This window comes from Robbsia andropogonis (assembly GCF_000970345.1).
Classification (GTDB): Bacteria; Pseudomonadota; Gammaproteobacteria; order Burkholderiales; family Burkholderiaceae; genus Robbsia; species Robbsia andropogonis.
Genome location: NZ_LAQU01000004.1, coordinates 172,273 through 278,532, shown reverse-complemented (window position 1 = coordinate 278,532; position 106,260 = coordinate 172,273). Strand labels below are relative to the sequence as shown.

Sequence of the window (106,260 nt, the reverse complement as noted above, 5' to 3'; positions counted from 1 at the left end):
AAAGCAGTGGATGCGGCGCTGACGACGGGCACGAAAGTGACGTGGTCGGCACGCTGATGCTCGCGACACCAGCGTGCCAGTTGATTGGCGTTGACGCCGTTGGCCAAGGCCAGAGCTGCACGAGAAACCTCCGGCAGCATGGACTGGCGCACAAGCTCTCGCTTGAATTCCTTGGTGAAACTGCGTCGCGCAGTGCGCGGCGTCACGGGTACCACTTGCTTACCTTCCATCGTCTGCATCCGTCGAAAAATCCGACAGCATGAGCACGTTCATGTCGCGACGAAAGATGCCTTGGGTGGACGCTTACGTTTCGCGGGAAGAAGGGGTTAGTGAAGCGACGATCTACAACAGGCGCAAAGCTGCGCGCGAGCGTGGCCTCTTGCTACCGGTGAACGCGACCGACAGCGAGGGCTGGCGTTCGCGAGACAAGTTCAACGCGGTGTTGGAATGTTCGGCATTATCCGAGGTGGAGTTAGCCGAATATTGCCGCCGTCGGGGTTTATATCCGGAGCAATTGCGACGTTGGCGTGAGAGCGGTGAAGGAGCCAACGCACGCAGCGGGCAAGGCAGTCGCCAGGACAGCGAGGCGATCAAAAGCGAGCGCAAACGTAACAAGGCGTTGGAGCGCGAGCTGCGGCGCAAGGATGCGGCCTTGGCCGAAACGGTGGCCCTGCTGACGCTGAGAAAAAAGCGCGGGCGATCTGGGACGGCGAGGAAGAATGACCAATGCCCAAGATCGCCGCCCACATCAACTGCGATCAACCGAATATTGAGGCTTGATTTTAATAAAGAATCTGGTGCGTCCGGCTGGGATCGAACCAGCAACCCCTGCCTTCGGAGGGCAGTACTCTATCCATTGAGCTACGGACGCAGATGAGGCAAAACGAATTGTTGTGTAGCGGCTGTGGGTGCGAATAGGAGAAAGCAAAACAACGCAGCGCCGACACACATGTTGGTTGCCAAAAAACCACACCAACAATAAGACCGCTATTCTAACACAAACCACCACGCCTGGATCATTTTTGTCTCTTTCCGGTCTACAAGGCAACGCCCAACAAAGCGACAAACGCACACCCTCACCACCAACCCAAACCGCCTCCCCCTACGCCCCTCCCCCGCCCAGCAATGCCTTCAACGCAGCCATCCGATCCTTTGGCGTCATCGGTGCTTCTTCAGCGGTCGGCGGTGGCGCTTCCGCCAGTCCCATTTCCTCGATAAACCGCGACGCCTCGCACACAACCGTCTCCCGCGCCCGCTTACGCTTCTTGCACCACGATAGATGCAGGCTCCGCTGTGCGCGCGTGATCGCCACGTACATCAACCGCCGTTCTTCCTCGATCCGCGCATCGTCCGCTGGCGCATCGTCACTTCCGCGATGCGGCAGAATCCCTTCCTCGCAGCCGACCAGAAACACGTGCGGATACTCCAACCCCTTCGATGCGTGCACGGTCGTCAGCCGCACCGCATCGGGATCTTCTTCTTTGCCTTCCAGCATCGACATTAGCGCAACCGTCTGGATCAGCTTCATCAGGTCCTTGCCTTCGTCCGCCAGCCCATCGGCGGTGTCATACCCGGTCGCCTCCTCCGCCCCCTCGACCGTAGCCTTCGTCCCTTTACGTTTCAACCACTCCAGGAACTCCAGCACGTTCTGCCATTTCGACTGCGCCGCGCGGTCATCGAACGCGTCGTACAGATAGGCTTCGTAGTGCATGCCCTCCATCAACTCGTCGAGCAGGGTATTCGCCGCTTCCTTCTTGGCCCGGTCGGTCAGACGCTGCAGGAAATCGCAAAATGCGCGCAACGGTTCAAGCTGGCGCGGACTCAACCGCGCCTCGATCCCGCCCATGTAGACAGCTTCGAACAGCGACACTTTCGACTGCCCCGCATAACTGCCCAACACCTCCAGCGTCGCGTTCCCCACCCCACGCCGTGGCGTGGTGACCGCACGAATAAACGCCGGATCGTCATCCGCATTCGCGATCAGCCGGAGATACGCGCACACATCCTTGATCTCGGCCTTGTCGAAAAAAGACTGCCCGCCCGACAACACGTACGGAATCCGCTCACGCCGCAAAATCTGCTCGAAAACCCGCGCCTGAAAATTACCGCGATACAAAATCGCGTAATCCCGGAACTGCGCCCGACGCTCGAACTTGTGCGCAGACATCCGAAACACCACGGACTCCGCCTCGTGCTCCTCGTCGTTCGCCGCATTCACGGTGATCGTGTCGCCCATCCCGTGCTCGCTCCACAGCTTTTTCTCAAAAAGCTTCGGATTGTTCGCAATCACGTTATTCGCGGCAGTCAGAATGCGCACCGTGGAGCGATAGTTCTGCTCCAGCTTGATCACTTTCAATTGCGGAAAATCCACCTGCAACTGCGCCAGATTCTCCAGCGTCGCACCGCGCCAGCCATAGATCGCCTGGTCGTCGTCACCCACGGCGGTGAACGCCGCGCGCTTGCCGGCAATCTGCTTGACCAGTTCGTACTGGCAGGCGTTCGTGTCCTGGTATTCGTCGATCAATAAATAACGCAGCCGGTTCTGCCACCGATCGCGCACTTCCTCGTTGCGTGCGAACAACTCGGCGGGCAGGCGGATCAGGTCGTCGAAGTCCACCGCCTGGTAGGCATGCAGCGTTGCCACATAGTTCCGATAGACGATAGCAGCCTGATGCTGGTCGACGTCCTCCGCCACCGCAGCCGCCTCCTCAGGCGTCAGCATCGCATTCTTCCAGAGCGAGACCTGCGTCTGAATCTTGCGGATCATCCCTTTGTCGGTACTGCCCACCTGCTCCTGGATCATCGAGAAGCAGTCGTCGGAATCCATGATCGAGAATTGCGGCTTCAGCCCCAGGTGTTGCGCCTCCTGCCGCAGGATCTGCACGCCCAGCGAGTGGAAGGTACACACGGTCAACTGGTTGACAGGCACCTTGCGGCCTTCCTTGCCCGGTGTGGTCAAGGTCTTGCCTTCGAGCAACGTCGCGATCCGCTCGCGCATTTCCGCCGCGGCTTTATTCGTGAATGTCACCGCCGCGATATGCTTCGGCTCGAAGCCCTTTCGCTCGATCAAATGCGCGATCTTCTGCGTGATCACACGCGTCTTGCCACTGCCGGCACCCGCCAGCACCAGGCACGGACCGTCAAGATAGTGCACGCCTTCACGCTGTGCGGCGTTCATGCCCGACATGGGTAACTCTCTGAAATAATGCGACATCGCCCTCGTTTGACACGGCCAGGGCGATCACGGAGGGATCAGGAAGAGTGTCGATGTTAGCACGCGACGGGCGAATTTCCAGGGAGGCGATGCGTCTCGCACGGACATCCTTCCTATCCGGCCGATCGGTCGAACGGCCTCCCCCTTTTCTCCATTTGACAACCCCGTCCGGCTGCCTTACAGTCGCCGGGCGCATCGGGAGAGCGCGACGTCACGGGCCGGCAGGCATGCGCATTGCGCGGATGCTTGCATAGCCGACGTCGCCGCCGAAGGGGTAACACCCATAAACTCTCAGGCAAAAGGACCGATCGCGCCGGAAGCTCGGGCTTCCGCATCTCTGGAGAGCGGCAGCGGGCGCATTGCATGCGCCTTGCCTGCCCACCGAAGGGGCGCGCATGTGACCGCCGCCGGCCTTGGATGGTGCAACGGGACCTATCCCAGCACCATCCGCCGGCAGTGACGTCCGTGCAATCTCTCAGGTATCGAGGACAGAGGGGTCGGCACCGCGCGCCTTTACGGGCGGCACGGCGTCGACCCTTTTACGTTTTCCGATGCCGCTGGGGGCTCCAAATGACCGAACTGAACAAGACTGCGTTGCATGCCGTCCATCTCGCCGCTGGCGCCCGGATGGTCGATTTCGGAGGCTGGGACATGCCCGTCAACTACGGCTCCCAGATTGAAGAACATCGCGCCGTGCGTACCAGCGCCGGCATGTTCGACGTTTCCCACATGCGCGTGGTCGATTTGACGGGGGAAGCCGTCCGCCCGTTCCTGCAGCGCGTGCTCGCCAACGACGTGGCAAAGCTTCAAACCTCCGGCCGCGCCCTTTATTCCTGCATGCTGAACGGTAACGGCGGCGTGGTCGACGATCTGATCGTCTATTACTTCGACGAAACGTCGTTCCGGCTGGTGGTCAACGCGGGCACCGCGGACAAGGACATTGCCTGGCTCGGCCAGCAGAACGCCGAGGGAGACTTCAATATGTCCGTCGTCTCCCGTCCGGACCTCGGCATCATCGCCGTGCAAGGCCCGGAAGCGCGGGCCAAGACCTGGGCGGCGATTCCCGGTTCGCAAGCGCCGTCCGAGCCGTTGAAGCCGTTCCATGCCGTGGTACTGACCGAATCGCCATTCGGTGAATTGATGATCGCTCGCACCGGCTACACCGGCGAAGACGGTTTCGAAATCGTATGCGACGCATCCGCAAGCACCGCCCTGTGGCAGGCTTTGGCCGCTGCCGGCGTGCGCCCGGCCGGCCTGGGCGCGCGAGACACGCTGCGCCTGGAAGCCGGCATGAACCTGTATGGCCAGGACATGGACGAGACCGTGTCGCCGCTGGATGCCGGTCTGGCCTGGACCGTCGATCGCTCGACCGACCGCGCCTTCCTGGGACGCGGGCAGCTCGACACGGACGGCCAACGCGCCGCCTTCGTCGGCCTGTTGTTGCAGGGCAGCGGCGGCGTGCTGCGCAGCCACCAGAAGGTGTTGACCGCCTCCGGGGAAGGAGAAATCACCAGCGGAACGTTCTCGCCGTCACTGCAACGCTCGATCGCATTCGCGCGGGTGCCGGTGGACGTGAAGCCCGGTGATACCGTGCAAGTGCAGATTCGGGACAAACAATTGCCCGCGACCGTGGTTAAATTACCGTTCGTGCGGCAAGGCAAGACATTGGTCACGCTGTAGCCGCGCGCCGGTTCGGGCGAACCACACGTTTTCGAGCACCGCTGACAAGCACATTCAGCGCAGCAGACATGCTGCACAACACCATTTGATTTTACAGAGAGGATGCCATGACCACCCCAGCCGACCTGAAGTACACGGAGTCGCATGAATGGATCCGCACCGAAGCTGACGGCACGTTGACCGTGGGTATCAGTGACCACGCCCAGGAAGCACTAGGCGACATCGTGTTCGTCGACCTGCCGGAGGCGGGCCGTCAGGTCAGCGCCGGCGAATCCATCGCCGTCGTGGAATCGGTAAAGGCCGCGTCCGACATATACGCACCGGTAGCCGGCGAAATCATCGCCTCGAACGGTGATCTGGGCGATGCACCGGATTCCGTCAACGCGAAACCGTACGAGGCATGGCTGTTCAAGATCAAGCCGACCGACGCGGGCGCCACGACGGCGTTGTTGAGCGCCGATCAGTACAAGCAGTCGATCGGCGAGTAAATCGAGGACGATCTCGGGTGGGGGCCATCCCCTCACCGCCGTAACAAACGCATTACCCGTGACGATGTCTGCAACGTGCTTGGTTGACACCGTCCCGGTTTGGACCGTTATTTTGCTGCTTTTTAGTGAAGTCGCGCTCGTGTGAGCGCGGCTGTGCTCTGCCCCCTCCGCCCGTTCCATCATGACCGATCTTTCCGTCCCGTCGGCATCGCCGGCCCAGGATATTTCCTCCGCCAACGTCGCGCCGTCGGCGCTGCCGCCTTTGTCGTCCGTGTCCCTCTCGGCGCTTGAACGCCACGATGGCTTCGAGGCGCGCCATATCGGCACCATCGATGCCGACGAACGCGCGATGCTCGACGTGCTCGGCTACGCTGATCGCGGCGCGCTGATCGACGCCGTGATCCCGCAGGACATCCGCCGCACCGATACGCTGCCGCTCGGCGACTTCACCGATCCGCGCGATGAAGCGCAGGCGATTGCCCTGCTACGCGAGCTGGCGGCGCAGAATCGCGTGATGCGCAACCTCATCGGCCAGGGTTACTACGGCACGCATACGCCGAATGTCATTCTGCGCAATATTCTCGAGAATCCGGCGTGGTATACGGCTTACACGCCTTATCAGCCGGAAATCTCGCAAGGCAGGCTGGAAGCGCTGCTGAACTATCAGCAGATGATTACCGACCTGACCGGTCTGGACGTGGCCAACGCATCGATGCTCGACGAGGCCACCGCCGCCGCCGAAGCGATGACGCTGGTCAAGCGCGCGGGCAAGTCGACGTCGACGGTCTTCTACGTCGCGGATGACACGCTGCCCCAGACAATCGAAGTGCTGCGCACCCGCGCGGAACCGTTGGGCATCCACGTGGTGGTGGGTCCTGCCGCCAACGCCGTGCAAGCCTCGCCGTTCGGCGTGCTGCTGCAATACCCAGGCGTCAATGGCGATGTACGCGACTATCGCGCGCTAGCCGAAGCGTTGCACGAGGCCGGCGCGCAAGTCGTGGTGGCCGCCGATCTGCTGGCTTTGACGGTGCTGGCCGCCCCTGGCGAATGGGGTGCCGATGTCGCCGTTGGGAACAGTCAGCGCTTTGGTGTGCCGATGGGCTTTGGTGGTCCCCACGCCGCATTCATGGCCGTGCGCGACGCGCTGAAGCGGCAATTGCCGGGACGGCTCGTCGGCGTGACCGTCGATGCGCAAGGCCAACCGGCGCTGCGTCTCGCGCTGCAGACCCGCGAACAACATATCCGCCGTGAAAAAGCGACGTCGAACATCTGTACCGCGCAAGCACTGCTGGCGATCATCGCCAGCATGTACGCCGTCTACCATGGCCCGGCAGGCCTGCAAAATATTGCCGCGCGGGTGAACCGGATCACGGCGATCGCCGCGCAAGGACTTCGTGGCCTGGGATGGACCGTCATCAACGACACTTTTTTCGACACGTTGACGATCCACACGTCGGGCGCGACGGCGCAACTGCATGACGCCGCGGTCAGTGCCGGTTACAACTTCCGTCGCATCGACGACGCGCACCTGGGCCTGTCGTTCGACGAGACCACCACTCGCGCGGACCTCGATACGCTGTTCCAGATGTTCTCGAATGCCGGAACGTCGGCTACCTCGAATGTCGATATTTCAGCGTTGGACAGCACGATCACCAAGGCGGCCACATTGACCTGGCCAGCGGCACTGACGCGCCGCACCGCCTTCCTGACGCATCCGACGTTCAATCGCTATCACAGCGAGACCGAAATGCTGCGCTACCTGCGCAAGTTGGCCGACAAGGATCTGGCGCTCGATCGCACCATGATTCCGCTCGGTTCGTGCACGATGAAACTCAACGCCACAGCGGAAATGCTCCCGGTTACCTGGCCCGAGTTCGGCTCCATTCATCCGTTCGCGCCGCCTACGCAAACGGTCGGCTATCAGACGATGATCGCGCAGTTGGAAGACATGCTGGTTGCATGCACGGGCTATGCCGCCGTGTCGCTGCAACCGAATGCCGGCTCCCAGGGAGAATACGCGGGCCTGCTGATTATCCGGGCGTATCACGCCTCGCGTGGCGAAGCGCACCGCGACGTCTGCCTGATTCCGGCATCGGCGCACGGTACCAACCCGGCGTCGGCGCAGATGGTGGGCATGAAGGTCGTGGTGGTGGCATGCGACAGCAACGGCAACGTCGATCTGGATGACCTGCGCGCAAAGGCAACGCAGCATGCGGACAGGCTTGCGGCAATCATGATCACGTATCCGTCGACGCACGGCGTGTTCGAATCCCGTATCCGCGAAATCTGCGACGTGGTACACGAGCATGGCGGCCAGGTGTATGTCGATGGCGCGAACATGAATGCCATGGTCGGCTTGGCGGCACCGGGCGCATTCGGCGGCGACGTATCGCACTTGAACCTGCACAAGACGTTCTGTATTCCGCACGGCGGCGGCGGACCAGGCGTCGGACCAGTGGCCGTGGGCGCGCATTTGGCGAAGTTCCTGCCAAACGCGACATCGGTCGGCTATCAGCGCGGCGAAGACGGCATCAGCGCCGTATCGGCTGCCCCGTACGGCTCGGCGAGCATTCTGCCGATCTCATGGATGTATATCGCGATGATGGGCGCGGCCGGGCTGCGCCGGGCCAGCGAGAATGCGATCCTGTCGGCAAACTACATTGCAAAGCGCCTGTCGCCGCATTACCCCGTGTTGTACGCCGGCCCGGGCGGCTTGGTGGCACACGAATGCATCATTGATCTGCGTCCGATCAAGGACAGCAGCGGCATCAGCGTGGACGACGTGGCAAAGCGCTTGATCGACTACGGCTTCCACGCACCCACGATGAGCTTCCCGGTGCCGGGCACGCTGATGATCGAGCCGACCGAGTCCGAATCCAAGTACGAACTCGACCGCTTTATCGATGCGATGATCGCCATCCGCGCGGAAATCAGCGCGGTGGAAAGTGGCGCGCTGGACCGGGAAGACAACCCACTGAAACACGCACCGCACACAGCACCCGTGGTGACGAGCGACAACTGGACCCATGCATACTCACGCGAGCAGGCGGCGTATCCGGTGAAATCGCTGCGCGCGACGAAGTACTGGTCGCCAGTTGGCCGTGCGGACAACGCGTATGGCGACCGCAATTTGGTGTGCTCCTGCCCCGACATCACGTCGTATCAATGACGTCCGACGTGATGGCCGCGGTTCCGCTCAACGTGACCGCGGCTGGCTTTGCTGCTTTGATCAAGGGGTAATCACCATGGCCGTCAGCGTTTTCGATCTTTTCAAGATCGGCATTGGGCCGTCCAGCTCGCACACGGTCGGGCCCATGCGAGCCGGTCTGATGTTCGTGACCGCCCTGGCCGATGAGGGCCTGCTACCCCTCGTCGCCCGCTTAGATGTCGGCCTCTATGGATCGCTCGGAGCAACCGGGCGAGGACACGGCACCGACCGTGGCGTGATGCTGGGGTTGATGGGCGACGCGCCGGATACCGTCGATGCCGCATCGATTGCGCCGCGGCTCGATGCGGTGCAGCGCGACCGGCAGTTGGCCTTGCTCGGCACCCATATCATTCCCTTTGTCCCACGCGAGCGCATCGCGTTCTATCGGCAGTCGCTTCCAGCGCATCCGAATGCACTTCGCATCAGCGCATTCGATGCCACGGGCACCGTGCTGCGCGAGACAACCTATCTGTCGGTCGGCGGCGGTTTTGTGGTGACGGAGGGAGCGGCGAATACGCAGGTGTTGACTGCTCCGCTGAAATTGCCACATGTTTTCCGTTCAGGTGCCGAGTTATTGCAACTGTGCTCCGATTCGGGCCGGTCGATCGCCGAGCTGATGTGGGAAAACGAACGCACCTGGCGTGACGACGCCGAGATCCATGCGGGTCTCGCCCGCATCTGGGATGCGATGCAGGACTGCGTCCGGCAGGGATGCAACGGTGGCGGTGCCGCGGACGCGAGCACCGATCCCGCACCCATTCTCACGTTGCCAGGGCCGCTTCAAGTCCGGCGCCGTGCACCGGAACTCTATCGCGGCCTGATGCGCCGCGAGGCGGCACGGCAAGCCGGTGTCGCTGGCGATCCATTGGCGCAGCTCGACTGGCTCAATCTGTTCGCCATGGCCATCAACGAGGAAAACGCCGCGGGCGGCCGCGTGGTCACGGCACCGACGAATGGCGCCGCGGGCATCGTTCCGGCGGTACTGCATTACTACATGCGCTTCATCGATGGCGCGAATGTCTCGGGCGTGGAGACGTTTCTGCTAACGGCCGCGGCAATCGGTATCTTGTACAAGTTGAATGCCTCCATCTCGGGCGCGGAAGTGGGCTGTCAAGGCGAGGTGGGTGTCGCCTGCTCGATGGCGGCGGGTGCCCTGGCGGCCGTGCTCGGCGGCACGCCGCGACAGGTCGAAAACGCCGCTGAAATCGGCATGGAACACAATCTGGGGCTGACCTGTGACCCGGTGGGCGGGCGTGTCCAGATTCCCTGCATCGAGCGCAATGCGATGGGCGCGGTCAAGGCATTGAACGCAGCCCGCATGGCATTGCAAAGCGACGGGGACCATTACGTGTCACTGGACTCGGTCATCAAGACCATGCGTGAAACCGGCGCCGACATGAAAACCAAGTACAAGGAAACGTCGCGCGGTGGCCTGGCGGTCAATATCATCGAGTGCTGACGTAAGCCGACGCAGCGTCCTGCGTTCATGCATCGCTTAGTGCAGCGTGGAGCATCGGCACCTTGGACAGGGCCTTGACGAGCCTCGGTTCGTCGATCTCCTCGATGCTGATCCATTTGACGGGCAACTCCGGCGTGGTCACGCGCTCGACCGGCGCGAATACGTACAGGAAGTCGTAGTGCCAGTGCGCGGGTTCCCCCTTTTTGGGATTTTCCGGTATCGCATGGATGTCGATATCGAGCAGTATCGGTTGGCCGCATGCATCCACCACGGGCGCGACGCGCCATCCCGTCTCCTCTTCCGCTTCACGTGCCGCAGCCACTTCCGGCGCCTCGTTCCCCTCGAGATGACCGCCAGGCTGCAGCCACCGCCCGATAATCGGGTGACGAATCAATAACGCCTGTCCATCCTTGGCAACGATCCCACTGCCGGTCACATGACCAGGAAAGAGCCTGCGCGACCCAAGCGGCAAAGACGGCACCGTGCGCGTGGCCTCCATGCTATCCGTCAGCCGTTCGAGCCGCCCCTCTTCATCAGGAAAGGCTCGCAGATAGGCGCCCAACCTCAAGGCCAGGCCTTGCTCCCACGGCATCGCGGACACATCCGATGCGGCTCTCGTTTCCTTTATGTCTTGTGCGTCGGCCCGCGCAAGGGACGACGCATCGTTCGTCCCTTCCAAAGCACCCTTGACAGGGAACGCATAAGAACGCCCCTGCACCTTTAGCTGAATGTCTTTCATTCGTTTTCCGTATCTGGCATCACGCTCATGCGGCTTCCGTAGACCCGTACCTTAACTCACTCTCAAGCACGCTGAGATATTCACGCATATAGTGCGTGCGGCGCTTCGCTTCCGCAGCGCCCACCTCGGTCAAGAACTCGGGCTCCAATCGCAGAAGCTTCTCGTGGAAATGGTGAATGACCGAACTGGCTTTCCCATGACGAAACTGTCCGGCAACAGGATCGGCCGCGCTAAGCGGTTGCCCCAGTTTCGCGCCGAACATCATTGCGCGCGCGATACCGACCGCACCCAGTGCATCCAGCATATCAGCATCCCGTACGATCATGGCCTCTCTCGGGATCGTGGCATCACGTATCTCATCACCGGCGCAGGTAAAGCGCTCCGTAAAGTCAACACACCGACAAATCAATTCGACATCCTCGTCCGGCGCACCGGCCTTCGACAATACGGTGCGCACGAGCGGCTCCGCCACGCAAGGTGACACATGCTGTCCGGTTTTGATCTCGAGAAATCGATGGTAGTCGTGTAACAAAGCGGCGCTGCGCACCACCTCGATATTGACAGGTTCTTTCTCGGCGATACGACGCGCATGGTGCTCCACCCGCAGGAGATGCGCCATGTCATGTGCGACGACAGTACTATCAAAATCTTCCAGGACCTGCGCTCGAACTTTGTCGAGATACGTTTTTTTCATCCTTGTCTCCTCCCCTCGGTTCAGTTCAGCGTGCTCACATGATGCTTCAACCAGACCTTTGATATCGACGTACGACTCGATCTATCCAGCTCCGAGATGCGACCAGGAACAAACTGGTCAATACGCGATGCGGCAACCAACAACTCCGCCTGCACCAATTTGACATATGGCCCGACACTTCCGTTATGCAAGAAATTCACCGAATTTCCACGATTGCAAAAATAAATCATGCCGCGATTACCGGTGCGCGCGACACCCCAGATACCAGAGGGCTCCATAATGCGGCGAATGTCTTCGAAGTCCTTCAGCTCGTCATCGGCCGATGTCGCACAAAACACATACTTCCTGCTGTCGGTTCGGCCGAAATCCTGCATTCCGATGCAATGATTGCCCGTGGCGCAGAAGATGAGTTCGGCGTGTGACAATGCGTCGTCTTTCCCGAAGACTTGAAAGCCATGCGCCAACGCGAGCGCCTCGCGCGCCGGGTCGCTTTCACATATCGAGACGATCGCGCCCCGCATTTTCAGACACTGCGCGATGCTGGAACCTACCTTCCCATAACCAAAGACAACCGTTTTCATCGAGGGAAGAATGACATTGCCTTGTCGCAGCGCCGCATCAGCCGAAAAGACAACGGCTTGCCCGACAAGGAAATCTTCCGGGTCTTTCAGTGCACTTCTCGCAACGGATATAACGGGCTTAGCAACGCGATCGTCGGCATCACCCAGGCGGGCGAAGGCGCGTTCATATCGCTGATGGCCGTTCTCGGTATCTTCGACAATGCCGATCAAGTTGCGCTTGATGCTGTCCGGAAAAGCAGAAACCGCTTCCGCAAAATAGCCGCCCATATCGATAATGACGAACTTTCCTGCTGCTTCCAGATGCGAGAGCAGGGTGCAATAGCTGTCGTTGCGAGCATCGATGTCTTCCCTGCGCACGTTGAAAACCGGCGTTATCTCGGACACTGCCTGCAGTGTCTGTGGGTCGATCGTATTAGGTTTGGGTATTACGCCGATGACTCTGTCCCGACGGGACATCGCCAAAACATAGTCTGTAACGCCAGGGACGGCATGCGTCACCAGCAAGACTTTCGCGCCACCAAGACACATCCCGTCTAGGATATCCAGGAAAAAGTGCATGGCTTACCTTTGTGGTGGACGTTATAAAAGTAATTATCGATGCAAATCTCCTATTAATATATAGGAGGATTCCTAAATAGAACCAATAACGCAGATCGACCATGTAATGCAGTCACGCTATCCTGTCCATTTGACATATGGGCGGCGACACGGCGAAGTGGTACTTTATTCGTACGGCATGAAAACGCCGATAACCCGTGATAATGCTCACGCAATCGCTCGCTCCTTGACACCATGCATGCAAACAGTACCGCCGACGTGACGACTTCGGCATTGAAAAAACCGCGTGCGTCGGAAAACAGGGCCGTGCCTTACCTATTCCATTACGCCTGGGAAGGCGGTGCGATGCCGCCACGCTTCCTCGCGAATATCTTGAGCGGCTACGATTCGAGGTTTGTCAGCGCGATACCCGGCACCGCTGCGGATGTCGCGTCGCTCGTTGCGGCGGACCGCATCATCTGGACAACCCGCCCTGCGCTGATCCAGCACACATTGGATGCCATGTCCGATGGCGACAGCGACTGGCAACCGCGCGAGCCTGACACCTGCAATGGACTCTACAAAGCGCTAACGGCAAATAATCGCCGATCATCATGCGCTGGCGGACGATTGGCTATCGGAGAATCCGCGCTGCAGGCCTTTCAGAAGCAGAGCGTTTATCGTTATCTCGCACGCACCCAGGGGCACCGTCTCGTCGTACGGGATGCAGAGGCCGTATTTGATTGGCTAGTCGAACTGTGGCGTACCACCCCACCACTTATCGACACGGCGCATCGCGCGACGGCAGGAAGAAATCGTGGAAAACGGCAACGCCCGATATCGACAGACTTTGTCTCAGTGGCAATGGATTTGAAGGCACGCTTCCATCGCGAGATTAGCGGACCTTACGCCAACATGGCCGCGGCCAGCGACCTGACCCGGCTTGTCGTACTCTATCTTTTTGGCGGACACTGGCGTGATGTCGATGTCGTCGAAGCAAATGGCGGTGACATTGACGCACCGCGAGGGTTGCGAATCCTGCAAACCATCGTAGGCACGCGCGATCCGGCACGCCTCACGGCAAACGGGGTGTTGGCCGCCGCACCGCATTCGCCACGTGTGGCGGCATTGCTATTGGCGGTGCACGCGGCCGCGACGCGTATGGATCAATGTCATTTAACAACCTGGGGAGTCAAGCGCTCGGATCTCGATATGTGGCCCGATCAAACCAAGCTCGATATCGTGGACCCCGAGATCGAGGCGGAGACACTGTCCGGCGATGTCGTCCGTCACATGCCGCGCGTTGGCGTCGGCGCCTGGTCGTCACGGCTTTTCGATACCTTGCATATCAGCGGGCCGGAGCGCTACGTAGAGGAAGGCATGGGCGAATCACCGCACGATCAATTTCCGCATACCTGGCGATGGTTTTCGGATGCCGCGCATGGCGCGGATGTTCCCGCCGTCGATCTACAAGACCCCGTCGGTTCGGCGATGTCTGCCGCGTCGCGTGCTATATCGTGTCGCGAATACGTAAAGCGGTCCACCCATGGCTGGGCCAGGACGCCGCACGAGATGCTCTTCCCAAAAGGGCTGGTTATCGATCTCGATGCGAGTGCAGCATGGCAACACGTACGGCCAAAACGCAGTGCTCGTGGCGAATGGCCGTAATGTCCGTACAGACGCCGCGCCATCGGGCCTACGCGCCAATGTCCAACCCCGCCGGATCTTTCGGCACGGGCACCGTCATCAACGCCGGCGCGACCAATTGCGCAAACACCGCCACCGCGGAAAGATCGACGCCCTGATACCAATACGCATCATGCAACAGGTTAAGCGACCCAACCGTCTTTCCTCCCCAGCGCACCGGCATGTTCAGTACACTTTCGCATCCGAGCGAGCTGATCAATGCGTGATCGGAAAACACCTCACGTAAATCCGCCGCCGTATTTCCGATAAACGGCACGCCATCGCGCACCACTTGATCGGCCCAACGTCGCGAGACGATCTTCTTGCGCCCCCCGAGCGGATAATCCCCTGCCCGGTTCGAATAGACCCGGATCGACTCGGTCACCGCGTCGTCGTACAAAAGGATCGTGAAAAGCTTATAACCAATAGCGCCTAGCAAGGCCGCGTCAACAGCCTTGAACACCGCCTCGATCGCCGCGTCTTGATCCACCGCGCGATGCGCCGCAGCCAGTGCCTGCAGCAACGGCGCCGTCGCCTGGACGTGCGTCGAGAGTTGCCGCCGCGCCGTCATGCCTTCAGCTCCTTGACGGCGATGGCTTCCAGGGACAGGCCCTTTGTCTTCACGCCCATGACCAACACCGTCACCGCCCCGGCGACCAGCACGACTGTCGTCACACCGAACACGCCACCAAAACCAAACACCGGGAAGATATAGCCAACCAGCGTCGGCGACAAGATTGCGCCCAGGCGGCCCACAGCCGAGGCCACGCCGGTACCCGTCGTCCGGATGGCCGTCGGGAACACTTCGGACGTGTATGCATATACGCCAGCGTACGTGCCGTTCATGAAGAAAGACAGGCAGATACCGGCCATCATGATCGCGGTGTTGCCATGCAAGACCGTCATGGACAACGCCGCGCCCCCGCCCAGCACCATGTAGCTTGCGATCGTCTTTTGTCGACCAAAGCGCTCGTTGCACCAAGCCGCCGAGAAATAGCCGGGAATCTGCGCGACATACATCGCCAGCGAATAGGCAAAGCTTTTCGTGATACTCATTCCATGCTGTATCAGCAGCCCCGGAATCCAGGTGAAGAAAGAGTAATAGCTGAACGTGATCGCCAACCACATCGCCCAGGTCATCGCCGTGACGCGCGCCTGCTTGCCCTGCCACAACGAACGGAAATTCGCGACAAAGGACCCACGCACAGCGGGACTCGATGCGGCCAATGCCGCTTCCGCCTGTGCCACGGTCTGCTCGTCGATGCGCACGCCGGCGGCGCGCAGTTCACGTTCGATGCGATCGACGGTGTCACGTGCGGCCTGATGTCGACCCTGGCTTTCCAGCCAGCGCGGCGACTCCGGCAACGCCCGACGCCACCACAGCAACATCACCACAGGCAATGCCGTGATCACCATGACGATCCGCCAGCCATCGTCGCTGGCAGGCACGATGAAATATCCGAGAAGCGCCGCGGCGACGAAACCGAACGAGAAAAACCCCGCAAGTGATCCGACAAAGGCGCCGCGATACTTTTTGGCGACAAACTCGGTCAAGTATGGCGCAATGATCACACTTTCCGCACCACTGCCAAAACCAGCGCAGATACGTGAGGCCAGGAATGTCGGCCAGTCGTGCGTCATTGCGCTGCCGAGCGATGCCACGCAGTAGAACAACAGCGCGTACATCATCACGCGCTTGCGGCCGATCAGGTCGCCCAGCATGCCAGCGCACATCGCGCCGAAGAAGTAGCCAACGTACGTCGAACTCCCGAGATAGCCGGTCTGGATACTCGACAGGTGCCATTGCGTGCGCAACACGGGCAACACGAAGGCCATGACCGCCGCATCCATCGCGTCGAACGTATAACCCAACCCACCAATCAGCAATAGGCGTTTATGAAAGCCGCTGAAGGGCCAGCTTTCGATTCTGGACGAGATCGACGACATCGAACGCGCTCCGCGCAAAAAGAAAAGTTAAAAAGATCTGACATCCGCCACGGCAGACATGCCCGAGAGAACGCCGCGTCAACGAGTCAGACGATTTGCATGGAAGCGGCCATCCTTCATGACCGCGCGCAGTGCATCAGGCGTCTGGAACAACGCCAGATCGGCTGTCGGGTCCCCGTCGACGACCAGCAAGTCCGCCAACGCGCCAGGAGCGATCACGCCAAGTCGGCCAGATTGATGCATCAACTCCGCGTTGACCGACGTGGCGCTCATCAGGATTTCCACCGGCTTCATTGCCTCCTGCCGCAAAGTGAATTCCTCATATTGCGCACTGTGCATATCGCCGAGCAGATCCGACCCCAATGCGATCTTCACGCCGGCACGATGCGCGATGCGGACCGCCTCGATGCCCTGGCTCTTTACCCGGTCAGTCTTCTCCAACATCGATTCAGACCAGCCCAGTGCCTTGCCGTGCCGCGCGATGGCGGCGTAGGTCGAGAGCGTGGGCACCAGGAAAGCGCCATGCTCGGCCATGACCTTCGCGCTTTCCTCATCGAGCAAATTGCCGTGCTCGATCGACCGCACGCCGCATCGCACCGCGCGGATGATCGCTTCCGACGCATAGGCATGCGCCATCACATAGGTGCGCGCCGCGCGCGCCTCCTCGACGATGGCCGTCAATTCCTCGATCGAATACTGCGTGCCCTCCAACGGATCGTTCGGCGACGAGATGCCGCCGCCCGCCATCACCTTGATCTGCGTCGCGCCATTGCGGATCTGTTCGCGCACCGCGCGCCGCACTTCCGACACGCCATCGGCGATATATCCCAGCAGACCAACCGCGCCGCAGCACGCGCAGTTCATGCCCTTGAAATAAGCGGGCCGCGCGTCCCCATGCCCCCCCGTTTGCGTCAGCGCCTGGCCGGCGATGAACATTCGCGGACCGGCAAAAATACCTTGCGCCACGGCCTGGGCAAGCCCGGAATCCGCGCCACCCGCATCGCGTACCGATGTGTAGCCGCGATCGAGCATGCTTCTCAGAATGTCGCTCGATTGCGCGGTGATCAGCGACTGCGGCAGCATCGACAATTTGAAGAAGTCCGGAATCGTCGCGGTGACATGAACGTGCGCATCGATCAAGCCCGGTAGAACGATGCGACCATCGAGGTCGTGCACCTGGGTACGGTCGTCCGACGTTTCAGCAGCGCCGCCAACGTGCGTGAAAACGCCTTTTTCAACGACGATCGTCGTGTCAGGACGCAATCCCCCCGTGAGGCTGTCGAAAACCGTGGCGCGGCGGAAAACAATGCGGTGGGGTGTATTCATGGTGTCGCTGTCGGTCGGATACGTTTCAATAAGTCGTTCGCTGATTTTGGACAGTCAATTTTTTGACTACAATGACGGCGCTTCGACAATATCGTTGCCTTCAAGGCAACATCCTTTTAAAACGACATCCGTATCCACGACTCGACCCAACGCGCCCATGGAAGGATTGACCATCACCCGGTTGCGCTACCTGTTCGAGGCGGTTCGCCTTGGCGGCATCCGTGCGGCGGCGGACCATCTGGACGTGGCGCCGTCGGCTGTCAGTCGCCAGTTGGCGATTCTAGAGCGCGCGGTACGCTCACCGCTGCTGGAGAAAAATCGGCGTGGTGCAAAACCCACCGAGGCCGGCGCATTGTTGATAGAGCATTACCGCGCGCACCTTGCGCGTGAGGAAGTGCTGGTGTCGAAGCTGGAGGGCATTCACGGACTGGAATACGGCACCGTTTCGATCGGCGCGATCCAGGGGTTTACCGAAGATCTGATGAGCCGCGCGTTGCGGGTGTTCCATCAACGCTATCCGAAGGTGTCGATCACACTGGAACTGGGCGGGGTCAGTGATATCCAACAATGGCTGGAAGAGGATCGCGTCCATCTAGGCCTGACCTACGGCCCCCCATTCGACAGCCACGCGATGCGTTTCAAGGAAATCACCGCCGCCGACCAGCCCGTATGCGCGATCGTCCGTGGCGATCACCCGCTAGCACTCAGGTCACGCGTCACCATCCGCGACTTGCTTGACTACCCGTTCGCACTGGCGCGTCGGGGCTACGGCACGCGCGATATCGTGGAACGGATAGAGTTGTCGGGCGATCTCGGTACGTCCGGTGCGTCCGGCGCGTCGGCATCAGCATCCACGACGGCATCGAAAGCCACATCGGGGTTGCCGCCTTCGTTTGCCTCGGACGTGTCCGCCGCCGCGATGTCATTGCGCGAGACGGCACCCGCGCCTCGATCCGACGCGCGATTTTCTTCTGCGCCTACGCCAGTTCCAGCATCGACGCCGATGTCACGCCTGTTTAACGTACTACTGGAAACCGACCATCTGATCGGACTGGCCGGCTTCGTCCGTGCCGGCATGGGCGTCACGTTGCTGCCGGCGTTCGCGGTGGGAGACGATATCGAGCGCGGCACGCTTGTCGCCGTGGAGATCGACCACCCGCTGATGCGCAATGTGCAAGCCAGGGTGATCAGCCGGCGCGGCAGGGAGCTGCCGTTGGCGGCGGTCGCCCTGCAGCGTCTGCTGATCGAGCAAATGCGCGCGTTCCATCCCGGTGCCATGCGTGCGCAAACGACTTGATACGTTCCTGTGTCCGTTGCGCGGGAAGGCAACGTACACTGATCGGATACGGTGTATCGTCGCCCTGCTCTGACACAGCCGACCTATCCGACGCCGACCTTCCGCCGCGCCACTGCGAACCGCCAATGTCCTCTGTCTCCGCTTTTGAAATCGTCCTGCTGTCATTGGTTGCAATGGTCGCGCTGCAACTGCTTGCCCGGCAATGCAATCTGCCGCCCGCCGTGGCACTGCTTGCCGGTGGCATCGGCATGGCCTTCGTGCCGGGCTTGCCGCCCATCAACCTCGACCCGGACCTGGTGCTGGTCGTGATCTTGCCACCGTTGCTGATGTACGGCGGCTATTTCACGGTATGGGATGACCTCAAGCGCAATTTCGGCGGCGTGATGATGCTTGCCGTCGGAGCAGTGACATTTACGACGTTGACCGTCGGCTGGGCGGCGCATTGGCTGGTACCCGGATTGCCTTGGGCCGTATGTTTCGCACTGGGGGCAATCGTGTCTCCGCCGGATGCCGTCGCGGCAAAGGCGATCCTGGCTCGACTGACGTTACCGCGACGCCTGATGGTGCTGCTGGAGGGCGAAAGCCTGCTGAACGATGCGGCGGGGCTGACACTGTTCCGATTCGCCTTGGCCGCGGCGTTGACTGGCAGCTTCAGCATGCGCGAGGCATCGATGAAATTCGGCGAACTGGCCGTTGGCGGCATGCTGATCGGCTTGTTGTGCGGCTGGCTACTGCTGCGCGCCTGGCGCTATATCAAGGACGATTATTTGGTCATGGTGACGTCCCTGCTGGTGTCGTGGGGCAGCTATATCATCGGCGAAAAACTAGGCGTCTCGGGTGTCATCGCAGCGGTGTGCTGCGGCCTCGTTATCGGTCGCAACCAACATGGCGTGTTCAGCGCCGCCGCACGCCTGCGGGCAACATCGTTCTGGCAATCGATGGTCTTTATTTTCGAAGCGCTCGTTTTCATCCTGATCGGGCTGTCGCTGCATGGGGTAATGCAGCGCGTGGCGCACGGGACCGATCACGAGGCGTGGTATCGGCTGGGGATGACATCCGGAGGGATCGTAATCGTCGTGATCGTGTCGCGATTCGCGTGGATCTTCGGTGTGGAGGCGATGAAGGTGATCCTCGAATTCCTTCGCATACGCGTATTGCGTCGTCCGCCCATATCGGAACATTCGTTCGCGTCGCCGGATTGGCGCGCCGCCACGGTCATGAGCTGGGCGGGAATGCGTGGCGTGGTGACCATCGCTATCGCGTTGTCCTTGCCGGAAAACCTGCCGGGACGGGATCTGATCCTGGTTTGCGCATTTGCCGTTATTCTGGCCACGGTGATCGTCCAGGGCGTCACGATTGGCGTGTTGATCCAGTGGCTGTTGCCACCACGGACGCACACCCGCGAGTCACGCTATATGAGCGAACCCCAGGCATGGGCCTATATTCATGAGGCGCAGTTTGCCGCCATCGAGCCGCTCGTCCATGACGCGGATGGCCAGTTGATTCATCCACGCTTGTACGAGCAGTATCAATATCGTGCAAACCTCGCCAAGCGTCATAGTGACCAGGAGGCGTTTCCGCGCGAAGCGCTGGAGGCGCATTACGGTATCGTGCTGGCCGCTATCGCGTCGGGACGGCAGACGCTTCTGAAACTGCATGACGAAGGACGTATCCACGACGAGTTGATGCACGCGCTGGAACATGACCTCGATCTGCAGGAGATGAGCACGCGGCATCAGCGCGACGGCTGAGCGCGTCGGACAGCATGCCGCCAGGCAATGCGTCAGAAATAATTCAAGCCCAGCACGCTTTTCACTTCGTCCATCGTCTGAGCGGCTACTTCACGCGCCTGCGCGGTGCCGCGCTTCAGCATGTTCATGACCTCGCCACGATCCTTGGCGAAGTGCTCACGGCGCTCGCGAATGGGCGCCAGCATTTCCTGCAACACCGTATCCAGACGCTTCTTCACCACGCTGTCGCCCAGGCCGCCGCGCTGGTAATGCGCCTTCATTTCTTCCAGCGCCGCTTTCTCGGTGTCGAACGCATCCAGATAGATAAAAGCGACGTTGCCTTCCAAATGGCCGGGGTCCGATACCTTCAGATGCAACGGGTCCGTATAGACGTTCTTGACCTGCTTGCTGATCTGCTCCGGCGTATCGCCCAGATTGATCGTGTTGCCCAGTGACTTGCTCATCTTCGCCTTGCCATCTACCCCAGGCAGACGGCCAATATCAGGCACGCGTGCCTCGCATTCGACCAGCACGTCACGGCCGGCCATCCGGTTCAGGCGCCGCACGATCTCGTTGGTCTGCTCGATCATCGGGATCTGGTCTTCTCCAACCGGCACGATCTTCGCCTTGAACGCGCTGATGTCCGCCGCCTGGCTGGCGGGATAGGTCAGGAAGCCCGCGGGGATGTCGCGCTCGAAGCCGCGCAGGATGATCTCCTGTTTGACCGTTGGATTGCGCTCCAGGCGTGCCACGGTAACCAGGTTCAAGTAATAGAACGTCAACTCCGCCAGCTCGGGAATCTGCGACTGGACAAAGATCGTCGTCAGCGATGGATCGATGCCGACCGCTAGATAGTCCAGCGCCACTTCCATAACGTTCCGATGCACCTTGTTGGTGTCATCCATGTTGTCCGTCAGCGCCTGCGAATCCGCCAGCATGATGAATTGTTTGTGGTCGTGCTGGAACGCCACGCGGCTACGCAAGCTGCCGACGAAGTGGCCCAGGTGCAGCGCACCAGTAGGACGGTCGCCGGTCAGGATGACAGGCTTGCCCGCGGGCGAAGCGGGCGCGGCGGAGCCGGAAGCGGCCGCCGTGGCGTTCAGGGGATTCATGGACTCGGTCATGGCGTGAAATTCTGCTGTTTTTTGCAAACGAGAGGCGCGGTCATGGTACCACCGAACGCCTTTCCCTCCGACGCCACCCAGCGATGGCCAGCCAACCGGCCAGGGTCACGGCCGCATCCGGCATCCGGCGTCTGGCCCCGCTGCGGCGTCAGCCCGCCAACAATGCCATACGCCTGCACGCTCGACGCGCGGGCGATACCGTTCGACAAGGCATCAGTGCACCGTTCGGGCGATGCCGGACGCTTGAAGCGGCACGTCCCACTGCCCGCCGGGAGCCAACGCACGGAACGACGCCAACGGCAACCCACGTCGGCGCACTGTCTGCTCGAACAAGCGCGGCGGATCGAACTGACCCTCATCGGTCAGCCGGAACGTGCCGAAGTGAATGCCGAGAACGGACTGCGCATCAAGCGCCTGCGCCGCGTCCACGGCCTCCTCGGCCGACATGTGGCTACGTTTCATGAACCAGCGCGGGGCATAGGCGCCAATCGGCAAAGCGGCGAAGCGCATCGGGCCGAAACGCTGCCGTATCTGCATGAATTGCCCGCCGGCACCGGTATCGCCGGCGAACAAAAACGGTCCGTCCGGCGAGGTGAAGACGAATCCCTCCCAAAGCGTCGCGTTGACGTTCCATGGCATCCGCTCGGTCCAATGCCGCATCGGTACCGCCGTTACGGCCACATCATCGCGCAATGGCACCTGTTGCCACCAGTCGACCTCATGGACATCATGAAAGCCCACCGCGCGCAATGGCGCACCATTCCCCAACCCGGACACGACGATGGCATCGGGCCAGCGCCGCGCCAGTCGCTTCAACGTCGGCATATCGAAATGGTCGTAGTGATTGTGGGACAGCACGATGACGTCGATGCGCGGCAGTTTGTCGAATGCAATACCAGGCGGGGTATGCCGTTCCGGTCCAAACAGGCCGAAAGGCCCGGCATGCTCGCTATAGATCGGATCGGCAAGGATATTCAAGCCGCGATGCTGGATCAGCACGCTGGCATGATTGATGAAAGTGACCACCATTCGACTGCCGTCGACTCGAGGCGGCACGTCCGGGACAAGCGCGGGTTGATCAATCCAGCCGTCGGGCGTGCGGTGCATCTGCCAGCGCAACAGGTCGCCCATCGTATTGCGTGGGGTGGGCGGCACCGTGTGAAAGCGCGAGCCATCGAAGTGATCGGTGACCGGACCACGATACGGATGCGCGGCGATACCCAGGCCTTCCGTATCCAATGTGCCGGTCTCGATCGCAATACCAGCGATGACCAGCACCGCCAGCAGCACCGCCAGCACCCATGTCATGGCCTGTCGCACGCGGCGGTGACGTGGTGTCGCGGGTGTCATCGTCGGGCCTTCTGCGAAGGCGCATTGGCCGCGGCGATATCGACGATATGCGAACGCGCGATGCCGGTCATCCTGGCCGGCGCCATCGCCCCGTCGTCGCCGTGGACCGGCAGCCAATCGACCCGCCCTTGCCCACCTTCGTCCACCGCTGCGATAAATGCCGCCGCCGTGTCGGCCGGCAAACGGACGGTAAAGCCAACCACGGACCCGTGCGTGACCGCTTCGAGTGCCGCATCGGCCAAAGCCACCTGTCGACGCATCCAGCCTTCCTGCGCATAAGGCACAGTGCAGCAAAGCGTGCGCATTGCCCGCAGTGGCACCTTGTCGGCAGCGAGCAGCGCTTGCGCGACGGCATCGGTATAAGCGCGCACGAGCCCGCCCGCGCCCAGTTTCACCCCGCCAAAGTAGCGAACGACCGTGGCAAGCACACCTTCAAGATCTTGATGCCGCAATACATCGAGCATGGGCCGCCCGGCCGTGCCACTGGGCTCACCGTCGTCCACCGCCGCCGACTGACCACCTGCCAGTAGTGCCCAGCAGACGTGCGCGGCGCCAGGATGCGCGGCGCGTAATGCACTCACCCGCACCTGCGCCTGCCCGCGATCAGCCATGGGTCCGACGCAGCCAAGGAAACGGCTTTTCTTGATCAGCAGATCACTTTCGACAGGGGCGGCTAGCGTATGGGGCATACGCCGATATTACCCCAGACACTTGAGACGCTCGCCATGCATTCGTACGGAGCAGTCAATGCATTCGAGGAAAACGCATGCGGGTTATTGGTAAGCAAGGAGGACCCTCTACAACGGGAGAAGGCCTGTGAATAACATTGGGGACAAGCAGCCGAATAGCTTGTGCAAACCCTGTTGATAACTTCCGAACAACAAAACACACGATTGAACGACCCGGTATAAAACCGGGCGCGCAGGTGGCGGATAGCCTGTGAACAAGCAGGGGATAAGTTTCCCGCTTTCAACAAACGCGGGCGGGACAGAACCTCGACGAGGTGAGCATTGTCCCCTGCAAGATCAACTGACGGTTTATTTTGCGCCAACGCTCTGCAATACCGTCCATTCGCCGTTGACGACCTTGTACATCGTGATGCCGCCGTTCTTCAGGTCGCCCTTGGCGTCATACTCGAGCGCCGGTGTGGTAACGCCCGCCATCTTGATCTTTGCAAGAACCGGCAGGTACTTGCTCGGCTCGGTCGAATCGGCTTGCTTCATCGCGGTGAACATCGCCATCGCACCATCGTAGGCATAGGGTGCGTACGTTTGCACGTCCGAACCAAAGCGCTTCTTGTAGTCGGCGGTAAATTTCGCACCGCCTGGCATATCGGCCAGCGGCACGCCGGCGAGCGAGGCGATCGTGCCATTCGCGGCATCACCACCGATTTTCAGGAACGTCGGCGTCTTGACCATCTCGCCGCTCATCAATGGCGACTTGATCCCCAGCGTGTGCATTTGCTTGACCATCGGTGCGGCCTGCGCATCGGCGCCGCCGTAGAAGATCAGGTCCGGACGCGTTGCCTTGATCTTCGTCAGGATCGAACGGAAGTCGACGGCGCGGTCATTCGTGAATTCGCGATCGACGATGCTGGCGCCGGCGGCCTTCGCGGCCTTCTCGAACTGATCCGCCAGACCCTGACCATAGGCAGTACGGTCGTCGATGATCGCGATCTTCTTGTACTTCAACGTTTTCACGGCAAACTCGCCGTCAACCGCACCTTGCTGGATGTCCGACGTCATCATCCGGAAAGTCGTCTTGAAACCCTGCTGCGTGTATTCCGGTGCCGTCGCCATCGCGATTTCAGGAATGCCGGCCTGAGCATAGATGCGGGATGCCGGAATCGTCGTGCCGGAGTTGAAGTGGCCCAGCATACCCTTGATGCCGCCATCCACCAGGCGCTGCGCCACGGACGTTGCCGTACGCGGATCAGCCTGGTCGTCCTGCACGTCGAGCACGATGCGTACCGGCTTGCCACCAATCACCGGCTTCGTCGCATTGAAGTCCTCGACGGCCAGCGTCAGGCCATTGGTGAAGTCGGCGCCGTAATGCGCCTGCGGACCGGTCAATGGGCCTGCCGCGCCGATATGAACGTCTTCCGCATGCGCTACGTTGGTCAACGCCAGCGTTGCACCAACCGCCACCGCCGCGAACGTCGCACCACCCAGCCGATTATGCTTATTAATACCTTGCATCCCTGCTCTCCTTGAGGGCTACCGGTTCTTCCGGCGGCCACACTTCACGAACGCCGGCGAGACACGCATCGTCGAATCGCATCATCGCCGTCTCTCCCTGCTTGCCCGCATGCCGAACCGACCTGTTCGACAAACGCGGCAAGCTTACCGCAACGGAATAGCGGTCGTCTCCTGCCCGCTTCCCGGCCCTGCCCTCGGCGTGTCGTCGCTTCCGTAACCGCACCCCTTGCCGCGACTGGTCATCCTAACGCCAACACGCCAGCCATCCGAAACGATGTTTCACCCAATGGTCATCAAGTTCGCGTTGCCGCCCGCCGCTGCGGTATTGACGCTGACGGACCGTTCGAGCAGCAGGCGCTCCAGCACATAATCCTCGCCTTGCTCGATCGCCCCGACGTTCAAGCCTTGAAGCGTTACGATCGGGCCGTCGCGCCGCGCCAATTGACGCGACAACGCACGCAAGGCATCGCCATCGCCTTCAAACAGCGCCGCATCAAAGGCCGCGCCAGCGAGTCCCTTCCCATCCACGACCTGTAGATACGGTTGCAGTGCCGCGTCGGCACGCAGGCGTTCGGCAAAAGCGATACCGGCCGGCCCGTCGAACAACGCACGATTACCGCTACCCAATGCCGCGGCGAGCTGCGCACGCGCGCCCGTCTCCGTCGACGGGACGCATAGTACCGTGCCGCGACCGGCGAGCGCATAGGTGTTTCGCTCGCCGGTCGGACCCGTCAACGTTTGCGTGAGTCCGTCCACGGCGCGCGCAAGATAGGCATCACAACGGTCGGCGATAGCGGCATCGCCTTGGGTACGCAGCCAATCGCGATACCGCGTCAATGCCACCGTCCTACCGTCTCGGCGATTTTCAGATGTCGACGTGGTCTCGGCGGCGGACGATGCACTCGTCGATCCTGTCGTATTGCCCTGACCGACAGAGCGCGTCGACGCCGAGGCACCGTCGAGCAACGCCGGCAACCGGTTCGGACGGGTGGACAGCAGGCGGTACAAATATAGAGGCCCACCTGCCTTCGGTCCGGTCCCGGACAGGCCTTCGCCCCCGAACGGCTGCACACCGACAACCGCGCCGATCACGTTGCGGTTCACATAGATATTGCCCACGTGCGCGTTCGCGATCACACGATTGATCGTCTCGTCGATCCGGGTATGGATACCGAGTGTCAGGCCATAACCGGTGTCCCGTATTCCCGCCATCAACGCATCGAGCGCGCCACGGGAATAACGCACCACATGCAGCACGGGGCCGAAGACTTCGCGCTTCAAGGCGGCCAGATTGTCTATCTCGATAAGCGTCGGCGGCACGAAGGTGCCATTGGCCGCGTCTTCCGTCAGTGGTACCTGATGGACGGCGAACCCTTTCGCGCGCATCTGGTCAATATGGGAATCGATACCGCGCTTGGCTGCCGCATCGATGACCGGGCCGACATCGGTGGACAAGCGATCCGGATTACCGACGCGCAACTCCTGCATCGCGCCCTTCAACATCGTCAGCACGCGATCGGCGGCCTCTTCCTGCAGGCACAATACGCGCAATGCCGAACAACGTTGTCCAGCCGAATCGAACGACGATGCCAGCACGTCGCCCACGACCTGCTCCGCCAGCGCCGACGAGTCGACGATCATCGCGTTCTGCCCGCCTGTCTCGGCGATGAACGGGATCGGACGACCGTTCGCATCCAGGCGCTCGGACAGCGTACGGGCGATCAAACGCGCCACCTCCGTCGATCCGGTGAACATCACCGCGCGCACGCGCGCATCGGCGACCAGGCGCGCCCCCACGGTCTCGCCATCGCCTGGCAGCAGTTGCACGGCGCCGGCCGGTACGCCCGCATCACGCAAGATGCGAATGCCCTGCGCCGCGATCAACGGCGTCTGTTCCGCCGGTTTGGCCAACACGGTATTGCCGGCGGCCAGTGCCGCTGCCACTTGGCCAATGAAGATCGCGAGCGGGAAATTCCATGGGCTGATACAGACGACGGGGCCGAGCGGACGATGCGTGTCGTTCGAGAACTCATTGCGGATCTGCACGCCGTAATAGCGCAGGAAATCCACGGCCTCTCGTACTTCCGCCACCGCATTCGACAAGGACTTGCCGGCTTCGCGAACGATCAAGCCGAGGAGCACCGGCATCTGCGCTTCGAGCAGGTCGGCGGCGCGCGCCAGACAATCGGCGCGCTCGGCCGGCGGCGTGGCTTGCCAGATAGGCGCCGTGGCGAGTGAATGTGTCAAAGCGATCTCGACATCGCGCGCGGTCGCCTCGATCACCTGACCGACGATGTCACGATGATCGGCCGGGTTACGCACTGCCTGCAGTGTCTGACCGTCGCGCGGCACGGTGTCGACGAGGTCGGGTTCGTCCGCGCGATCGAGCATCGGCGCGGCACGCCAGATCATGCCGACGCCACTCAGCAGCGCCGACGACAACGAGGCGAGCCGATGCTCGTTCGACAAGTCCAACCCCATCGAGTTGGCGCGCGCGTCGCCATACAATTGGCGTGGCAGCGGGATTTTCGGATGGGGTGCGCCCGGAGGCGCGATCCGTAACGCCTCCTCGACCGGATCAGCGATCAGGTCTTCCACGCTGAGCGACTTGTCGGCGATTCGGTTGATGAATGACGTATTGGCGCCGTTTTCGAGCAGACGGCGCACCAGGTACGCCAGCAGCGTTTCATGCGTCCCCACCGGGGCATAGACACGGCATGGCCGATTCAGCTTGTCACGGCTCGTGACCTCTTCGTACAGCGGCTCGCCCATGCCGTGCAGGCATTGGAATTCATATTGACCGCTGTAGTAGTTCTGACCGGCGAGGTGATAAATCGCCGACAGCGTATGCGCGTTGTGCGTGGCGAACTGCGGATAGATCGCATCGGTCGCACCGAGCAGTTTCTTCGCGCATGCCAGGTAGGAAACGTCGGTGTAGACCTTGCGCGTATAGACCGGATAGCCCTCCAGCCCGTCCACCTGCGCGCGTTTGATTTCGCTGTCCCAATACGCCCCCTTGACCAGACGCACCATCAGACGATGGCGACTGCGGCGGGCGAGATCGATCAGGTAGTCGAGCACATACGGGCAGCGTTTCGAGTACGCCTGCACGACAAAGCCAATGCCGTTCCAGCCTGCCAAGGCCTCGTCAAAGCACAGCGCGTCCAACAGGTCGAGCGAGATTTCGAGACGATCCGCTTCCTCCGCATCGATATTCAAGCCGATATCGTAGCGGCGTGCGAGCAGCGCCAGCGCCCGCACGCGCGGCAGCAGTTCCGCCGTCATCCGATCATATTGGGCACGCGCATAACGAGGATGCAGTGCGGAGAGCTTGATCGAGATGCCGGGACCTTCGTAAATGCCGCGACCGTTCGACGCCTTGCCAATCGCGTGAATCGCTTGCTCATACGATTCGAAGTAATGTCGTGCGTCTTCCTCGGTGGTGGCCGCCTCGCCGAGCATGTCGTACGAATAGCGGAAGCCACGCGCCTCGAATTTACGGCTGTTCGCCAGCGCTTCCGAGATCGTCTCGCCAGTGACGAATTGCTCGCCCATCAGGCGCATCGCCATATCCACGCCCTTGCGGATCAGCGGCTCGCCGCCCTTGCCGATCAACCGCGTCAATGCCGCGGAGAGACCGGCTTCGCTATTCGTGGCCACCAGCTTGCCGGTCAGCATCAGCCCCCATGTTGCCGCATTGACGAACATCGACGGGGCATTACCCATATGGGACTTCCAGTCGCCATGGCTGATCTTGTCGCGGATCAAGGCATCGCGTGTCGCGCGATCCGGAATACGCAGCAGTGCCTCGGCAAGGCACATCAGCGCAACGCCTTCCTGACTCGACAACGAGAACTCGTGGATCAGCCCTTCCACGCCGCCGCCCGATTGCTTGCCACGCAGCGCCGTGACCAGACGCGCCGCCAGTTGCCGCACCTGGCCGGCCAGCGCGTCCGGCAGCTTTGCATGACCGATGAGAAATGGCACGCACTCCGGCTCGGGGCGCCGATAGGCGGCTGTGATTGCCGCCCGCAACACCGACTGGGGTTGCACCCCTTGCGCGAAATCCATGAACGGGTGGTGCGCGGCCTCCTCGACCGCCGGGTCCGTACCGCCGTGATCGGCGCTGTCCCCGGACGACAGGATCGCGCTCAATTCGGGTGGCATCTGCCCGGCCTCGATCCGTTCCAGATACGCGAATATCGCCTGCTTGATCAACCAATGTGGCGTTCGATCGATACGTTGAGCGGCCTCTTTAAGGCGCGCGCGCAAGGGTTCGTCAACCTTCACGCCGAGCGTGGTGCTGGCCATGTGTAGTGAGTCCGGAGTGAATCGGTGAGCGATGCCAGCGCGCAAAAAGCGTATGGCAATCCAACGGACTTGCCTTTTCCAGCATCGTACTGACTGCGATCGTACTAAACATAAAATAAAGGTGCAACCCATCTGCTTCGGGTTGCACCCTGGCCCGGCGATGCCTTCATGTCGCACGATTTTGGGAGAAGTCCGAAAATGCGATACGGACCAGGAAATTACTTATTTAAAAAGCGCCGTCTTATTTAATCGCAAGAGGGAGCTGCCCATAATCGATACCGCATCCTTTATAGCGGCATAGGTAGAACCGTTATGGAGCGCCAATAATGTTAGTCAATCTGGCCAGACTTTACGTCCAACTTTATATGCCCAGCGCATTACTTGATTCACCAGATTTGCGAAGATTCACGAACAACCTCGCACTCGATAATCTGATCCGGAGTTACGGGGAACGCCTGGCCAAGCTAGGCGAAGATAAAATTCGACTATTGCGCACGCACAAATTGAACAGCATGAATGCCTCCAGGATGCGCCTGGAAGAGGCACGATCGCGGAGAGTTAATGCGCACTGCCCTGCCGCTCGAGAGCGGGAACGGCGCCTTCTCCAGGCATTCACTCCGATATTTCCGCCGCCGCTTGCCAACACAGCACTGATGGACATCATGTTGAAGCGCGCAAGGGACGGCTTTAATGCTGGCCCTCTCGACAAATTTCCCCCGATCGCCATACGCATCCTGGATCTAGCAAGGGCGAACGGCTATCAGGATGCCCTCGAATCGGAGGACTTCATCAAAGAGATGGCAGATATCGTCAAAGAGCTCTGCACCTACAGCGAAAACGGTGGCGTCGCGGAGTCGGCAAATTCGACAAAACGGGATGGCAGCGGTGGCGAGTTTTTCGATTCAAGCAAAACGCGACTGGCCGGTCGGCATTTATAAAGGCAATTGATCCGCGTACGCGCGCGCCGAATCAAATATCCAGCGGATCCACTTCCACCGCCCACCGCGCGACTCCTGATTGATCGCCGCGCAATGCCTGCTGCCAAATGGGCAAGAATCGTTGCAACGCCGCACGAGAGGCACTCTCAACCAGTAACTGCGCGCGAAACGTATTAGCGATCTTGACCAACGCCATCGGCACGGGGTCAAAGCGATGAACATCCTCGCGTGGCGCGTTGCCGTCGCCCGGCACGGCCGCTACTGACGCCTTCACCACATCGAAATGCCCAGCCGCCCGCTGCAGAAAGGCCATTGCCTGCTCGAGCGTCTTCGCCTCGGCACGCAGCAAGGCCTGATGGATAAACGGGGGCAATCCTGCCTGCCGACGCTCCGTTAACGACGCCTCGGCAAAACCCGGATAGTCGTGCCGCGCGAGTGCCTGAAACAAGGGATGCGTGGGATGGCGCGTCTGAATCAACACATCGCCGCTCTGGCCACCGCGCCCAGCACGGCCTGCAACCTGCATCAATTGCGCAAACAGCCGTTCCGTCGCGCGGAAGTCGTGGGAAAACAAAGCCGAGTCGGCGTTTAGCACGCCCACCAAACTCACTCGCTGGAAATCGTGGCCCTTCGCGATCATATGCGTGCCCACCAGGATGTCGACATCACCGGCGTGAACGTTTGCAAACAGCGCGGCAGCACTGCCTTTCTTGCGCGTGCTGTCGGCATCAATGCGCAGGACACGCGCACCCGGCACAAGTTCGGCAAGCGTCTCCTCGGCGCGCTGCGTGCCGCGCCCCATCGGCGCGATATCGACGTTACCGCATTCAGGACAGGCCGGCGGAATGCGTTGCTGCCATCCGCAATGGTGACAACGCAACGCCCGATCCAATTTGTGAAGAACAAGGTAAGCGCTGCAGCGCGGACAACCGCAGACCCAGCCGCAGGCATCGCACGACAATACCGGCGCATAGCCGCGTCGATTCAGGAAGATAAGACTCTGCTCGCCTTGTGCCAGGCGCTTGCGTAAGGCCGCCACCAAGGGCACGCTGAAACCGTCGATGCTCGGACGTCTTCGTTGACGCTCCAGCTCCATATCAATCAACGTCATGCGCGGCAGAACGTGTGCCGGTGACAACGCCTGCGAAGCCATCGCGGCAACCGCCGGCCGCGTCGTCATAGACAGGCGGCGATAACGCCCCTGCTCCGCCTGTGACCAGCTTTCGAGCGATGGCGTGGCGGACCCGAGCACGATCGGCACATTCAGCTGTTTGGCACGCCACACGGCCAAGTCCCGCGCCGAATAGCGCAGACCTTCCTGCTGCTTGTAGGCCGCTTCGTGCTCTTCATCGACGATGATCATCGCAAGCCGGGGAAAGGACGCCATGACCGCCAGTCGCGTCCCCAGGACGATGCGCGCGCGACCGAGATGGGCTGCAAGCCAGTGACGGGTCCGCTCGCCGTCGGCGAGGCCGCTATGCAACGTTGCCACCGCACCGTCGCCCAGAGATGCGAAGCGCCGCCTGAACAAGGCATCGAATTGCGGCGTCAAGTTGATTTCGGGCACCAGGACCAGCGCCTGCGCCAGGGGATCCCGCGCCAGCAGCCGCGCCAGGCTCTGCAGATACACCTCGGTCTTACCGCTGCCGGTGACGCCATGGAGTAGAAACGGCGCAAACCCCCCCGCTCTCGATGCAGCGTCGATCCGGGTGACCGCTTCCTGCTGCTCGGCGCTCAAGACCCGCGCCGGGACAATCTCGGGTGTCGCGTGCGCCAAGGGCGTTGCGCGCTCGCCAGCATCATCCCCCTCGATCTCGTAACGTCGCACCTCTCCGGATGCGCACCAGGCATCCAGTTGCGCGGCGGCGCGGGGGTGCAGTCGACGCGCCGCCGATAGCGTCAAAGGGGCGGACGCCAGTCCGTCGACCAAACGACGAAGCGCCGCTGCGCGCCTTGGCACCCTGGCATTCAGTTGCGCCAGCGCCTCCGGGACATCATCACGCAGGGCATAGACCGCTTGGCGCGGCAGGAGATGCCCCCAACGGGACGGATCCCGCAGCCCCTGTGGCAAGGCGGGCAGTGCCACTTCGCCGATACCACGCTGGTAATACCCTGCCGCAAAAGCGATCAGCGCCCGCCACCGTGCATCCAGCGGCGGACAGTCATCACAGATTGCCTCGATCGATTTCAAACGATTCGGCGGCACATCGGTCTGCTCAGCCACGGCCCAGATGACGGCTGTGACGCGGCGCTTACCGAACGGTACCCACACAAGCATTCCAGGAACAGGAAGCACGCCTGCGAATTGGCCGGATCGATAGCGATAGTCGAAAAGGGTCTGGATTGGCTGATCGAGCGCGACCCGCACGTACAGGACATCGTCCTCGCCGGCATCGTCGCCCTTTTTCCCGGTCTTCTCGCGGTCCGGGACGTCGTGCGAGACAAGCGTGAAATCGGGTTCCTCACCGATCTGATTGCCGGGTGAAAAGGTTGTCCCCAATCCGGCGCCGCGCACTGTGTTTTGCAAGGCATTGCCAGAGTTAAAGTGGAACATCGATTTCAACGCTAAATCTCGGTTTACAAAGTTTTTTTCAGGCTTACGCACTGCTGTGGATAACTTTGTGGAGAAAGCCCGCATTGTCATGCGACCGTCATGCCAAGATCAGGGTTTACAGCATCCTTCGCCCTAAGAAATTCGATCCGGACTTCACCCATAACCTCATGAAAAACCGCATTTTTTATCGCCAATGCCGGGTATGACATGCGGGGTTTTCCTTATTCCCCGCCCCCCTTAGAAGAGAGGCGATTTTGTGCATAAGTCAAGGCTTGACAGGCGAAAAATGATCACGCCGCACGCTGTTTGCGGCTATAGGCATGCACCTCGTCCACCAGCGCGATCACGTGATCCGGCGGCGTGAATTGAGAGATGCCGTGCCCGAGATTGAAAACGTGGCCCGGCGCGCTGCCATAGGCATCCAACAATCCACGCGCCTGGGCACGAATGGTCTCTGGCGGCGCAAACAAAATGTTCGGATCGAGACTACCTTGTAACGCGACACGTTGTCCCACACGCTGACGCGCCGCCCGGGGGTCGACGGTCCAATCGAGACCCAACGCGTCCACGCCGGTCTCGGCCATCGCCTCCAGCCACAGCCCGCCGCCTTTCGTGAAAGCAATCACCGGCACGCGACGTCCTTCGTGCTCTCGAATCAAGCCGGCAACAATGCGTTTGATGTAGGCGAGCGAGAACGTTTGGTAGGCGCCGTCCGCAAGCGCACCGCCCCATGTGTCAAAGATCATCGCGGCCTGGGCGCCCGCGAGAATCTGTGCGTTCAGATAGGCGATCACCGCGTCGGCATTGACCGCCAAGATCTGGTGCATCAGGTCCGGACGCGCATAGAGCATCGTTTTCACATTGCGGAAATCCGTTGATCCTCGGCCCTCGACCATATAGCACGCAAGCGTCCACGGACTTCCCGAAAATCCGATCAGCGGAACGCGTTGACGCCCCTGACCATCAACCAACGCCTTGCGGATGCTCGACACCGCACCGGTCACGTACCCCAGCGTCTCGTCGATATCCGGCACGTATAGCGCCGCTACATCCGCTTCCGTGCGCACAGGCCTGGCGAACTGCGGCCCCTCGCCTTGTGTAAACGCCAGGCCGAGCCCCATCGCATCCGGAATCGTCAGAATGTCCGAAAACAAGATGGCTGCGTCCAGCGGATAGCGCTCCAGTGGCTGCAACGTAACCTCGGTGGCATAGTCCGGATTCTTTGCCAGTCCCAGGAAACTGCCTGCACGGGCCCGCGTTGCATTGTATTCGGGCAGATAGCGGCCGGCCTGACGCATTAACCAGATCGGCGTGTAGTCGGTAGGTTCCCGCAGCAGCGCACGCAGGAAAGTGTCGTTGGCCAGCGGCGCGACGTTGGGCATATCGGACGATTGCATCGGCATCTGTGCTTCTGGTTGCGGATCGCGGGGACGCTTCGGCCCGGCATCGGTGGAAAAGAACGAGCGGAACCCGCGAGGCGACCCCGGCACGACATGAAGCGGCATTCTACCGGACCCCGGGGGACGGGAACACCGACATATCGACCCGATTGTCGAATGACGTCATTCCAAGGCCAGGGGAAGCGGCCCGATGTAGTGACAGACTGTTACCTTCATTCCGGCAACAGGCTGTCCACCGTTCGCCACTCGAACCGCCATCGGCGCACGACCGGCGCGCTTGCGGAAAGTCGCCGGTATACAACGATTACACCGCTTCGCTGGCGCGCGAAATCGCAACGTACTTGCCGAAACAATATTCCCCAGCTTCCGTCGAAATCAGAGCAATTACGCGTAAGTGTCTGATTATTAAGCAGAGTTTAGTTACAACCAGATACACTTTGTTACGGCCACATTAGAATCGATGGCCCACAATGATTTCAACGGTCGCAACGCAGCCTACTTGGCGAGTCGTGATAGCCGTAGTTCGCAGGCGGAATTACTCGGGTTCTCACGCATGCGGTACTGCAGGTCACGACGCAAATTCAGGTATGCAGCGTTGATATCGTCACATCGGGGCGGGAATGCCGCAAACGCTGCGATCGGGTGAATCAGGCCGATCCTCACGTTTAACACGGCATCGGTGGGAAGCATCATCGGGAAATGTGATGCTTCGCTGTTCCAGCGATAGTGCCAGGTTGCATCACTCGAGTATAGCGCGCATCGCGGTTGGGGTGCCGCGCGCCACGCCGGGATTGGCCGGCGTCGGGATTGATCGATTGGTGCGAAGAGTGGTCCAGGCAGCATTCGTTGGACGCCCGAATGTGTTTGTCCCAAGTGGTCTCCTCGCGCTAACCCCGTAGCGTGTGGTTTTAAGCGGGCGCCATGCCCGCTTTTTTTTATCTACGGTTTGTCGACGGCAATCGATCGATGAACGTCGTATTACGCGTTGCGTGCTTTTTCTCTCTCTGGCTCCGCCAGTGCAATATAGGCGGCGATCAATTTCCCCTGGGCGTCGCGGTCCGTGTACAAACGGGTCAACGACATCAAGCGGGTTGCGGGTCCTCCAAGGAAAAAAAACCGCCTTCGATACCGAAAGCGGTTTTTCCGCGACTTTGAACTTGCGCCACGCAAGATCAGTCTTATCGCACCATACGATTTGTGAACACCAATCGCATGGCTACATCCGAACGGCTCGCACTGCGTAATGTTAGTGCCGACGCTGACGCAGTTGCTGAATCGCCGTCAATTGCGCGACGGCGGCGGCCAGTTCAGCCTGGGCAGCAGCGTATTGCAGATCCGACCCGCCATTTGCCAGCGTTTCTTCCGCCGCACGACGTGCTTCCTCTGCCTTCGCCTCATCCAGATCCTTGCCGCGGATGGCGGTGTCTGCCAACACCGTCACGCCTGTCGGCTGGATGTCGAGAATGCCCCCGACCACGAAAACAAATTCTTCCTCGCCGTTTTCGGCCTCGATGCGTACCGCACCGGGACGGATGCGCGTGATCAGCGGCGTGTGGCCCGGCAAGATACCCAGCTCACCCGACTCGCCCGGCAGCGCGACGAACTTCGCCTGCCCCGAGAAAATCTCGCCTTCCACGCTGACGACGTCTACTTTGATGGTTGCCATATCGATTCCTGATCGTGTGAGCGGCGCCAGGCGCCTGTTCCGCGCTTGGCCAGCCCGCATATATGTCGCATGCCATACAAAGCGACCATGCGGGTTGGAACGACGCATCGCGCCGCCCACCCTTCGTCCTGCATCGCCGCCCCGCATCGCGCAACGGCGATCCAGCATGACGATGCGCGCCGCATTACATCTTCGACGCCTTTTCGAAGGCTTCGTCGATCGTACCGACCATGTAGAACGCCTGCTCTGGCAGGTGATCGCACTCGCCGTCGACGATCATCTTGAAGCCGCGGATTGTTTCCTTCATCGCGACGAACTTACCCGGTGCGCCCGTGAACACTTCCGCCACGTGGAACGGCTGTGACATGAAGCGTTGAATCTTACGGGCACGCGCGACCGCTTGCTTGTCTTCAGGCGACAGCTCGTCCATCCCCAGAATCGCGATGATGTCGCGCAATTCCTTGTAGCGTTGCAGCGTTTGCTGCACGCGACGGGTGATCGAGTAGTGTTCTTCGCCAATGACCAGTGGGTCGATCTGACGCGACGTCGAATCCAGCGGGTCGACGGCCGGATAGATACCGAGAGAAGCGATATCACGCGACAGCACGACCGTTGCGTCCAAGTGACCGAACGTGGTCGCCGGCGACGGATCGGTCAAGTCATCGGCCGGCACGTAGACCGCTTGCACGGACGTAATCGAACCCTTCTTCGTGGACGTGATCCGCTCTTGCAGACGGCCCATTTCTTCGGCAAGCGTCGGCTGATAGCCCACCGCCGACGGCATGCGGCCCAGCAACGCCGACACTTCGGTGCCAGCCAATGTGAACCGGTAGATGTTGTCGACGAAGAACAGCACGTCACGACCTTCGTCACGGAACTGCTCGGCCATCGTCAGACCGGTCAATGCGACGCGCAGACGGTTGCCCGGCGGCTCGTTCATCTGGCCATACACCAGCGCGACCTTATCCAGGACGTTCGAGTCCTTCATTTCGTGATAGAAGTCGTTGCCCTCACGGGTACGCTCACCCACGCCGGCGAACACGGAGTAACCGCCGTGCGCCTTTGCGATGTTGTTGATCAATTCCATCATGTTGACGGTCTTGCCAACACCGGCGCCACCGAACAGGCCGACCTTACCACCCTTGACGAACGGGCAGATCAGGTCAATCACCTTGATGCCGGTTTCCAACAGTTCGGTCGACGGGGCCAACTCGTCGAATGCAGGCGCTAACTGATGGATCTCTCGGGTAAATTCGTGCGAGATCGGGCCCGCTTCATCGATCGGACGGCCCAGCACGTCCATGATCCGACCCAGCGTTGCCGCGCCAACCGGCACCGTGATCGGCTTGCCGGTGTTCTTGATCGCCAGGCCACGGCGCAGGCCGTCCGCCGAACCCAGGCAGATCGTGCGGACCACACCATCGCCCAACTGTTGCTGCACTTCCAACGTCAATTCGCTGCCTTCCAGCACGAGTGCGTCGAAGATCCTCGGCAACTGGTCGCGCGGGAATTCCACGTCGACGACCGCGCCAATGCACTGAACGATTTTGCCGACTGCGGCAGTCCCACTTTCAATCGCGGTACTCATCGATTTTCCTTTAGATGCTTTGATTCGTGCGTGGGTCAGACAGCCGCGGCGCCGCTGACGATTTCCGACAATTCCTTCGTGATCGCTGCTTGCCGGCTCTTGTTATAGACCAACTGCATTTCGCGGATCACCGTCTTCGCATTGTCGGAAGCCGCCTTCATCGCGACCATCCGCGCCGACTGCTCGGACGCCATGTTTTCTGCCACGCCTTGGTACACCAATGCTTCGACGTATCGCGTCAGCAGGTCGTCGATGACCGTCTGCGCGTCCGGCTCGTAGATGTAGTCCCACGGGTGGTCTGCACGCTGTTCCGCGCTGCGGGTGATTTCCGGCAACGGCAACAACTGCTCCAGCACCGCTTCCTGCTTCATCGCATTGATGAACCGCGTGTACCCGAGGTACACCGCGTCCAACTCACCGGCCGCGTACGCGTCCATCTGAACCTTGATCGTGCCGATCAGCTTGTCCAGGTGCGGCGTATCGCCCAGATGCGTTACCTGCGACACGATCTTCGCCTTCAGACGATTCAGGAAACCGGCGCCCTTGCCACCGATTGCCGTCGCTTCCAGCGTGATACCCCTTGCCTCGTTCTCGCGGAACTTCGCGAGCGCAAGACGCAGGATGTTCGTGTTCATGCTGCCGCACAAGCCCTTATCCGTCGTGATCAAGATCAGACCTGCGCGCTTGGCATTCGCCGGACGCGACATGAACGGATGGTGATACTCCGGGTTCGCTTCGGTCAGGTGCGCAACAATGTCACGCACGCGGTCCGCGTACGGACGCGATGCGCGCATGCGCTCCTGCGCCTTGCGCATCTTCGACGCAGCCACCATCTCCATCGCCTTGGTGATCTTGCGCGTGTTTTGCACGCTCTTGATCTTGCCGCGGATTTCCTTCATTCCAGCCATTGCTCAACTCCTGTCGGTACCGTCATCGCCGTGCCATTCGGTGGAACCGGACGCCTGGATCATCACTCGCTTCAATCACGCTTCGAGCGAATCCCAGACGCGTTGCATGCCTGTCGTTCACCGCAGACGCATGCCGCACTGCGTGGCGGCTTAACCCGCAACGTGTCAGTAAGCGCCGGACTGCTTGAAGTCCTTGACCGCGGCATGCAGCAACGGCTCGTCGTCCTTCGTCAGTTCCTTCTTCTCTTCGATGCGGCCGATCAGGTCTGCCTTGTTCGCCTTCAGGCTTTCGCGCAAACCCTTTTCGAACGGCAGCACCTTCGCCACGTCCAGATCATCCAGGTAACCGTTGTTCGCCGCGAACAGCGAAACAGCCATTTCCCATACCTGCAAAGGCTGATATTGCGGCTGCTTCAGCAGTTCGGTCACGCGACGGCCGCGCTCGAGCTGGCGACGGGTCACTTCGTCCAGATCAGAGGCGAACTGAGCGAATGCCGCCAATTCGCGGTACTGGGCCAAGTCGGTACGAATACCACCGGACAGCTTCTTGATGACCTTCGTCTGGGCTGCACCACCCACGCGCGACACCGAGATACCGGCGTTGATCGCGGGGCGGATGCCCGCATTGAACAGGTCCGTTTCCAGGAAGATCTGACCGTCGGTGATCGAGATCACGTTGGTCGGCACGAACGCGGTCACGTCGCCCGCCTGCGTTTCGATGATCGGCAATGCCGTCAACGAACCGGTCTTGCCCTTGACGGCCCCGTTCGTGAACTTCTCGACGTAGTCAGCCGACACGCGTGCAGCACGTTCCAACAGACGCGAGTGCAGATAGAACACATCACCGGGATAGGCTTCACGGCCTGGCGGACGACGCAGCAACAGCGAGATCTGGCGATAGGCGAACGCTTGCTTGGTCAGATCGTCATACACGATCAGCGCATCTTCACCGCGATCACGGAAGTATTCACCCATCGTGCAACCGGCATACGGTGCCAGGTATTGCATGGCGGCCGGCGCAGATGCCATGGCGGCAACGACGGTCGTGTATTCCAACGCGCCGTTTTCTTCCAGCTTGCGCACGATGTTCGTGATCGACGACGCCTTCTGACCGATGGCGACATAGACGCACTTCACGCCCTTGCCTTTCTGGTTGATGATCGCATCGATCGCCACCGCGGTCTTGCCGGTCTGACGGTCACCGATGATCAACTCACGCTGACCACGGCCAACCGGTACCATGGCGTCGATCGCCTTGATACCCGTTGCCAGCGGCTGGTCCACGCCCTGACGCCAGATCACGCCCGGCGCGATCTTTTCAATTGCGTCACGCGCTTGCGTCACGACCGGACCCTTTCCATCGATCGGGTTGCCTAGCGTGTCGACGACGCGCCCCAGCAGTTCGGGGCCCACCGGCACATCCAGTTGACGACCCGTGCACTTCACCGTGTCGCCTTCGGAGATGCTGTCGTATTCACCCAGAATGACCGCGCCAACGGAGTCGCGTTCCAGGTTCAACGCCAGACCAAAGATGTTGCCCGGGAACTCGAGCATTTCACCTTGCGTTACGTTCGACAGACCGTGGATTCGCACGATGCCGTCGCTCACCGAGATCACGGTGCCCTGATTTTGCAGATCCGCGCCCGCTTCCAGACCCTGGATGCGGGTCTTGATCAGCTCGCTGATCTCAGATGGGTTGAGTTGCATTTTGCTGCTCCTGATAGTCAATTCTTTGCCGCCGGCAGACCCATTGCCTGCTTTCGGCTTCATGTCGGTCATATCACCGACGGCATCAGCGCGTTCGCGCCCCGAGGCCGCAATACCGCGAAACCCTGGAGCGCGAACTCAGTCAGTGATCGTCGCAGCGAATTACGCGGCCAGCGAGGCCTGCATCCGCGTCAGGCGCGCACGCACCGACGTATCGAGCACTTCATCCCCGACCGCCACACTGACGCCACCGATGAGCGCCGGGTCGACAACGACCTGTGCTTGCAGCTTGCGTCCGAACTTCTTCTCCAGCGCCGCCACCAACTCCGTCAGCGCCTTGCCTTCAAGGGGGTAGGCACTGGTGATCACGGCGTCGGAAATGCCTTCGCTGGCGTGCTTCAACGCCTCGAACTGCGCGGCAATCTCCGACAGCAACGCAATGCGCCGGTTATCCACCAGCATCTGCACGAAGTTCTTTACCGGCGCCGCGAGCGTCACGCCGGATGCACCGGTGATCAGCTCGAAGATTTGCGCACGGCTGATCTTCGGGTCGTTCGCCAGCGTACGGACGTCAGGATGACTGGCCACTTGCGCCAGCGCCTGCAATTGCGTCAACCATGCGTCGGTGGACACGGCGGCCTGGCCATTGACCGGGGCGCGCGCGACGTCGAAAGCAGCTTCGGCGTAGGGGCGGGCGATTGTCGCGAGTTCAGCCATGATCAGAGCTCGGCCTTCAGTTGGTTCAACAGGTCGGCATGGGCATTGGCGTCGATCTCGCGGCGCAGGATCTGCTCGGCGCCCTTGACTGCCAGGACGACGACTTCACCGCGCAGCGCTTCGCGTGCACGCACCACCTGCTGCTCGGCTTCGGCCTTTGCACTCGCGATGATCCGGCTTGCCTCGGCTTGCGCATTCGCCTTGATTTCCTCGGCGACCTGCTGCGCACGCTTTTCCGCGTCAGCAATACGGTTTTGACCTTGGTCGCGCGCTTCCGCCAACGACTTGTCGATGCGCTTTTGCGCGTCGGCCAGATCGGCCTTGCCCTTCTCGGCGGCGGCCAGGCCGTCGGCGATCTTTCTCGCGCGTTCGTCGAGCGCCTTGATCAACGGCGGCCACACGAACTTCATCGTGAACCACGCAAGGATCAGGAACACGATCAACTGCGCAATCAGGGTTGCGTTGAGATTCACTGTGTTTCCTTTACGAGTACTGCACCGGACTGGAGAACGCGCTGCCGCCGCGCCCGATACCTGGTTTACCACTTGCTGCAGCCCATTCCGTCAGCGGACCAATATTCCGATAACAGGGCCCGGCATCGTCATCGACGGGGCACAGAGCCGGCGGCCAGCGCAGGATCGGAGGCGCCTGGGAGTCGACAACGGCACCGGCATCCCGGCACCGCCGACCACGTCGGCACCATCCTCCACTGGACGTTAAGGCGTCGCGATTACGCGCCTGGCGCGCCCAGCGCCGTCAGCAGCGGATTTGCGAACGCGAACAGCATCGCAATACCCACACCGATCAGGAATGCCGCGTCGATCAGACCTGCCAACAGGAACATCTTCGTTTGCAGCGGGTTGATCAGTTCCGGCTGGCGTGCGCAGGCTTCAATGTACTTGCCGCCCATCAGGCCGATGCCGATACAGGCGCCAATTGCACCCAGGCCAATGATGATACCGATGGCGACTGCGGTGAAACCCTGGATGTTGGCGATGAAAGCTTGCATGGTTACTCCTGTGGAAAAGTCTTAAAAACGGGATAAATAACGACTAATGGTGAAAAACGCGATCGATTCCGCGAGGAGCTCGATCAATGTTTATCGTGAGCCTGGCCAAGATACACCAGCGTCAACATCATGAAAATGAAGGCTTGCAGCAAGACGATCAGGATGTGGAAGATCGCCCATACACTACCGGCCAACACGTTTCCGACGAAGCCCAGCACACCGGCATGTGCATCGAAATGCCAGATGCTGCCCAGCAAAGCGATCAGCAGGAACAGCAGCTCGCCCGCATACATATTGCCGAACAACCGCATACCCAGAGACACGGTCCGCGCAACGTATTCAATGATGTTCAGTGCCAGATTAGGTATCCACAGCACGAAGTGATTGCCGAACGGGGCACTGATCAATTCCTTGCCCCAGCCCGCGGCACCCTTGATCTTGACGCTGTAGTACAGCATCAGAACCAGTACACCGAGAGACATGCCCATCGTCGCGTTGAGATCGGCGGTAGGCACGATCCGATGATGGCTGATCACGCTGTTCATTCCGGTCCATTGAATCAGATGGGCCGGCAGATCGACCGGGATCAAGTCGAATGAGTTCATCAGTGCTACCCAGACGAAGACCATCAGGGCCAGCGGCGCAATGAAAGCACGGTCGCCATGCACGATTGATTTCGATTGGTCTTCGACCATTTCGACGAGCATTTCGATCAGGCACTGGAAACGCGTCGGCACGTTCGGCGATGCGCGGCGAGCGGCCGTGATCAGCAGGGTCAGCGTAATCACGCCGGCGACGATCGACCAAAACATCGTGTCGAGGTTGATGATCGAAAAATCGATCAACTTCGTCTGATGGCCCGTCGCAAAGTTTTGCAGATGGTGCGCAATGTATTCGGAAGGCGTAAGCGCAGTTTCGGATCCAGCAGCCATAGATTCAAGCACCAATTTTTAAGAATTCGGACAACCACCCGGCAGGCAGGGCCTGTCGGGTGGTGGAATACGGCGTTACACAGTGCCACGTTACCTCCGTGCGAGCCGCTCATCGCGCTATCACGCAGGTCGGCTCACAACCAGCCCTCCACTTACCGCCATGCCAGCGCGAGCCAATAAGTCTTCAGCGCCAACACATAGGTCAGGAGCAACGGCACCCACCGCACTTCCCGGAATAACACTGCCACCGCGATAAACATCGCGATCGTCAGTCCCAACTTGACGCCTTCAGCCAGCATCCAGACCGCAACCGAATCCCGCCCGCGCCGGCTAAGGTAGCCGGCAAACGCAGCACTCGGGATCCAGCAGATCATCCCTCCGATCGCCGCCGAAAACGCCGCCGCTGGCGCATTCGCGCTCAGGACCGCTGCAACGCATGCCGCCACGATCGTCAAAACGATCTGTGCCAGCACCACCCGCAGCGGAGTCACCCGGGATGGTCGCGCGACATCCGGACCAAACAGCTGTTGCGCCTGCCCCCGCGTAAGCGGTACCACCGGTGGTGGCACCTCTTGCCAATCGTCCCAGTCGTTCGTGACGACCGCCTGGTCTTCACGGTGGAACGCGTCGGAAACGGAAGCATTGCTGCGATGGGCGCTTTGCCCCGAGGAGTCGTGCCCGGCCGCGAACGGCACGCCACGTTCAGTGCGATCGGAAGGCGCGCTCCCCGCGTCGCGCGCCTTTTGCGCGCCGGCGTCGTCCGCCGTTCCAACCATACACATACACTCCCGCAGCTTTCGGAACGCTTACAATTAGACCTGACTGACAGATAAATCCGGGCGATTGTAAGCGATTATCCCAAGCGATTCAAGCGATTATCGCCCATCACGCATCCATCATCGATTCCGGCGAAAAGCGTTATTTTTGCCGTACTGCAGCAATACCGATGTGTCGCGTCAAAATCGGCATAGACATTGATCTATGTAACGCGCATCAATGCAAAAGGTCCCGTAAAAGCGCGCCATCGCGTTGAACACGAATTTCGCGAGGGGCAAGCGTAAACGTTTGGATAAGTGAACCCTTGCGGCGTATTGCCACATGTCTGTTCTTTCAGACAGATGGATATTTACAGAGATAGTCGAGGCAATACAGGAAGGACCAAATCAGCTGTAGGCGTGAATCGCAAGCCTGTACAGAAGTTCAGACTGCAGGGTCACGGCACAGATAAGATCACCACCTCACTGTTTTCTTGACCATACAACTAGACGACGTTAGCGCGGCGACGCATTTTCTTCCGGGGCAGGTTGACGCAGCCTGGCGATAATCCCTTCCAGCGCGTCGAGGCTGCCGAAACCGATCGTCAACTGTCCTCTACCGCTGCGCCCTACTTTGATATCGACCGATGCAGAAAGCATGTCTGCCAGTTCATCTTCGAGTCGGGACAAATCTCGTGACTTCCGTACCTTCTGCGCCTTTGGCGCCGCCTTATCGTCGCGCGCAGTCTGCGTCACCAGCTTTTCCGCTTCGCGAACCGACAATCGCCGATTGATAATTTGATTTGCCAGGGCAACTTGTGTCCCGGCATCAACTGATAACAGCGCACGCGCGTGCCCCATGTCGAGATCGCCCGCCAATAACATCGTCTGCACGGGCGTCGCGAGATTCAACAATCGCAGCAGATTCGATACGGCGCTACGCGAACGGCCAACCGACTCGGCCGCTTGTTCGTGCGTGAATTTGAACTCATCCAGCAAGCGTTGAATACCTTGCGCTTCCTCCAGAGGGTTCAAGTCCTCGCGCTGGATATTCTCGATCAATGCCATTGCCGCGGCAGCTTGATCGGGGACATCCTTCACCAGCACTGGAACTTCCGTAAGCCCTGCCAGATTCGCTGCTCGGAAGCGGCGTTCACCAGCAATGATCTCGTATATATCGCCGCCAATCGGCCGCACCAGAATCGGTTGCATCAAGCCTTGCGCACGAATACTGGATGCCAGATCCTGCAGGGCACCTTCGTCCATCCGGGTACGCGGCTGATACTTGCCGGGCACCAATTGCCGCAATGGCATCGTGCTGGGGTGGGCCTCCCGTTGCATTGCGTCGCTGATGTCCGCGTTACCGCCGAGCAACGTCTCGAGCCCGCGTCCCAAACCCTTCTTTTTTGCGACCATCGGTTTCATATCGCTCCTGCGGTACCGGTTTCATTGCTCATCGTGGCCTTCGTTGCCGCGTCGGCGGCTCCCGGCGCGCCGGTTTTCCGCGATCCGGCAGCGCCATGGCGACGAATCATTTCCTCTCCAAACTGCACATACGCCTGTGCGCCACGCGAACCGGGATCGAACGTCGTGCCAGGCAAACCATAGCTGGGGGCCTCAGCCAACCTCACATTGCGGGGAATGACGGTATCGAACACCTTGTCACCGAAATGCTGCTTCAGTTGTTCAGATACCTGCTGCTGCAATGTAATTCGCGGATCGAACATGACCCGCAACAAGCCAATAATCTTTAAATCGCGATTAAAGTTGGCATGTACCTGCTTGATCGTATTCACCAAATCAGATAGCCCCTCCAACGCGAAGTACTCGCATTGCATTGGAATGATGACGCCATGCGCGGAAACAAGACCATTCAGCGTTAACAGCGACAGCGCGGGCGGACAATCGATCAGAATATAGTCATAGCGCGACTGGATGCTCTCCAATGCGTCACTGAGACGACGATTACGTCGTTCTACGTCGACCAGGTCCACCTCCGCCCCTGCCAGTTCGCGATTTGCCGGCAACATGTCAAAGCCCGTGTCCGCCGCCGGAACAATCGTATCCTCGATCCTCGCGTCCCCAATCAGCACCTGGTAGACGGTATGCGTAACGGCCTGTTTATCCACGCCGCTACCCATCGTGGCATTGCCCTGAGGGTCCAGGTCGACCAACAACACGCGTTGATTTTGCGAGGCAAGACTCGCCGCCAGATTGACTGCCGTTGTTGTCTTTCCTACCCCACCCTTCTGGTTTGCCACGCAAAATATCTGTGTCATCTTCCTTTTCCTGCTCTGCGGAAATCGTATTGATTTCCTGCTACCGCATTACACCGCATCAATCAGCAACTTGCCAGTGTTCCGTTCGATCTATCATGAGTATCGATCGAAGATCCGCTCAGCGCATTCGATACGCGCATTGGCACCACTGCCATGCCAACATAGACACCCCTGTTTCACGTGAAACAGTGTCGCGATTTTCGGTGAACAGTACCTCCGGTTGGCGCCTTGTTCACTAGGTTAACGTCACCACGTCTACCTGCGATCGTGTTACAGCGCGGCCTGATCCTCGTCCCTATCGCGCTGCGCACATGCCTGCGTGAACGTCACAACGACCAAATGGCGTTCGGCATGCAGGTGCGGGACCGTTAACGGCGTAACACCACGTACTGTAGCGTTAGTAGGTAAGCGTGCGATCTCGTCATCCGGTTGCAGACCTTTCATTGCATACATCGCGCCGCGAGGCGCCACCAGATGGCCCGCCCAGCGCGCAAAGTCTGCCAGATCGGCAAACGCCCGCGACGTGACGGCGTCGAAACTTTCTGGAAAATGCAGTTGCTCGACACGTCCATTCACAATGGCCACATTATTCAGGCCGAGTGCGCTCTTGGCCTGGGTCAGAAAGGCAATTTTCTTTTGAACAATGTCATTCAAGGTGATCCGCCAATCCGGACGCATGATGGCCAGAATCAGACCCGGTGTGCCGCCACCCGTGCCAACATCTATAACCGACCTCACGCCATCCGCCTCCAGATGCGGTAGCAATGAAAGCGAATCCAGCACGTGCTGGATGCGCATTTGCTCCGGGTCGCGGATTGCCGTGAGGTTGTACACCCGATTCCACTTGGACAACAAGCCAATATAGGCAGCCAGATTTTCAGCGGTGCCAGGTTCGATCGTGATGCCCATTGTTGCAGCGTCCTGCACGATGCTTGCGGCAGTGTCACCAACCTGAGTGACCGTCCGTGGATCCCTCCCTACCGTATTCCTAGCTGTCATGCTTCGTCCACTCGCATTGCGGTTTTCTCGGCTGACGCTGCCGAGCGACCTCCACGCTTCTTCATATGGACCATCAGCAACGAAATGGCAGCGGGCGTTACGCCGGATATCCGAGAGGCTTGGCCGAGCGTTTCTGGACGATGGCTATTAAGCTTTTGCGACACTTCAAAGGAAAGCCCACGCACGTCACGGTAGTCGAGATCACTAGGCAAGCGTGTAGTTTCATGCGCGTCATTCCGCGCAATTTCACCACTTTGCCGCTCGATATAGCCTTGATATTTGATGCCGATTTCGACTTGTTCTTCGATCTGCGCCAATAGCACAAGGTCATTCGCCAACGGCTTGTCCGGCGAGGCCTGAGGGAAGCCTTGCGCAGCCAGCGCGACCAGTGCAGGATAACGAACCTCGGGACGGCGCAACAGTTCGGCCAAGCTGTATTCGTGATCGATCGCCTTCCCCAGAAGGGCGACAGCGGCCTCGGGCGGAAGTGTTCGTGGTGTCACCCAAGTCTTTTCCAAACGCAAGGTTTCACGTGAAATCGCTTCCCGTTTGGATTCGAATACCCGCCACCGCACGTCATCGACCAGCCCCACTTCTCGGCCGATTTCGGTCAGGCGCAAATCCGCGTTGTCTTCACGCAGGCTTAGGCGGTACTCCGCTCGGCTCGTAAACATACGATAAGGCTCGGAGACGCCCCGGGTCACGAGATCATCAACCAGTACGCCTAGATAGGCTTGGTCGCGGCGTGGTACCCACGCCTCCGTGTCCTGAGCGTAACGGCCGGCATTAAGCCCTGCCAGCAGTCCCTGTGCAGCTGCTTCTTCATAGCCGGTCGTCCCATTTATTTGTCCCGCAAAGAACAATCCGCCAATCGCCTTCGTCTCTAATGAGGCCTTCAATGCACGCGGATCGAAGTAGTCGTATTCGATGGCATAGCCGGGGCGCAAAATATGGGCATTTTCCAGGCCAACCATCGAATGTACCAAGTCAAGCTGGACGTCGAAAGGCAAACTGGTCGAAATACCGTTCGGGTAAAACTCATTTGTCGTCAGCCCCTCGGGTTCGAGATAGATCTGATGAGCGTCCTTTGCGGCAAACCGATGAATCTTATCTTCTATCGAAGGACAATATCGTGGGCCGACCCCCTCGATAACGCCGGTATACATCGGGGATCGATCAAGACCGGCGCGTATGATGTCGTGCGTGCGAGCATTCGTGTGCGTCACCCAGCAAGGCATCTGCCGCGGATGTTGCTCGGCACGTCCCAGGAAGGAAAACACGGGAATTGGGTCCATATCACCCGGTTGCACTTCCAATTTCGAGAAATCGATCGACCGACCATCTATCCGCGGGGGCGTTCCCGTCTTCAATCTTCCCTGCGGTAGCTTCAACTCCTTCAAGCGTGCCGAAAGTGAAACAGCAGCGGGATCGCCAGCACGACCTCCGGTGTAATTGTTCAAACCCACGTGAATCTTGCCGTCGAGGAAGGTCCCCGCAGTGAGAACGACAGACTTAGAACGGAATTTCAAACCGATCTGCGTCACCGCACCAACAACCTTGTCCCCTTCTACCATCAAGTCATCCACGGCTTGCTGGAACAGCCAAAGATTAGCCTGATTTTCCAAACGGGAACGAATTGCTTGTTTATAGAGCAATCGATCGGCTTGTGCTCGTGTAGCCCGCACGGCAGGCCCCTTTGACGAGTTCAAGATGCGGAATTGAATGCCTGATTCGTCTGTTACGGCAGCCATCGCTCCACCGAGGGCATCGATTTCCTTGACGAGATGCCCCTTCCCAATCCCGCCGATCGATGGATTACAACTCATTTGACCGAGCGTCTCGATGTTGTGCGTCAGCAATAGGGTCTTGCACCCTATCCGCGCGGCTGCCAGGGCCGCTTCCGTACCGGCGTGACCACCGCCAACCACGATGACATCGAATTCGCTCGGAAATTGCATCGCTATCAGGCGCCTACGCGCCGACCTCTATTTGATCAGTAGATGACAATCGCCTTGTAAAAGACGATCGACCAAAGGGCGCGATTATACGCCTTAGATGTCGTACAGCCCGGCAAACCCGCGTGCGGCGCACGGAATGTGGCGACACAGCAGCATTATGGATCGAGAGGCGAATCTGTTACTTGGTGCCTCACGTATCACAGTGAAAACACGAACACTGCATCGTGGCTCAGTCCCTGTTTCACGTGAAACATTGCTTCGGGTGCAATACTAGCAAACTGCACATCAGGCGATTTGTTGGATGTTTCACGTGAAACATCACGTATCCCGGGCGGTATCCCAGCGCAGTCTTAGTCAACGCCATATCTACGGTGTTTCACGTGAAACGTAGTCACGAGATACAAGAGAACGCGCGCATGCCGAGCAGCACCTATGAACCTTCACGTTCAAGCTTACGTGAAACATATGACACTACGCGTGAAAACCAACCAACGCTTCATCCGGTCAAGGCTGGTATTCAGCCTTCCGTATCACATGGATGCTGCACATAGCGTGAGACTGTAGCATCTTCCATATACTAGCATGCCAGATCTAAGCAGTTGATTTGCATGCACTTCATCAATGAAAATGATGCGTCCGGTGCCGGAGATTTTTGACATTGGCATATGCTGCAGCAAGTATTTCATTTAACCGAAGCTGATAGCTGGTTGCTACCATCGCGCAGAGATGGGGCATGCGGCGACACGATAGCCAATCGTCTACTGCAAATGCGGCGCACAAAATAAAAGCGCCATCGGCAATCCGATGGCGCTTCGTTTTTATTGGTACTGAGTACCTTTTGTCTCCTCGTTCTCCACCACAAATTCTGTGTCGCGAACTAAAATGAAGTGTAATCAGACGGACCCACTACAACAAGATAGCATTTACCCTAGGCGCTGATCGATACGCCTACGCGCTATCGCAAATGATCAAGCGGCAATGGACCGCTGCGTTTCAACGCTTTCAACACGATGTGGGAGCGAACGTTATCCACGCCCGGCACCAGCATCAACTTCTTCATCACAAAGTTCGACAGCGTATTCAGATCCGGCGCAACGATACGTAGCAGATAATCGGCATCGCCGACCACGGCGTGACACTCCAGCACCTCCGGCAACCGGTCCACCGCCTGCTGAAACTGTTCAATGCTCGAATCGTTCTGATGCTTCAACTTCAAGCTTGTGAAGGCCATGACACTAAGCTGCAAGGCTTCTGGACGTAGCACCACTTGGTAGCCGTCGATCACGCCAATCGATTCAAGCCGCTGGAGACGACGGCCAATTTGTGACGGAGACAGCGGCACCTGCTCACCCAATTGTTGGTGCGTTGCACGCCCCTGACGTTGCAAGACATCCAAAAGCGCCAAATCGAAATGGTCCAACTCGATCATCGTGCAATCCCGCGTAAAAGAGAGGTTTCGTGCATGCTTCTTGCATAATAGCGCGAAGCCGCTACTGCCGCTATGGAACACTCACGACACGTTGCGCCCTTCTCCCCATTCGTCCGTTGCGAAAACAGCCTGTCCAAGGCGCCGGAATGGCAATCAGCCCTGCCTACAATGCTTGCCTTGCCTAAAAATACAAAAAACAGATTACCGTCTGTTAGGGACATCACTGTATGCCTTGATTTATGGAACAATGCCTAGAAGGGTTCGAGGGAGGCTTAAGCGCTTGCACCAAGGCGTCAGGCAGGCGAACCCAGGATGCGGATTTGGACGAACAGGACTACGACCATCATCATGCTGGAACTGCTTTCGACAGACGCTCGCGCCGCCTTGGCGGCGAGCGGGTGGGCACCCACCGCGGGACGCGATGCCATTCGCAAGCGCTATCAATTCGCCGACTTCAATGCTGCGTTCAGTTTCATGACACGCGTTGCACTGAAAGCAGAACTGATGAATCACCATCCTGAATGGTCGAATAGTTGGAATGTGGTCGACATCACGCTATCGACGCATGACGCTAATGGACTGACCTCGCATGACGAGACGCTGGCGCATTTCATCGATAAGGCCGCTCGCATCGCAAATTAAAGCTGGCTGGGCCCCACTCGAGCATTGGCGCGGTGCGACATTGCAATGAAAGGAGACAAATGACTTACTGCTGTTTAAGTCAGTTTTAAGCCAAGCGTCGCACTATTCACTATTAAACGCTGTAAGTGCATTGATAAAAGCCAGTGGTCAACCGATTACCCACGGTCGGCGTTATGTCATTGCATCTGCCGTTGCTTTAGTCGGTGGAAGCACCGAGTTACGGCGCCGCCACGCTTCCTAAAACCTAGCCACATACCTGATGCCGCCGTTTATCTGCCACGCTTCATTCCGCCATGCGATGCGTCGCATCCTCGGCGGCATGCGGCCGTCAGGTGGCGTGGGGTACGTATCGGATGCCATGGCAATGATAGAGGTAGGCTTACACAGCGCTACAGGCTGTCTGAAAAACATGCCACGCATCACGCGCAGTGGAATCCATTTCATCGAGCAGCACGGTGGACCGGTGCTCGTAGATCATTCGCGCATAAGTACCGCCGAGCGCGCTGGCTTGCGGGCACAAACGCAACTCGTCGCCTGTCGCGGGCGAACGATTGCGCCAATAATTGATCGCCGATTCAATCTGGATCACGGTCAGTTCCATCTTTGCATCATCCCTGCTTGCGGTGTGAACGCTACGGGGAGCATCTTTTGCTCACCGTTCCCGCCAATGCCTGCGCATCGGCATCGCGTCAGCATTGGCACGAGACCAATGCCGAACGTGAAACGTGGTGCGACGGTACGCATCCCCTCTAGCCTAAATAGAGCATAAACGATGAGACTCCTTCTAGTCGAAGACGACCGGCCAATCGCACGCGGTATCCAAAGCAGTCTCGAGCAAGCAGGCTTCGTCGTGGACATGGTCCATGACGGCATTTTTGCCGAACATGCGCTGACACAAAACCGGCACGATCTGATCATTCTTGATCTCGGCCTGCCGGGCATCGATGGCATGACGCTGCTGAATCGCTTTCGCCAGACCAATCGCCATACACCGGTGATCATCCTGACCGCACGTGACGAGTTACACGACCGTGTTCAGGGTTTGACCAGCGGTGCTGACGACTATATCGTCAAACCATTCGAACTCGCGGAATTGGAAGCCCGCATTCGGGCCGTGGCGCGTCGCAGCGGGCCGCAACAAGATGCGCCGCGTCCGGAAGTCTCGTTGGGTGGTTTGCGCCTCTCGGGCGTTGATCGCCGCATTTTCAATGACGACAAGGCCGTAGAACTGTCACCACGCGAATTCGCCGTCCTGGAACTGCTGTTGATGCGCCATGGCCGTGTCGTGAGCAAGGCGCAGTTGCAAGACCACCTGACCCATTTTGGTGGTGACCTAGGAGACACGGCCATTGAAGTGTATGTTCACCGTGTACGGAAAAAACTCGAAAATTGCCGCGTCGAAATCGTCACAGTGCGTGGCTTCGGTTATCTGTTGCAGGAAATACGAAGCTGAGTTGCTCTCCACCGAAGCACGCCGCGCAATGCCGACGGGCGGCATGCTTTACCTGAAGGAATGCCGATGACGGACCGCGTCCCCGATCAACATAGCGATCAACGCGATCCCGCCAGCGCGCGCCATTCGCCTCCCCCTTCCCTCGCGCCGGTGCGCAGCCTGCGCCAGACGATGTTGCGCCGGCTGGCTGGTCCGCTTTCAATCCTGGCGCTGGCAAGCGGTACGTTTGCCTATTGGCTCGCCTGGCAATATACCGCGCATGTCGTCGATCGATCATTGGTCGATCTGGCGAATGCGGTGGCCCAACAAATTCGTATTTCCGGCGACGATGCCACGCGAACCGTGCCACCGCTCGCCGAAGCCATGTTCTCAGACCCCGTCGACCAACTCGTCTACCGCATACGTCGTGACGACGTCGAGTTGGCAGGCAATGCCGGCTTGCCGAGCGCGGGCTCGGGCATCGTCCGTATTCACAACGCGACTGTTTTCGATGCCCGTTTCCTGGGTACAGATGTTCGCATCGCACAAGTTGTCGTCACCCAGCCCGACGGGCATAACGCTGTGGTAGAAGTGGGTCAGCGCATTGAACGCCGCTTACGACTGGCCGCCGAGTTCCTGATTGCCATCATGACGCCACTGCTGCTATTGCTGTTCGCAGGCTGGCTCATCGTCTGGCGCGTGGTCAATCAGCAATTGATTCCACTGACAACGTTGGCCGACACATTGAACCGGCAGACTCATATGTCGCTGGAGCCTGTTGACGAAACCGACGTTCCTGTCGAAATCCGGCCGCTGACAAACGCCTTGAACGCGTTGCTTCAACGACTGGGACAAGCCTTGGATGCGCAGCGGAAATTCATCGCCGATGCCGCGCACCAGCTACGCACGCCATTGACCGCGGTCAAGCTGCATGCCGATCAGGCCGGCACTGCAAAGGACCCCGAACGAATTACGCAAGCCATTGTCGAAGTACGTGCATCCGCGGACCGCGCTGTCCGCTTGTCAAATCAGTTGCTGTCACTGGCGCGCGCTGATCCAAACGAACAGATCGCACGCTTCGTCGATGTCGATATCAGCGCGCTGGCCTTCGAAACCGGCGCCGAATGGGTACCGCAGGCGTTGGACAAAGGCATCGATCTCGGTATCCAATTGCCCGGCGAGCCAGAGCCGGCGCTGGCCGATTTAGATCATGTGCTGGAAGACGACGCATTGGCGCTGCGCGTAGCTGGCAAGTCGGACGAGCCACCGCACGATCCGATGATGATTCGCGGCAATCCTGTGCTGCTCCGGGAAATCATCTCGAATCTTATCGACAATGCGCTGAAATATGTCCCGCCGCATCGGCCGCGTAATGGGCGCGTCACTGTCAGTGTGGTTCCGACGATGCGACGGTTACCCATTCCAACACCGTACCCCACCACCACGCCAACACTTGGGCCAAGACGCTCTTGCGTCGACCTGGTCGTCGAAGACAATGGCCCTGGCGTACAGCCATCTGCACAAGGCGAATTGTTCGAACGCTTCTTCCGCTGCGATGCGCACGCGGGTCGCGAGGGTGGCGCCGGACTCGGTCTGGCCATAGTTCGCGATATTGTCCGGCTTCATGGTGGCTCGGTCAGATATGAAGATGCCCGTGGTGGCGGTTCCCGTTTTATCGTCAGCCTGCCCCTCAGCCATCGGCCGCCGCATGGGGCGGTGCGTATCTGACATTCCGTCAATGGATAGCAGTTTTTACGACACGCATCGCACATACCGCAAGGTACACCGCCAAGCAATCGGAAAGTATCGACAAGATCCGCCCCGCGCTAACAGTCTGATGTTCTGTATGTAGCAGTGCGACCCACGCCATTGCGGCAAGGCGCGGATATCCACATGGTCAGGCTTTCTCGCCCTTTTTTTTCTTGCCGGATTTATCGGACTTTTCTGCCTTCACCGATTTGCCTGTCGACTTATCAGCAAGCTTGCCGGATTTGTCCCGCTTGGACAACTTCGCTTTTTTGCCGTCCTTGTCCGCTTTCTTCGCCGATTTGCTGCCGTCTTTCGGCGCGAGCATCGTCCCACGGCAATTCGGCGCACCACACAAGCAAAGGTAATCTCGCTTCACTTTTTTAGTGTGCTTGCCTTCCAGTACGAGTCCGTAGTCGTAATACAGCTCTTCGCCCGCGGCGATATCGCGTCCGGCGTGTATGAACACACGTCCATCGATTTCTTCGGCTTCACAATTCGGTGCGCACGAATGATTGATCCAGCGGGCGCTGTTACCGCCCACCAGGCCATCGATGACACGGCCGTCGTCCAACGCGAAGTAAAACGTGTGATGCGGCTGCGACGGGTCGTGCGGATGACGCCGCAGCGCTTCCTTCCACGAAATTCGCTCGCCTTCATATTCAAAGATTCGCTCGCCCTTCGACAATGCCGCCAGCGCAAACACGCCCTTGCCGTGAATCCCAGACCGCTTTACCGCGATTCTGCGTCCGCTCATCGCACACTCATCACTTGAATCAATAAGACGGCTTCGCCGTATCGAACAACCCCTTAACCCCATGTGGCTGCGACCGCCAGTATTGCGGCGGCGCAATGACTTGCGCGCCTAAAGTGGCGGCCGCATGCCAGGGCCAACGCGGATCGTACAACATCGCGCGGGCAATAGCGACCATATCCGCCTGTCCGGTTGCCACGATTGTCTCCGCCTGGGTCGGTTCAGTGATCAACCCAACGGCCATTGTCGGCATGCCGACGTCGCGCTTCAGGCGTTCCGCGAAGGGAACCTGATAGCCTGGTCCCACTGGAATGCGTTGCGCACCGGATAGGCCTCCGGACGATGCATCGATCCAATCGCAACCGCGCGCTTTCAATTGCTTCGCGAATGTTACCGTTTGCTCGATATCCCAACCGCCATCCACCCAGTCCGATGCAGAGACACGCACGCCAACGGGAATCGCTTCAGGCACCGCCGCACGTACTGCATCAAATACCGCCAATGGGAAGCGCATGCGATTTTCCAATGCCCCGCCATAGGCGTCATCTCGTTGGTTGGACAGCGGCGACAGAAATTGGTGCAACAGGTAGCCATGGGCGGCGTGGATCTCGAATGCATCAACACCCAGCGACACGGCACGCGTGGCGGTATCCACGAATCGCTGCACTAGTCGCGCGATCTCCTCGACACTCAGGCGTCGGGGCGCACGATCACCTTCCGCGAAGGCCAGTTCCGATGGTCCGACGGTCTGCCATCCACCGGTTGCCTCGCCGACTTGCGCTCCCCCCTCCCACGGCACCGCACATGATGCCTTGCGCCCGGCGTGACCAATCTGCATGCCTATCGGCATATCCGAGTATCTGCGCACGGATGCCAGCACCGAGGCCATGGCCGCCTGTGTCGCGTCGTCCCACAGCCCGAGGTCCCGCGATGTGATACGCCCATCCGGCTCGACCGCAACGGCCTCGGTGATGAACAAGCCTGCGCCTGAATACGAAAGATGGCCCCAATGGGTGCGATGCCAGTCATTGGCAGCGCCGTTGTCGCAGGCGTATTGGCACATAGGGGAGACAATGATGCGATTGCGCAGCGTCAACCCTCGTATCGACTGCGACGAAAATAATGCGCTCATGACCGCTCCAATGCAGACGATTCGTGAAAAACCAACCGTTATTCTGCGGGAGAAACCGAATGCGCGCTGAGAACGAAATGAATCGTCTCATCGCTTTATAAAAAAGGTATTTGGGACAAATCGTGATGCACGGTGCCGATAGTCGCGACCAAGGCATAAATAAGTCGACACTTCCAGGAATGGCACCGCCGTTCGTCCGGTGCGACGATCGCCGTCGCATCGGCAGAATGCGCCACCCTAATGGGCGGCGCAACATTTTGTGTGGGGATAAATCAGCGTACTTGCGATGAAATACCGCACCGTTTTGACGGTCGGTCGTGTGACCGTCGGCGGCTTACGCCGTCTGGACAAACAACTTCCAATGTTTCTTGCGCTTGGATTCGCTGGCTTCTTCCCACGCCGCGCAATCCAGTCGTATGCCCGTGTCGGGATAATCGATCTTCAAGGCGGTGCAATGGTGTACAGGCGCGACAGCACGAACCTTGGCGCTACGCGCCGTCTTCTTCGCAACCTTGCCTTCTTTTCCTGCCTCGCCCAACGGCTCGAAATGCTCGCAACTCAAACACATCCGATGCGTCGGGATATGTGCCTTGACCTCGAGCTCGTTGATTACCTTCAACAAGGAACGATACAACGCGCCCTGCTCTTCCACCGGCAGTGATGACGCCGCGGATTGCAGAAAATTAGGCCAGAGCGCCGCGCGTTTGGCCGCAGTGCGCCCCTTCGCTGTCAAGCGCACGGCCAACGCGCGCCCGTCATCGACGGCACGGCGTTTTTCCACCAGACCCTTGGTTTCGAGCGTGCTGACCGCATCGCTGGTAGTCGCCGCGGTCAACGCGGTCTGACGTGCGATCTCACCAAGACGCAACGCCGACTTACGTTGCATCAGCAACACGAGAATTTCGCCTTGCGTCGGTGTCAGGCCCGCGCCTTCTGCCCAACTCCACGCTTGGCTGCGCATGGCTGTACTCAGCCGCAACATGCCGTGGGTGATGCGTCCCATCACCTCTTCGCCGTACACTGCTTCACTCATCAATATTCGCTCTTATCTCTGTTTAGCAGGTCTAATACGTTTTCATGACAGCCGCTTTGCGTTGACGGACCCCTTCGCAACACCAACTATGTCTACACAAAAGCCGAAGGAACCGAACCCGTCACATCGAGCCATTTTCCTTCATTCGACTATTTAGACACAAACGCATATTTGGGCAAATCAGCCATTCAATCCACATACAACCCTGCGCAATCGCTACCTCGCCCGAGTATCTCCATTCCGACAATCCCACGCGCGGGATGAATATCCGGATCCATGCCGATTCACTTACGGTCTACCCACACCATCAAACCGATTTGGCAAAGCTTATCTTAAAAAGGACCAAAAAATATTACGCCATCTCGCGGTTCTACTTGATGACGTTTATGCAGGCACAGCACGCCACATCATCCGTCCGGCATTTCATTACACAAGAAGAGAACAACAACCGTCCGCACGACTGACCAAATGCCACTTAGTTCCCGCGTGCCTTTTTATACAACAATATCGCGCTCTAGTGAAACATCGTGACATAAGCCGCAAGAATTCACCACCAAGCGCATGAATGGACCACCGGATCCAGATCGAACCTTCCGATGCAACGCTTTCGGCAATTCTTTCATTCACCGTCATATTCCAGCGACCACATCAGAATCCTGTCGCAGTGCGACTATTTTAAGCGAGTATTGAAAAATATTCAGGCTTGAAATGCGTATTTCAATTGTGGAAATTTGCAACAACGCATTTCCTGGAACGCGACTTATCAATCTTCACGCCCGCACGCGACGCCAGTGATCGCACTGCTGACGAACAGCCTCGTCCAGCGCACCTTCCCGCAATACCGTCTGGCGCAGACGGGTGGCATCATTCATGCGCGCGTTCGCCGCTTGCTGAATCACCGCCAATGCCGCCTGGCCTCCCAGCGCCTCGGCATGCGGCGTGATCTGATCAATGGTCGCCAGTACCGCATCAGCGATTGTCATGCGCACATGCGAACGTGGATCCACCATTACACCATCCAGCCCAAACCGGCACGCTTCAAAACGGTTGAATGTATAAACCAGATAGTCGTCCTCGATGGGCACAAAAGGCCGATCATGCAAAATCCACCGGGCAATGGCCTGGATATAACACGCAATGGCGGATGCATGTTCTATTGTGAAGGGTGTATCCATTACACGCACTTCGATCGTGCCAAATCCCGGCTTTGGCCTGATATCCCAGTAAAAGTCCTTCATACTGTTTACGACCCCGGTCTGGCGCATCTTGTCGAAATAGACAACAAAATCGTCCCAGGTCAAGACAAAAGGCGCACGTCCGCTGAGCGGAAAGGCGAAGACAGAATTCAGCCGTGCCGAATGAAAACCGGTGTCCTCCCCCTGCACATAAGGTGAGGATGCCGAAAGCGCAATGAAGTGTGGGACGAAAGCCGAAAGCGAGTGCAGCAGATAAAGCGCATCGTCAGCGCTTGGGCAGCCTACGTGAACATGCTGCCCAAACACCGTAAATTGCTTGGCGAGATAGCCATACAGTTCTGAAATATAGTGGAATCGAGGGCTGTCGTAGATTTGTCGATCGTTCCAGCGCTGAAACGGATGCGTGCCGCCACCGGCCAGACCGACATTCAATTGATCGGCTCCCTGCACCAATACATCGCGTGCGGCGCCAAGCTGCCGCAAAACATCCTGGTAATCCGCGCAGATACCCGTGGACATCTCAATCATGCTTTCCGTGATCTCTGGCGTGATCAAGCCATCGATCGGCTCGTCTTTTACCAAGGCAAGCAAGTCCGAGGCTGCATGGGTCAAGTCATAGTTCAAGCGATCGACGATCTGGATTTCCAGTTCGACGCCAAGCGTAAACGGACGCGATTCGACAAAAGGTTCCAAGGCCATAGACTATTCGGATTACATAATGATGTGACACGGCAAACCGCGAAAAATAATGCACACGACAACGTGTTCGCCGATTTGAAAACCATCGAAGGCGTTGCGGCGTACAGCAATGCCTTCCATGTACGATACCCCACCGGTCAAACCACGACGATGCATTCAACCGGCGCTGCCTGCCTCACCGGCCGCCCTTTCCTTACCGCCACGTCGTGCCCGGCCGGCCTCGGCCGCCCGTGCAGAAACAGGGATTCGCGGCGCCTCCTGGACCCACATCAGCGCCCGGTAAATACAAACCGGCAAAATCAACTGCGAGGCTACCACCGCGCACATCACGATGGCCTTCAGCCCGGGGTCGAATGACGGGTAAAGAAGGAACGTGTCACTCATCAGCACAAAGGCGAGGGACGACATCGGGGTCAGACTGATCCCCAAGGCCAGTCCTTTGCGCACGCCTATCCCGGAACGACGCGCAAACAAGGCGGTCATGCTGATTTTCGCCATGGCACGCGCGGCCAGCACCACGACGGCGACCAGCGCTCCGGAAGACAAGTCGGACCACCGGAACGTTTCCGTGGTAAGGACAAACAGGATCACCGTGATCAACCAGGTCGCCGAACCCGACTCCCTTGCCCATCCACGCGGACGCTCTCCGTGATTGCCGAAAATCATTCCCGCGACCAGCATCGCAAGAATGGGAGACAATTTCAACAAATCGCAGACGCCGATACCTATCAGCACCGGACCGTACAACATGACGACACCCGCGGTCCGGTCACGCGCGCCCGCCGGCACGAACTCGGCACGTTGCTGGGCTGGCCCGCCACCCCACTCCGCGCGCGCGACCACGTAGGTGCCGAGGAAGTGAAACGCCACCGCTAGCGCCATGCCAACTATCACGGAACCGATAATCAGGTAAGCCGGTTGCAACAACGACGCCGCCAGGTCGCCATAGAAGACTTGGTGGGGCCAGGCCGAGCCTAGTTTGACGACCAGCACGGCATAAATGCTATTGAGGCCGCTAAGCACCAACATCCGCTCACTGACCTGCCCTTGCGCACGCAGTTCGCCACGCAGGTGTAGCAACATGGCTGGCGCGCTTGCCATCGCCAGACCACCGAGTATCCATGCGGTCATCGGCGCCACACCACAAAGTAATGCGAGGCCTGCGACCAACAAAAGGGAAAGCGTCGCTTCAGCCAAGCTCATGACAATCAGCCAGGGGTTGTTCCGTATCCAGCGCAGTGATACATGACCGCCCAGTTGAAATAGCAAGACACCCAGCGCGACATCGACAAGCAGGCGCGCATCCGGCAGTAGCGTCGCCACCGCGCCATGGTCTTTGTTGAAAACCCCGCACAGCCCGGCGAGCACCCCCACCAGCCCGTATCCGCTGACGCGCGGAATGTGCCAGCGACGCCAGCCCAGCTCGCCAAAGATGCCGGCAAACAACAAGGCGATCCCAGCCCAAAGTACGTCGTCAGCCATCCAATTCGATGACGACGGCAAGAAAGAAAAAGCGGCATTCATTTGGTGCTGTCTCCCATGACATCCGGGGACTCGCGCACAGGGGTGCGGCGTCCCTCTTGCTATTGACCTGCCGCGTTACCCCGAATTAGGTGCAAACGGCCTCAAACACCGTACGCGGCCCGAGAAGCATCAAAGACACCCCAATGGCCGCTCAATGCTTGGAACTGGCTCCTGGACCCCTTGGAAGGCCTCCAGATCGATTGTACCGATCGACTGAACGATGACTTTCGCCGCCTATCGACGGATGGATTCACTCATTTCGATCCGGCGGGCAGTCATTCTGCCACAGCATCGCGCTGCTATTTGCGTTCCAGACGACCATCACGGCGAGCAAGGGCAGTAATATGAATTACATTCATGCTGCAAATGCACCGTTTGGTGCGTTCTGCCAAATACGATTCTTTCGTCACATCACGATCGGCGACTCCACGTCATGGCGAAGACGCCGCCCAGATCATTCGCATTGGTGTCACGACATCCTGTGAAATATCGGGGACATCGCTCGTGCCCCATATTTTTCGCCTGTCTTTTAAACGATAGCGTTTACTTTGTTTACGTATGTATACGTAGTAATAGTTAACAAAGGACCGTGATTTATGTGGATAACCCCGTTAACTTCCCTGTTAACAACGTGTTGAATATGCTGTATACCCCGGGACAAACACGGTATGACAAGTGCATGTTATCGCGTTCTTTCGATGGAAGTAGGGTGAAACGCCAGTTCTTCAAGATCCGTGCACATGTAATCCCCACCTTTTGCGCCCAAATCGCTTTTTACGCAGGCTCTTTGCATCGGCGATCCCGGTTTTTCACAGACACCGATTTCACACCAACGAACGGTCCTGATCGACAAGGGCTGACTTTCGCCAATTTCGTACGCAAAGCAATTGCTGCAAGGTTGCTTATTTTATAAGCGGGCACATCGAGGGCTATCTCTTGAGTAGATGGACATATTTACTGCCTTTTTTGAAGTGGCAGTGATGAAGTTCAGTGGGTTCTTCACATTGTCAACAGAAACGGAATACCTTCCATATCGTTAACTCATGTTTACCTTAAGTAAACATAGTAGTAGTTAACAAAGGTCGATATTTTCTGTGGATAAGCCTATAATTATCATATTTTTCATATAGTTATAGTATTCATAAGGTCGGTATGCTTCGGGGATTGTTGCATGGAAAAGGCGCTTCCCTCGACACGCTTATCATTCTGTTTCGGGGTTATGCAGAAATCGTCAACGCTGCACCGCCCCATTACTAACAAAGTTATCCACAAGATTGCAGCGGGCTTTGCCTGGCAAGTGCTTTTATTTTGTGAACAAGATCGGAACGAATCAGCGAGAGTCTGGTCGCATTGCACGAGGCCATGTTCGGCTGATGGCTTCAGGGTGGTAAAGCAGTCGTTCGCTGGAGGAACACATCCGTCGATAAACGTCCGCTTGAATCGCTGCGGCTGTCCAGACCCAGTCAAGAAAGTATTTTTTACCGAGGCTCGCTTGACGAGCGCCGCAGGTGTCGAAGAAGAAATCGCGCCGGATCCATCGCGTCTAGGAGATCGTTTTCGATCGGCGCGGGCTCTCCTTCAATGAGGCTGGCAAGGCATTCCGCGGCGAGGGCGGACCACAGAATGCCACGTGAGCCCAGGCCGAATATGCCGAACAGGCCTGGCATTCGTGGCACATCGGCAAGATGGGCGCCGCGTAGGGCGGACGCTTTAGCCAGCGCGACTTCTGTGTTTGGCAATTGCCCTACAAACGGCATGCGGTCGCCTGTTACACAACGAATGGCGGCACGGCCACCAATCGTATTGTTTAATAATTGGTCATTGGATGCGCAGGGGTCTGCTGACAACGCTAGAAATGTGTCTGGTGGGAGATCCAGCAATAAGGCCAGGCGTGCAAGGTTATCGCGGTGTTCCGCATCGCGGATAGCGGTACTTGTGTCGCCTATTTGATAGCTTGCACCTGTCAGTAAGGTTGCTCCAATGTCAGACGGATTGCCTGTCCTGCCTTCATGTTTCGCATGCGCGGGTGTCGGCAAGGGAATCACGTAGGCACCACCGATCAGTGGCATTTTCAATGCCTGCAACGTGGCATGAGCAGCGGAAAGCGGCGTGTCTTCAAAAGTGTCCGCCCGTGCATGGACACTCCTGATTTGAGGCACTAGAGGCAGTACCGTCAATTGACCTCGAACCGGCTCCGTCGGCAGAAAATTTATACCCGCGACACGCTCCGCGTCCGATGCGTTCGCCAGTACGACAATATCGGCGGACGCGATGATCGTATTTTCTGCGTCGTACGCGTGCCACGTACCATCGTGTTGTGATACGCGTGCGACATGCACGCCGAATCGGATATCCAGTGGCGACACGTCATGAGCGGTGTGGGTATCGATGAGAGGAGCATCATCGGGAGCCCTTCCTGTTGGTGTCTTCGCGTGCGCTGCTGATCGCGCGCGGTGAAGCATGCAATCGATGAGCGACCGCGGATCGATCCAGCCGCCCTCCTTGAACCACCATCCGTCGCCTTGAAGGGAAACGCCTGTAAGCGCATGGATAATGGGGGAGGTTACTCGTTCGGCGATAGAAGCAGGCAGCCCTGGTGCTTCTGGCACATCTCCGCCCTCATCCTCTGTCACCGACAACGACGGCGCACTGGCCGGAATCTCCATTGCTTTATTGGGATTAGCGAGGTCGGTTACGATTTTTTGGGTTCTACCGCGTGCATCGAGATCGTCAGCGTTGGGAACGCTGGTGCCGCTGACGCGCGCGATCCGCTGCACCAACCCGGTGTCAGACCAACGCAATCTACGATGTGTGCTGAGCGTGCCAATGTGTCCGGCCCCGTCAGTGTCGTGACGGTCGAGATTTCGCCAATAGCGCAACGCATATAGGAAAGCGGCACGGCTCCATCGGGTCGCGCGACCTTCGTCTCGCGTCACCACAGGATGAAAAATGCCGGCAGGATTCCCCGAAGCGCCTTGGGCTGCCCGCTCGGACCGCTCTATCAGCACGACGTGCCAACCGCGGCGTGTCAATTGGTCTGCAACCGCGCTGCCGGCAACGCCAGCGCCGATGATCATGGCCGTACGATGTTTGCTTGTCGCGTTGACCGGGCTATTGGTTCCTGTATCGCCTGACTGGCAAACGGCGGGAATCGGGGGCGGATGTCGACGAACCCGCCAGCGTGGCGCGAAGGGGCCGGCGCTCATTTGTCGTTTGCCGCCGAAGCCGGGCAGGCGACGCACGGCGAAACCCGCATCGATCAGGTCGCGCCGGACCTGTCCCGCACTTGTATACGTAGCAACCGTGGCACCCTCGTCAGCCATTCGAGCAAGCGCTTTGAACAAGCGGGGTTGCCACATCGCTGGATTGCACGCGGGCGAGAAACCATCCAGATAGAATGCATCGGCGCGCAGCCGCATCTGGCCCGCGCATTCGCAGGCATCGCCGAATACAAGGGTGAGTACCACCCGGTCATTGTCGAATGACAGGCGATGCACCCCGTTCGTCAGCACCGATGGCCAGGCATCCACGAGGGCGTGAATCAAGGGTGCCAGGTCGGCCCGGTCTTGCGCATCGGCATCGCGGTCCGGTCCCCCGTCGCGGAAGGTGCCGTTTGTAGCGGTAACTCCTTGATGCTGCATCAATGCGCGCTGCATGTCATCCCGGACCAAGGGATAACGTTCAAACGAGACGAAGTGCAATCGTGGACCATCCGGTCCGGTCGAAGACACGACACCCTGGGGCGTGCCTTCCGCTCCCGGCGCGTGAAAGCCGCCTTTCGGAGTGGCAATGGATGACGATGATGGCATCGCGGCGCCGTGGAAGGTGCGCCAGCCGAGCCAGGTGGCCAGGAAATTTAAACCGGTACCGAAGCCGGTTTCGACAATTGTGAAGCGCCGCCTGCCCCGCCAACGCCCTGGTAAGCCATTTCCAGCCAGGAAAACGTGACGGGCCTGCCCCAGCGCACCTGCCGCACTATGGTAAATATCACCGTAGGCTTCACTGAATGCGGTGCCGTCCGCACGGAATGACACGGCCGCCGGTGTAAGGCCATGTTGTGTCAAACTAGGCTTTTCAGCGGTCATTTCGGCGATTTTGACAGATGTTGCCCGATTTTATTGGTTGCCAATGGCAAGCTGAGGTTATCGATTGCATTGGCTGGGCCGCTGCCAGGAGGTGTTCTGAGAGGCCGAAGCTGGGCCAAAACCGCCGCAAACGGTACGATATGATAGCAAGCGGCCCTATCCACGGGGCGTCCAGCGTGTATCATGTGTCGCTGAGATCGGACTGGTTGGTACTCGCGCCCCGGTAGGCTGGACGTGGGATACAAGTTTTCCGACTGTCGATCGATTTCGAACGACAGGACCAAGACGGTCCTGGACCGGTCCAAGTTTTACCTTAATCCGAGAAAGGAGCCTTATGAACAAACAAGAACTGATCGACGAAATCGCGAAGAAGACTAGCCAAAGCAAGGGTGCCGTGACGGAAACGGTAGACGCGTTCATGGAAACCGTGAAAAGCGCTGTTGCCAAGAGCGACACCGTGCAATTGGTCGGCTTCGGCAGCTTTGGCTCCGGTCAGCGCGCCGCGCGTGAAGGGCGTAACCCGAAGACTGGCGAAACGCTGCAGATCGCAGCAGCCAAGACGGTGAAGTTCACTGCGGGCAAGGCGTTCAAGGACGCTGTCAACGCGAAGTAATTCGCTGCCTGGCTGCAAGGCAGGGAGGTCTGCGATGACCTCTCCGGCGCACGATGCGATGGCCTGCCCGAGACGGCGAGTGGCGCTTTGCGCGCGGCGCCCTCCTCCGCCACGTCATCGCGTGCTGCGCTTGCCGTACGTATTGCCTCTCCGAAGGGGCATTGCGTCCATTTCAATCCTCCCGCATTAATCGCTCCTTCTCCGCGCCGCTTTATTTTTCTGTAGCCGGCATGACATTCCATCGTCGCAAGATCGCGATGATCTGACGCGCGTATTGGTCTCGCAGTGTCGGCGTCTCCGAATGGTACGCGCCTACCGCTGCCCAGCTATTGCCGTACTTGTCCATCTTCTGGCGCAGATGCCAGGCCGCCACGTAAACATTGGCGCATGGGTTCATCAGCTTCTCTGACGAGACCCCGTATTGCGCCAGCCTTGGCAGGTGGATCGAATTGATCTGCATAAGGCCGTAGTCGATCGACCCATTGTTGTTGACGTGCTTGGCGGCAACGTTGTCATGTGATTCCTGCCATGCGATAGCGCGCAGGATCAGCGGATTCACCTTCTGATACTGTCCGGCAGCGGTGAAGCAATCCGCCGCGTATGCAGGACAAGCTTTCATCGCAAGTAATGGCATGCTTGCGAGACAAAGCAGTTGCGGCACAGTCCAGTGTCGGGGCGAACGGGTCATGCTTCTTGTGTCGTAGCGTCAGCGGTTGGCGTTATTGTTGGCACGGTTATTTTAACGCCGTTACGACTTTCATTAACCTTGCATGCCGAATACGTGGTGCAGTACGAACAGGCATGTCGGGCGCAAGATCCAGACGAGGATGTATCACGGCGACAGCGCGCAACAGGGCTGTACTCAGGGTATTCGCCAATGCACCCGATCAATTTCTTAGATGTTCAAACGACTGACACAAACAAACGCATAATGAACGGTTACGCCGAACGGAATGATAAGAACGGTCCAAAACGGCGGAACGTTGGCGCATATAAACGTTACTAGGTCTGGCGGTATGGACGGCTAGCGTTTATCGTGTGCTGCCGAGTCGCTTAGCAATAATGACGTATTCCACTCACATACATCCGCGCCAGTCTCCGATTGTGAAAAAATTATCGCTGAAACCTGATAATGTTTCGCTGAATGTACACGCCCGCGTGTTCGGGGGCGTCATCCAGGCCGCCGATGTTCCTCCTTCCGGCGGCCGGGTGTGCGCCGTGCAGTTAGCCCTCTGTTGCTTGACTCTATGACGACTCATTCTTGGACGACACTGCCTGCGCGGCGTGTCGTGCTGGCCGCCTCGTTGCTGTCGGCACTCGTCGTGGCGCCTCATGCCCGCGCCGATGTGACGCTGAACTTCGCGAATGCTGATATCGACCAGATTGCTCGTGCGATTGGTGCCGCCACCAATCAAACGATTGTGGTGGATCCCCGGGTCAAAGGCCAATTGAGCCTGCAATCTGACCGCCCTGTTTCCAATGAGCAAGCACTGAAAACCTTACAGGCCGCGCTGCGGATGCAAGGTTTCGCACTGCTTGAGGACCACGGCATCTTGAAGGTTGTACCTGAAGCGGATGCAAAGTTGCAGGGTGTCCCCACCTTCATCGGCAACCAGACGCAGGCGCGGGGCGACACGGTGGTCACGCAGGTTTTCCAACTGCACAACGCATCGGCGAATAACCTTCTGCCGGTAATACGGCCACTGGTATCGCCGAATAATACGGTGGCGGCTTATCCGAATACCAACTCGATCATCGTCACCGACTACGCCGACAATGTGCGTCGGATTGGCTCGATCATCGCGGGCATCGATAGCGCCGAGGGCACCAATATAGATGTGATTCCATTGGCAAACGCCAATGCGCAAGACGTTGCGGCGGAAGCAAGTAAGCTACTCGACCCGGGCGCGATAGGCGCCACCGACGCAACGCTAAAGGTGAATGTCAGCGTCGACAGCCGGACAAATTCCGTGATTCTGCGCGCGAGCAACGCGGCACGGATGCGGATGGCTCACGCTTTGGTGCAGAAGCTTGATTCGCCCACGCGCGAACCAGGCAATATCCATGTGGTGCCGCTGACCAATGCTGACGCAACGACTTTGGCGAAGACGCTGCGCGGGATGATGGGACAGTCGTCGGATAGCAAGGGCGCGACGGCTGGCAACAGCTTGTTCGGCAACAGCGGTGGTCAGTCCGGAAGCGGTGGCGGCCTGGCCAACAACAATGGTTCGTTGCCGCCATTGCCAAGTGGGACGAGTAATAGCAGTAGCTTTGGCAGCACCAGCGGTTCCAGCGGCAATAGCAGCGGAATGGGCGGCCTGGGTGGCAACAACGGGACCGGCAACGGCAATAACGGCAACAACAGTGACGACAGTGCGGACCAATCCGGTTCTGGGATGATCGTTGCAGATGCCTCGACGAACTCGTTGATCATCACCGCACCGGAGCCGGTGTACCGGAACCTGCGCAACGTCATCGCGCAACTGGATCAGCGCCGCGCGCAGATTTACATCGAGTCGATGATCATCGAGGTGTCGTCGACGAAGACCGGGCAATTCGGCGTGCAGTGGTTGTTCGGCGGCAGTGGGAATAACAGCGTTTTCAGTATTGGGAACGACTCGAGCAATTCTGCGACATCCATCGCAAACGTCTCGAGCACCGTTGCCGGTTTGTCCTCCGGTACGACGTCCTTGTCGAGCATCACGAGTAACAGTGTCTATGGCATCGGGATCATGCACAACTTCGGCAGCCTTCTTGGCGTCGGCGGATTGTTGCAAGCAGTGCAAGGGGATAGCGATGTCAATGTTCTGTCCACGCCAAACCTGATGACGATGGACAATCAGGAGGCTCGCATCCTGGTGGGTTCGAATATCGGTGTGCTATCCGGGACCATTGCCAATACCTCAAGTACGAGTACCAGTTCGACAGCAGCCTACAATACATATAACCGCATGGACATCGGCACCATGCTGAACGTGCGTCCCCAGATCAATCAGGGCGGCACCATCAAGCTGCAGATCTACCAGGAAGACTCCAGTCTGGCGTCGGCATCGGGGGATACCAACCCCACCATCAACAAGCGGTCGTTGCAAACCACCGTGCTGGCGGACAATGGTCAGATCGTTGTGCTCGGCGGGCTGATCGGGGATAAGGTCACCCAGAGCAATAGCCGTGTGCCTTGGCTCAGCGCAATACCGGTCATCGGTGCGTTATTCCGCAATGAATCAAAATCGCGTACCAAAACCAACCTGTTGCTGTTCCTGCGCCCCGTTATCGTTCGCGACGAATCGACGATGCGCGATATTTCAATGAACCGTTACGATTACATGCGTGCCCTGTCGGCGAACTACACGCCCAACAACTGGGTCATGAAAGAGAAGACCAATCCGGTACCCGCGCCGATTGCGCCGAATACGGAAGCCCCTATCGGCCGTGCAGTGATCAACCCGGATGGCACGCCAGGCAACCAGATCAATGGCCTGACCGATCTGCGCGACCGCGAACGCGCGGTGGGTGCCCCGATGGTGTCGCCGAACGTCAGTCAGCAACCGCCGTACGTGTCGGATAATAGTGTGCCGTCGCGCGGACAGATCGATCCCCCCGCGCCAATGCCGCCGGCCTACGTGACGCCAAATGGGGTGGTCGCCACGCCAGTGCCGTCAACCACCCGCCCGGTAAACGGCGCTGAGTTGCGACAACATTCGCCGTTGACCTATCCGAAGGCACAGGTGCCTGGCACACCGGCCTACGTCCCGTCTGATAGCACGTCATCCGGTGCGGCCGCGCCATGAACACGACCGATGTTCCGTCCCTGGACGCCACGCGGCTGATTGGCTATAGCTTCGCGCGCAGCGCGCAGGTGCTGGTCGCGCATCGGCATCCGGACGGACTCGAAGTATGGATCAGCGGCCGCACGCGACCGTCGGCGCTGGCTGAAATGGGTCGGCGTTTTGGCACCATGCGGCTGGTGCGCAAGTCCGATACCGAACTCGCCGACCATATCAACCGCGCATATGCGATGCAGGACAGCAGCGCCGCGCAGGTCGTGGGCGAAGTGGAAGGCGAAGTGGATTTGTCCCGCCTGATGCAGGACATTCCCGAGATCGAGGATCTGCTCGAGTCTGAAGATGACGCGCCGATCATCCGGATGATCAACGCGCTGTTGACCCAGGCAGCGCGTGAAGGCGCATCCGATATTCACATCGAACCGTTCGAGCAGTCGTGCGTGGTGCGCTTTCGCACCGATGGCACGCTGCGCGATATCGTTCGCCCTAAAAAAGCGCTGCACGGTGCGTTGATCTCGCGGATCAAGATCATGGCGCAGCTCGATATCGCGGAAAAGCGCCTGCCACAGGATGGCCGGATCACGCTGCGCGTGGGGGGGCGTCCGGTGGATGTGCGGGTGTCGACGTTACCGACGGGCCACGGCGAGCGAGCCGTGCTGCGTTTGCTGGAAAAGGATGCGCAGCGGCTGAACCTCGATGCGCTCGGCATGGCGAAGTCGACGCAACAGCGTTTTGACAAACTGATCGGCAAGCCGCATGGCATCGTCCTCGTGACCGGCCCGACCGGGTCGGGCAAGACCACGACCTTGTACGCGTCGATGAGCCGTCTCGAGACCGCGTCGACCAATATCATGACCGTCGAGGACCCGATCGAATACGATCTCGCAGGCGTGGGCCAGACCCAGGTCAACGATCGGATCGGCATGACCTTCGCTCGGGCGTTGCGATCGATTCTCCGTCAGGACCCGGACATCATCATGATCGGGGAAATCCGGGACCTGGAGACCGCGCAGATTGCAGTGCAGGCCTCGCTGACGGGCCATCTGGTGCTGGCGACGCTCCATACGAACGACGCGGCATCCGCGGTGACGCGGCTCGTGGACATGGGTGTCGAACCTTATCTGTTGGCGTCGAGCCTGCTTGGTGTGCTCGCGCAGCGGCTGGTCCGGCAGTTGTGCCCTGCGTGCAAGGTCGAACGCGACGGGCAGTGGCATCCGGTGGGGTGTGACCGCTGCGCGCGAACTGGTTATACCGGACGGCGCGGTGTCTACGAGTTGCTTGAGCTGGATGAAACCATTCGCAAACAGATCCACGATGGAGGCAGCGACGCGGCGATTCTGGCGACGGCGCGCACCCGCGGCATGCAGACCTTGCGCGAGGACGCCGAGCGCTGGTTGTCGACCGGTGCGACCTCACTGGAGGAAGTGCTACGCGTGACCGGATCCTAGCCCCGCTTCTTTTCATGGCGTCCGGGTGCATCGTGGAGGTGCCCGGTCTGCCTCAAGGTTTCTCACCATGCCAGCATTCCGTTTCGAAGCGATCGACGCAAAGGGCAAGACCCAGCGCGGCGTCATCGACGCCGAAAGCGCCCGTGGCGCGCGTGGGATATTGCGTGCGCAGGGACTGACGCCGCTCGTGGTCGAACTAGCCGGGCGTCATACGTCCGGCCAGGGCGCCGGCGGTGCATCGGCTACCGCCGCCGCGGATGACCAGGTCAAGCGCAGCCGTCTTGCATTCGGCCGGCGCTTGTCGCCACGCGAGCAAGGGCTGTTCACGCGTCAGCTCGCCAGCTTGTTGGTGGCGGGACTGCCATTGGGCGAGGCGCTTGGCGTGCTCTCGGAGCAGGCGGAACGGGATTATGTACGGGAACTGGTCGCCGCCATCCGCGCCGATGTGCTGGCGGGACAGTCGATGGCCGGCGCGCTGGCGCTGCACCCACGCGACTTTCCCGATATCTATCGCGCGCTGGTATCGGCGGGTGAACATACCGGGCAGTTGGGGTTGGTGCTGACGCGGCTTGCCGATTATGTAGAGCAACGCAATGCGTTACGGCAGAAGATCCAGTTGGCGTTTACGTATCCGGTGGTGGTGACCTTCATCGCCATCGGCATCGTCAGCTTCCTGCTGAGTTATGTGGTGCCGCAGGTCGTCAGCGTGTTTTCGAACAATAAACAGGCGCTGCCTACGATCACGTTGGTCGTGCTGGCGTTGTCGGATTTCGTTCGGCATTACTGGTGGGCCGCACTGCTGGCCGTCATCGCCGTGACGTGGGTGGCGCGCAAGATTCTGCGTATGTCGGGACCCCGCCTTTCCTTCGACCGCTGGTTGCTGACCGCACCCCTGGTGGGGCGGCTGGTGCGTGGCTATAACACCGTGCGGTTCGCTAGCACGCTGGGCATTCTGACGGCGGCGGGGGTACCGATCCTGCGGGCATTGCAGGCGGCCGGTGAGACGTTAAACAACCGCGCGATGCGTCGGGTCGTTGACGATGCCATCGTCCGCGTGCGCGAAGGCACGGCGTTGTCGCGAGCCTTGCACGGAACACGCACATTCCCCCCGGTACTGGTGCATCTGATTCGCTCCGGCGAGGCGACCGGCGACGTGACGACGATGCTGGATCGTGCCGCTGCCGGCGAAGCGCAGGAATTGGAGCGCCGGACGATGTTTCTGACAACATTGCTGGAGCCGCTGCTGATCCTGGCAATGGGCGGTATCGTGTTGGTGATCGTGCTGGCGGTGATGATGCCAATCATCCAGCTCAACCAGATGGTGCAGTGATGAACACGACCACCTGGAGGGTATCAGCGCATGTACGCCACACCGCCGGGACCACCGACGGGTGCGGAAACACGGATATTGCTGCGCACGCCGTTCTGTTCGACGACGACGTGATCCGCGTAGACTTCGCGAAGGACCGTCTGGTTGTCGATGGCCTGGTTCAGACCGATCGCACGGCCAACCGCGCCGTTCTCGCTGATGATGGCCGCTGCGCCGCGACCCACGCCCAGCGACAATACACCGGCCACGCGCAGACGCGTCTGCTGCTGTGCATCACCCCCGAACAGTTGCGCGGCCGCCTGGACGGACGGCGGCGCTTCCACTGTGGCGGCGTCATCGGGCGCCTGTCGCGACGCGGTCAGTTTCACGGTCCAATAAGTGGCGCTCGCGCAAAACAGCGCGCAGGCGGCCAAGGTAACGAGGGGCATCAGGAGTCGGTTCATGAATGGCATTCTACGGTCAAAATCATGACGGCAAATACGATGTGCCTGCAGAGGGAGGAAATTTCGGAATGCTAGCTCGAATGAATCGCTTTTTTGTGTCACCGGCGCATCGCGCCGTTCCGGATTCAATGATAGACGTGGAAGTTGGCACGGCGACGGATGCCGGGCGTTCCGTTCGTCTTATTCAGCTTACGGGTCTGCGAAAGGTTCAGGCAGCGCGTGCGGTCGCGGCGGGAGCCCGTGCCCGACGCCCTGGCCGGCTGGCGCGCGGTTTCACGCTGATCGAAGTGATGGTGGTCATCGCCATCATCGGCATCCTGGCAACGTTGATCGTGCCGAAAATCATGAATCGTCCTGATCAGGCGCGTCGGGTGGCGGCAACGCAGGATATTGCCACGCTGATGCAATCGCTGAAACTCTATCGCCTGGACAACGGCCGTTATCCGACGACCGAGCAGGGCCTGCGTGCGCTGATCGCCAAGCCCAGCACGGACCCGGTGCCGAACAACTGGAAGGACGGCGGTTACCTGGAACGATTGCCGAACGATCCCTGGGGTAATCCTTACCAATACCTGAACCCGGGTGTCCACGGTGAAGTGGATGTGTTCAGCTATGGCGCGGATGGCAAACCAGGCGGCGAGGGGAATGACGCCGATATCGGTTCGTGGCAGTGAACGCCTGTCTCGACTCCCGTTACTGATCGATCCGGTCAAGGCAGACTCGCGTGCGCGCCCGTGGCTTTACATTGCTCGAAATGCTGATGGTGCTGGTGATCGGCGGGCTGCTGGTCGGCCTCGCATCACTGTCGCTGTCGCATAACGCGCACGGTGCGCTGGACGAGCAGGGTCAGCGTCTGGCGCTGGCTTTCGAGACGGCGGGCGATGAAGCGCAATTGCGCAACGCTCCCATCAACTGGGAACCGGTCAATGGTGGCTATCGTTTTTCGGTTCGCGAAGGCCGCCGCTGGCGTGCGTTGAATGACGACGTGTTGGGCGGCGCGCGGTGGATGACGGGCGTCACCGGGGTGGCAATCCGTTATCCCGGCGTATCACAAGCGGTCGGAACACTGCAATTCAGCACCGAAAGCATTGGTGACGCGGTCAGTGTCACGCTTTATTCGGACAATGGCGCGGTGACGATTTCGACAAACGGTGACGGACATTTCGTGGTCCGTAATGGGGCACTTTGATGGGGTGCATTGCATCCACGCGTCGCGCGTCGTGCAGTGGGTCGCCGGCCCGCAAGGGACGCGGCAGGCGCGCGCGTGCCGCATTCGCCGCCGGCTTCACGTTGATCGAAGTGCTGGTGGCGTTGGCGATTATCGCGGTGGGTCTGGTCGCGGCGCTGCGCGCAGTGGGCAGCGTGGCCACGAACACCGCGGCGCTCCATGCACGATTGCTGGCCGGGTGGAGCGCCGACAACACGATCACCCAGTTGCATTTGCAACGCGCGTGGCCATCATTCGGTACGACATCGACGCCTTGTCCGCAGGGCGGACTGGCATTGGTGTGCGATATGACGGTGACACCCACGCCCAATCCGGGTTTTCGGCGGGTAGAAGTGTCGGTTCGCAGCGCGGTGACGGGAAAAACGATGTTGGCCGATCTGGTGACGGTGGTGGCGGATGAAACGCACAGACCGCTCTAATAGGTTCTCCGGCCGACGCAACGGCGTCTCCATGGCGAGCAAGGCTCCGCCTGTGGCCGGCTTCACGCTGATCGAATTGCTGGTGGCCATCGCGCTGTTGGCCGTGGTGGCATTACTGAGTTGGCGGGGGTTTGACCAGATCGTCCGGGGTCGGCAGATCGTGGTGGCGGCGATGGCTGACGAGCGGGCCATCGCGCGCGCATTCGATCAGGTTGGCTACGATGCCCGTGCGGCGGCCAGCGACGACGATGCGCAAGGCAGCGCGATAACGCTGCAACGCGATGGTTTCACGATCGTGCGTTATCTGCTGCGACCGGAACAGCCGCAACGTTTGCAGGTCATCGTGTACGCGGTGCGGGACGGTAATCTGGTGCGCCGCGCCTCCGCGCCGATTGGTACGGTGGGAGCGTTGCGACAAGCGCTATCAGGTGAGGGCAACCAGGGCGACTGGGGCGAAGTGGTGCTGCTGCCGCAGGTGCAGGGTTTGCAGGCGGCTGTCTGGCTGGAGGCGCAGGGATGGACCAGGTCGCAGCAAGAGGTGGCCGCGGAGGTGACCCGTGCGCAGCGTGCGCTACGCGATCCGGCGACGAGCGCCGCACCGCTGGACCGTGCCGCGGAGGGGTTGCAACTGACGCTGACGACGAAGGGCGGCGGCGTGCGCCGATATGAACGCGACTATCTGGTGGCGCAATGAGAGCACACCCGATGATGATGCGATCAACTGGACGATGCGCGTTTTGTCGGCCGCGCGCCGCGCGCGCGCGGGGCGCGGCGCTGATCACGGCGCTACTGGTGACCACACTGGCGGCGGTGCTGGTCTCAGGATTGTTGTGGCGACAGCAGGTGGAGATCCGTCGGGTGGAGAACCAGCGCGAGGCGGCGCAAGCGCGGTGGGTTTCGCGCGGAGTGTTCGATTGGGCGCGACTGATCTTGCGCACGCAGGCGGACGCGTTGCCGGTGACCTATCTAGGTGGTGCCTGGAGCGTGCCGATCGCGCCGACGCGCCTCTCGGACTTTCTCGGCAAGATCGGCATTGCCCGGGCGGAGCAAGGCGCGTCCACCTGGTTGTCGGGTGGCGTGGTGGATGCCCAGTCGCGTTTCAACCTGCGCAACCTGGTCAATTCGAAGCCGGCGACGGGATTGCAGGTGAATCCGCAGGCGCAGATGCAGTTTCAGAAGCTGTTGTCGTTGTTGGGCTTGAGCAGTGATCTGGCACCGCCCGCCGCGCAGTATGTGCTGACGACGTTGCTCTCGTCCGTGACGAAAGGACAGCAGGCGCAGACGGGCGACGTGGCGTCGGATGCACTGGCAGCGGCTCAGTCCGATGGCGATGCGGTAAGCCGTGAGAGTGGCTTGACGAACACGCCCGGCATGAGCGCCGGAGACGTCGCAACGCAGATGACGCGACCGATTCAGTTGCACGACGTCGACGATCTGGTTGCCGTGCCCGGTTTTACGCCGGCGGTCATCGCTCGATTGCGGCCGTTTGTCACGATCCTGCCCGTGCCGACGCAGATCAACCTGAACACGGCCGGTCCGGAGGTGATCGCCGCGGCGCTGCCGGCATTGTCGTTGACCGCGGCGCAGGCGATGATCACCACGCGCGACCAGGCGTTCTTTATCAACCTGGGCGATGCGCAGACGCGGCTGGCGCGCTTCATGACGACGGGGGAGACGTTGGATGGACAATTTTTCGATGTCACCACGCACTACTTTGAAATCCACGCGCGCATCACGCATGAACGCGCCGTGGTGGACCGCGTGGCGCTGGTATATCGCGATCCGCGCACCCATTCAACACGCATCATACGGGTGCAAGATGCGCGGCAATGAAGAACTGGAGAGTGTGTGAGCACATTGACCGTATTGATTCCGCCGCGTGATGCGGTGGACAGCGCGGAGGACGGTGCGGTACCTGGCACGTCCGGCACGGCGAATGGACCGGACGCATCCGCGGCCGGCGGCTTGCGATATGTCCTGATGGACCGGCGCGGCGCGTTGCTGCAATCGGGCAGCGCGCCGCTGCACCTACTGCCGGTGGCGCAGATGACCTGCCTCGTTCTCGCCGCCCGCGACGTCTTGCTCGTGGATGCTCCGGTCCCGCCGCTGCATGGCGTGCGCATGCAGCAAGCGCTGCCGAACATTATCGAAGATTGGCTGCTGCCGGACACCGCGCCGGTACATCTTGTCGTTGGTCCCCTGCCCGGTGCCGGTCCGGCGTTGGCTGGCGGCACGCGCCGGCGTGGCTTCGCGGCGCGTCGCCCGCGTCTGGCCGAGTTGGGCAAGGCGGCCTCCGTGCGTACCGTGGCCGCCGTCGATCGAAACTGGCTGCGCAGTCTGCTCGACCGGTTCACCGCCGCCGGGCATAAGGTGTTGCGGGTCGTGCCGATGACGGGATGTCTGCCGCTGCCAACGCTCACGGACCGGACGTCCGCAGGCGCTGGCGGTACGCCTGTCGAGGCATTGGAGGGCGTTGTTGACCGCACGGGGGCACCGGTGTCGGTGTTGATCGATATCGCACCGGGCGTCGCATCGACACCCGGTGCGCCGGATGACGCTCACGATGAGGTCGTCGAAGTGACGCTGCGACGCCGGCCTTCGTTCGACGGCGAACGGGTCGATGTGGTGGACACCGAATCGAATGCCTTAGTGACGTCGGCGGCCAGCGCGGGTCTCGCCGATGCTGCCATTTCCGCCGAGTCGACCGTTGACGGGCGTGATGTCGTGCTATTGCCGGACGGCGCGGGCGGTGACGAGGGCAAGGCGATCGATGGCACCGGTTTGCAAGGACACGGGGGCGCGGCGGACAAGCTTGCGGAGACCGCGCACGCGCAGGCACTGACGGAGGCCAGTGGCCGGGCGCGAATCGATACCGACAATCGCGTGGACACCGAGGCGGAGACCGTTGACGCGGCAACGGCTCATCGCCTGTGTGGCGAAGGTTTGCGCATCGCGGTTGCGGATATGGCGACAACGCTGGATATGATCGCGCCAAACCGCGTGTCGTACTACCTGGCCAGTGCGCCCGACGGCCAATCAGCGTCAACGCTTGCGCCGGCATTGCGCGCCGGGGCGCGGCCGTTCACGATGGAACAACTGGCGTTGGCAGCGCAGCGTTGCCCGATCGATCTGTGTCAGTTCGAATTCGCGCCCAAGGGTTTCCGTCTCTCTGGCGAGACGTGGCGGCAAGTGCGTTGGCCGGTCTTGCTGGTGGCGGCGAGCATCCTGGTCTGCGTCATCGGCGTGAACCTGCGGTGGATGCAATTGGTCCACCAGCGTAACGCGGTGCAAGCGGCGATGACCGAGCGGCTCTTGTCCACATTCCCGTCGACGACGGTCGTACTCGATCCAGTCGTGCAGATGACGCGCTCGCTCGATGCCTTGCGCGTGGCGGCCGGGGAGTTGTCTCCCAATGATTTCTTGATGCTGACCAACGGATTGTCGCTTTCCATGGGGGGTATTTCGCCGAATGCCATTGCCACGATGAAGTATGACAACGGCAACTTGGAGGTGATCTTCCGCGGCGATGCGTCGGTGGATCAAGGGCTGCGCGAGCGTCTGTCGCGGCAGGGTTTGGAGGCCACGACAGAGACACGGCCGGACGGTCAGCATTGGACGATCAGGAGCCGGCGATGAGTACGTTGCAGATGATGGTCATGGCGTGGTGGGCGCAGCGACAGCCGCGTGAGCGCCGGCTATTGTCGATTGGCGCCGTGGTGGTGTTGATCGCCCTGTTCTACCAGGTGCTGATCGCGCCGGCGGTGGAGGGGATCGGACGGATAGAAGCAAGCTTGCCGGGCCTGCAACGCCAGCTCGGGCAGATGCAGGCGCAGGCGCTCATCGCGCAGCGGCTCTCGAGCGGGGCCCAGGGTGTGGCGCCAACTGGCGATGCGTTGCAAACCGGGTTGACCGCGGCACTGACCGACGCCGGACTGGGTGATGCCTCCGCGGTGGCGCCAGCCGGCAATGGCGTTCGCGTGACGGTAAAACAGGTCTCGTTTGCGGCGCTGGTGCGTTGGCTCGACCAGATGCGCACCCAGTTGAAGGTCAAGGTGGCCGATGCGCAGGTCACGCCGGTGCGCGCGCCCGACGGCGCCATCGATGGTCGGGTCGACGCCGTGGTGACGTTGGAAGGCCAGCGAGGCAGTAGTGGTGGCGGCCAATACGGCGGTGACGGTGGTGGCGGGAGGGTGGCGCGATGACGTTGATGCGCGGCCGTCGCGTGGCGGTCGATGCGACCGCGATACGACCCACTCGCACGAAGTGGGCGGGCATCCATCGACGTGACCCGCTCGACAGCCCGCCGTGGGGAGATCGGCCGCCCATATGGTGCATGGCGTTCATCGCGGTAGTGACGGTGGTGCTGACGATCCTGGTGCTGCTGCCCGCCGCCTGGGTGACGCCGCTCTGCGCGCGCTACACGCAGGGGCGCGTAGCATTGGTCGACGTGACCGGTTCGCTGTGGCGCGGGTCCGCGGTCCTGGTGCTTGCGCCCGGTGGCTTGCCGGATGCGTCGCTGCCCGCCGGATCCGACGATGTCATGGCGCCCGGGAGTGCCGCCTTGAAGGCGGCGCGCTTGCCTTATCGCGTACTGTGGCATGCGGCGTTCTGGCCCTTGTTCGCCGGCGAGGTCCGGTTGGACGTGCGGGAAGATAGCCCGCTGTCCCAGAATGTCCGAATCGTGGCCGGGATGAATGGCGTGACGGTCCACGCCGGTGGTATCGCGGTGCCGGTCAGCTTGCTGAATGGGCTGGGCGCACCCTTCAACACGCTGGATTTGCAAGGTGAAACGCGTCTGGAATGGACGGACTGGCGTTTGTTACGAACCGGTGCCTACGGTCAGATGACGGTGCTCCTGGATAACATGTCTTCCAGTATTTCGCGCGTCCGTCCGCTTGGTAGCTATCGGGTGCATCTGCAGGCAACGGGGAACGGTGTGCGGCTACAGTTGGCGACGGAGACGGGGCCGCTTTTCCTCAGTGGCAGCGGTGAAGGTAACGGGGAAGGCTTCCAGTTTACGGGGCAAGCCCGCGCGGAAGGTCCCGCGCAGGCAAACCTGGTGTCGGGCCTGCTACCCTTGTTGGGACCAAAAATCGAATCGAACACCGTTGCCTTGCGCTTCCCCTGACATATTCACCTCCCGACCTCGCCGGCCTTTCTCGCCCAAAAGGGGCGGGTGCGCCGTATCTTCTTGAAATCTTTGGAAATGCAAGGAGATGCGGCGAACAACGCCGTCCTCGCGCGGATGCGGCGATAATCAAGGGTGGCGTGAAATGCGAAGGAAGGGGCTATGAGAATGGATGTCCGCGGACCATCGTCGTCTTTGCTGGCGCTATGCGCCGCATTGGTCATGGCGGGTGCCTTGGGTGGATGTGCGGTGGGACCGAATTACAAGACGCCGGCGATGGCCGTGCCGGCCGCCTTCAAGGAGGCGCCGCCGGGCTGGAAAGTTGCGCAGCCGGCCGATCATGATCCGCGCGGTGCATGGTGGGAAGTGTTCGGTGACCCAACGCTCAACGCGCTGATCGAGAAAGCGAACCAGGCGAACCAATCGATCGCGGAATACGAAGCCGCCTACCGCCAGGCCACCGCGCTGGTTGCTCAGGCGCGCAGCAGTTATTTCCCGACGATCAGCCTTAACGGCAGCGAGACCCGGTCTGGCTATGGCAGCGTCGCATCGGGTACGGGTCAACCCAGCGTCTCGACCAGCTATTCCGCGAAGCTGGACGCATCGTGGGAGCCGGACCTGTGGGGCAGCGTACGGCGCAAGGTGGCGTCGGAACGCGCCAGCGCGCAAAACGCCCAGGCCAATCTCGCGAATGCCCGCCTCTCGGTCCAGGGGACGCTGGCGGAAGACTACTTCCAGTTGCGCGCGCTCGATTCGGCGCAGACGTTGTATGACGACACCGTCCGCAGTTACCAGGACTACTTGAAGTTGACCCAGAACCGCTATGCACAGGGCGTGGCGGGCCGTTCCGATGTCCTGCAGGCGCAGACGCAGTTGCAAAACGCGCAGGCGTCCGCGGTGGACAATCAGGTCGACCGTGCCCAGTACGAGCACGCGATCGCGGTGCTGGTGGGAGAGCCTGCCTCGGTCTTCTCGCTCGCCGCCGCGCCATTGCAGTCCGTGCCGCCGACGATTCCGCTCGCCTTGCCGTCGACGCTCCTCGAGCGACGCCCCGATGTGGCCGCGGCGGAACGTAGTGCCGCTGCCGCGAACGAACAGATCGGCATCTATCAAGCGGCTTTTTTCCCGACGCTGACCTTGTCCGCCACGGGCGGCTTTGCCAGCAGTATGTTCTCGAACTGGTTGACCGCACCCGCGCGGATGTGGACGATCGGCCCGCAGTTGGCCGCCACCTTGTTCGATGGGGGCTTGCGACGCGCCGAGGTAGCCGGGGCGCGTGCTGCGTACGACCAGGCCGCCGCGACCTACCGCGCAACGGTGCTGAGCGCGTTCCAGGACGTCGAGGACAATCTCTCAAGCCTGCGAATCCTGGCGAACGAAGCCGCCATCGACCAGCAAGCCGTGGTGTCTGCTCAGCAGTCGTTGACCGTCACGACGAACGGTTACAAGGCCGGTACGAATCAATACCTGGACGTACTGACCGCGCAGGCGACGTTGCTGTCGACGCAGCGTAGCCTGATCGATGTCAATGGGCGACGCATGGTCGCCGCGGCGGGTCTGATCAAGGCGTTGGGCGGCGGATGGGAAGGACTGTCTGCACCGGTTGACCAGAACGGCGAGCCGGTCGTCGCGGCGGCCGGTCCAGTTCAGAATAGTGCCGGAAAATCCCCTGTTCATTGAATGTGATGCGACATGATGCGTGCCGTGCCGCCGGCTCAGCCTGCGGTGACATTCAGCGTCTTGCCGAAGCGGTGAACGAAGGTATCGAAGTCGATATCGTCGGCCGCTTCGATGTGCTGTTGTTTCTCTATCGACGCTAGCGCCAGTGCATCCAGCGCGGCGGCGCACGCCGCATCCAACGGTACGTTCATGAACAGGGCCGCGTGTGCCTGGCTTTGCCGCAGGCCGAATGCGGCGTAACTGCCGGCCGTCCGCACGGCGTCCAGCACGCGTGCCGACGGTAGCGTTTCGGGACTCGCCAGGATCTGCCGTTGCCGCTGCAACGCGGCGACGTGGGACAGCCCGCCGCGGTGCTGGCCCGCATCGTCCAGCAGCGCGGCCGTCACGCCGATCTGATCCAGTAATGCCTCCGCCCAGCCTTGCAGCGTCACCGTTTCCCCGGAGCGCTGCAATTGCTTGCCCGGACGGCGACCATCGCGCGCGACGGCCAGGAAGTTGGCATCCGCCTCGCGCTGCAATGCCTCGTCGTCGGGGCTATCTTCCAGCGCACACATGACGAGGAAGGCATCGAGGAAGCGCGTCGTGCTTTCGTCGATGCCGATCGGATCGTAGGGATTGAGGTCCAGGCAGCGTATCTCGATATATTGAATGCCTGCCCGCGACAAGGCGTGGACGACACGTTCGCCTTCGGCGCCAACGCGCTTCGGGCGCACGGTGGCGTACAGCTCGTTTTCGATCTGCAGGAGGTTCGTGTTCAACTGAATCCATTTCCCATCGCGATGCGTGCCAATGGCGGCATACGGCGCGTAAGGCGCGGCAATGGCGTCCTCCAGGCCTTGGACATAGCGTGCCAGGGAGACGAAATCCGGGCGGCGTTCTCGCATCGCTTCGTTGTGGTAACCGAGATCGCTCATCCGCAGGCTGGTCGCGTATGGGAGATATAGCGTCTGCTCATCCAGCAACGCCAGGCCGCCCGGATAGGTCCCTTTGTCCACGGCGAGCGTCTGCTGGTTGATGCGTTCGGCGAAGAAGCTGCGATCCAGCGTTGGCGATGCACCGAACAAATAGAGCAGCAGCCAACTGAAGCGCCGATAGTTACGCATCAGGCGGATATAGCCTTCCGACTGCGTGTCGTGCGGTGGCGCTGCGTTATCGGCGACACCGACTAGCGGTGCCCATAGGGCATCAGGCAGTGAAAAGTTGTAATGGATGCCCGCGATGCATTGCATTGCCCTGCCGTAGCGCACCGCCAGCCCTTGGCGATAGACATGCTTGAAGCGGCCCTGGTTCGAGCGACCATAATCTGCGATGGGGATATCGGCATCGCGCGGCAGCACGCCGGGCATCGACAAGTCCCACAACAACTCCCCACCCAGGCGTTGATGGACGAACGCGTGCAGCGTGTGCAACCGCGACAACGCGTTGACCGGATCGGCATCGGGTGGCGTGATGAATTCCAGCAGGGCTTCGGAGTAATCGGTGGTCACTTCCGGATGCGTCAATGCCGCGCCCAATGCGCTGGGATGCGGGGTGCGCGACAGCGTACCGTCGGCCCGCACGCGCAGGCTTTCCTTTTCAATACCTCGTCCGCCTGTCGCCAGCAGTCCCGATCGGGCCGCGTCCTGCAACACGGCAAGCCGCTGCGAATAATCCGATGTGCTCTTGTTCATTCAATGACAACCTTAAGCGGGTCATCCCGGCATGACAGCATCGTGCGGGATCCCTGATTCACCGGGCACTGTATCATTTTGCCGGACCCGCCGCTGACGCCATCCTCGGCGTCCTTCGGACCACGGCATCGCGCCAGATTCTCGTGCCGCGGCCAGCCACCATGGCCAGCGTACAGCGTTGCACTGTGGCTTTGATCCCACAGCAGGCTGCCGCCGGTGATCCGGCGTTGGCATACACGCGATTAAGGCTTATCAGGGTCAACCCTTTTAGAGTTAACCCTCTATCGATTCCATTGCGTCCCGCTTTTGGCGGCACTACATTGAAATCGTCTCCTCTATGTCCTCCTGATATGGATTCCACCCGCCCGATGGCGGGTTTTTTTTGTCTCCGGGAGGGCGCGACCGTCCGCGGCGGACTTTCCAGTCGCGACTGGCACCCGCGGTTGCAGGGGGACGTCGCCAACATCGTTTTGGCGGCCGGCGGCCGCCGTATAATGAATCTGGTTGTGCTTCGGTCAACCGTTTAAAGTGCCTTTATTATCAGCAGGCGGATGCCAGGTCCGTCTTTTTGGGAGAAGCCTCGATGAAGATCGGTAGCATAGTGCGATCCAACCATATCGCGGTTCCCTCCGGCGCGCTTGGCATCATCAAGCGCATCATTGGCGACATGGCGATGGTGACGTGGTACGCAGGGACGCCGGGCGCGTCACGCGAACTCAACACCGAGCCTTTTTTTGTTGCCGACCTGATCGACTCCGGCGACGCGCTGCCGCTGAGTGCCCTGACCTCCCATGCCGCGGCAGGCGGTGCCTTGCACTGAAAGTAAGCGTCCCGCGCAGCCGCACGTGACGTCAACAGGCTGAAGCGGTGCCTGTCCGAAGGGGCAAGCCTCCCGCGGCAGCCGCTTTTCGAGAATGACCGTGCAAGACCCCACTGGCAGGAACGACGTTGACGACGCCTCCGAGGCGCCGTCGATGGGCAAGCCCTACGCCACCCTTAACCCGGACCTTGTGCTCGATGCGATCGAGTCGATCGGCATGCGCGTGGACGGCCGTCTTCTTACCCTGAATAGCTTCGAGAATCGCGTGTATCAGGTGGGCATCGACGATGCGCCACCGGTCATTGCAAAGTTCTACCGCCCGCACCGCTGGTCCGATGCCGCCATCCTGGAGGAACACACTTTCCTGCAGGCGCTGACGGAGGCGGAAATTCCGGCGGTCGCGCCTCTGTGTTTGCCCGAGGGCGATGCAAGCGCCACGACGCTGTGCCGTTATCGCGATTTCCGTTTTTCCGTGTTCCCGCGCCGCGGTGGACGTCCGCCCGAACTGGAGCAGTCCGATACGCTCGAATGGCTAGGCCGGTTCATCGGGAGAATTCACCAGGTCGGCGCCCGGGAACGGTATGTCGAACGCGGCACCATCGATCTGGCGACATACGGCGTCGCATCGCGCGCGTATTTGCACGATAGCGGCATCCTGCCGCCATCTCTGCGAGAGGCGTATTTTGCCATCGTCGATCTGGCGCTGGCGGCGGTTGCGCGCGGCTATGACCGCGCGGGGGACCTGACATCGCTGCGCCTGCACGGTGATTGCCATCCCGGAAATGTCCTGTGGACCGATGCAGGCCCGCATTTCGTCGATTTCGATGACAGTCGCATGGGGCCGGCGATACAGGATTTATGGATGCTGTTGCCCGGTGATCGCGACGGTCAGCGCCGTGCGCTCGGCGACGTGCTGGCAGGCTATGAAGACTTCCGCGATTTCGATCAACGCGAGCTGTACCTGATCGAGCCGCTGCGGACATTACGCTTGATTCACTACAGCGCCTGGCTCGCGCGCCGCTGGGATGATCCCGCGTTTCCCGCTGCCTTCCCCTGGTTCAATACCCAGCGCTACTGGGAGGACCGCATTCTGGAACTCCGCGAACAGGTGGCCTTGATGGATGAAGAACCACTCTGGCCCGTGTGACGGCGAGGCCGGGGATCACGGGCTCATGAGGCATTCGTGGCGAAGCGGACGACAGCCGCCGCTTCCACGGCCCGTATGCGACAATGGTGGCGAAAAATGTCCTGTGCATCGGTATGTTATTTGCCACTTATCCCCATTCTTTCCTAGTCTTATCCCGTAGTTATCCAGTGGTTGAGACTGCGCAAAAGGCCCGTGCTTCGGCCGTCTCATGGTCTATGCAACGCTGATCCTGCATCCCATGTCCGTCATGGCGTGCCAGTTGCAACGCTGCCCTGGAGAGGCGCGGAATGGGCATGTTATCGACACGCTGTCGACAGCTTATCCCTGCCTTTCTCGCGGTGCTATCCACAAGGATATCCACAGGCAGTGCCTTCGAAATGATCGCGCGTTGATCGCGGCGACGGTCGGTGTGCCGTTTCTAGATCAGTGACACTTCTTCCTTCGACGTCGAACGCGTTCCCGGTACGGGGGGATTGCTGATGCCGTGGTAGGTGAACACCAGGGAAAACTTCACGGCGTCGGTGACGTTCTTGCCAGCTGAATGCAGCGTATTACAGTGAAAGAACAGGACATCGCCGGCGGCCAGCGTGGGACAAACCGCACGTGTGATGAGGGAGGCGTTTTCCGCGTTGTTCGGCACGAAGAATTTCGCATCATCGAAACTCTCCGGTGCGAATTGCCGTTGATGTGACCCGGGGATCAACCAGAGCGCGCCATTGCTGGCGGTTTCGTCGCCCAATGCAAGCCAGACCGAAACCAGGTCGTCTCGTGAGAAGGACCAATATCGCGCATCGCGGTGCCAGCCGGTCAGGCTGCCGTACTGCGGGTGCTTTGTCATCAGGCAGTTATGGTGCGCCCGTGAGAGCAATGTCTGCTCGCCAAAATAACCGGTCACCCAACCCGCGATATCGGGGGAGGTTGCAAAGTCGGCGAAAGCCGGCTCGCGGCCATAGGCATCAAGCAGCCGACGCACGGTTTTGCCTCCCGGCGCATCGATGGACGCCGGCGCACCCGGATACTGCAACTGCGCCTCGAGTTCGTGCGGTGCCTTGCCCTCGGCCAGTTGCACTTGCGCTCGCTCCCGCATGGCGGCACAGGTTGCGGGCGGAACGAGGCCGCGCACGATGACGAAACCGTCCTGGCGCAATGCCTCGATTTGTTGAGTCTTCGTTTCTGCTGACATGCACGCAATTTCCTGCTTGGGCACGCCGTGTGTCGACACGGCTTGAGCGATCGTTGCATTGTAAAACCCCGCGCCGCTCCGTGCATCATTTGCCGGTCGAGTGATCAGGACGCGGGGGTTTGAACGCTTCCGGCCCGCCGATGATCGTTCATTAATCGTGATCGCGCCGAGGGAAACGGGTGGTTCATTCGCTTTTCATTGCGGTGACAGGAACAGGGATTGCTGAAGGAGTGGTTCCTTCCCCACACACCGGTGTGTGCCGAGCCGGATGCAGAAATCGATCCTCAATTCGATCTCATGCCGCACGCGCCGCATGCCAAGGAGCAATACATGGCAACAACGCCACCCTCGCAATCAGCAAACCAGCCAACATCAAAAGATCGGCAACTCGACACGTTCAGTGTCAGCGTCGATAACGAAGCGTTGAGGACGAATCAGGGCGTCAAGGTCTCGGATAATCAAAATACGCTGAAGGCCGGCGCACGTGGTCCGTCACTGCTGGAAGACTTCATCATGCGTGAAAAAATCACGCATTTCGACCATGAACGCATTCCGGAGCGAATCGTGCACGCGCGGGGCGCTGCTGCGCATGGTTACTTCCAGCCATACGCGTCGCACACCGCGCTGACAAAGGCCGGGTTTCTTGCCGATCCGGCCACGCGTACGCCGGTCTATGTGCGTTTCTCGACGGTCCAGGGTTCGCGCGGTTCGGCCGACACCGTTCGCGATGTGCGCGGATTCGCGGTCAAGTTCTACACCGATGAAGGCAATTTCGACCTGGTCGGCAACAATATGCCGGTCTTTTTTATCCAGGATGCCATCAAGTTTCCGGACTTTGTCCACGCAGTGAAGCCGGAACCGCACAATGAAATGCCACAAGGTGCGACGGCGCACGACACATTTTGGGATTTCGTCACGCTGGTGCCGGAAACCACGCATATGGTGATGTGGGCGATGTCGGACCGCGGCATTCCGCAGTCGTATCGGCTGATGGAAGGCTTTGGTATCCACACCTTCCGCTTCGTCAACGCCGAAGGCAAGGGCCGTTTTGTCAAGTTCCACTGGCGACCGGTCCTGGGTTCATACTCGCTGATCTGGGATGAAGCACAGAAGCTGTCTGGCAAGGACCCGGACTTCCATCGCCGCGACCTCTGGGAGGCCATCGAAGCCGGTAATTTTCCCGAATGGGAGTTCGGTGTGCAGATCGTGGAGGAGGAAGACGAGCACGCATTCGCCTTCGACCTTCTGGACCCGACGAAGATCATTCCGGAAGAATTGGTGCCCATCACGATGTTGGGCAAGATGACGCTGAATCGCAACCCGGATAACTACTTTGCCGAGACCGAACAGGTCGCGTTCTGCCCGGGGCATATCGTGCCGGGCCTGGACTTCAGCAACGACCCATTGCTCCAAGGCCGGCTGTTCTCTTATACCGATACGCAGATCAGCCGCCTGGGCGGCCCGAATTTTCATGAGCTGCCGATCAATCGCCCGGTCTCTCCGAACGTGAACAACCAGCGCGACGCCATGCATCGCCAAGTGATTCATCGTGGGCAGACGTCGTATGAGCCAAATTCGATATCGGGTGGCTGGCCAAAGGAGACGCCGGCGGCGGCGCGCGACGGAGGCTTTGAAACCTATCCGGAGCGGATCGATGCGGCGAAGATCCGCGAGCGCAGTACCTCTTTCGGCGACCACTATTCTCAGGCGACATTGTTCTGGAACAGCATGAGCGATCCGGAAAAGGATCATATCGTCGCGTCGTACCAATTCGAACTCGGCAAGGTCGAGCGCGAATATATTCGACAGCGGATGGTGGATAACCTTGCGAACGTCGATCCCGATCTGGCCGCGCGCGTGGGCGACGGTCTCGGCTTGATTCCGGCGAAGGCGACAACCCCTGGCGCCGACGTGCTGGCCAAACCTGGCAAAGGCAAGAAATCCGTTTCTGCATCACCGTCGTTGAGCCTGATGTCCAAGGTGCAGCCCGGTATCAAGACGACAAAGATCGCGATCCTCGCGGCAAAGGGCGCCGACCCGGTCAGTATTGCCACCGCCAAGATGGCACTGGAGAAGGCCGGCGCGCAAGCGAAGGTTATTGCGCCGATGTTGGGTGAGGTGGCGCCCGGCGTCTATGCCGATGCCACCATCGCCGGTATGCCGTCGATTGCGTTTGATGCCGTGTTCGTGGCGTGCGGTGCCGACAGCGCCAAGCTTCTCTCGAAGAATGGCGATGCGCGTCATTATCTTCTCGAGGCGTATAAGCACCTGAAAGCCATCGCCGCCGTCGGCCATGGCCGCGATGTCCTGGCGGCGGCCAATCTGCCCGTGAGCGAGGAAGGTGTCATCAGCGATGACACGGCACATATCGATAAGGTGCTCCCAGCCTTTATCGACGCCATCGCGCACCACCGGGTGTGGGGTCGTGCAGCGAAGGCGGAGACGGTGCCGGCGTAAAGCCTGCCGCGCGTATCACTCTGGCCTGGATGAATTATTCAAACTGCCAGTGCCGCGCTGATGGATGAAGAAGGGCCCGTGATCGATGCGACACGGGCCCTTCTTTCATGGCACGTCTATTTATTGATGCGTTTATTTTCGAGATGCGGGTTACTTGCTAGGTACAAATCCCAGGAAAGACAAAAGTGCCATCACAGAAGGAACGTTTTGAGTATCGGCCCGGCCGGCCTCGCAGGAATTCGCGAAGCGTGATCGCGCGTTCTTTTCCCCCTGCCTCCTGTCTTCTATAATTAAGGCGTGTTGAATAGATTCGCCAAAAAAACAGAGCAACAATGACGGAGACAGGAGGTGTGAGATGGACTTCCTTACGCAAATGAGCAGCTTGCCGCTGACGGTCGGGAACTTGATTCTATTGGTCCCAATGGCACTTGTCGGTGTCGTACTGGCTAGCGGCATCCCCTATCACCATCGTGCCGCGCATTATTCGATGGAAATTGGCGGGGCCGTATTAGGTGTGCTGGTCGCGGTGCTGCTGCTCTCGCTATTGAATGTCGCCATCTGAGCGGCACAATCGCAAGCCGCAGCGGGATCACGGCGGGACATATCGACGCCGTTGTGTATACCTCGCCACCTGGCGCGGCGAGGCAGTGTGACTTCGAAGGTCGTGGTGCCGTTGCCTGGAACCGAACGTGCCTCGATGGTTCCCGTATGCAGTCGCACCAATTCATAAACGATGAAAAGGCCCAGGCCGAGTCCTTCGGATTGTCCGCCGTTTACGGGCCCGGACGGGTCGACGTCCTTGCTGTTCGCGGATTGTGAGGGATATAGCGGCATAGGCGCGTTGGAAGTGCCTGCCGCCGCATCAAACAACGTATCTACCATGATGTCGGTAGGGGCGTAGTGCGTGTTTTTTCCCGAGCGAAATGGTGTGAAGAGGTGTGGCTGGACCGTTTCCGGAATGAGTCCGCCATTGGACACGCGCAGGCGGATGGCTTCCGCGCCGGATCCATCCAATTCGATGCTCACCGGCTGCGTATCGTCGCCGTGCCGCAGCGCATTGCCAATCAAGTTCGACAAGATCTGTGCAAGGCCGCCACGGTCCCAGACACCGTGCGTGTCGCCCATCACCATGAGACGTAACGTCGGCGGGAACTCGGCAGATTGGAATTCGTCGATGATGGCCTGCGTGACGGACTGCAGATCGAGCGGTTCCGGTTTGAACTGGAGTTGTCCGGATCGCACCCGTGCGACGTCCAGCAACTGATCGATCATATGCGCCATCCGCTTGCCGCTCGCGATGATACGTTCGGACGCGGTAACAAGGCGCTCGCTATTTTGCGCGGGTACGTACGGCGCACTGGCGATTATGCCCTGCTCTGTTTCCGTCAAACGTCCCTCATTCGGCAATGCCAGGGGAACCGCGCGTCGGACGATCTCTGCATTGGTCATGATCGAGGCGAGCGGATTGCGCAGGTCATGACCGAGTACGGCAACGAACATGTCGTTGGTCCGGATCAACTGCTTCATTGATTCCAGCTGCGCCGCCAATTGCCGCTTCTGCTGGTGCAGTTGAATAAAGACTTCCGCCTTGCTGCGGAGGATATGGGGATCGAACGGCTTGTAGAGGAAGTCGACGGCACCCGCCTCGTACCCTTTGAACATCCGCCTTGTATCGCGGTCCGTTGCCGTCAAGAAAATGATTGGCACATTGCGGGTACGCGGACTGCCCCGCATCAATTCGGCCAATTCAAAACCATCCATCTCCGGCATCTGCACATCGATCAATGCCAGCGCGATGTCATGCTCAAGCAGCAACTCCAGCGCGGCCGTCCCGTTTGTCGCGTGTAGCGGCAGCACGTCTTCCCGACGTAGCAGCGCATCGAGCGCAACCAGGTTCTGGCCGACGTCGTCGACCAGCAGAATCTTGATTGCCGCTGTCATCTCGGCCCCTTCCAGGGTATATCTGCGCAGTGTGATACGGCGTCTGAATTCGGGGGGGCGCCTGCGTCGGGTCGAGTGGCATCGACAACTGCCTTGCGTGCGGCATCGTTGGCCCGGCGCAGCGCTTGCACGATCTGTTCGATGGACAGCACACGGTCCATGGCCCCCAGGGCAATGGCGGCCAGCGGCATGGTATCCGCCTGCGCGGTTTCTGGTGACTGTACCCATGCCTTGCCGCCACGTGCGCGGATCTGTACGAGCCCCATCGCGCCATCGGCGCTCGCGCCGGTGAGCAGGATGCCCAGTACGCGCGACTGGTATGTCCACGCGGCGGATTCGAACAGCACGTCGATCGACGGGCGCGAGAAGTTCACCGGCTCGTCCACCGACAGCGAACACGTCCGGTCCTCGCTCACCAACAGGTGATAGCCCGGCGGCGCGATATGCACGGTCCCCGGCAGCAAGGGTTGGCGATCGATCGCTTCCTGCACGCGCAGCGCGCAGCGGGCGTCGAATAGCGGAGCCAGCTCGCTGTGCACGTCCGGCAAGAGATGCAGCACCACGAGTATCGGCACCGGCAAGGTGGCCGGCAGCGCGGGCAATAGCCGGTTCAACGCATCGACGCCGCCGGCGGACGCGCCCACGACTACCGCGTCGATCGCGCTGAACAGCGCATCATCCGTCGCGTCGGCACCGTCTGTTTCGTGGAAAAGAGGGGGAGGCTGCACTCGGCTCACCGCTTTTGATAGATCCGCTCGGTGTCGGCGAATTCGTCGAATTGATCCGCGTGCGCGTTGAAACGCATGCTCTCTTTGCTGCCCAGGCCCAGGAAACCACGGCGCACCAAGGCATCGGCGAACAAGCCCGTGGCGCGGTTCTGCAAGTCGCCATTGAAATAGATCAGCACATTGCGGCAAGACACGAGATGCACCTCGGAAAATACGCTGTCCGTGGCCAGGCTGTGATCGGCAAAGACCACGTGGCGCTTCAGGGTCCGCGCGAATGTCGCCGCGCCATAGGCAGCATGATAGTAATCCGACAGGGAACGCTTGCCTCCCGCGGCGATGTAGTTTTTTGAAAAATTGGCGATGCGTTCAAGTGGGTAAATGCCTTCGGCGGCGGTCCGCAATGCTTGCGGATTGACATCGGTGGCGTACAGCACGGTGCGATCGGCCAGGCCCTCCTCTTCCAGCAGGATTGCCAGCGACCATAGTTCCTCGCCGCTGCTGCAGCCGGCCACCCAGATCTTTACCGACGGGTAGGTTTTCAGGATAGGGATAACCTTTTCGCGCAGCGCCTTGAAGTACGACGGATCACGGAACATTTCGCTGACTTGTACGGTCAGGTATTGCAACAGGCGCGCGAACGCTGTGGTGTCGTACAGGACCTTGCCTTGCAGCTCGGACAACGTTTCGCATTTGAAATCGTGCCGCGCCTGCGTCATCCGGCGCCGTAACGATGCCAGTGAATAGCTGCGGAAATCGTGCTGGTACTTCAGGAAAATCGCTTCCAGAAGCAGCCGCAATTCGATATCGAAATCGTGCATCGCGCGCGGGGTCATGGCGTACGGGGTGGATGGATCAATGCGGCATCCATACTCGGCATAGCGACAGGAGCTTGTCGACTTCGATGGGTTTCGAGATGTAGTCGTTGGCGCCGGCTTCCAGGCAGCGCTGTCGGTCGGACGACATGGCTTTCGCGGTCAGCGCGATGATCGGCAGGCTGGCATGCGCCGCGCGCTTGCGGATTTCCTGGATTGCCGTCAGGCCGTCCATCTCGGGCATCATGATGTCCATCAGCACCAGCTCGATGTCGGGGTCCTGCGCCAGTTTTTCCAGCGCTTCGCGGCCATTGCGAGCGATTTCCAGCTTGGCCCCGAGCGGTTCGATCACATGCGACAACGCGAAGATATTGCGCACGTCGTCTTCCGCCAGCAGGATTTTGCGTCCTTCGAACGCCGCATCGCGCTGGCGTGCCTGGCGCAGCATCCGCTGCTGGTCGGCCGGCAGGTCCGACTCCACGCTGTGCAGGAACAGCGTGACTTCGTCGAGCAATCGTTCCGGCGACTTCGCGCCCTTGATGATGATCGACTTCGAGTAATAACGGAGTCGCCGTTCCTCGTCCGCGGTCAATGACCGGCCGGTGTAGACAATCACCGGCGGATAGGTTTGCGGTGCGCGATCGGCCAGTTGTTTCAGCAGGTCATAGCCTGAACCGTCCGGCAACGTCAGGTCCATGACTACACAGTCGAACGGCATCTCGAAAAGCTTGTCCAACGCATCCGCAATGGTGCCTACCGCGTTTATCTCGACGCCGTTCGCATTCAACAGCAACGTAATGTTTTCGCGCAGCAACGGGTCGTCCTCGACCACGAGGATGCGCCGGACGCTCTGGTCCAGTTTTGCTTCCAAATGCTTCAGCGCAGAGACCATGTCATCGCGCGCCGTGGGCTTCAGGGAATAGCCGATTGCGCCAAGGTGCAACGCCGCTTCCGTATGATCGTTGATCGAGATCATATGAATCGGCAGGTGGCGCGTCTGCGGATCACGTTTCAAGCGTTCGAGCACCGTCAGACCTGAATCATCGGGCAGGCCGACGTCCAGCAGGATGCCGCTGGGCTGTAATTGCCGTGCGAGCGCGATGCCATCGGCACCGGTGCTGGCATGCACGCAATCAAAATCAAGCTCGTGCGCAAGATCGTACAGGATGCGTGCAAACGCGAAGTCGTCCTCGACCACCAGGATCAACCGGTGCTCGCGTGTGCGCTGGTCGCGGTCGTCGTCAATGCCGGTCCGCGTTGGTAGCGCCTGCCGCGCGTGCGCCACTTTCGCAAGATGCGCCGCGCCCGCACTCCCACTGTCCGTTTCCGCCGCCGCTTCATACGCAATGCCCGCCGGGGCGGTGGCGCCAAAAGACCTTCCCCGGGATATAGCGCCGCCATCTTGTGGACGGGAATCGGCGCGGACTGAGGACGGGGGCGTCGCGAACGCCTGCGGTGCCGGCGTCGCGAACTCGGTCGTCATGCGATCCGGAGCCTTGCCATCGCCGGTGTAGACCACGGGCAGTGTCAAGGTGAACGTGCTGCCCTTGGCCAACTCACTGGTGACATCGATATCGCCGCCCAACAAGGTCGCGAATTCGCGCGAGATGGACAAGCCCAGGCCACTGCCGCCGTACTTCCGGCTGGTCGTGCCGTCCGCCTGACGAAACGCGTCGAATATCGCGCCGAGATGTTCGGCGGCGATACCGATCCCCGTGTCCTGTATTGCAAACTGGACATGCGCCGGCGCCGCGCCGGTGATCCACAGGCTTACCTCGCCGGAAGGGGTGAACTTGAAAGCGTTCGACAGCAAATTCTTCAGAATCTGCATCAGGCGCTGGTGATCGGTCGTCAGTGACAGGGGCGCATCCGGACCGCGTTCGATTCGTAACGCCACCCGGCGGTCCTGCGCGATGGGGTCGAACGTCCGGTGCAGTGACTGGATGATCGCTTCCAGCGTAATGGGCTCGGCCTCCACCCCCATATGACCCGATTCGACCTTGGCCAGATCCAGGATGTCATTGATCAGGGACAGCAGGTCCGTGTTCGCGGAGTAGATCGTGCTGGCATAGCGCACTTGTTCCGCGCTCAAATTGCCGGGTTTGTTGTCTTGCAATAGCTTGGCGAGAATCAGCGAACTGTTCAGGGGCGTGCGCAGTTCGTGCGACATATTCGCCAGGAATTCGGACTTGTATTGGTTCGCTCGCTCCAACTGTCCGGTCTTCTCCATCAGGTCGCGCTGCGTGTCCAGCAGATACCGTTTCTGCTGTTCCAGGCGCTGCGTGTGCTCTTCCAGCTGGACGTTGGTCTCCTCCAGCTCCGTCTGCTGCGATTCCAGGCGCGCCTGGGAATCCATCAAAGCCCGTCCGCGCTCCTCCAGTTCTTCATTGGAAACCCGCAATTCCTCCTGCTGCACCTGCAGTTCTTCCGCCTGATGCTGCGTTTCCGCCAACAAGAGTTCCAGTCGACTGCGATAGCGCGCTGTCTGCAGCGCGATGCCGGCAGGTTCGGCTGACATTTCCAGCAACTGCACCACGCGTGCAAGCATCTCGTTTTCGCTGCCATAGCCCAGCGTGCTGCCGGCGAACCCGAGCTCGATGACGCCGACGATGTCCCCCTCGGCCGTCAGCGGCGCGGCGGTGACATGCGCGGCTGGTGAACTGCCCACCGTTGTACCGATTTGCAGATGACTGGGGGGAAGGTCCCGAGCGGTGAGCACGCTTTTCGCGACAATGGCTTGCCCGGCCAGGCCATCGCCGGGCTGCAGCGTCAGCGGCGCGACATTGTCTGGCAGTGCCCATGTCGACAAGCGGCGCAGTTGCCCCTTTTCCAATTGGTACAGGGTACCGACTTTGGCGCCGGTGTAGGTCAGCAGGGATTTCAAGATACCGTCGGCGGTGTTCTGCGCAGTGGGCGCGGCGCGGACGGCCGTCGCCAACTGCATCAATCCGGCCTGCATCCACGCGAAAGCCTCCACGCGATGCCGGGACAGAATATAGCGGTACGCCACCACCGCGATCAGCCAGGTGGTGGCGCCACCGACCATCCGATTCGGTATCGCCCATGTGCCGGTGATACCTGTCGACGCCACGTAGCTGATGATCAGCAATATCGAGGCCACGAAGGCGATGATCAGCGGCATCAGGGCGTCGGCGGCAAACAGGCATAGGGCAACCGGGAACATGTACATGATCCAGATGGCAAAGCCATTTGGCGTGTACAGATCCACCAGGAACACCACGGTTAGCGAAGCGATGATCGCTGCATAGAGAAGCGCGATGCGGTTACGGCTGGTCTGCAGCATAGTTGCTCTTTGCTTCGGCGGTAATTAAGGTCAGAGGCTGCCCCGGAGAACCCAGTGACGTTGCCGCGCATGTCGCCGATGGCCATCTTTTTGCGCAAGCATTGATCATCATACTAAACGTTCAGACTTTCCATTCGGGCGGGTCCAGTGGCGCGAGCAGCGCGATCCGCTCGTGCAACCAGCGCGTGGCCGGCCCGGGATGGGTATCGGCGCGCGTGATGCGATGCAGTTTGTATTCGACGGCCAGCCGGTCGGCGGGACGAATGCGTTTCAGCCGTCCTTCGGCGAGATCCGTCGCCACCAGGTGGTGAGGCATGCTGCCCCATCCCAGGCCGGCGATCAACAATCGATGTTTTGCCCCAAGGTCGCCGATACGCCAGGCCCGCGTCGCATAGACGCCATACATCTGGCCCTCCGTGCGGTGGGTGCGATCGGTCAGGATCAACTGTGTATGGTCGCGCAGCACGCGTGTAGGGATCAAGCCGTCAAGGCGGGACAGCGGATGCTGGGGCGCCGCGACATTGATCAGGCTGATGGCATCGAGGTAATTGGGGGCGATCGGATCGGGCCAGGATTCGCTCGGACCGGCGATACCCAGATGACACTCGCGCTCCAGTACCAGTCGCAACACGCCGCCCATCGGGCCCATTCGCAGCCGCAATGTCACGGTCGGGAACATGGCCGCGAAGTCCTCCAGGACCCCCACGAGCCTGTCGATCGGGAACATCACGTCCACGCCCAGCGATACCTCCGCTTCCAGGCCCATCGTCAGCCCTTCGGCCCGAGCCAGCAACTCGTGCATGTGCCCGTCCACGCGGCGCGCATCGGCCAGCACGACCCGGCCCGCTTCGGTCAGCACCGGACGCCGACGCGTGCGCTCGAACAGTGTCAGGCCCAGTTGTGCTTCGAGATTGGTCACCGTATAGCTGATCGCGGACTGGGCCCGGCCGAGTTGTTGGGCGGCCAGCGAGAAGCTGCCGGCGTCCGCCACGGCGGCGAAAACGCGGAGTTGATCCAGCGTCGGGGTGCGTCCCCGGTCCCCCGAGTCGCTCATTTGTTATCTATGGATTCGATATCGATAATCGATTTTAAACGATTGCTTCGATGGTTGTCTTAATTTACATTATGCCCCTGACACTATTCCGAGCAGGCGAAACGCCGCGCTGGATAGGGGAATGCCCATTTTGATGGCCGCGCGACAGCCGGATAGCGGTGCCATACGGCATCGATGTCGAACGATCGTCCCCGGCGGCGTGCCTTGCTTGCCGAGACAGGGGCCCCCGCTTCGATCAACTGTTCCGGCGAACCGATTAAGACGTTCCGCGAAGGCGGAGAAACGCGATGACCATGCCCTCGTCCCCCACTCCCACGACCGGCGCTACCCAGGCGATGCCGGTCGCGCGCAAGTACTCCGGTACCGCGATGGCGCTACACTGGCTCATCGCCCTGTTGATCATCGGTGGATTCGCGCTGGGCTGGGTGATGACCGATATCCCGGGTTTCACACCCGCCAAGTTGAAGTACTTTTCGTGGCACAAGTGGATTGGCGTCACGGCGCTGGTATTGATCATTATCCGTCTTGCATGGCGCGCGACGCATACGCCGCCGCCGTTGCCGGCCGGCATGGGGCGTTTATCGGCGGTCGCGGCGCACGGCGTGCATCATCTGCTGTATCTGCTGATGGTTTGCGTGCCGGTTTCGGGCTATCTGTATAGTTCGATCGCCGGTATCCAGGTGGTGTACCTGGGCATGGTGCCGTTGCCGACATTGGTCGGACCGCATCCGGAACTGCGCCATTTGTTCCGGAATATTCATGTGTACCTGGATTGGACGCTTTTCGCGGTGGTGGTCCTGCATCTGCTGGCTGTGGTGAAGCACCAGTTGCTGGATCGCGACCGTTTGCTGTCCCGGATGTTGCCGTTTGGCGATTGACGGCGGCAGTTCGCAGCACCGACGCGTTACTTATTCATTAAACGGAAGACAAGATATGCTGAAGCTTCGCTCGATTGTTGCCGCTACTGCTGTTGCCAGCCTGGCCGCAGCCGCTTTGCCCGCTGTTGCCGCACCGGCAACGTACAACCTGGATCCGACGCACACCTACCCGAGCTTCGAAGTCGACCACTTCGGCGGCGCGTCGGTATGGCGCGGCAAGTTCCTGAAGTCGAGCGGCACGGTGACGCTGGATCGCGCGGCGAAGACCGGCAGCCTGGAAGTGACGACGGACACCAGCTCGGTCGACATCGGTAACAAGGCGCTGGACGGCGAGATCGTCAGCGACAAGATGTTGGACTCGGCCAAGTTCCCGACCGCCACGTTCAAGAGCACGAAGTTCATCTTCAAGGGCGATACGCCATCGAAGATCGAAGGCGAACTGACGCTGCATGGCGTGACAAAGCCGCTGACGTTGACCGTCGATTCCTTCAAGTGCTACCAGAATCCGATGCTGAAGCGTGAAGTGTGCGGTGCCGACGCGAAGGGCGAATTCGACCGCTCGGACTTCGGCGTCGACTTCGGCAAGAAGATGGGCTTCAAGATGTACACGCGCCTGCAAATCCAAGTTGAAGGCGTGCGCGCGGACTGATTCCCGCCAAACCGTGTTTCCGGTGTGCGGTCCGTGGGCCTGACGCCCGCGCGAGTGCCGGCACACCGATGTTCCCCCTGCAGCTCCGGGTTTGCGCAAGCGGCCCGGGGCTGCACTTTTTTGTGACGCGCACTCGCCTATAATCATTGCATGCCCCGGTGGCTCGCCCGCCTTCATGATTCAGTGACTCCGTGATTTCTTCCCGTGCCGACGCCCCTGCTTCGATGATCTCCGCGCACCCTGCCGCCGGCGATGCCGTCGCGCCCAGCGTCGACGTCGGGCGGCTCTCCGACACGGATCGGACTGCCGGTTCGAGGGCGACGCCTGATGCACGTCCGGTCGTGCTGGTGACCGGTGGTGCCAAGCGCGTTGGACGCGTCATCGCGCAGCGCTTTGCACGGGCGGGCTATCGGGTGGCCGTACATTACGGGCAATCGGCCTCGGACGCCCATGCCCTGGTGGCATTGCTCGACGCATCATCGACGGATAGGGATGTCACCGGACCGCATGCGGTGGCGCTGCAAGCCGATCTGGCGGCGCCATCGGCTGCCGAGGCCTTGGTGGACGGCTGCCACGTGGCGTTTGGCCGACTCGATGTTCTGATCAATAGTGCTTCGGTATTTCCCGATGACCATCTGGACAATTTCACGCTCGAAACCTTCGATCACGCCTGGGCCGTCAATGGCCGCGCGCCATTACTGCTAATACAGGCGTTTTATCGCCGCGCGCGTGCCGCTGGCACGACCGGCGTGGTGATCAATGTGGTCGACCAGAAGGTTCGCGATAATTTTCACCCGGACCACTTCTCCTACACCGTGGGCAAGGTCGCCATCGGTCATATGACGGCGATGCTGGCGACATCGGCCGCGCCGGTGTTGCGCATCAATGCGGTCTATCCGGGCCTGATGCTGGAAAGCGGTGATCAAACGCCGCAGGATTTCGCCCATGCGAGACAACACGCAACGCCGTTGCATCGGATCGCAACGCCTGATGATCTCGCGGCCGCCATTCACTTGTTGACCGGACCCGCGTATAACGGCGTGGACTGGGTGGTCGACGGTGGACAGAACCTGCTCCCGGTGACGCGCGATGTCGTGTTTTCATTGCGCGCCCCCGACCGCTGAACTGGCCTGAGCCTGGGACACGGCGTCGAGCAGCAGGACCGTGGCCGCGTCGCGCGGAGCGCCTTCGCGCGTGACGCCATAGACGGTGTCCAGCGGGGGGAGCGGCACCGTTGCCGCCCTGTCAGGCGCCGGCGACCGCTTCTTCTCCGAGGTAGCCATCACGGCCAGTTGCGCTGACGCTGACGAAGCCGCCATGTCATTCATCGCATTCGACGCGCCCGACGCCGCTGACGCGCCGGGCGTTGTCGTGGTGGCTGGCGTGGAGACAATCCGTACGCGCTCACGCGCCAGCGCGTCGTCCAGCATATAGCATGGCACGATCGACAGCCCCCGACCCGCCGCGACCAGAGCGATGGCTTCTTCGATTTCGCTACAGCGGCCGCGCGTACGCAGCGTCGACGGCATGGTCCCCAATTGGGTTTCGAACCAGCGCGTGAAGGTGATCTCGCAATCGTCGTATGTGATGAAATCCGACGCCGCCAACCACGCTGCGAATGAGCGGGAATCCGCACCGACATGCGCTTCGGCTTGAACGTGTGTGCCCGCGGCGATCAATACGAGCGGATAGCGGTAGGCCAAGGCGAATGACAAGGTATTCGACGCGGTGACCGTGTATGCAAAGCCGATATCGGCCCGCCCGCTGGCCACCGCTTCCCAGGTTTCCTCATCCGAACCGAAGCGCAGATCGACGACGGTTTGCGCGAACGCCGGCTGCGCCAGGATCGGCGTCAGCACATAGCGGCCAAATGACGAACCCGTGGCCACGCGCAGCACTTCGCGCGGGGTGCCCGCCTGACCCCGCGCGGCGGCGCGCAAACTACCCATCTCGTCGATAAAACGTCCGCAGATCGCATACAGCCGATCCCCCAGCGCCGTTGGCAGCACGCGACGGCCACTGCGTTCGAACAGCGGCGCCCCTACCCATTCCTCCAACTGCCGAATCTGATAACTGATCGTCGATGGGGTCACATGCAACTGTTCCGCGGCGCGTACAAAGCTGCCCGCTTCCATCGCGGCGACAAAGGTATCGATGTATTTGGTTTGCGTACGCATGTCGCCCATTATGATGCAAAAAATTCGAACGATGCATGCTAAACGTTTCGCTGGATTCGATCGAAAGCATTTTCTATGATGCGGGTCAACGCAAAGGAGAATCGCCATGGACGCGACGACGATGCACGACCGAAGTGCGCAAGATGCGGCGCAAGAAAACACTGGGTCGCCACGCGGCGCGGCGGAGGCGGACGCTTTGCTGGCGCTGGATGCGCGGGTCAATGCGCCGATCTATACGTCGTTGCCGCTGGTTGCAACGCGTGCGCAAGGCGTCTGGATCTGGGACCTCGCCGGAAAGCGCTATCTGGACATGATGAGCGCCTACTCGGCCGTCAGCTTCGGACATGCTCATCCTCGGTTGCTTGCGGCCTTGACCGATCAGGCGTCGCGGCTCTCGGTCACGTCGCGGGCGATGCATTCAGACCAGTTGGCGCCATTCCTTGCGACGCTGGTCGACATGACAGGACAAGCACGTGCCTTGCCCATGAATAGCGGGGCGGAGGCGGTGGAAACCGCGATCAAGGCCGTGCGCAAATGGGGCCATACGGTAAAGGGCATTCCCGACGGACAGGCGGAAATCATCGTATTCGACGGCAATTTTCACGGCCGCACCACGAGCATCGTCAGCTTCTCGTCGCATCCCGAATACCGCGCCGGGTTCGGACCGCTGACGCCGGGTTTCGTCAGCGTGCCGTATGGCGATATCGATGCGGTACGTGCCGCGATCACGCCTCGTACGTGTGCCGTTCTCGTCGAACCGATCCAGGGTGAAGGCGGTGTCAATGTTCCGCCGCCAGGCTTTCTGGCAGCGCTCCGGGCACTATGCGACACGCACGACGTCATGCTGGTGGCCGATGAGATTCAGACCGGATTGGGGCGCACTGGCGCCATGCTTGCCTGCGATCACGAAGGTGTGCGGCCGGATGCGGTTTGTCTCGGCAAGGCGCTTGGCGGAGGCTTCCTTCCGGTTTCCGCGGTAGTGGGCAGTGAAGCGCTGATGACGGTCTTCCGCCCAGGCGATCATGGCAGCACGTTCGGCGGGAATGCGCTGGCGGCGCGGGTGGGTCATGAGGCCTTGCAGGTGCTGCGAGACGAGGGATTATGCGCGCGCGCCGAACAAGGCGGCGCCTTGCTTGTCGGGCTGTTGCGCGACGCGGCGCATCCGTTGATTGCGGACATCCGTGGCAAGGGACTGATGATCGGTGTCCAGTTTGTGGCCTCCGTCGACGCCGAAGCGGTGTGCCATGCGCTGATGGATGCCGGCATCGTGACGAAGGTCACGCATCACAACACGATCCGCCTGTCGCCACCGCTGGCGATCAACGATGAGACGTTGCAATGGGCCGTAGGCGTCCTGTTGCGTGTACTAAACGATTTTCGATGAATGGGAGTTCGTACCATGACCCTGCTCCGCCCGGCACTGACTGCCGTTACACCTTGCGCGGCATTGCCCCCGCTGGAATTGGTCCGCGCGTCGATCGGCACCGGTGCGCAGATCATCGGGTGTCGCCTGGGACCCGAGGCGTTGATCGAGGCGGGTATCGCGACGGACCTCCGCGCGGGCGGCTCCGGTGTCGGCCGGGATGTCCGGCTGGGGGCGACACTCGTGGATACGCACTATCTGGCGCATGAAGGCGGCACGCGGCACGCGGCCGATCCGGCGCATGCAGTGCCGTCGAAGCTCGACGCTGTGAGCGCATTCGCGCCAGGGATGGCAGCGGTCACGGCCGATATCATCACGCGCGGCCTGTTTCCGTTGATCCTGGGCGGTGACCACTCGGTTGCGGCAGGCACGTGGAGCGGGATTGCGGATGCCTATAAGACGCGACTGGGCGAGGCGGGCCGGATTGGTCTCATCTGGATTGATGCGCACTTGGACAGCCATACGCCGGAAACGTCGGAGAGCCAAGCCCCGCATGGCATGCCGCTGGCAGCGTTGCTGGGCCATGGCGCACCGGCGCTGACGGATCTACGCGGCTGGCGCGGCAAGGTTCGCCCGGAGAATGTCGCGGTGGTCGGCGTGCGGAGTTTCGAGGATGGCGAGGCGGCCCTGCTGAATCGACTGGGCGTCAGGGTATTCGGCATCGCGGAGGTGCAGGCGCGTGGTTTGGACGCGTGCCTGGAAGAAGCGGTGGATATCGCGACACGGGGCACTTGTGGCTATGGCGTCAGTTTCGATGTGGACGCGATCGATCCACGGGAAGCGATGGCGGTGGGTTCGCCAGTGGAAGACGGGATCGCCGCACATGAGGCGATTGCGGCCATGCCACGCTTTGCCGGTGATCCGCGTCTGATCGGCTTCGAACTCGTGGAATACAACCCGGAACGCGAAGGGGCGTCGGATGGGGCGACGCTTGGCGTGGAAGGGCCGTCGCATGGCGCCGAACCAACCGCCGCGATCTGTCGCGCCTTGCTGTGCGCGGCGTTATGCCCGGGCTGGCAGGAGGCGGACACGCATCGCATGCTGCACGGCGTGCATCCGGACGTGGCGATAGCGGTAGTGGCGTGACGGGGCGCCGGTTGATACGCCTCGCGCGTGCCGAGCCGTGTATTCGGGCGAACTGCGGCGGGATATTCGGATTGAGTGGGGCTGTGGATAACGCTGTGTGCAATTGAGCGAAATAGACGGGCAAAGCCGGTGGATAACGCGGTGGATAACACGGGCGTGATCGCGGTTACCCCGCAGTCAGGGTCTGCCCGCGTTTTGAACGGTGGTCGTAAAACGTCATTTTTCGCGCCACCCTCACCAACGTGACAATGCCGGCGAAATGGGAGAGGCCCGACCGTCCACCAACTTGTATGTTGTTTTGGCTCGTCGATCGCACGGGTTTTTCCTGACAAACGCCTTGATTGAAGCACGCTTGTCGAGCAGTTGTCCGGTCAGCGATACGCTCACTCACCGTGGCGTGCCCAAAACTCGGCTGCTGTCACGATCGGATATCTGCCGGGCAATACAAGCAGATCTTTATCACCTGTTATCAAGTAATGTGCTTTGGCAGCGACCAACGTCCCCAGTACGGGCTGATCAGCGGTATCTCGTAAATCACCATCCTCTTTGGCGCTTGGCTCGACGATATCGGCCAAGAACATGAAGCTGTCCGCAAGGTCACGAATTTGATTGGCGCTATAAGGATTCTTGGAGAGCCGCGGAAGAACCCTCACCATCTCGTCAAGGATGTAACGTGAAAGTGCCACGTCAAGGATGCCTTGCCGCCAAGCGCCTACGATTCGGCCCGGAACGCTCCCGGGATAGACCATTCCATATACCAAAATATTGGTATCCAACACCACGCGCATGCCCGGCATCAGCGCTTACGTTCTTCGGCTAGCAACGCGTCGATTTCAGCGAGCCCCTCAGCCTCGGGAGTTGACGCATATGCGTCGGTGAGTTGTTCGCTCAACCGGTCAAAACGCGCTTTTAACCGCCGAATCCGCGCAAACAGTTCGGCATCGACCAAGGCCGCAACAGCCTTGCCATCCTTGTTGATGACAATACTGTCGTTCCGGTACTGAACTTGGTTCAGCATGTCGCCCAGGTTTTGCCGAAAATTTACTGCGCTGACTTCAGTGATCATCTTAACCTCCGCCAATTACAGGTGCCGACAAACCATATTGATCGATATGGTCATTATGGTTAAAACCCATGTGGTGTCTAGCGCCGATGATGCGGCTGTTAATTTTCGGCGCGTGACGGCACCGGTCTAGCGGACAACGGCCCTTCGCTATCGGGATATTCGCCGCGGGCTTCATACCATAGCGCGCTAACCACGCCGAATGACAATGCCACGCCAACGCCCAGAATCCAAGTGAAGTACCACATGATCAACGTCCTTCGGCGGCCATGCGCCGTCTGCATGAATGGAAAAGGGTCTTTGCAGGTTGCCGGCGGATGACGCCGGCAAGCCAATCGAATACGCGCACCGATCGTCGCGTCAGTACAAGGAATGGCTGTCACGGGCAATGTCGGCGCTGGTAACGCGGCCCCGCATCACCCGATACACCCAACCGGTATAGATCAAGATCAGCGGCAGGAACACGATCACGGCCACCAGCATGATCTGCAGTGTCAATTGGCTCGACGTCGCATTCCAGACGGTCAGGCTGCTCGGCACATCGATCGACGAGGGCATCAGGAACGGGAACAGCGACGTGCCTGCGGTAAAGATCACGCCGACGATCAAAAGCGTACTGCCGGCAAATCCCGCCTTCTGCGCACCGTTGCCGCTCTTCAGCGAAGCGAGCGCGGCCAGTATCGCGCCCCCGAACCCGACGATCGGGGCAAGCCAGGCCAGCGGCCAACGCGCATAGTTGTTCATCCAGAAACCCACGCCGCGGCTGATCGTGCCGTCGGCCGCCAGGCGCAATCCCACCACATGATGCGAGACCGCATACCCGGCAAGGGCGAATAGCGCGATCGACAGCAGGGCCGCCACGCGTTGTACCCGCCGTGCCCGCAACAGGAGCACGCCATCCGTTTTCAATGTCAGAAAGCCGGCGCCGTGAGTTACCAGCATCGCGACCGACAGCAGTCCGGACAGCAGCGCGAACGGTGACAGCAAGCCGAACAGTGTGCCTTGATAGGTCGAGCGCATGTCCGCATCTAGCGAGAACGGCGTGCCAAGCAGCAGGTTACCGAAGGCGACGCCGAACACCAGCGCCGGTACCGCGCTGCCGGCGAAGATGCCCCAATCCCAGAAGGCGCGCCATGCCGGATGGGCGACCTTGCTGCGGTAATCGAAGCCGACAGGCCGGAAGAACAGGGAAAACAGCACGAGCAGCAACGCCGCGTAAAAACCCGAGAATGCCGTGGCATATACCTGTGGCCAGGCGGCAAACGTGGCGCCGCCGGCAGTGATGAACCAAACCTGGTTACCTTCCCACGTAGCGCCAACGGTATTGACGACGATCCGTCGCTCGGTATCGGTGCGTGCGATGAAGGGCAGCAGGGCACCCACGCCCATGTCGAAGCCGTCGGTCAGCGCGAAGCCGATCAGCAGGATGCCGATCAGCAACCACCAGATGATTTTGAGTATCGTGTAGTCGATCATGCCGGGCTCCCGGTCAGTGGTGCGGTGCTGTCGTCCTTGTCCGTGCCTGCGGTTGCTTGGGGACCCATACCGAGGCCGTCAGGACCCTTGCGCACGTACTTGACCATCAGATACATCTCAAAACACAACAGCAGGGTGTAGAAAAAGACGAAGCCGGCGATGCTGGCGTACAGATCGCCTGCATGCAGCGACGAGACCGACAAGTGCGTGGGCAGGACGCCTGCGATGGTCCATGGTTGACGCCCCATCTCCGCGACGATCCAGCCGGATTCGCTGGCCAGCCACGGCAGGGGCAGCATCCACAACGCCAGGCGCAGGAAGGCGCGCGTGCGTGGCCGCAACAGCCGGCGCCGCGCCGCCAGCCAGACGGCAGCGATAAACGTGAACAGCATCAGAAAGCCGAAGGCGACCATGATCCGGAACGAGAAAAACACGGGGGCGACGCGTGGAATCGTATCGTTCGCGGCGGCATCGATCTGCGCCGGGGTGGCATCGGTGACCTTTTCCGTATAGCGTTTGAGCAACAGGCCATAGCCGAGGTCCGCTTCAACATGCTGGAACGCGGTGCGAGCGGCGGGCGACGTATCGCCACCGCGCAGCCGCTGCAATGCCGCGAATGCCTGCATGCCACGGGCGATCCGCTGCGCGTTTTCCGCCTTCAGATCTTTCAGTCCGGTCACTTGCTCATCGAGGGAACGGGTGGCGATCAGGCCCAACGCCCAGGGAATGTGGATCGCATAATCCGTACGTTGTTCGGCCTGGTTCGGCAAACCGAACAGCGTGAACGATGCCGGCGCCGGTTGCGTATCCCATTCAGCTTCAATGGCAGCCAACTTCATTTTTTGCACTTCACCCGTGGTATAGCCGGACTCATCCCCCAGCACGATGACGGATAACACGGCGGCCAGGCCAAAACTGGCGGCGATGGTGAAGGAGCGCAATGCGAAGGCGATATTGCGGCCGCGCAACAGGTAGTACGAGGACAAGCTCAGCACGAACATTGCCGCGGTTACATAGCCGGCCGAGACCGTGTGCACGAACTTCACTTGCGCCACCGGGTTCAGGATCAGCGTGGACAGGCTGTCGAGCTCCATGCGCATATGCGTGTAGTTGAAATGCGCGCCTACCGGATTGTTCATCCAGCCATTGGCGACGAGAATCCATAGCGCCGACAAATTGGAGCCCAGCGCCACGAGAAAGGTCACCAGCAAGTGCTGTCCCTTGCGCAACCGTTGCCAGCCAAAGAAGAACAGCCCGACGAAGGTGGATTCGAGGAAGAACGCCATCAATCCTTCGATGGCGAGTGGCACGCCGAAGATATCGCCCACGTAGTGCGAGTAATACGACCAGTTCGTGCCGAACTGGAATTCCAGCGTGAGGCCGGTGGCCACCCCCATCACGAAGTTGATGCCGAACAACTTGCCCCAGAACTGGGTCATGTCCTTGTAGACGGTCTTGCCCGTCAACACGTACGCCGACTCCATGATGACCAGCATCCAGGTCATCCCGAGGGTCAGGGGAACGAATAAAAAGTGATATAGCGCCGTCACGGCGAATTGCAGCCGGGACAGATCGACGACCTCATGGCTGATCATGATCGACATCCTGTTGTGCGGGCTTGCCGCGCGGTGCTGGCAGTGCAACGCGCGTTGGCAGGCCGGCGGGTA

85 protein-coding genes, 1 tRNA gene, 3 pseudogenes and 2 riboswitches (1 of these 91 only partly in view) are annotated in these 106,260 nt (G+C 60.2%); of the genes and pseudogenes, 33 read left to right on the top strand and 56 right to left on the bottom strand.

All coding sequences use genetic code 11. From position 1 onward, the window contains the following. Positions 1-239 (bottom strand): transposase (locus WM40_RS06370; protein WP_157685734.1); only part of this gene is annotated, 239 nt, incomplete at its 3' end. Positions 240-259: 20 nt separating this feature from the next. Between WM40_RS06370 and WM40_RS32425 the strand changes: the two are divergent. After that, positions 260-574, top strand: a pseudogene (locus WM40_RS32425) (hypothetical protein); the annotation flags it as partial. 221 nt (positions 575-795) lie between these two features. Here WM40_RS32425 and WM40_RS06360 read toward each other — a convergent pair. Continuing rightward, positions 796-871: transfer RNA gene (locus tag WM40_RS06360), tRNA-Arg, on the bottom strand. A gap of 231 nt (positions 872-1,102) precedes the next feature. Beyond that, on the bottom strand, positions 1,103-3,187 hold the full coding sequence (locus WM40_RS06355; protein ID WP_046152428.1) for a UvrD-helicase domain-containing protein: 2,085 nt from the start codon (positions 3,185-3,187) through the stop codon (positions 1,103-1,105). Between the two features lie 214 nt (positions 3,188-3,401). Continuing rightward, positions 3,402-3,531, top strand: a riboswitch (glycine riboswitch). A gap of 10 nt (positions 3,532-3,541) precedes the next feature. After that, positions 3,542-3,716: riboswitch (glycine riboswitch) on the top strand. Positions 3,717-3,784: 68 nt separating this feature from the next. Here WM40_RS06355 and gcvT point away from each other — a divergent pair. The 4 genes from gcvT to WM40_RS06335 all read left to right on the top strand — a co-directional run bounded on the left by gcvT (position 3,785) and on the right by WM40_RS06335 (position 10,049). Beyond that, positions 3,785-4,894, top strand: coding sequence for a glycine cleavage system aminomethyltransferase GcvT (gene gcvT / locus WM40_RS06350; protein ID WP_046152427.1), 1,110 nt, complete (start codon positions 3,785-3,787; stop codon positions 4,892-4,894). A gap of 107 nt (positions 4,895-5,001) precedes the next feature. Continuing rightward, a complete protein-coding gene (gcvH, locus tag WM40_RS06345; protein ID WP_024906081.1) occupies positions 5,002-5,382 on the top strand; it encodes a glycine cleavage system protein GcvH in 381 nt (126 codons plus the stop codon). 181 nt (positions 5,383-5,563) lie between these two features. Next, positions 5,564-8,551 (top strand): aminomethyl-transferring glycine dehydrogenase, encoded by a 2,988-nt coding sequence (gcvP, locus tag WM40_RS06340; protein WP_082102465.1) that lies wholly within the window; start codon positions 5,564-5,566, stop codon positions 8,549-8,551. Positions 8,552-8,627: 76 nt separating this feature from the next. After that, positions 8,628-10,049, top strand: a complete 1,422-nt coding sequence (locus WM40_RS06335) for an L-serine ammonia-lyase (RefSeq protein WP_046152426.1) — start codon at positions 8,628-8,630, stop codon at positions 10,047-10,049. 25 nt (positions 10,050-10,074) lie between these two features. On the opposite strand, the gene WM40_RS06330 is transcribed toward WM40_RS06335, so the two are convergent. The 8 genes from WM40_RS06330 to WM40_RS06300 form a co-directional block, all read right to left on the bottom strand. Beyond that, positions 10,075-10,788 (bottom strand): NUDIX hydrolase, encoded by a 714-nt coding sequence (locus WM40_RS06330; RefSeq protein ID WP_052738193.1) that lies wholly within the window; start codon positions 10,786-10,788, stop codon positions 10,075-10,077. 25 nt (positions 10,789-10,813) lie between these two features. After that, positions 10,814-11,482: an HD domain-containing protein gene (locus tag WM40_RS06325; protein ID WP_024906085.1), complete on the bottom strand. Its 669-nt coding sequence runs from the start codon at positions 11,480-11,482 to the stop codon at positions 10,814-10,816. A 20-nt stretch (positions 11,483-11,502) separates the two neighbouring features. Next, on the bottom strand, positions 11,503-12,621 hold the full coding sequence (locus WM40_RS06320) for a hypothetical protein (RefSeq protein ID WP_046152425.1): 1,119 nt from the start codon (positions 12,619-12,621) through the stop codon (positions 11,503-11,505). A gap of 380 nt (positions 12,622-13,001) precedes the next feature. Continuing rightward, positions 13,002-13,166: a hypothetical protein gene (locus WM40_RS32420; RefSeq protein ID WP_162199041.1), complete on the bottom strand. Its 165-nt coding sequence runs from the start codon at positions 13,164-13,166 to the stop codon at positions 13,002-13,004. A 901-nt stretch (positions 13,167-14,067) separates the two neighbouring features. Continuing rightward, the gene (locus WM40_RS32415; protein WP_162199040.1) at positions 14,068-14,307 is read right to left on the bottom strand and encodes a hypothetical protein; all 240 of its coding nucleotides are present in this window, start codon (positions 14,305-14,307) and stop codon (positions 14,068-14,070) included. Further along, positions 14,297-14,857 carry a GAF domain-containing protein gene (locus WM40_RS06310; protein ID WP_024906088.1) on the bottom strand — a complete coding sequence of 187 codons (561 nt, stop codon included), beginning with the start codon at positions 14,855-14,857 and terminating at the stop codon, positions 14,297-14,299. The genes WM40_RS32415 and WM40_RS06310 overlap by 11 nt, the downstream gene beginning before the upstream one ends. Beyond that, positions 14,854-16,233: an MFS transporter gene (locus tag WM40_RS06305; protein WP_046152423.1), complete on the bottom strand. Its 1,380-nt coding sequence runs from the start codon at positions 16,231-16,233 to the stop codon at positions 14,854-14,856. The genes WM40_RS06310 and WM40_RS06305 overlap by 4 nt, the downstream gene beginning before the upstream one ends. Before the next feature lie 78 nt (positions 16,234-16,311). After that, a complete protein-coding gene (locus tag WM40_RS06300) occupies positions 16,312-17,559 on the bottom strand; it encodes a metal-dependent hydrolase family protein (RefSeq protein ID WP_046152422.1) in 1,248 nt (415 codons plus the stop codon). Between the two features lie 157 nt (positions 17,560-17,716). On the opposite strand from WM40_RS06300, the gene WM40_RS29975 reads away from it, so the two are divergent. Together WM40_RS29975 and WM40_RS06290 are read left to right on the top strand one after the other, a co-directional pair. Then, the gene (locus WM40_RS29975; protein WP_052738191.1) at positions 17,717-18,856 is read left to right on the top strand and encodes a LysR family transcriptional regulator; all 1,140 of its coding nucleotides are present in this window, start codon (positions 17,717-17,719) and stop codon (positions 18,854-18,856) included. Between the two features lie 125 nt (positions 18,857-18,981). Continuing rightward, positions 18,982-20,607 carry a Na+/H+ antiporter gene (locus tag WM40_RS06290; protein ID WP_024904912.1) on the top strand — a complete coding sequence of 542 codons (1,626 nt, stop codon included), beginning with the start codon at positions 18,982-18,984 and terminating at the stop codon, positions 20,605-20,607. 32 nt (positions 20,608-20,639) lie between these two features. Here the strand turns inward: WM40_RS06290 and trpS are convergent, their stop codons facing one another. The 6 genes and pseudogenes from trpS to putA form a co-directional block, all read right to left on the bottom strand. Then, complete coding sequence (gene trpS / locus WM40_RS06285) at positions 20,640-21,698, bottom strand: tryptophan--tRNA ligase (RefSeq protein ID WP_046152480.1); 1,059 nt, start codon at positions 21,696-21,698, stop codon at positions 20,640-20,642. Between the two features lie 8 nt (positions 21,699-21,706). After that, positions 21,707-21,919 carry a hypothetical protein gene (locus WM40_RS06280; RefSeq protein WP_046152421.1) on the bottom strand — a complete coding sequence of 71 codons (213 nt, stop codon included), beginning with the start codon at positions 21,917-21,919 and terminating at the stop codon, positions 21,707-21,709. A 4-nt stretch (positions 21,920-21,923) separates the two neighbouring features. Beyond that, complete coding sequence (locus WM40_RS06275) at positions 21,924-23,060, bottom strand: MBL fold metallo-hydrolase (RefSeq protein ID WP_201779124.1); 1,137 nt, start codon at positions 23,058-23,060, stop codon at positions 21,924-21,926. Positions 23,061-23,170: 110 nt separating this feature from the next. Then, positions 23,171-23,749 (bottom strand): annotated as a pseudogene (locus WM40_RS06270) (IMPACT family protein); the annotation flags it as partial. A gap of 348 nt (positions 23,750-24,097) precedes the next feature. Then, the gene (locus tag WM40_RS06265) at positions 24,098-25,258 is read right to left on the bottom strand and encodes a branched-chain amino acid ABC transporter substrate-binding protein (RefSeq protein ID WP_024904917.1); all 1,161 of its coding nucleotides are present in this window, start codon (positions 25,256-25,258) and stop codon (positions 24,098-24,100) included. A gap of 279 nt (positions 25,259-25,537) precedes the next feature. Beyond that, the gene (gene putA / locus WM40_RS06260; protein ID WP_046152420.1) at positions 25,538-29,569 is read right to left on the bottom strand and encodes a trifunctional transcriptional regulator/proline dehydrogenase/L-glutamate gamma-semialdehyde dehydrogenase; all 4,032 of its coding nucleotides are present in this window, start codon (positions 29,567-29,569) and stop codon (positions 25,538-25,540) included. A 326-nt stretch (positions 29,570-29,895) separates the two neighbouring features. Here putA and WM40_RS06255 point away from each other — a divergent pair, with 326 nt between their 5' ends. Beyond that, positions 29,896-30,507, top strand: a complete 612-nt coding sequence (locus tag WM40_RS06255) for a hypothetical protein (RefSeq protein WP_046152419.1) — start codon at positions 29,896-29,898, stop codon at positions 30,505-30,507. Positions 30,508-30,538: 31 nt separating this feature from the next. Here the strand turns inward: WM40_RS06255 and WM40_RS06250 are convergent, their stop codons facing one another. The 16 genes and pseudogenes from WM40_RS06250 to WM40_RS06170 form a co-directional block, all read right to left on the bottom strand. Then, entirely contained in the window at positions 30,539-33,061 is a 2,523-nt protein-coding gene (locus tag WM40_RS06250; RefSeq protein ID WP_082102462.1) for a primosomal protein N', read from the bottom strand. 290 nt (positions 33,062-33,351) lie between these two features. Next, entirely contained in the window at positions 33,352-34,443 is a 1,092-nt protein-coding gene (gene hemE, locus WM40_RS06245; protein WP_279612266.1) for a uroporphyrinogen decarboxylase, read from the bottom strand. A gap of 1,264 nt (positions 34,444-35,707) precedes the next feature. Further along, the gene (locus WM40_RS06235; RefSeq protein ID WP_024904923.1) at positions 35,708-36,127 is read right to left on the bottom strand and encodes a F0F1 ATP synthase subunit epsilon; all 420 of its coding nucleotides are present in this window, start codon (positions 36,125-36,127) and stop codon (positions 35,708-35,710) included. 184 nt (positions 36,128-36,311) lie between these two features. Then, entirely contained in the window at positions 36,312-37,715 is a 1,404-nt protein-coding gene (gene atpD / locus WM40_RS06230) for a F0F1 ATP synthase subunit beta (RefSeq protein WP_024904924.1), read from the bottom strand. A gap of 35 nt (positions 37,716-37,750) precedes the next feature. Continuing rightward, positions 37,751-38,623 carry a F0F1 ATP synthase subunit gamma gene (gene atpG, locus WM40_RS06225; protein WP_024904925.1) on the bottom strand — a complete coding sequence of 291 codons (873 nt, stop codon included), beginning with the start codon at positions 38,621-38,623 and terminating at the stop codon, positions 37,751-37,753. A gap of 165 nt (positions 38,624-38,788) precedes the next feature. Next, entirely contained in the window at positions 38,789-40,330 is a 1,542-nt protein-coding gene (gene atpA, locus WM40_RS06220; RefSeq protein WP_024904926.1) for a F0F1 ATP synthase subunit alpha, read from the bottom strand. 162 nt (positions 40,331-40,492) lie between these two features. Beyond that, on the bottom strand, positions 40,493-41,047 hold the full coding sequence (locus tag WM40_RS06215) for a F0F1 ATP synthase subunit delta (RefSeq protein ID WP_024904927.1): 555 nt from the start codon (positions 41,045-41,047) through the stop codon (positions 40,493-40,495). Positions 41,048-41,049: 2 nt separating this feature from the next. Further along, a complete protein-coding gene (locus tag WM40_RS06210) occupies positions 41,050-41,520 on the bottom strand; it encodes a F0F1 ATP synthase subunit B (protein ID WP_024904928.1) in 471 nt (156 codons plus the stop codon). 257 nt (positions 41,521-41,777) lie between these two features. Continuing rightward, positions 41,778-42,056, bottom strand: coding sequence for a F0F1 ATP synthase subunit C (gene atpE / locus WM40_RS06205; RefSeq protein WP_024904929.1), 279 nt, complete (start codon positions 42,054-42,056; stop codon positions 41,778-41,780). Positions 42,057-42,139: 83 nt separating this feature from the next. Then, a complete protein-coding gene (gene atpB / locus WM40_RS06200; protein WP_024904930.1) occupies positions 42,140-42,988 on the bottom strand; it encodes a F0F1 ATP synthase subunit A in 849 nt (282 codons plus the stop codon). 152 nt (positions 42,989-43,140) lie between these two features. Further along, positions 43,141-43,764, bottom strand: coding sequence for an ATP synthase subunit I (locus WM40_RS06195; protein WP_024904931.1), 624 nt, complete (start codon positions 43,762-43,764; stop codon positions 43,141-43,143). A 495-nt stretch (positions 43,765-44,259) separates the two neighbouring features. After that, a complete protein-coding gene (locus WM40_RS06190; protein WP_036011985.1) occupies positions 44,260-45,159 on the bottom strand; it encodes a ParB/RepB/Spo0J family partition protein in 900 nt (299 codons plus the stop codon). A 107-nt stretch (positions 45,160-45,266) separates the two neighbouring features. Next, positions 45,267-46,022: pseudogene (locus WM40_RS06185) on the bottom strand (ParA family protein); the annotation flags it as partial. Between the two features lie 270 nt (positions 46,023-46,292). Beyond that, positions 46,293-46,931: a 16S rRNA (guanine(527)-N(7))-methyltransferase RsmG gene (gene rsmG / locus WM40_RS06180; RefSeq protein WP_046152418.1), complete on the bottom strand. Its 639-nt coding sequence runs from the start codon at positions 46,929-46,931 to the stop codon at positions 46,293-46,295. Positions 46,932-47,017: 86 nt separating this feature from the next. Further along, positions 47,018-48,979 carry a tRNA uridine-5-carboxymethylaminomethyl(34) synthesis enzyme MnmG gene (mnmG, locus tag WM40_RS06175; RefSeq protein WP_046152417.1) on the bottom strand — a complete coding sequence of 654 codons (1,962 nt, stop codon included), beginning with the start codon at positions 48,977-48,979 and terminating at the stop codon, positions 47,018-47,020. Positions 48,980-49,934: 955 nt separating this feature from the next. Further along, the gene (locus WM40_RS06170) at positions 49,935-50,408 is read right to left on the bottom strand and encodes an Lrp/AsnC family transcriptional regulator (protein ID WP_024904936.1); all 474 of its coding nucleotides are present in this window, start codon (positions 50,406-50,408) and stop codon (positions 49,935-49,937) included. Positions 50,409-50,756: 348 nt separating this feature from the next. Between WM40_RS06170 and WM40_RS06165 the strand changes: the two genes are divergently transcribed. Next, positions 50,757-51,050, top strand: coding sequence for a 4a-hydroxytetrahydrobiopterin dehydratase (locus tag WM40_RS06165; RefSeq protein WP_024904937.1), 294 nt, complete (start codon positions 50,757-50,759; stop codon positions 51,048-51,050). 379 nt (positions 51,051-51,429) lie between these two features. On the opposite strand, the gene WM40_RS06160 is transcribed toward WM40_RS06165, so the two are convergent. After that, complete coding sequence (locus WM40_RS06160) at positions 51,430-51,651, bottom strand: DUF3717 domain-containing protein (RefSeq protein WP_024904938.1); 222 nt, start codon at positions 51,649-51,651, stop codon at positions 51,430-51,432. A 171-nt stretch (positions 51,652-51,822) separates the two neighbouring features. Between WM40_RS06160 and WM40_RS06155 the strand changes: the two genes are divergently transcribed. Both WM40_RS06155 and WM40_RS06150 read left to right on the top strand, forming a co-directional pair. Continuing rightward, positions 51,823-52,503: a response regulator transcription factor gene (locus tag WM40_RS06155; RefSeq protein WP_024904939.1), complete on the top strand. Its 681-nt coding sequence runs from the start codon at positions 51,823-51,825 to the stop codon at positions 52,501-52,503. Positions 52,504-52,674: 171 nt separating this feature from the next. Further along, positions 52,675-54,210 (top strand): sensor histidine kinase, encoded by a 1,536-nt coding sequence (locus WM40_RS06150; protein ID WP_046152474.1) that lies wholly within the window; start codon positions 52,675-52,677, stop codon positions 54,208-54,210. A gap of 169 nt (positions 54,211-54,379) precedes the next feature. Here WM40_RS06150 and WM40_RS06145 read toward each other — a convergent pair whose 3' ends face one another. From WM40_RS06145 to WM40_RS06115, 6 genes are all read right to left on the bottom strand, one after another. Continuing rightward, a complete protein-coding gene (locus WM40_RS06145; RefSeq protein ID WP_082102459.1) occupies positions 54,380-54,985 on the bottom strand; it encodes an SET domain-containing protein in 606 nt (201 codons plus the stop codon). A gap of 19 nt (positions 54,986-55,004) precedes the next feature. Beyond that, a complete protein-coding gene (locus WM40_RS06140; protein ID WP_046152416.1) occupies positions 55,005-56,114 on the bottom strand; it encodes an NADH:flavin oxidoreductase/NADH oxidase in 1,110 nt (369 codons plus the stop codon). 334 nt (positions 56,115-56,448) lie between these two features. Beyond that, the gene (locus WM40_RS06135; RefSeq protein WP_024904943.1) at positions 56,449-57,147 is read right to left on the bottom strand and encodes a MarR family winged helix-turn-helix transcriptional regulator; all 699 of its coding nucleotides are present in this window, start codon (positions 57,145-57,147) and stop codon (positions 56,449-56,451) included. A 770-nt stretch (positions 57,148-57,917) separates the two neighbouring features. Then, positions 57,918-59,042: a YbdK family carboxylate-amine ligase gene (locus tag WM40_RS06125; protein WP_024904945.1), complete on the bottom strand. Its 1,125-nt coding sequence runs from the start codon at positions 59,040-59,042 to the stop codon at positions 57,918-57,920. A gap of 156 nt (positions 59,043-59,198) precedes the next feature. Next, entirely contained in the window at positions 59,199-60,566 is a 1,368-nt protein-coding gene (locus tag WM40_RS06120) for a cation:proton antiporter (RefSeq protein ID WP_024904946.1), read from the bottom strand. 1,478 nt (positions 60,567-62,044) lie between these two features. Then, entirely contained in the window at positions 62,045-64,651 is a 2,607-nt protein-coding gene (locus WM40_RS06115) for a bifunctional tRNA (5-methylaminomethyl-2-thiouridine)(34)-methyltransferase MnmD/FAD-dependent 5-carboxymethylaminomethyl-2-thiouridine(34) oxidoreductase MnmC (protein WP_052738189.1), read from the bottom strand. Between the two features lie 334 nt (positions 64,652-64,985). On the opposite strand from WM40_RS06115, the gene WM40_RS06110 reads away from it, so the two are divergent. Next, on the top strand, positions 64,986-65,264 hold the full coding sequence (locus WM40_RS06110) for an HU family DNA-binding protein (protein ID WP_024904948.1): 279 nt from the start codon (positions 64,986-64,988) through the stop codon (positions 65,262-65,264). 211 nt (positions 65,265-65,475) lie between these two features. Here the strand turns inward: WM40_RS06110 and WM40_RS06105 are convergent, their stop codons facing one another. After that, positions 65,476-65,898, bottom strand: coding sequence for a lytic transglycosylase domain-containing protein (locus WM40_RS06105; protein ID WP_046152415.1), 423 nt, complete (start codon positions 65,896-65,898; stop codon positions 65,476-65,478). A gap of 613 nt (positions 65,899-66,511) precedes the next feature. Here WM40_RS06105 and gspD point away from each other — a divergent pair. From gspD to gspF, 3 genes are all read left to right on the top strand, one after another. Further along, the gene (gspD, locus tag WM40_RS06100; RefSeq protein WP_046152414.1) at positions 66,512-69,055 is read left to right on the top strand and encodes a type II secretion system secretin GspD; all 2,544 of its coding nucleotides are present in this window, start codon (positions 66,512-66,514) and stop codon (positions 69,053-69,055) included. Next, the gene (gene gspE / locus WM40_RS06095) at positions 69,052-70,497 is read left to right on the top strand and encodes a type II secretion system ATPase GspE (protein ID WP_036012017.1); all 1,446 of its coding nucleotides are present in this window, start codon (positions 69,052-69,054) and stop codon (positions 70,495-70,497) included. Before gspD ends, gspE begins: the two co-directional genes overlap by 4 nt. Positions 70,498-70,564: 67 nt before the next feature. After that, positions 70,565-71,827, top strand: a complete 1,263-nt coding sequence (gspF, locus tag WM40_RS06090; protein WP_046152413.1) for a type II secretion system inner membrane protein GspF — start codon at positions 70,565-70,567, stop codon at positions 71,825-71,827. A gap of 23 nt (positions 71,828-71,850) precedes the next feature. Here gspF and WM40_RS06085 read toward each other — a convergent pair whose 3' ends face one another. Continuing rightward, positions 71,851-72,270 (bottom strand): type II secretion system protein N, encoded by a 420-nt coding sequence (locus WM40_RS06085; protein ID WP_024904952.1) that lies wholly within the window; start codon positions 72,268-72,270, stop codon positions 71,851-71,853. A 128-nt stretch (positions 72,271-72,398) separates the two neighbouring features. Between WM40_RS06085 and gspG the strand changes: the two genes are divergently transcribed. The 9 genes from gspG (at position 72,399) to WM40_RS06040 (ending at position 80,725) form a co-directional block, all read left to right on the top strand. Beyond that, positions 72,399-72,944: a type II secretion system major pseudopilin GspG gene (gene gspG / locus WM40_RS06080; RefSeq protein ID WP_082102473.1), complete on the top strand. Its 546-nt coding sequence runs from the start codon at positions 72,399-72,401 to the stop codon at positions 72,942-72,944. Positions 72,945-72,994: 50 nt separating this feature from the next. After that, positions 72,995-73,459: a GspH/FimT family pseudopilin gene (locus WM40_RS06075; RefSeq protein ID WP_236693410.1), complete on the top strand. Its 465-nt coding sequence runs from the start codon at positions 72,995-72,997 to the stop codon at positions 73,457-73,459. Then, a complete protein-coding gene (gene gspI / locus WM40_RS06070) occupies positions 73,459-73,917 on the top strand; it encodes a type II secretion system minor pseudopilin GspI (protein ID WP_024904955.1) in 459 nt (152 codons plus the stop codon). Before WM40_RS06075 ends, gspI begins: the two co-directional genes overlap by 1 nt. A gap of 31 nt (positions 73,918-73,948) precedes the next feature. After that, a complete protein-coding gene (locus tag WM40_RS06065; RefSeq protein WP_051504637.1) occupies positions 73,949-74,611 on the top strand; it encodes a PulJ/GspJ family protein in 663 nt (220 codons plus the stop codon). Next, on the top strand, positions 74,608-75,750 hold the full coding sequence (gene gspK, locus WM40_RS06060; RefSeq protein WP_082102457.1) for a type II secretion system minor pseudopilin GspK: 1,143 nt from the start codon (positions 74,608-74,610) through the stop codon (positions 75,748-75,750). The genes WM40_RS06065 and gspK overlap by 4 nt, the downstream gene beginning before the upstream one ends. 15 nt (positions 75,751-75,765) lie before the next feature. Then, complete coding sequence (gene gspL / locus WM40_RS27715; protein ID WP_052738188.1) at positions 75,766-77,553, top strand: type II secretion system protein GspL; 1,788 nt, start codon at positions 75,766-75,768, stop codon at positions 77,551-77,553. Then, positions 77,550-78,119 (top strand): type II secretion system protein GspM, encoded by a 570-nt coding sequence (gene gspM, locus WM40_RS06050; protein ID WP_024904959.1) that lies wholly within the window; start codon positions 77,550-77,552, stop codon positions 78,117-78,119. The genes gspL and gspM overlap by 4 nt, the downstream gene beginning before the upstream one ends. Before the next feature lie 131 nt (positions 78,120-78,250). Next, positions 78,251-79,045, top strand: coding sequence for a type II secretion system protein N (gene gspN, locus WM40_RS06045; RefSeq protein WP_046152470.1), 795 nt, complete (start codon positions 78,251-78,253; stop codon positions 79,043-79,045). A 162-nt stretch (positions 79,046-79,207) separates the two neighbouring features. Beyond that, positions 79,208-80,725, top strand: coding sequence for an efflux transporter outer membrane subunit (locus WM40_RS06040; RefSeq protein WP_024904961.1), 1,518 nt, complete (start codon positions 79,208-79,210; stop codon positions 80,723-80,725). Between the two features lie 35 nt (positions 80,726-80,760). Here the strand turns inward: WM40_RS06040 and gshA are convergent, their stop codons facing one another. Continuing rightward, complete coding sequence (gshA, locus tag WM40_RS06035; protein ID WP_046152411.1) at positions 80,761-82,395, bottom strand: glutamate--cysteine ligase; 1,635 nt, start codon at positions 82,393-82,395, stop codon at positions 80,761-80,763. Positions 82,396-82,978: 583 nt separating this feature from the next. On the opposite strand from gshA, the gene WM40_RS06030 reads away from it, so the two are divergent. Beyond that, on the top strand, positions 82,979-83,215 hold the full coding sequence (locus tag WM40_RS06030) for a hypothetical protein (RefSeq protein ID WP_024904963.1): 237 nt from the start codon (positions 82,979-82,981) through the stop codon (positions 83,213-83,215). Between the two features lie 94 nt (positions 83,216-83,309). Continuing rightward, on the top strand, positions 83,310-84,362 hold the full coding sequence (locus WM40_RS06025) for a serine/threonine protein kinase (RefSeq protein WP_024904964.1): 1,053 nt from the start codon (positions 83,310-83,312) through the stop codon (positions 84,360-84,362). A gap of 418 nt (positions 84,363-84,780) precedes the next feature. Here the strand turns inward: WM40_RS06025 and WM40_RS06015 are convergent, their stop codons facing one another. After that, positions 84,781-85,545 carry a phytanoyl-CoA dioxygenase family protein gene (locus WM40_RS06015; protein WP_024904966.1) on the bottom strand — a complete coding sequence of 255 codons (765 nt, stop codon included), beginning with the start codon at positions 85,543-85,545 and terminating at the stop codon, positions 84,781-84,783. A gap of 297 nt (positions 85,546-85,842) precedes the next feature. Between WM40_RS06015 and katE the strand changes: the two genes are divergently transcribed. Both katE and WM40_RS31215 read left to right on the top strand, forming a co-directional pair. After that, the gene (katE, locus tag WM40_RS06010) at positions 85,843-88,002 is read left to right on the top strand and encodes a catalase HPII (RefSeq protein ID WP_082102472.1); all 2,160 of its coding nucleotides are present in this window, start codon (positions 85,843-85,845) and stop codon (positions 88,000-88,002) included. Between the two features lie 355 nt (positions 88,003-88,357). After that, positions 88,358-88,564: a hypothetical protein gene (locus WM40_RS31215; RefSeq protein WP_157685732.1), complete on the top strand. Its 207-nt coding sequence runs from the start codon at positions 88,358-88,360 to the stop codon at positions 88,562-88,564. Here the strand turns inward: WM40_RS31215 and WM40_RS06005 are convergent. The 5 genes from WM40_RS06005 to WM40_RS05985 form a co-directional block, all read right to left on the bottom strand. Further along, positions 88,483-89,943: a hybrid sensor histidine kinase/response regulator gene (locus tag WM40_RS06005; protein WP_024904968.1), complete on the bottom strand. Its 1,461-nt coding sequence runs from the start codon at positions 89,941-89,943 to the stop codon at positions 88,483-88,485. The two genes, WM40_RS31215 and WM40_RS06005, sit on opposite strands and share 82 nt — an antisense overlap. Continuing rightward, entirely contained in the window at positions 89,940-90,671 is a 732-nt protein-coding gene (locus tag WM40_RS06000) for a chemotaxis protein CheB (RefSeq protein WP_330218153.1), read from the bottom strand. The genes WM40_RS06005 and WM40_RS06000 overlap by 4 nt, the downstream gene beginning before the upstream one ends. A 5-nt stretch (positions 90,672-90,676) precedes the next feature. Then, positions 90,677-91,504: a CheR family methyltransferase gene (locus WM40_RS05995; RefSeq protein ID WP_036012055.1), complete on the bottom strand. Its 828-nt coding sequence runs from the start codon at positions 91,502-91,504 to the stop codon at positions 90,677-90,679. Between the two features lie 19 nt (positions 91,505-91,523). Continuing rightward, complete coding sequence (locus WM40_RS05990; protein WP_024904971.1) at positions 91,524-94,787, bottom strand: hybrid sensor histidine kinase/response regulator; 3,264 nt, start codon at positions 94,785-94,787, stop codon at positions 91,524-91,526. A 121-nt stretch (positions 94,788-94,908) separates the two neighbouring features. Continuing rightward, positions 94,909-95,841 carry a LysR family transcriptional regulator gene (locus WM40_RS05985; protein WP_024904972.1) on the bottom strand — a complete coding sequence of 311 codons (933 nt, stop codon included), beginning with the start codon at positions 95,839-95,841 and terminating at the stop codon, positions 94,909-94,911. A gap of 293 nt (positions 95,842-96,134) precedes the next feature. Here WM40_RS05985 and WM40_RS05980 point away from each other — a divergent pair, with 293 nt between their 5' ends. From WM40_RS05980 to WM40_RS05970, 3 genes are all read left to right on the top strand, one after another. Continuing rightward, positions 96,135-96,719 (top strand): cytochrome b, encoded by a 585-nt coding sequence (locus tag WM40_RS05980; RefSeq protein WP_081765104.1) that lies wholly within the window; start codon positions 96,135-96,137, stop codon positions 96,717-96,719. Positions 96,720-96,777: 58 nt separating this feature from the next. Then, entirely contained in the window at positions 96,778-97,368 is a 591-nt protein-coding gene (locus WM40_RS05975) for a YceI family protein (RefSeq protein WP_024904974.1), read from the top strand. Between the two features lie 191 nt (positions 97,369-97,559). Continuing rightward, positions 97,560-98,492, top strand: coding sequence for an SDR family oxidoreductase (locus tag WM40_RS05970; RefSeq protein ID WP_236693409.1), 933 nt, complete (start codon positions 97,560-97,562; stop codon positions 98,490-98,492). Here WM40_RS05970 and WM40_RS27710 read toward each other — a convergent pair. Continuing rightward, positions 98,469-99,545 carry a LysR family transcriptional regulator gene (locus WM40_RS27710; RefSeq protein WP_162199039.1) on the bottom strand — a complete coding sequence of 359 codons (1,077 nt, stop codon included), beginning with the start codon at positions 99,543-99,545 and terminating at the stop codon, positions 98,469-98,471. The two genes, WM40_RS05970 and WM40_RS27710, sit on opposite strands and share 24 nt — an antisense overlap. Positions 99,546-99,651: 106 nt before the next feature. Here WM40_RS27710 and rocD point away from each other — a divergent pair, with 106 nt between their 5' ends. Both rocD and WM40_RS05955 read left to right on the top strand, forming a co-directional pair. Continuing rightward, positions 99,652-100,929: an ornithine--oxo-acid transaminase gene (rocD, locus tag WM40_RS05960; protein ID WP_236693408.1), complete on the top strand. Its 1,278-nt coding sequence runs from the start codon at positions 99,652-99,654 to the stop codon at positions 100,927-100,929. Between the two features lie 15 nt (positions 100,930-100,944). Further along, complete coding sequence (locus tag WM40_RS05955; protein ID WP_052738187.1) at positions 100,945-102,054, top strand: arginase; 1,110 nt, start codon at positions 100,945-100,947, stop codon at positions 102,052-102,054. A 383-nt stretch (positions 102,055-102,437) separates the two neighbouring features. Here the strand turns inward: WM40_RS05955 and WM40_RS05950 are convergent, their stop codons facing one another. The 6 genes from WM40_RS05950 to cydP all read right to left on the bottom strand — a co-directional run. Further along, positions 102,438-102,851 carry a putative toxin-antitoxin system toxin component, PIN family gene (locus WM40_RS05950; protein ID WP_046152410.1) on the bottom strand — a complete coding sequence of 138 codons (414 nt, stop codon included), beginning with the start codon at positions 102,849-102,851 and terminating at the stop codon, positions 102,438-102,440. Continuing rightward, positions 102,851-103,120, bottom strand: a complete 270-nt coding sequence (locus tag WM40_RS05945; RefSeq protein WP_024904980.1) for a type II toxin-antitoxin system Phd/YefM family antitoxin — start codon at positions 103,118-103,120, stop codon at positions 102,851-102,853. The genes WM40_RS05950 and WM40_RS05945 overlap by 1 nt, the downstream gene beginning before the upstream one ends. Positions 103,121-103,218: 98 nt before the next feature. Continuing rightward, positions 103,219-103,365 carry a cytochrome bd-I oxidase subunit CydX gene (cydX, locus tag WM40_RS05940; protein WP_036012088.1) on the bottom strand — a complete coding sequence of 49 codons (147 nt, stop codon included), beginning with the start codon at positions 103,363-103,365 and terminating at the stop codon, positions 103,219-103,221. 112 nt (positions 103,366-103,477) lie between these two features. Next, entirely contained in the window at positions 103,478-104,590 is a 1,113-nt protein-coding gene (cydB, locus tag WM40_RS05935; protein WP_024904981.1) for a cytochrome d ubiquinol oxidase subunit II, read from the bottom strand. Further along, entirely contained in the window at positions 104,590-106,188 is a 1,599-nt protein-coding gene (locus WM40_RS05930; protein WP_082102454.1) for a cytochrome ubiquinol oxidase subunit I, read from the bottom strand. Before WM40_RS05930 ends, cydB begins: the two co-directional genes overlap by 1 nt. Next, positions 106,175-106,260 carry the 3' portion of a cytochrome oxidase putative small subunit CydP gene (gene cydP / locus WM40_RS05925; protein ID WP_024904983.1) on the bottom strand. 226 nt of this gene lie beyond the right edge of the window, so the window shows 86 of its 312 coding nt (coding positions 227-312); its start codon lies off the right edge, out of view; it ends in the stop codon at positions 106,175-106,177. Before cydP ends, WM40_RS05930 begins: the two co-directional genes overlap by 14 nt.

Bases quoted from the DNA above. Each gene is read 5' to 3' on its own strand.
- rocD (WP_236693408.1), top strand. From the start codon at position 99,652: ATGGACGCGACGACGATGCACGACCGAAGTGCGCAAGATGCGGCGCAA.
- gspN (WP_046152470.1), top strand. From the start codon at position 78,251: ATGGCGTTCATCGCGGTAGTGACGGTGGTGCTGACGATCCTGGTGCTG.
- WM40_RS06325 (WP_024906085.1), bottom strand. From the start codon at position 11,482: ATGAAAAAAACGTATCTCGACAAAGTTCGAGCGCAGGTCCTGGAAGAT.
- WM40_RS06115 (WP_052738189.1), bottom strand. From the start codon at position 64,651: ATGACCGCTGAAAAGCCTAGTTTGACACAACATGGCCTTACACCGGCG.
- WM40_RS06235 (WP_024904923.1), bottom strand. From the start codon at position 36,127: ATGGCAACCATCAAAGTAGACGTCGTCAGCGTGGAAGGCGAGATTTTC.
- WM40_RS06215 (WP_024904927.1), bottom strand. From the start codon at position 41,047: ATGGCTGAACTCGCGACAATCGCCCGCCCCTACGCCGAAGCTGCTTTC.
- WM40_RS06120 (WP_024904946.1), bottom strand. From the start codon at position 60,566: ATGAATGCCGCTTTTTCTTTCTTGCCGTCGTCATCGAATTGGATGGCT.
- atpE (WP_024904929.1), bottom strand. From the start codon at position 42,056: ATGCAAGCTTTCATCGCCAACATCCAGGGTTTCACCGCAGTCGCCATC.
- WM40_RS06150 (WP_046152474.1), top strand. From the start codon at position 52,675: ATGTTGCGCCGGCTGGCTGGTCCGCTTTCAATCCTGGCGCTGGCAAGC.
- WM40_RS06250 (WP_082102462.1), bottom strand. From the start codon at position 33,061: ATGTTCCACTTTAACTCTGGCAATGCCTTGCAAAACACAGTGCGCGGC.
- gspK (WP_082102457.1), top strand. From the start codon at position 74,608: ATGAGAGCACACCCGATGATGATGCGATCAACTGGACGATGCGCGTTT.
- WM40_RS05955 (WP_052738187.1), top strand. From the start codon at position 100,945: ATGACCCTGCTCCGCCCGGCACTGACTGCCGTTACACCTTGCGCGGCA.
- WM40_RS06105 (WP_046152415.1), bottom strand. From the start codon at position 65,898: ATGCCATTACTTGCGATGAAAGCTTGTCCTGCATACGCGGCGGATTGC.
- WM40_RS06155 (WP_024904939.1), top strand. From the start codon at position 51,823: ATGAGACTCCTTCTAGTCGAAGACGACCGGCCAATCGCACGCGGTATC.
- WM40_RS27710 (WP_162199039.1), bottom strand. From the start codon at position 99,545: ATGCGTACGCAAACCAAATACATCGATACCTTTGTCGCCGCGATGGAA.
- gspE (WP_036012017.1), top strand. From the start codon at position 69,052: ATGAACACGACCGATGTTCCGTCCCTGGACGCCACGCGGCTGATTGGC.
- gcvH (WP_024906081.1), top strand. From the start codon at position 5,002: ATGACCACCCCAGCCGACCTGAAGTACACGGAGTCGCATGAATGGATC.
- WM40_RS05995 (WP_036012055.1), bottom strand. From the start codon at position 91,504: ATGACCCCGCGCGCGATGCACGATTTCGATATCGAATTGCGGCTGCTT.
- gcvP (WP_082102465.1), top strand. From the start codon at position 5,564: ATGACCGATCTTTCCGTCCCGTCGGCATCGCCGGCCCAGGATATTTCC.
- gspD (WP_046152414.1), top strand. From the start codon at position 66,512: ATGACGACTCATTCTTGGACGACACTGCCTGCGCGGCGTGTCGTGCTG.
- WM40_RS05990 (WP_024904971.1), bottom strand. From the start codon at position 94,787: ATGCTGCAGACCAGCCGTAACCGCATCGCGCTTCTCTATGCAGCGATC.
- gspM (WP_024904959.1), top strand. From the start codon at position 77,550: ATGAGTACGTTGCAGATGATGGTCATGGCGTGGTGGGCGCAGCGACAG.
- WM40_RS05950 (WP_046152410.1), bottom strand. From the start codon at position 102,851: ATGCCGGGCATGCGCGTGGTGTTGGATACCAATATTTTGGTATATGGA.
- WM40_RS06165 (WP_024904937.1), top strand. From the start codon at position 50,757: ATGCTGGAACTGCTTTCGACAGACGCTCGCGCCGCCTTGGCGGCGAGC.
- WM40_RS06015 (WP_024904966.1), bottom strand. From the start codon at position 85,545: ATGTCAGCAGAAACGAAGACTCAACAAATCGAGGCATTGCGCCAGGAC.
- atpG (WP_024904925.1), bottom strand. From the start codon at position 38,623: ATGGCTGGAATGAAGGAAATCCGCGGCAAGATCAAGAGCGTGCAAAAC.
- trpS (WP_046152480.1), bottom strand. From the start codon at position 21,698: ATGAATCCCCTGAACGCCACGGCGGCCGCTTCCGGCTCCGCCGCGCCC.
- WM40_RS06140 (WP_046152416.1), bottom strand. From the start codon at position 56,114: ATGAGCGCATTATTTTCGTCGCAGTCGATACGAGGGTTGACGCTGCGC.
- cydX (WP_036012088.1), bottom strand. From the start codon at position 103,365: ATGTGGTACTTCACTTGGATTCTGGGCGTTGGCGTGGCATTGTCATTC.
- WM40_RS06005 (WP_024904968.1), bottom strand. From the start codon at position 89,943: ATGACAGCGGCAATCAAGATTCTGCTGGTCGACGACGTCGGCCAGAAC.
- putA (WP_046152420.1), bottom strand. From the start codon at position 29,569: ATGGCCAGCACCACGCTCGGCGTGAAGGTTGACGAACCCTTGCGCGCG.
- gspI (WP_024904955.1), top strand. From the start codon at position 73,459: ATGGGGTGCATTGCATCCACGCGTCGCGCGTCGTGCAGTGGGTCGCCG.
- atpD (WP_024904924.1), bottom strand. From the start codon at position 37,715: ATGAGTACCGCGATTGAAAGTGGGACTGCCGCAGTCGGCAAAATCGTT.
- rsmG (WP_046152418.1), bottom strand. From the start codon at position 46,931: ATGGGCATCACGATCGAACCTGGCACCGCTGAAAATCTGGCTGCCTAT.
- hemE (WP_279612266.1), bottom strand. From the start codon at position 34,443: ATGCCCAACGTCGCGCCGCTGGCCAACGACACTTTCCTGCGTGCGCTG.
- WM40_RS06030 (WP_024904963.1), top strand. From the start codon at position 82,979: ATGAAGATCGGTAGCATAGTGCGATCCAACCATATCGCGGTTCCCTCC.
- WM40_RS06160 (WP_024904938.1), bottom strand. From the start codon at position 51,651: ATGGAACTGACCGTGATCCAGATTGAATCGGCGATCAATTATTGGCGC.
- WM40_RS06170 (WP_024904936.1), bottom strand. From the start codon at position 50,408: ATGATCGAGTTGGACCATTTCGATTTGGCGCTTTTGGATGTCTTGCAA.
- WM40_RS06355 (WP_046152428.1), bottom strand. From the start codon at position 3,187: ATGTCGGGCATGAACGCCGCACAGCGTGAAGGCGTGCACTATCTTGAC.
- gspG (WP_082102473.1), top strand. From the start codon at position 72,399: ATGATAGACGTGGAAGTTGGCACGGCGACGGATGCCGGGCGTTCCGTT.
- atpA (WP_024904926.1), bottom strand. From the start codon at position 40,330: ATGCAACTCAACCCATCTGAGATCAGCGAGCTGATCAAGACCCGCATC.
- WM40_RS06335 (WP_046152426.1), top strand. From the start codon at position 8,628: ATGGCCGTCAGCGTTTTCGATCTTTTCAAGATCGGCATTGGGCCGTCC.
- WM40_RS05985 (WP_024904972.1), bottom strand. From the start codon at position 95,841: ATGAGCGACTCGGGGGACCGGGGACGCACCCCGACGCTGGATCAACTC.
- WM40_RS05930 (WP_082102454.1), bottom strand. From the start codon at position 106,188: ATGATCAGCCATGAGGTCGTCGATCTGTCCCGGCTGCAATTCGCCGTG.
- katE (WP_082102472.1), top strand. From the start codon at position 85,843: ATGCCGCACGCGCCGCATGCCAAGGAGCAATACATGGCAACAACGCCA.
- mnmG (WP_046152417.1), bottom strand. From the start codon at position 48,979: ATGCAATTTCCGAGCGAATTCGATGTCATCGTGGTTGGCGGTGGTCAC.
- WM40_RS06145 (WP_082102459.1), bottom strand. From the start codon at position 54,985: ATGAGCGGACGCAGAATCGCGGTAAAGCGGTCTGGGATTCACGGCAAG.
- gspF (WP_046152413.1), top strand. From the start codon at position 70,565: ATGCCAGCATTCCGTTTCGAAGCGATCGACGCAAAGGGCAAGACCCAG.
- WM40_RS06300 (WP_046152422.1), bottom strand. From the start codon at position 17,559: ATGAATACACCCCACCGCATTGTTTTCCGCCGCGCCACGGTTTTCGAC.
- WM40_RS05945 (WP_024904980.1), bottom strand. From the start codon at position 103,120: ATGATCACTGAAGTCAGCGCAGTAAATTTTCGGCAAAACCTGGGCGAC.
- WM40_RS06135 (WP_024904943.1), bottom strand. From the start codon at position 57,147: ATGAGTGAAGCAGTGTACGGCGAAGAGGTGATGGGACGCATCACCCAC.
- WM40_RS06025 (WP_024904964.1), top strand. From the start codon at position 83,310: ATGACCGTGCAAGACCCCACTGGCAGGAACGACGTTGACGACGCCTCC.
- gcvT (WP_046152427.1), top strand. From the start codon at position 3,785: ATGACCGAACTGAACAAGACTGCGTTGCATGCCGTCCATCTCGCCGCT.
- WM40_RS06305 (WP_046152423.1), bottom strand. From the start codon at position 16,233: ATGTCGTCGATCTCGTCCAGAATCGAAAGCTGGCCCTTCAGCGGCTTT.
- WM40_RS29975 (WP_052738191.1), top strand. From the start codon at position 17,717: ATGGAAGGATTGACCATCACCCGGTTGCGCTACCTGTTCGAGGCGGTT.
- gshA (WP_046152411.1), bottom strand. From the start codon at position 82,395: ATGAACAAGAGCACATCGGATTATTCGCAGCGGCTTGCCGTGTTGCAG.
- WM40_RS06085 (WP_024904952.1), bottom strand. From the start codon at position 72,270: ATGAACCGACTCCTGATGCCCCTCGTTACCTTGGCCGCCTGCGCGCTG.
- WM40_RS06125 (WP_024904945.1), bottom strand. From the start codon at position 59,042: ATGGCCTTGGAACCTTTTGTCGAATCGCGTCCGTTTACGCTTGGCGTC.
- WM40_RS06265 (WP_024904917.1), bottom strand. From the start codon at position 25,258: ATGCAAGGTATTAATAAGCATAATCGGCTGGGTGGTGCGACGTTCGCG.
- WM40_RS06255 (WP_046152419.1), top strand. From the start codon at position 29,896: ATGTTAGTCAATCTGGCCAGACTTTACGTCCAACTTTATATGCCCAGC.
- WM40_RS06065 (WP_051504637.1), top strand. From the start codon at position 73,949: ATGGCGAGCAAGGCTCCGCCTGTGGCCGGCTTCACGCTGATCGAATTG.
- WM40_RS06040 (WP_024904961.1), top strand. From the start codon at position 79,208: ATGAGAATGGATGTCCGCGGACCATCGTCGTCTTTGCTGGCGCTATGC.
- WM40_RS05980 (WP_081765104.1), top strand. From the start codon at position 96,135: ATGCCCTCGTCCCCCACTCCCACGACCGGCGCTACCCAGGCGATGCCG.
- WM40_RS06110 (WP_024904948.1), top strand. From the start codon at position 64,986: ATGAACAAACAAGAACTGATCGACGAAATCGCGAAGAAGACTAGCCAA.
- WM40_RS06330 (WP_052738193.1), bottom strand. From the start codon at position 10,788: ATGAAAGACATTCAGCTAAAGGTGCAGGGGCGTTCTTATGCGTTCCCT.
- atpB (WP_024904930.1), bottom strand. From the start codon at position 42,988: ATGGCTGCTGGATCCGAAACTGCGCTTACGCCTTCCGAATACATTGCG.
- WM40_RS31215 (WP_157685732.1), top strand. From the start codon at position 88,358: ATGGACTTCCTTACGCAAATGAGCAGCTTGCCGCTGACGGTCGGGAAC.
- WM40_RS06320 (WP_046152425.1), bottom strand. From the start codon at position 12,621: ATGCACTTTTTCCTGGATATCCTAGACGGGATGTGTCTTGGTGGCGCG.
- WM40_RS06195 (WP_024904931.1), bottom strand. From the start codon at position 43,764: ATGGTTGGAACGGCGGACGACGCCGGCGCGCAAAAGGCGCGCGACGCG.
- WM40_RS06290 (WP_024904912.1), top strand. From the start codon at position 18,982: ATGTCCTCTGTCTCCGCTTTTGAAATCGTCCTGCTGTCATTGGTTGCA.
- WM40_RS06190 (WP_036011985.1), bottom strand. From the start codon at position 45,159: ATGGTCGCAAAAAAGAAGGGTTTGGGACGCGGGCTCGAGACGTTGCTC.
- WM40_RS06310 (WP_024906088.1), bottom strand. From the start codon at position 14,857: ATGACGGCGCGGCGGCAACTCTCGACGCACGTCCAGGCGACGGCGCCG.
- WM40_RS06275 (WP_201779124.1), bottom strand. From the start codon at position 23,060: ATGACACCCGCGACACCACGTCACCGCCGCGTGCGACAGGCCATGACA.